Source organism: Pseudomonas sp. B3(2017), assembly GCF_002113595.1.
GTDB lineage: Bacteria > Pseudomonadota > Gammaproteobacteria > Pseudomonadales > Pseudomonadaceae > Aquipseudomonas > Aquipseudomonas ekonensis.
This window is the reverse complement of record NZ_NEIU01000009.1, coordinates 172,778-275,434: the sequence shown is the minus strand read 5'-3', so window position 1 is coordinate 275,434 and position 102,657 is coordinate 172,778. Positions and strand designations below refer to the sequence as shown.

The window sequence follows — 102,657 nt, the reverse complement described above, 5'->3', positions numbered from 1 at the left end:
CATCCTCGAATGGTCAAAACCCCTGCCCCCCGAGCAATGGGCCCAACGCTCCCCGGCGCTTGCAGCCGCCATCGTCCAGCGCGAAGCAGAATTGGCGGCTCAAGCCGAGGCGCCGGCATGAGCACGACCGCCGGGGAGCGCATCCTGGCTCCCCGGCGGTCGTGCCGCTCACGCGGCGTCGATGGCGCGCTCCTCCGGCGAGTACATCCAGCGCATCAGCGAGTGCCGGCCGCTGATGCCCAGCTTGATCGCCGCGCGCTTGAGGTAGCTCTCCACGGTGTTGACCTTCAGTTGCAGTTGCTCGGCCAGCTCCGGCGCCGTGCGCCCGGCGAGCAGGCCGACGCACACCTCCGTTTCCCGGTTGGACAGGCGCAGGCCCTGAAGCCGCACGCGGTCGTGGAAGCGTTGGCGCAGGGTGTCCAGGCCTTGCTGGACGATTTCGGGCGAAGGGTGCAGGTGTTCGGCGGGCGGCTGCAGGGCGGTGATGTGTTTCTCCACCATCGGCAGCAGCACCGGCGAGATGTCCTGCAGCAGGCTGCGCTCCTGGGCGGAAAAACGCTGCGACGGGCAGCGGTACACCGAGATCACATAACGGTAGCCGTCCTTGCGCCGGGTCAGGTGCAGCTGCGACGCGTCGGAGATGGTGGCGGGCCCGCATTCGGCCGCCCGGTCGGCCGGGGCGACCGTGCTCAGCTCGGAGAACACCGTCTCGGCCAGCAGGGCGGGGTTCTTCACCGCTTCCGGCTCGTTGCGGGCCGCCGAACGGCCCACCGGCTCGACGCGCATCTGCCGGATGTGCATGGCATCCACCGCCAGTTGCGTGCGGATCAGGTCATGCAGCATCCGCGGAAAGTGGCGGCTGCCGGTGCTGGCAATGACCTTGCCGATGTGGGGGAACAGATGTGAGTTCATATGGTTCATCCATGAGTGGCTATGGGGTACTCGTTTCCGACACACCGGATGCCAACTCCGTGGCTAATGGCTGCGCGTCGGAGATTGGATCCTATCCTAATACAACGATTCAGAGACGGTTTAATGAAGGGGCTATTAGCTAATAACCGCGCAAGGGCCGCCGTTCATTCGCGCACCGGGATGGACAGCGTCGCCCGCAGGCCGCGTCCAGGCAGGTTGGCCAGCTCGATGCGCCCGCCCAGGCGCGTGGCGATGGCGTTGACGATGGTCAGGCCCAATCCGGCGCCTTGGGCGTTGCCGCGGCTGTAGAACCGTTCGAACAGACGCTCGCGGTCCGCTTCGTCGATTCCCGGCCCCTGGTCCTCGACGCTCAAGTGGCAGAAGCCGTCGGACAGGGCCAGCCGCACGCTGATCACGCCGTTTTCCGGCGAGAAGTTGGCCGCGTTGGTGATCAGGTTGTTCAGGGCGATGTCGATGGCGGCCGCGTCGGCCCGCACCCGCAAGGGCCGGTCGTCGGCGTCGAAGGCCAGTTCCAGGTGCTTGCTCAGCAACCAGGGGGTGAGCTGCACCAGAGTGCTGCGCACGGTTTCGCTGAGGTCGATGCGCTGCAGGGCCGGCGCGTTGGCCTTGGGGTCGAGGCGGGCCATGGTCAGCAGTTGGTTGACCAGACGGCTGGTGCGGTCCACGCCGGCGATCAGGAACGCCAGGGACTCGCGCCGCTCCTGTTCGGTGCCGGCCTCCAGCAGGTTTTGCGCATGCACGCGCAGCACCGCCAACGGCGTGCGCATCTCATGGGCGGCGTCGGCGATGAACCGCCGCTCCCGGCCCAGCACTTCCTGGAGTTGCGCGAGCATCCGGTTCAGGGCGGCTTGCATCGGTTCCAGCTCGCTGGGCAACGGCGTCAGTTGCAGCGGTTCGAAGGAGCCGCTGTCGCGGGCGCGCAGGGTGGCGGCCATGTTCGCCAGCGGCTTGAGGCCCCAGCCGATGGCCAGCCAGATCATCGCGGCCAGGATCAGGCTGCCGATCACGTTCGGCCCCAGGGTGTGGCGGACGATGCGGTCGACCAGGTCGGCGCGCACGTCGCCGCGCTCGCCCACCCAGATGCGCAGACCGTTCTGCTTATCCTCCAGGATGAAGGCCCGCCAGCGGTGTTCCTTCAGGTCCACCACATCGCTGAAGCCGGGATCGCTCGGCGGCGCGGTGAACGACGGTGCGCTGGCGGTGTGCACCAGCACCTCGCCTTTGCTGTTCCACACCTGAAAGGCCAACTTGCGTTCGTAGGGGTGGCCGTCGCCCCGGGGCACCGCCTCGGCCAGCGCCGTGTTGAAGGCGCGGTAGAGGTCGGTCTGCTCCCGCTCCGCCAGCGGCATGCGCATCACCCCTTGCAGCAGGCGGGCGTTCTGCGCCAGTTGCGCGTCGTAGATCTCGGCGATCTCGTGGTTGCTGTCGTGCAGGTTGAACACGCTGAGCACCGTCAGCCCGAACAGCATCAGGCCGATGATGAGGGTCAGGGTACGGCGTCGGATCGAGGTCAACGGCGTTCCTCCACCAGGTAGCCGACGCCTCGGATGGTGCGGATCAGGTCGGTGGAGAACTTCTTGCGCAGGTGGTGGATGTGCACTTCCAGGGTGTTGCTTTCGGCTTCCTCGTTCCAGCCGTAGAGCAGTTGCGTGAGGTGGTCGCGGGTCATGACCCGGCCCGGCGGCGACAGCAGTTCGTGCAGCAGTTGGTATTCCTTGGGCGTGAGCACCACCGGTTCGCCCAGATAAGTGACTTGCTGGGTGCCGGGGTTGAGGCTGATGCCGGCATGCTCGATCAGCATCTGCGCCCGGCCGGCGCTGCGCCGCAGCAGGGCGCGCAGGCGGGCCTTGAGCTCGGCCAGGTCGAAGGGCTTGATCAGATAGTCGTCGGCGCCGGCGTCCAGCCCGGCGATCCGGTCTTCGGTGGCGTCGCGGGCGGTGAGGATGAGCACCGGCAGGTTCGAGCCGCCGCCGCGCAGGCGGCGCAGCACCTCCAGGCCGTCCATGCGCGGCAGGCCCAGATCCAGCACCGCCAGGTCGAAGGTCTCGGTGAGCAAGGCGTGCAAGGCGCTGCTGCCGTCCTTGATCCAGTCGACCGTATAGCCTTCGCGGCTCAGCGCCTGGTGGATGCCCTCGCCGAGGGCCTCGTCGTCTTCGATCAGCAGTAGGCGCACACCGGTTCCTCAGTCGAGTTTCTTGTTGACGTCCGCCAGCAGCGCGGCGATTTCCTTGCGGCGGCCGCTGTCCGCGCTTTCACGGCCCGGACGGGGCGCCGCCTGCTGGGCCTTCAGCAGCGCGGCCCTGGCTTCAGCGTAGCGTTTCTGACGGTAGAGGTGATCGCCCCAAAAGTACAGGCTGTCGATGCCGTCGGGGTTGAGCTGCAGGGCCTGCTTGAGCAGTTGCTCGGCCTTGTCGCTGTCGCCGAAGCCGATCGGCCAGCCCGGCACCCGGTCGTACAGCGCGGCGAGGCTGGTGTAGGCCGAGCCTTGCAGCGCCTTGGGATCCAGGGTCAGGGATTTTTCCAGGTCGGCCTTGGCGTCCTTGGCCTTGCCCAAGGCGCCGAGCCCGCCCTGGGCGCCGGCCCAACTGCTGGTGACGATGCCTTTCCAGATCCAGGCCTCGGCGACGGCGGGGCGTTCGGCGGTGAAGGCCGTCGCTTGGGCGGCCAGCTGTTCGAAGGCGGCGGCGCGTTGCTTTTCCGGCGTCTCGTATTGGATGTGCGCCCAGCCCTGCTGGATGGCGCTCAGGCGTTGCTGATCGGCGGCGTCCAGCGCCCAGGCGCTCTGGCCGAGTACGGTCAATAGCAGGCACGCGAAGAGTCTTTTCATGGTTTTGGCGTCTCGTTCTCGGTTTTTTCGCTCAGGTGACGGATCAGCGGCAATTGCTTGCGCAGGCCGCGGTCCACCAGGTTGGGCAGCAGGCTGTTCAGGCGCACGAAGAAGCGCTCGGGCCAGCCCAGATACAGGTCGCGGCGGTCGCCGGCGATGGCGTGGAGCACGGCCGACGCGACGGCCTGGGGCGCGTCGACGCTGGCCTTGAGCGCATCGTTCAAGGCTTGGGCGGCGGGGCTGTTCATTGCCGTCCGGGTGGCGCGGGGTGCGACATAGAGGACGTTGATCCGGGTGTCGGCCAGCTCGCGGCGCAACGCCTCGGAAAAGCCGCGCAACGCGAATTTGGTGGCGCAGTAGCTGGCGTAGCCGGGGTAGCCGATCGAGCCGTAGGTCGAACCGACGTTGACCACCATGGCGCTGTCGGCCTGCTTGAGCAGCGGCACCAACAGTTTGGTCAGGCAGATCGGCGCCGTGATGTTCACCGCCATCATCGTGTGGATCTCGCTGTCGTCGAGCTGCTCCAGCATGGCGAAGTGATTGACCCCGGCGGCGTTGATCAGCAGGTTGACGCCGCCGATGGCTTCGGCGGCGACCAGCACCTTGCGGCGGTCGCTCAGGAACGTCAGGTCGGCGGCGACCCAGGACAGCGTATCGGGGTAGCGCTGGAGCAAGGGCGCCAGGGCCTCGTGGTGGCGGGCGACGGCCAGCACCCGGGCCCCGGCCCGGCACAGGGCGTCGGTGATGGCCAGGCCGATGCCGCCGCTGGCGCCGGTCAGCACCACGCGGGCATCACGCAGCTGCATGATCGGCCTCCCCGCCGCGGGGCAAGCCGCGGAACATGTCGGCGTAGAGCCGGTAGACGACTTTCGAGGCGTGGATCACCGCTGCCTGGTCGGCCGGATCGTCCAGCCGGTTCATCAGTCGGCGGTAGGTCTGCATGTGCTCGACGTCGAGCGAGCCGTGGGAGCTGAGGTAGCTGAACGCCGTCTCCGGCAGCGCCAGGCGTTCGCGGATGCTGCCCGCCGCATGGGTCGCCAGGGCGATGCTGGTGCCTTCCAGCACGTTGACCATGCCGAACAGGCCCACCGGGTTGCCCCGGGCGATCAGGTCGTAGAGGAAGCTGACCATCAGCTCGATGGGCAGCGACGGCTGCCCGTCGCGCACCGCATCGCGGTCGCCGCCGCACGCGGCAATGTCATCGAGCACCCATTGCTCGTGGCCGTACTCGTCTTCGATGTATTCGCACACCGCCTTGCGCAGCCATTCCAGGCGTGCCGGCAGGCGCGCGCCGCACGCCATCATCAGCGGCACGGTGTGGCGGACGTGGTAGTAGGCCTGGGCGAGGAACGCCCGGTAGCTCTCCAGGGTGACCTGGCCTTGCAGCGCGTCGACGATGACCGGCAGGTTGAACAGCGCGTGGCGTTCCTGCTGCGTGGCTTCTTGCAGGGTGTCGAAAAAACTCATGATGCGGAGTCCTCGGAAAGGGCAGGTTCGGTGAGCAGGCCGCGGTACTGCGCGACGATCGCGTCGCGGCGCGGGCGGCCGTTGGCGGTGAGCAGGCCGTTGGCCGGTGTGAAGGGTTGTGTCAGGCGCGTCCAGCGGTGCACCTGGGCGTAGTCGGGCAACGCCTCGTTGGCGGCGGCGACGGCGGCCGCCAGTTGTTCGTCGGTGCAGTCCGGGCGGTGCGGCCAGAGCAGGGCATGGTTGTGCGCCAAGGCCTCGCCGTACACGAAGGCCTGGGCGATGTGCTGGCGTTGGGTCAGCTCCGACTCGACCCACTCCGGATTGACGTTGCGGCCGAAACTGGTGATGAACTGATGCTTCTTGCGGCCCTTGAGGTAGAGAAAGCCTTCCGGGTCGAACTCGCCGAGGTCGCCGCTGGGCCACCACTCGCCGCTGTGCGGCGGTTCGCCCAGGTAGCCGAGCAGGGTCGAGCCCTTGATCAGCACCTCGCCGTCCTCGGCCAGCCGCACCTCGACGTGGGGCAGGGGCTGGCCGACGCTGCCCGGCCGCCGTGCGCCGGGCCGGTTGAGGCAGACCACCGAGGCGCATTCGGACAGGCCGTAGCCTTCGTAGACCGGCAGGCCGACCCGTTGCGCCCGGTACAGCAGGTCCTGAGAGACCCGCGCGCCGCCGACGGCGGCAAAGCGCAGCGATTGCGGATTGAAGGCTTTCTGTTCGGCGGCGCTGACCAGCAGCAACAGCAACTGCGGCACCAGGATCAGGCTCTCGGGCGCCCGGCCGGCCAGGCAGCCGAGCAGCGCCGGCAGGTCGACGCCGCTGGCGCCGCGGATGCCCAAGGTCTGCTGGCTCGGCAGGCTCAGCGTCGCGCCGGCGTACAGCGCGGCGTAGCTGCCGAGGTTTTCCAGCAGGATCGCCAGCGGCAGCAGGGTCAGGTGATGGCGCGGCGCCGTGGGGGCGCTGGCTTGTTCCAGTTCCCGCGCCACCCGCAGCAGGCTGTCGGCGCTCAGGCACACACCTTTGGGGGTGCCGGACGTGCCGGAGGTAAAGGTCAGCTTGGCGGTGCCGGCGGGCAGGCGGCCGGGGCCGTCGAACGAACGGCACCAGAACTCACCGTTTGGGATGTAGCCGGCGGCGAGCAGTTCCGCGGCCAGTTCCGGCTCGGCGATCACCCGTTCGGCCTGGCTTTGCGCCAGACAGTGGGCCCTTTGCGCCGGGCTGAAGAACGGCGGCAGGGTCACGCAGGCCAGGCCTTCGAACAGCACCGCCAAGTCCCAGAGCATCGCCTCGACCCCGTTGTCCAGGGCCAGGGCGACCACCTTCACCTGCTCATCGCGCAGACGTTGCTGGCGGTACATCACCTCGGCGTACAGCGTCGTGTAGTTGATTTTCAGGGTGTCGCCCCACAGCGCCAGGGCGTTGTCGTTGCGCCCGGCGTGTTCGCGCAGGGTTTCCTGGAATCGTTGCCGTTCAAGCGACATGGCAGGCTCCTTCGAGGGAGGTCGGCAATCCCAGCCGGCTGAACAGTCCGATGTTGCGCAAATGGATGAAGCCGGCGCGGATATTGCCGACGTGCACCCAAGGCTTGCTTTCGTAGTAGCTGCCCCACTGGTGACGGTCGTCGCCCAGGCGTTGCGGGTCGGCGGCGCACAGCGTCACCGGTTTGAGCCCGAGGCGGTGGAAGCTGTTGACCAGGCCGACGTTGCCGGTGAAGGTCACCCATTCCAGGCCGCCCATGGCCAGCAGGTAGGTGATGGCGATGATGCTCATGCGGGCGCTGCCGGTGTCGCTGGCGGCGAGGTTGCCGACTTCGACGATGGCGGTGCGCATCACCGTGCGGTCGGCTGCGGCGCTGATCAGCGGCTCGATCGGTTCGTCCAGGTAACGCTCCAGGAACAGCGGTTCAAGATGGGCGCGGCGCACGCCGGCTACCGCGCACAGCTCACCGGCGCCGTCGTGCATGCCGAACAGCTGCGGCATGAAATGGCGGATGTCGGCGCCGTGGGCCTTTCGGAAACGCTGTTGGATGAACGCTTCGAACGTCTCGCGCAAAGGCTCGTCGGGCAGGGCGCCCGACAGGCGCATCTGCGGTGTCTCGGCCTGACCGAAGTGCAGGGGCAGGGGGATATTCCAGTCGGAGCCGGGCATGGGGCGGGCGCCTCCCTCAATGGGTTCGGGGACAGTATCCGAGCCATTTCTTAACGAAGTCTGAAGGTGAGAAAAGCGAGGGCCGGGCGGCCATCTTCAGATTGGCTTAAGACTTCGCGGGCAGGGTGTCGCCGTCGGTTCGCCGGCAACCGGATCGAGTCGCCCACACAATCAGGAGGTTCCCCCCATGGCCCGCGACACTGGCGTCAACCGTTACGGAAAACTGTCGATCACCTTGCACTGGCTCATGCTGGCGCTGTTCGTCGGGGTGTACGCCTGCGTCGAACTCAAAGGCTTCATGCACCGCGGCAGCGAAGCGCGGGGCTTGCTGATGGGCCTGCACGGCGTGTTCGGCGCCAGCATCTTCGTGCTGGTGTGGCTGCGCCTGTTCGGGCGCCTGACCCCGCGCCCGCCGATCACCCCCGCGCCGCCGGCCTGGCAGACCGGCGTGTCGCACCTCATGCACCTGGCGCTGTACGTGCTGATGATCGCCACCCCGGTGCTGGCGTGGCTGATGCTCGCCGCCGGCGACAAGCCGTTCCCCTATTTCGGCTTTCACCTGCCGGCACCGGTGGCCGTGGATCCGGACCTGGCCAAGCAGCTCAAGCATTGGCACGAACTGCTGGGCAGCGCCGGCTACTGGCTGATCGGCCTGCATGCGGCCGCCGGGCTGTTCCACCACTATTGGGTGGGCGACGACACCCTCGACCGCATGCTCGGCGGGCGTGACCGCAGCTGACGCAGCGCGCCGGGCTCAGAGCGTCTGCGGTGCGATCACCCAGACGCTGCACGGTATCTTGTACAGCAGGTGTTCCACCGTGCTGCCGACCAACCGGCCCGCGCCATGGTGGCCGACCCGGCCCATGACGATCATGTCGATGTCATACCCGGCCGCGTAGCTGCACAGCACCTTGGCCGGGTTGCCCATCACCATGTGCCGGCGTTCCGGCGCGATGCCGTTGCGTTCGGCCATGTCTCGGAAGGCGTCGGCCTGGGCGTCGAACAGCGATTTGGCGGCGCTGGAGGAGAAGAACGCCGAGGCATTGTCGAAGCCGAACTCATCGGCGCTGATCGACGACAGGTCATGGGCGTAGATCACATCGAGCTCGGCGTTGCAGATGCTCGCCAGCTTCACGGCCTCGCGCAGGATGCTGTCGTTGAGGTCGGCGTACTGGCCCTCACGGTGGAACGGATCCACCGCCGCCAGGATCCTGCGCGGCAGGGCGTGCCCGACGTGGCTGACGAAATGCAGCGGCACCGGGCATTCGCGCAGCAGGTGGATGTCCAGCGGGGTGAACATCAGGCGCGACAGGAACGATTCCGGCTCCAGGGCCTTGATCAGCGCCGCCATGGGCTGCTCCCTGAGGTGGATGAGGATTTCCTGCAGCGGCCGCTCCACCCACACCACTTCGGTGGTGACCGGCACCCCGATCTTGCGCAGGGGCCGCGCCTGCTCTTCGAGCCACTGGCGATGGCGCTCGGTGTAGCCGATGCGCATCTGTTCCAGCGCCTGTTCATTGACCATCCCGGCGGTGGCCAGCCCCTCCAGATAATCGAAGGCCACGATGTGCAGGGCCGCGTCCGACGCCTTGGCCAACGCCGCGGCGCGGTCGAACGCGGGGCTGTTTTCCATCAGCGGTGAGGCGACCAGCATGAAACGCGAGGGCTCGGACATGACGAAACTCCTGTGGCGAGGCGTTTGGGATCGATGCCTACAGGGTGCGACCGGCGGTGGCGGGGGGCTTGACCTTTATCAACAACCGGCGACGGGCCCGCGTGCCGCCGACGGGCGGTCGGACGTGGCCCGCGTCATGGATTGTTGATCATTATCAAGTGCCGCCAAGGCCCGGCGGCGCAGTCTGGGCGGGGTGCGAGACGCTCGGGGGACAGGCTCATGAATGCCGCGCTGGAACTGGCGGGCGCCGCCGCCGCGCTGGGGATCGGATTGCTCATCGGCCTGGAGCGCGAGCGGCACAAGGGGCGGGGCGACAGCCGCGCCTGCGCCGGGCTGCGCACGTTCGCCATCGCCGCGTTGCTCGGTTACGTCGCGATGCAGGTGGGCGGCCCGCCGCTGGTGGGCGTCGTCGGCGGCTGCCTGGCCGTGCTGGTCAGCGTGGCCTATTGGCGCAGCCTGAGCCGCGATCCCGGCGTGACCAGCGAAGTGGCCTTGATCACCGTGGCCCTGCTGGGCGCGCTGTGCGGCACCGCGCCGGAACTGGCGGTCGCCATCGGCGTGGTGATGGCCGGGCTGTTGGCTTACCGGCGCCGGCTGCACCACTTCGCCCGCAGCCAGTTGAGCGACGCGGAGATGCGCGACGGCCTGGTGCTGCTGATCGCCGCACTGGTGGTGCTGCCCCTCACGCCCGACCGCTACCTCGGCCCGTACTCGGCGCTCAACCTGCGCACGCTGTGCACGTTGACCGTGCTGCTGATGGGCGTCGGCGCCGTCGGGCACATCGCCGTGCGCACGCTGGGGGTGCGCTACGGCTACGTCGTCAGCGCCATCGCGTCCGGTTTCGCCTCCGGCACCATGACCGTCGCCGCCATGGGGCACATCGCCCGCCAGGAGCCGGACAACCTCAAAGTGTTGAGCGCAGCCGCCATCGTGTCGAACCTGGCGACGGTGACCCAGATCGCGCTGATCCTCGGCACGGTCGACACGGCGCTGCTGCCGTACCTGCGCAACCCGCTGCTGGCCGGGTTCGGCGCCGCGTTGCTGTTCAGTCTCGGTTTGCTGTTCCTGCGGCCGGCGGCCAACGCCGGGCAGCCGGTCAAGGTCGGCGGGGCGTTCAACCTCAAGCTCGCGCTGGCGGTCGCCTTGACCATGGCCGGGGTGACGTTCCTGTCGTCGCTGATGCTCGACCGCTTCGGCGAGGCGGGCGTGAGGGTGACGGCGCTGCTCGGCGGGTTCGCCGATGCCCATTCATCGACAGCCTCCATCGCCTCGCTGGCCAAGGGCGGGCTGCTGGCCTACAGCGCCGTCGCGACGCCGGTGCTGCTGGCCCTGACCAGCAACGCCCTGAGCAAATGCCTGGTGGCCTGGGTCAGCGGCGGGCGGCGGTACGCCGCGTATGTCATCCCCGGACAGCTCCTGCTGACTCTGGCCATGTGGGCCGGTCTGCTGGTGCATTGAGCGGCGATTCGCCCAAGGGCTGACAAAGATCAACGCGCGCCCGGCGCACAGGCCCATGCTGCAGACGCAAGCCCGACGAGGGCGGGCCGCGCATGGCGCCCGGTTGACGTAAATCAAACGGGTGCGCAGCCCCCGAGGCCAAGCTGAAGGCCTGAAATTGTCTTGCGGAGGCGTGAAATGGAACGATACCGGCGTTTGCTGCTGATCGCTGACCGGACCCTGCATCCGTCCCCGGCCATGTCACGTGCCGTGGCATTGGCGGGGGCGAGCGGGGCCGCGTTGGACGTGCGGGTGTTCGCGGAGCCCGCACCGGTCGTTCACCTGTGGGAAGACAAGATCGACGAGGCCGAATACCAGCGCTACCTGCGCCATCACCGCCGCTGGGTCGCCGATCAGTTGGAGCAACTGTCGGGGCTGGGCCTGGACGTGACGGTGGAGGTGGTGTTCACCACCCACCCGCAATTGGACATCCTGCGCTGCGTGCAGGATCTGCAGCCCGACCTGCTGATCAAGGACGTGACCCTGGAGCCGTTGCTCAAGCGGGTGTTCGTCACGCCGCTGGACTGCCACCTGCTGCGCGAATGCCCGGTGCCCGTGCACCTGGTCAACCAGATCCGCTACAGCCTGCCGCACCGTGTCGTGGCGGCGGTCGACCCGTTCGACCCCGCCGGCATGGCCAGCGGCCTGAACGACACCATCATCCGCTCCGCCAGCGCCTTGGCGATCCAATGCGACGCGCCGCTGCACCTGCTGTATGCCTACGACCTGACGCCGGCGTTCAACGGCGATGCGCCGTTGGTCAGCGGCTGGGGCGCGGACTTCGTCGAGTCCCTTCGCGAATCCATGCACCGGGCCTTCATTGACCTGGCGGAGCGCCATGGCGTGCCGCCCGAACGCCGGCATTTCGTGATGGGCCTGCCGGTGCCGGTCATCAGCGAGTTCGTCGAACAGTACCTGGCCGATGTGGTGGTGATGGGCACCGTGCACCGCACCGGCCTTGACCGGTGGCTGGGCAGCAACACCGAACGGGCGCTCTACTCGGTGCCGGGCAGCCTGCTGGCGGTGGGGCATGCCGCGGGTGAGACACGAACGGGCGATGCCGCCGGCATTGCCGATTGAGGGGACAGACGTGGGTTTCACCCACCTGAAGGGAGATTGGCATGAGCCAGTATCAACGGTTGCTATTGATCACTAACCCGCTCCTGCGCCAGTCGTCGGCGCTGAACCATGCCGCAGCGCTGGCCAAGGCCAGCGGCGCCGGCCTGCACATCCTGGCGCTGATGCCGTCGCTCAAGGGGCTGTCGCTGCTCGAAGAGGGCAACCGCGCGCAGGCGCGGGAGAGCTTCCTGCAGGAGCACCGGCAGATGCTCGACGCTCAGGTGGACAACCTGCGCAGCCGCCGGATCGAGGTGACGTCGCAGGTGGTCTGGGCGCAGGACATCGAGCGCGACATCCTCCAGCACGTCGCCGAGTACCGGCCCGATTTGCTGATCAAGGAAATCGAGCAGGTCTCGTCCCTCAAGCGCGCGTTCTTCACCCCGCTGGACTGGCACCTGCTGCGCCATTGCCCCGTGCCGATCTACCTGGTGGGCGGCAACGGCTACGTGCTGCCGCGCAAAGTGGTGGCGGCGGTCGAGGTCTCGGACAGCGAGTCCGCCGACAGCGAACTGAACGAACGGATCATTCGCCAGGCCAACGCCCTGGCCATCCAGTGCGACGCGGAGCTGCACCTGGTGAGCGCCTGCGACCTGTCGGCGGCCTACCTGGCGGACATGGGCGGCTTCCCCCTGGCCGACCTCACGCGGGCCATGCGCGACGACATGCAAAAGGCCTTTCTGCACCTGGCCAGCCGTTTCGGCGTGCCGTCCGAGTGCCGTCACTTCATCGACGGGCAGCCGGTCAACGTGCTGAGCCAGTTCGCCGAAGAGCGCCACGTCGACGTCATCGTGATGGGCAGGGTGCAGTCCCGCGGCCTGAGCAAACTGCTGGGCAGCACCACCGAGCACATCCTCTACCAGGTGCCTTGCTGCGTCTTGGCGGTGTGAACACGCAGCGCCGGCCACGGCCCTCCGGGAGCGTGCGATGGTCAAGCTCAAGCGGATTCTGTTGATCGCGCCCCGCGAAACGGTGCGCACCCCGGCCTTCGAACGGGCGCGGGCCCTGGCCTGCGCAAGCGGCGCGCTGCTGCACATTGTCGCGTTCGATTACGTCCGGGTGCTGGCCGTGGCCGGCCTGCTGGATCACGAAGCCATGGCCCAGGCGCGGGAAGGCTATCTGCAGGTGCACCGCCACTGGCTGGAACAGCAGGCGCGGTTCCAGCAGTGCGCGGGCCTGCAGGTGACCACCGAAGTGGTCTGGTCCAAGGCGAGCCCGGCGCACCTGCTGGACTACGTGAACGATTTCCATCCCGACCTGGTGATCAAGGACGCCCGCTATGTCGTGGCGCTGGGCCGGGCCTTCCATCGCCCGGCGGACTGGCAACTGATGCGCGAGTGCCCGGCGCCCCTGCACCTGGTCACCGACGCCGTCCACCCCGCGCCGCAGAAGATTCTGGCGGCGGTCGACCTGTCCCACCTCGAAGAACTCACCCAAGGTCTGAACGACCGGATACTGGACGTGGCCGCGACGCTCGCCGAGCGCTGCGGCGCCTCGCTGCACGTGCTGAACGTGACGCGCTGGGCGGTGACGGACGGCGCTCCCTTGAGCAGGCCGACCGCTTGCCTCGACCCGCGCCTGAGCGAGGCGATCAACGACGCCCAGGAAGAGGCGTTCGCGACCCTGGCCGAGCGTTACGGCATCGCCCCGGCGTGTCGGCACCTGCTGACGGGCATTCCCGACGAGGTCATCGTCCGGTTCGCCCGCCAAGGCGCCTTCGACATGTTGGTGTTGGGTTCGGCGTATCGCGGGATCGTGGGGCGCTTGCTCGGCCGCACCGCCGAAAGCGTGCTGAACCGTGCGCCGTGCAGCCTGGTCGTGGTCAAGCCCGCCTCGTGGGAGGACTGAGCGCGGCCCGTGCAGGTTCGACCCGGCCGACGCGCAGGGCAGGGGAGAGGGCCGACGCCAGTGGTGTTTAAGTCGTGGTGTTTAAAGACACCCACGGTTACTTCCCCAAGGCTACGACGCCTTGCGCCGTTGCCTACGCCTGCGCCAGAATCCGCCGGCTTGTGCGTCTGGGGGGCGGGTCTTATCGTTTTCGGGTCACTGAAGAACAGTGATCGGGTTTGGTAGCCCGGCTTACCTGTCGCATCGCAAAAGCCGTATGCAGGGACTTTTCGTCCTCTGTTTTATGGTGGCCATGCGTAGGGCGTTTTCGGACGCGCCGGGTATCCAGGTGACCGGTCTACCAACCTGCGTATGGCCACCACCCTTCGTTTGGTAGCGAAGCTGATGGCTCCATTTTTCACTCTGGAGATTCATCTATGTTCAAGCCAACACCGAATCCACCCGTCACCGATCCGGCATCCCCGTACGAATCCGCCGATTCGCGAAAACTCAACGAAGCCGCCGAACGCGCCCTCGACCACTACCTCAACCCTCCGTCCCCCCTGTTGGGCCACCGTCAGGCGCCCGAACCGATGTACCTGGCCAACCCGGTCTACGACACCGAATCCCTGCTGGCCAACGCCAGCGAATCCCTGGGCTCGGCCGGCGCCATGCTCAACAACTTCGCCGCCGTGCTGGAGCCCATCCACCGCAAGACCGCCGTCGGCATCGCGCAACTGGTGATGCTGGGGGAGGTGGCGGTGAATCAGGCGCTGGATAACGTCGAGCCCAAGACGTAAGGGCAAAACCTCTGCGGCGGGCCGATGAGGGCTGGCCGCAGAGTGAGTATTTGCAGGCCGGTTGTTGAGTGTCGGCCGGAAAACCAACTACAGGAACTCAACATCCGGCGCGAATTCCGGGTATTCGGTTTTCATGTGTGCGAGGCATTTCTGCAGGAGCCTTGCCTCTTCCGGCAAGCGCCCCGACAGAATGTTCCACCCTAAAAGATGCAAGTGCCGGGGCATTTCAACGAGCCCTGTAATGGCATCCCAGAAAGCGTCCCAGTTGCAGCCGTACCAGCCAGGGAACTGAAGTGCATCTCTCAGGATGGCATGCAGTTCGGCGGAACTTCTGACTTCACTCAAGTCAATTTTCACGAGCGATAAGCGGGACATCGTCATTGTCTCGAAGGCTGTTCGCTGGCCTTTTTGGCGTGAGCCTTCAGCAGTTGATTGATCTTTTTCCGGCGGTTCATCGTTTCAGGTCTCTCTAGAGGTCATCCATCTCACCGCAAGACCGCCGTCGGCATCGCGCAACTGGTGATGCTGGGCGGGGCTTGCGACGGTGGATTGCGCCGGTCATCGGCCAGAGAGCGTCTGGGCCAGAAACTCGGTGATCAGCGAAGTCACCTGCTGCTGGATCGCCTCACGCGGGCGGCCGTTGTCGCCATCCCGGCAAATGACGCCGTCGCCGGGCGAGTCTTCTTCGAGCAATGCCTGCGCGCCGGGTTTGCACCGCGAAAGGAAGCTGAAGTGACTGGCGTCGCTGATTTCGACGTAAGCGCTTGAGGCCGGGGGCAAACGCTTGGCCAAGTGGGCGGACTCCAGCTGTGCGGGCAGCTCCGGCGACGGCACGCCGGCGGCGATCACCAACGTGGGCACCGGCAGCGCCGCAAGGCTCGCATCGGTCAGCCCCCGTGCCAGGCCCAGGTCCAAGGTGACCACCGCCGTGACGCGTTTATCGCGCCAGTCGGCGCCCTGGGCGGTTCTGGATTCTGCGGTGCTTGCGGGGTTCATCTGCCGGTAAACGGTGCAACTGGCCAACTTCGGGTGGGCTTTGCAGTCATCGGCGAAACGCTCCGGATCGAATCGGGCACCGGCGATCTCGAGCGCTGTCCAGCCGCCCAACGAGTGGCCCATGACCGCGATCCGGCGCTCGGCCACCGCTCCGAACCTCTCAGGCTGGGCGGTGACGGCCTCGATGGCCCGGCTGATGTCGACGGGACGTTGCCACAACTGCGCCGCGGCCTCAGGGCTACGGTCGTGGGTGGTGGTGCCGGGGTGGTTGACGGCGGCGACGATGTAACCTCGGTGGGCCAAGGCACTGGCCAGCCAAGTCTGGTTGTTCCAGTTGCCCCTGAACCCGTGGGACAGCACGACCAAGGGATGCTCGCCGGCAGCGGGCGGCGCGTCGCGCACGGCGGGTGCGCCGATGAACACCACGTCATCGCCGATCAGTTGCGTTGCGGCGGCCGTCGCGCCGGGATACCAGACGACCATTTCCACGGCACGCCCGTTGCCCGTGTCCGGCAGTGTCGAAGCATGGAAGCCGACCGGGGTCTCGTCAGCCAGTGCGAGGGCTGTCGCGCATGTCAGGAACAGGGCGCCGAAAGCTGTTTTCAATGTCGTTATCGTCCTTGAGCAGAAAAGAGCACGAACAACCGGGGCCGCCGTTGGGCGCGCCTGCCTTCGTCCGTGGTCGAAACCCGATGCGGGTGCCATTCAGTTGCCTGGGCATTAAGCCTGTTTTCACGTCGGCGCGCACGGGGAGAAAGGCCCCGGTTGCTTTCGGCGGCCAGATCAGGATAACTGTGGCGCTGAACTGCCTTGAGGGGGATACGCGATGTTCGATCCGGCATCTATCGTGACGTACGTGGCCGTGGTGATCGGCCTGTTCTTGATTCCCGGCCCTGCCGTGCTGTTGGTCATCACGCGCACCCTGCAGGGCGGACGCAAAGTGGGGATCGCCACCGGGCTGGGCGTCGCCTCCGGCGACCTGGTGCATACGCTGAGCGCGGCGCTGGGGCTGTCGGCCATTCTCATGACGTCGGCGCTGGCCTTCAATGTGGTGAAGATCGTCGGCGCCTGCTACCTGATCTACCTGGGCGTGTGCGCCTTTCTGGCCAAGCCGGGCGCTGCCGCACAGGCCAAACTGCCTGCCGTGACCCCGGGGCAGGCCTATTTCCAGGCCGTCGGCGCCGAAGTGCTGAACCCGAAAACCGCGATTTTCTTCCTCGCGTTCCTGCCGCAGTTCATTCACCCGGAATCGGGCTCGTCGTTGAGCCAGTTCGCCGTGCTGGGCCTGATCTTCTCAGGGCTCAGCGCGATCTACACCAGCCTGATCTCCGTCAGCATCCGCCCGTTGAGCCGGTGCATCAAAGGCCTTTCGAAGCTGCGGCGCTGGGAAGGGAAAATCATCGGGACGCTGTTTGTCGGGCTGGGGGTCAAGATCGCCTTGCAGCAGCGCTAGCGCAGCGAACCGCCCCAAACGGTCAAACCGGCGCGGCGTCCTGCGCAGCCTCGGCCGACGCCTGACTGGCCTCGGCCGCCATCTTCAACCGGTCCGCCTTGCAGATGTACTTGGGCTTGCTCTTGGGCGCCAGTTTGGCGCTGGCCTTTTTCGCGTGGGCCTTGAGCAGTTGATTGATCTTTTTGCGACGGTTCATTTTTCCACTCTCATCAGACGACGGCTGCTTCGCACAACCGCGCGGCCATTTCATCAAATCGCCCGGTAACCTTCAAATGCGTTTGCGTCCGGTCGCCGCAAAGGCTTGCCGTTGGCGGGCCGGTTCTGTCGGGTGCAGCCCCAAAAGATCTTGCCCTATACAGATTGCGACATCGCCGGGAGCGATGCATCGATCACCATCTGTTCGAATTGACGGGTCAGCTTCTGAAACCTCGGAGCATCGCAGGCCGAGCAAAGGAAAGGCATTCTCCGCCCCGTGAACATGGCCGTCGGGCCATTGCACGTCGCGCAACCGATATGTGTTGTGACGTAGGCCTTCAAAGGTTCGAGTAGTTGCCCGTTCAGCCGGCTGGCGAGAAAGGCGACCTGAGTGTGATCAAACTGATTGGTCAAGCTCAAATGGCGAAGGTGGGTGCAGCGGGCAAGGCCAGTGATATCGTCGTCGCCCAGCTTCAGGTTCGCCAGCGACAGCTTGTTGAGCCTGGGAAGGCGTAACAGCGGTTCGAGGGTGTCTAGGCGCAGCGGTGTCGAGCCGCCCCACAAGGTGCCGGTCAGGCGCAGTTCAGTCAGTTCGCTCAAGGCTTCGATCCCGTCGAGCCGATGCAGTCCCAGGCACTCTTCGACGGTGAGGTGCGTCAGGCCTTTCATTTGGAAGACAGGCGCCAGCGTTTCAATTTTCTTCGCCCGTTCCAACTTCAATCGCCGCGTGTTCGTTAACCCGGCGATTCCCTCAAGTGATGTCAGCTTCAGGAGGTGGAGTTGAAGTTCGACCGCGTTGCAGTTGGACAGCACGATGGGCCATGTTTTGTCTGAAACGTTGTAAAGCTGCAGCTCATCGGCTTGCGCAAGCTCTTGTTCGGAGAACGGCTGATCCAGTCTCAACATCATGTTTTGCATTCTCCGCAGTCGGTCCGTGAGGCGAGGTATCAGGCGGGGAGGCTATCGGCCGCAAGCGCACCTGTCCAGCGAGCGCACGGGGTCGGTTGCCGGCACTGGCGCGACGGGTGAAGTTTGTGCCTTGCCGTTGCCCGGAGTCACCCTTAACCTGCGCGCCTTTTCACTCAGGGAACGAACAGATGCGAGAGCGCAAGGCAGCCCGGCTATTGGTCATCAACCCTTCTCTGGAAGTCCTGCTGTTCAAGTTCTGCCACCACGACGATGCCTTGGCCGGCACCAGCCACTGGGCGACGCCGGGCGGCGGCCTGGAGCAGGGCGAGACGTTTCACGCCGCGGCCATCCGTGAGCTGCGTGAGGAAACAGGCATTCACGTCAACGAAGTGGCCGGCCCCGTGGCGGAGCGCAGAGTGTCGCTGCTGTTGCCGAGCGGAGAACCTGTGTTGGCGGTCGAGCAGTACTTTGTCGTGCATGTTCCGGACAACGACCTCTGCCGTGCGGAATGGACCGAGCATGAGAAGAAGGTCATGGCTGAGCATCGTTGGTGGTCGGTTCAGGCGTTGAACACTACGCAGGAAACGGTGTGGCCGGAGAATCTGGTGCAGATGTTGATAGGGGCGGGGGACGGGTTGCCTGACTGTTGACGGCGGCAGACATCAATCGCTTCCTGGCTGTCACGCAGGGTACTGATCGTGCCGGCGGTTGCGTCGGCCGGTTGAATCCACAGCCAAGAGCAGACATTCACCGCCATTTTCAAAGCCGCGTGGATACCTAAGTCTCGAAGCACAGGCCCCTTGCCGCTTCGTTCTCCGCTGCGTGTGATCGCCGTACCCCGGTCTTCGACGCTGTGTGCCAAGTGGCTCAGCACGCGCAATCAATGGGGCATGGCGACCAGGACGTATCGTCCATAGCCCAATCATTCATGAACGAGGATGCTGACTGAGCCGCCGGTGATTCGACAAGAGGCTTGATCGACACCACCTCTTGAGCATTCTCGAATCAGACAGCGTGCAGGAAGCTTTTAAAGCTTGATACTACTGGCCGATTACGGTCTTTCACCACCGTTACATTGACTTCCGCCCTATGCTCAATCTGCTCCCACACCTGGCTCCTGTGCGGGAGCCTTTTCTTGCTCGCCCGGCAATCACGCCGACCCGTGTTGGTCCACCATCTCCCGGCCAGCTGGACTCACGGCAGCCATCTTCTACGCCTGGCGCGCATCCATTAGACCGACAGTGCCCACGGTCTGTGGGGTGCCAGCGATTGTGCCGCCGGATTTGCAATGGCGCTGTAGATGGTCGAGGCGCTGATCCAATCGGCGCGCATGAATAGGCATGATCCGTATGCCTATCTCAAAGATGTGCTGACACGACTGCCGACACAGCGGGCCAGTGAGATCGGGTACTTGCTACCGCATCAGGGGACGCTTGCCTGTCTTGTGCAAGGCATGTTGCCTATCCACTTACCAATCATCAGCTGATTGAAAGTTAGCTAATTATCCACACGGTGCTTCTGTATCCAATAAGAGACTCATGTCAAAGCCAGTGATTCGAAAACCTAACTTTCTGTATAAATTCATAGCACGATGATTGTCAGGAGACACTCTGAGCTCTAGCTCACTGATTTTTAGAGCGCCTAGTTCATTTACAAGCTCACAAATAAAACTCTTCCCTATACCTTTACCCTGAAACTCAGGAAGTAAAATTATATCTGACAGAAACGCTGAGTCATTATCAACACTGAACCAAATGTATCCAGCCACCTGCCCCCCAGTTTCGTAAACTCGAAAATGGTTGTTCTTCGTGTTCATTCCTTGCGGCAATGCGACTCTATAGGTTCTGAAAGCCTCTGATCTCGCTTTGGTTTGACTGTAGAGATGGCTAGCCATTAAATCCTGAGCATAATCATCTACAGACAGAATTTCCCATGAATTATATTCGTTATCTCGCATGGGGCGATAAAGAAAAATATCTTTCTCCTTGCGCTCTTCTGTCATTTTTTACAACTCCAACTGGTTTGTAATGCGTCTGTTCAATAGACCCACGCAGCAGCACTGAATTTAGGGGGTGGGTGTATATATTCCGGATTCAAATCTTGATCTCATATCAATATTCTAAGAAGCATATCGTCCAACCGCATGCGATCACCCGCGCAGAGCTATTATCACACAGATTTGTCCGTCGGCCGAGTGGTAGCAGAGCTGTCCAGTGGTATACGTAAGGTGAACTCACCTAGACAATTCTAGCCATGCAGCAGGCCGCGACCAGACTTGATTATTGGGACTGCGCCCCTCCTGATAACTCCGTGTCCCGGCCTCGCTGGGGTATAAGTTTTTAATCCTTCGATAGCCAGGTTCCGCTGACGGAACCAAACAGTTTGCTCATTAATCCTAGCGTAAGGTGACTCGTTTGTGATTAGCGATCCGTTCCGTGTCCTTGAAGACGCAGATATCGCAGAAGCAGAACGTAACCTTACTTCCATTTTCCTCCCGCCTATGTCGAGTTTTTAAAGGGGGGAAGTAACGTGGCGAATGCCTATTTTGAACCCGCTGTTATTCTTCCTGGGAGCAGCGATGTCGACATATTTCAAATTGCCGAGTCAGCATGGAACCATAGCGGTGTACCAAAGGACTGGCTCCCTTTCGTTGAGGGCAATGGCGACTACTTCTGCGTCTCACAAAACCGGTGAGGTAAGTTTTTGGTCTTACAATGGCGCGAGGAATGAAAGGTGGCCGAATTTTTCGGCGTGGTTTCAGCAGGTCTGTGTAGAGCGCAATTAATACAACCATGAAAAAAACCGAAAGCGGACACAATAGCCTCGTCTAGATATCAAAATTCAGCCAATTTCCGCCGATGCTGACCGGCAGCTATGGGTCGTAAGCAGCCGGCCGCGAACGACTGCTATTGGCCGATAGCCGCCATGGAAAATGAGGCCGCCTTCGACCCACAGCTGACGGCGGCAACAAGCAAAACTCGCCAGTCGCGAATACTCAATCCTACGTCGATAAAACGAGCTACGGTTGTCGCAGAACCTCAACAGCTCAACACCCCCATGAACGGTAACCTTCAGACTACCCAACATGACCACCAAACCCTCCGCCCAAGCCTCCCGCGCTGAGTACGCGCGACGGATCAACCGTGTGCTCAACTACATCGATGCCCACATCGATCAACCTCTGGATGGTGCGCATCTGGCCGACATCGCCAATTTCTCGCGTTTTCATTTCCATCGGATTTTCGCCGCCTGGATGGGAGAGACGCTTGGCAGCTATGCGCAGCGGCGACGACTCGAGAAGGCGGCGTTACGGTTGGCCTGCGGCAGCCATGAGACCGTGCTTGAAACCGCGTTGGCCACCGGCTTCCAGTCGGGCGAAGCGTTTGCGCGGGCGTTCAAGCTCAAGTTCGGCTGCACGCCATCGGCCTGGCGCGACACCACGCCTCAGCGGCTCAAGGCTCAGGCGGCCGCGATCGGGCAGTCACCCGGCGGCCAAGAGAGCAATCCTGATCAGGTCTTCGGCAATCGCCATCAGGCAGGCGAGGGCGCGTTCGGTGAATCTGGCGGCTCTTATCGGCCACTGGAAGCCATCGCCATGGAAGTACGCATCATTGATCTACCAAAAGCGCGAGTCGCGTATCAACGTTTTATCGGCCCGTACGGTCCGGCCATCGGCGAATTCTGGAGAGCGGCCATTGCGCCGTGGATGCACTCCAATGGCCTCAGTGACCAAACGTGCTACGGCATCGGTTATGACGACCCCTCGATCACGCCGGCCGACAAGTGCCGCTATGACGCTTGCGTCGAAGTGCCCGCGCATTTCGTGGCCGGCGGCCAGGTGGATACTCAAGTCCTGCCGGGTGGCCGTTATGCCGTGGCGGGGTTCAAAGGGAAAACCGAGGGATTGGCGAACGCCTGGACATGGCTGACGCGCGAGTGGATGCCGTCCAGCGGACTGCAATGCGACGATCGGCCTTGCTTTGAGAGGTTTGAAGCGGCCACCGCATTTGACGTCCGGACCGGTGAATTCAGCTGCGACATCTGCATTCCGGTGCGAGCGCTGTAACGCAATAGGGAATGGGCAAGCAAAACGGCCCATTTCCCCTTCTTATGGACGCTGGGGATCGACAAAGCCTTAGGCTACTTCGCCTTTGAAATGACGCCAGTCATGTACTCATGCAAATCGCGAAAGTCATTCACGCTCCAGGCATGGGGCGGAATCTTCACGCCGTTCTCCCGCAGGGTCCTTGGAATCAAGTCGCCGTTGGGGCGAAGAATGACCGAAGACACGATAACGCCCGGGTACTCGTTGAGCCGCTTCTTGAAGGCAGGTGTCGTCAGATCCGGTGTCGGAGGGTTGCTTCGCTTGGCCAGCGGCCCGGTGCCTTTGATGTCCGGCCCGTGGCACACGGCGCATCGCTGGGCATAGAGGTTCTTGCCGTTGAGGGTGTCGGCGAAAGCGGGCGTTGTTTGGGGGAGTATCGAACTTGCCAGCAGCGCGATGAGCGTTCTTTTCATTTTTATCTATCGAAAGTGATGGGGATGCGTTGGCGCAGTCGCTGTCACGTTTACTGGCGGATCAGTGAGATCGCAATCCGTTGCATGAGGACGTCCTGTCGCACAGAGCCCGGGGATTGTGCAGGGTCTGGAAATGGAGTTAAAGACCGTGAATCCACAATGGCTATAACCATCGTATTGCTCATGTTGACTTGGTCTAAAAAGTCCAAAATCCGCCAAGTACGCTTGCACTAGAGTGTCTGGGACACCGGGTGTCGTTGCGCGTTTTCAGGGAGTAGAGGCGGGATCCGCCAGCATTTTTCAGGGAGAGATTCGAGTCATGCCATTCGTTCTGACCGACCCGATTAACCAAGGCAACGGCCCGTTTTGCGGGGCTGCCTGTGCCGTGTATGTGCTGCATTGGCTGAGGGATTTGGGTTTGACGGAAGGGGTGGCGGACGGGGTCAGCGCCGATGTGGACGCGGAAGTCACGCACGCAATGACCTATACCCGTACGGTCGATTGCACTAACTTCCTGGGCAGCACCCCCGCCAACATCGCCACCTACCTGAAAACGCATGAGCCCACCGTCAGCATTTATGCACCCACCGAGATCATCACCAATTGGTCCGTGCGCCCCTGGTACGCCGGGCTGCGCATGGGGCTGCAGACGTGCAGCAGCGTCAACTGGTCGTGCGGCTGCACCTGCGCGATGCCGGGCGGCGTGCTGGGCGATGACTATCTGATCATCAGCCTGATCAGCAAATCGTGGACGGTGCCTTTCTTCAGCTTCGATTTCTACAATGGCCACTTCGTCGTGCACATCAGCGATACCCAGTTGATGGATCCCAATGGCTATATCCGGGACTCTGCCACGTACCTGTCGGGCGGGTATCTGAGCCGTGGGTGGGCATCCGTGGGGCTTGATCTGCATATCTATAAGAATCGGGTGACGGCAGCCACACCGCTCCTGGTTTGATCCTGCTCTCAGGCCCCGTTGCCTGTCCTGGGCCGAGCGACCGACCGCGCGCGCCGTGTCAAAACGGCCAAGGCCACCGCCACGATGAACAGTGCCGGCACGTCACCTGCCAGGTGCCCCATTTGCCCAGACTGGGTAAGCGCCTGGACGGTCATGATGCCTGCGTGCACGGCGCTGGACCACACGGTGAACCCGATCAGGCTCAAGTGGGCCAACGGGTCACGCGCGGCCAGGATCAGGAACACGCCAAGCGTGGCGTAGAGGCCGACGATCATCATCGGGTAGTCCGAGTGACCGGTGTGCCAGGCCCAACCGGACGGCCAGAACACCATGAGCGGGTAGAGGGCAAGGCACGCGAGGCCTGCCAACACCAGCACGACGCGTAAGTACTTGAGGCAATCGATTGCGGTCATGGCGGGCTCCCTCTTCGGGCCTGACGCTCAATGAACTCCAAGCATAGTCCACCTCACCCCCGCAAAAACCGCTCCATCAACCCCGCATATTCCCCCACCTCCGGAAACCCCTCAAAACTGACGGAGGCCCCCGTACCCGCCCACGGCAGCTTCTCCGACACCCAGGTCTCCATGAACGGCGCATAGTCCTGCGGCCGGTTCAGCAGGCTGCTGCGCACGCCGACAAAGGCCTCGTTCTGCGCAGGGCGGGTGAACAGCCAGGTCAGGCAGTGCGGGCAGAAGTAGTGGCGGGTCGGGCCGTGGAGGCCGCCGATGACCGGGGTGCCTTGGGTGACGGCAAAGCGTTCGGCGGGGAACAGGGCGGTGAGGGAGAACGCGCTGGCGGACATTTTCTGGCAGCCGGTGCAGTGGCAGGCGCTGGTCATGACCGGCCGGCCTGACGCCTGGAAGGTCACTTGCCCGCAACGGCAACTGCCGGTGGCGCAGGGGGTGGGATCGGTCATGGGCAATGCTCCTTTCAGGGGTTGGAGGACGGTTGGCCGGAAGCGCTCAACGCGGCGGCGAACGCTTCGGGAGTGGGGCTTTCGGGCCAGGCCGGGATGCCGGCGGGCAGGTTCAGCCACGGCTGTTTGTGCTTGACCCAGATGTGCGCCACGGGGCTCAGGGCGGTGCGTTCATGGAGGGTGCCGGCGCGCAGCACCCAAAGGCCCGGTGCGGCGGAGGTGGTGTTGTAGATCCGCGTGTGGCAGGTCGCGCACAGGTGATGGTGTGAGATTACGCCTTGGTCTTCGTAGGCGTATTCGCGGGTGGGGCCGTCGACGGTGAAGGCGTCGGCGGGCAGCAAGGCGTGCAGCGCGAAGCTGCTGCCGCTCCAGGCCTGGCAGTGCTGGCAATGGCAGGCGTAGACCGCCAGCGGCAGGTCGGTCGTGGAGCGGTAAGTGACGGCGCCGCAGCGGCATCCACCGGCAAGTGTCATGGATCAGGTCTCGTGTCAGTGCGATTTGAGGGGGCGGGTACAGCATGCGCGCGTTTGGGATTGATTAGAATTGATCAAACTTGCCCAGCCACTCATAGGAAATGTATGAACGCCCCTCAGCTCCAATGGGAAACCCAGCGCGTCTTCCTGGCCGTCCTGCGTACCGGCAGCCTGTCCGCCGCCGCCCGTGCGCTGGGCATCGCCCAGGCCACCGCGCGGCGGCGCATCGATGCGCTTGAGCAGAGCGTGGGGATGAGCCTGTTCGTGCGTTCGCCGGCGGGGCTGATGCCCACCGACACCGCCCGGGAACTGATCGGCCATGCCGAATCCATGGCGATGGCGGCCGAGGCCTTTACCCGCGCCGCGTCCGCGCAGGCCAGCGTGCCGGGCGGGACGGTGCGTGTCACCAGCAGCCAACTGCTTGGCGTGGAAGTGTTGCCGCCCATGCTGCGCGAAATCCGCTCGGCCCAGCCGCAATTGACGGTCGAGCTCAGCGTGTCGAACCGCCTGGAAGACCTGGCCTTGCAGGAGGCCGATGTGGCGGTGCGCATCCGGCGTCCGACGGAGGCGGCCGTCGTCGCCCGCCATGTGGGGGACTTGCGTATCGGTCTGTACGCCACGGCGGATCTGCTCGGGCAGAAGGGCGCGCCCCGCAGTGTGGACGAGTTGAGCGAGTACCCGTTGATCGGCCCCGACCGCAATCTGACGGAAGTGGTGTTTCTGCAGGAGCAAGGCTTTCACTGCGCCACGGACCGCACGGTGTTGCGCACGGACAATCACCTGGCGCAGTTTGCGGCGCTCAGGGCCGGGCTCGGCATCGGCGTCTGTTCCAGCCAGTTGGCGCGGCGGCACGGGCTGATGCGGGTGTTGCCGCAGTCGGTGGATTTCCGGGTGGACATCTGGATGGCCATGCACCACGACCTGCGGCGGGTGCGCCGCATCGCGCTGGTGTTCGATGCGTTGGCGCAGGCGATGTCACGTTTTCTGGCGGATCACTGACCGGCGGCCTGTCTGGCGTTCTGCACCGGCAGTTGCGGTTTTGTTTCGGCGCTGGTCATGTCGACGATTTTTACCGTGTAGACCTCTGTGAGGAAAAAGTAAAAAAACACGATGGAGATGATGAGAACCGCCAGTCCGACGACCGAAGACGTGACCTTGATCTTGCTGGCCTCGATTTCTATCGTGGACTCGCCCCCCAGGTCCTTGATGCTGGAAGCGCGCCACAGTTGCACGCCCGAAAAGATGATGCCGGAGATGACTACCGTGACCACCAGCCAAAGCAGTCGCTCAGACGCTGAGCGCTGCCATCTGAACTGATCGATGTAGATGTCCGTCTTGTCCGACAGATAGCTGTAGTACTTCTTTGTGTATTCGACCTGCGCCTTGTTGGCTTCCGTGTCGCGAATGGCCAGTTCCTTGCGCAGATCGATGATTTCGTCCCTCATTTTCTTGATGATGAGTTGCTCGGCCGTCGGCGCTGTCGCCGGTACTGCGACGGGTTCCTCCGCGCTCACGACGCCGCTCGGCAGAACAATGGTCAACGCAATAAACAAGAAGGTCAGGATCTTGTTCTGCATTGTTCCCTCCTTGCTCAGTTGCAGTCGCTTTGGTCTGTTCCGGTCGGACAGTTGCCGCTGTTCATGGACGAATAGGATCGATCGTCACAGACACCGTTGTGCGCCAGTGCGCAGGAATCTCCAACGTTCCCTACCTGTAGGGGGGTTGGATCGGAAGGAGGGGTGATGGAAGGTGCCTGCGATGAACATTCCGTGGTGCAGCCATTGGCGTCGCATACCTGTGTGCAGTCCTCTGCCAGTGCCAGGTCGCCAAGAAACATACTGACACTGCCCGAAAGTATTAATGCGTAAATACTCGTTTTCATCGGCATGTACTCATTGGAAGTTGTGCCTTGAGCAAGCGCGTGAATATTGTCTGTGAACGTCAGTGGGGCGGGTGGTTGACGTGAGTCTAGTGGAACTTCAACAAATTTCTGGGGCGTGGCAAAAAAGGCGCTTAATCGTGATGCCCCCAACGTTCGGAGCCGACGCAGGTGTCTATGCGCACCTGCGTCGGGGTATGGCAATGAACGCGGTCACGCCTATCGCAATGGCACATACACATCCGTCTGCCACTGCGCCTGCGGCACGTCCGTCCCCACGCTCAGGTACTCGAAGAACAACGGCGCATCACGCAGTTCCTCACCGCTGCCCGGCAGCCAGTCGCGGTAGACCGGGTAGATGGTTTCGCCCACGTGATCGGTCGAGCCCACGTGCCGCACCACCGCGCAGCGGCCGGCGGGGATGACGAGGTCGCGCACGCCGGCGTCGTTCGGCGCCACGGCTTCGTGGATTTCGCCGCAGATGTCGAAGCGGAAATCTTCCGGCGCAATGGTGTCGGGGTTGCCATAGGGGATGCCGAAGGTGCGGCTGGATGCGACAGGCGACTGGCCGCTCTGCTGGCGCCACTGGATGAAGCGTTGCACGCTGGCGTTGAGCCGGCCCGGTGCGCCGCGGTGTTCGAGGGCGGCGACGCGGATCGGGGGGCATTCGACGATGTTGACTTGCATGGCGATGTTCCTTGAGAAGTGAGGGATGGCAAAGACCGCGTGCCAGTGCTTCCAGTCCGGCGCCTTGGCGAAGGCGGCGGGCGAGTTGCCGAACGCCCGCCGGAACGCCCTGGAAAACGCTTCGGGGCTTTCGAACCCGGCGTCGAACGCCGCCTCCAGCACTGTGTGGCCGGGGCGGGCGGTCAGGTTGTGCGCCGCCCGACGCAGGCGCATCAGCTGCACATAGCGCGAGACGGGCACACCGGTGAACGCCGAGAACTGCCGGTGGAAGTGGAACTCGGAGAAGTTCGCCACCCGGCTCAGCGCCTTCACCGACAAGTCGCCTTCGAGGTTGGCGTCGATGTAGGCGAGCACGGCGTTGAAGCGTTTCGCGTAGGCGGTTCGGGTCGGCGTGTCTGCCACGGGCAAGGCTCCTGGGTTGCGGTCGGCCATAGCATCGGTGAGGGCGGCAGGCCCGCGCCTAGCCGCGTTTGCTCAACGCGGGGTTCCGTCCGGCGACCGAATGACATTCGCACAAGACTTCCGGCGCAAAAGCCGGATAATGGCGGCCAATTCGTACAGCCCGCTATTCTGGTAACCCCGCATGGAAATCAAGGTCAACTTTCTCGACAACCTTCGGCTTGAAGCCAAGTTCGACGACTTCACGGTGATCGCCGATCAGCCCATCCGCTACAAGGGCGACGGTTCGGCCCCGGGGCCGTTCGACTATTTCCTGGCGTCGTCGGCGTTGTGCGCGGCCTACTTCGTGAAGCTGTATTGCGAGACCCGCAATATTCCCACCGAAAACATCCGTCTGTCGCAGAACAACATCGTTGATCCGGAGAACCGCTACAACCAGATCTTCAAGATCCAGGTCGAGTTGCCGGCGGACATCAGCGCCAAGGACCGTCAGGGCATCCTGCGCTCCATCGACCGCTGCACCGTGAAGAAGGTGGTGCAGACCGGCCCCGAGTTCGTGATCGAGGAAGTGGAAAACCTCGACGCCGACGCCCAGGCGCTGCTGATGCCGAGTGCGGGCTCGGGCGAGGGCACGTACATCATGGGCAAGGACCTGCCGCTGGAGCAGACCATCGCCAACATGTCCGGCATCCTGGCCGACCTCGGCATGAAGATCGAGATCGCCTCGTGGCGCAACATCGTGCCCAACGTGTGGTCGCTGCACATCCGCGACGCGCAGTCGCCGATGTGCTTCACCAACGGCAAGGGCGCGACCAAGGAAAGCGCGTTGGCCTCGGCGCTGGGCGAGTTCATCGAGCGGCTCAACTGCAACTTCTTCTACAACGACCAGTTCTGGGGCGAAGAGATCGCCAACGCGCCGTTCGTGCATTACCCGGACGAGCGCTGGTTCAAGCCGGGCCCGAAAGACGAGTTGCCGAGCGAGATCCTCGACGAATACTGCCTGGAGATCTACAACCCGGACGGCGAGCTGCGCGGCTCGCACCTGTACGACACCAACTCCGGCAACACCCAGCGCGGCATCTGCTCGCTGCCGTTCGTGCGCCAGTCCGACGGCGAGACGGTGTACTTCCCGTCCAACCTGATCGAGAACCTGTACCTGAGCAACGGCATGAGCGCCGGCAACACCCTGGTCGAGGCGCAGGTGCAGTGCCTGTCGGAGATCTTCGAGCGGGCGGTGAAGCGCGAGATCCTGGAAAACGAACTGGCGCTGCCGGACGTGCCGCAGGAAGTGCTGGCCAAATACCCCGGCATCGTTGCCGGCATCGAAGGGCTTGAGGCCCAGGGCTTCCCGGTGCTGGTCAAGGACGCGTCGCTGGGCGGCGAGTTCCCGGTGATGTGCGTCACCCTGATGAACCCGCGCACCGGTGGCGTGTTCGCCTCGTTCGGTGCCCACCCGAGCTTCGAAGTGGCGCTTGAGCGCAGCCTCACCGAGCTGTTGCAGGGCCGCAGCTTCGAAGGCCTGAACGACCTGCCGGCGCCGACCTTCGAGAGCCATGCGCTGACCGAGCCGAACAACTTCGTCGAGCACTTCATCGACTCCAGCGGCGTGGTGTCGTGGCGCTTCTTCAGCGCCAAGGCCGATCACGAGTTCGTCGAGTGGGACTTCTCCGGCCACGGCGAGGACTCCAACGCCCAGGAGGCCGCGACCCTGTTCGGCATCCTCGAAGACCTGGGCAAAGAGGTGTACATGGCGGTGTACGACCACCTCGGCGCGCAGGCCTGCCGGATCCTGGTGCCGGACTACTCGGAGATCTACCCGGTGGAGGACCTGATCTGGGACAACACCAACAAGGCCCTGCTGTTCCGCGAAGACATCCTCAACCTGCACAGCCTCGACAACCGCAGCCTGCGGGTGCTGGGCAAGCGTCTGGACAACAGCGAACTGGACGACTACACCGACATCACCACCCTGATCGGCATCGAGTTCGACGACAACACGGTGTGGGGCCAGTTGACGATCCTGGAGCTCAAGCTGCTGATCCACCTGGCACTGCAGCGCTTCGAACAGGCCAAGGAGTTGGTGGAGGCCTTCTTGCAGTACAACGACAACACGGTCGAGCGCGGGCTGTTCTACCAGGCGCTGAACGCGGTGCTGGAAGTGCACCTGGACGACGAGCTGGAACTGGCCGACTACGAGACCAACCTGCGCCGGATGTTCGGCAACGAGCGGATGGACGCGGTGATCGGTTCGGTGGACGGCAGCGTGCGCTTCTACGGCCTGACGCCGACGAGCATGAAGCTCGAAGGGCTCGACCGGCACCTGCGGCTGATCGACAGCTACAAGAAGCTGCATGCGGCGCGGGCGGCGGTGGCGGGCGTGGCCCGCTGATCGCGACCACAACGAGGCACCTAGGGGTGCTTCGTTGTGGGGGACGCGCCTGGAGCGGCCGCTTCAGACTCACCGGTGATGACGGTGGTTCTTCCCGACCGCACTCAGGATATCGAATTGGCCGGTCACTTTTACGCTCTTGCCATTCTCAAGGAAATCCGCTGCGAATGTTCCCTTGGTGTGCCCCGTTACAGGAAGGGCGGTAAGGGTGAGAGTGCCGGCCTCCGCGAAAAAAGCACCTTCGTACGGTCTGGAGTAGTGTATCCAGACATTTGGGTTGTTCCTCAGGTCGTGGGTGCCGAGGTTCGTGTCGTCCTTGAAGAAAACGCCGATCTGAGCTTTTTTCGGCGGCACCCCGTCCTCCACGGTCATGCGGCCGATGACTTCCCATACACGGAGCGTTGAGCCCTCTGGCGTCAGCTGAACGCTCAGCTGATCGGCACGGAAATCGCCCCATTCACTGGAGGCCGTGAACGTGCCGCTGCCGGTTGTGTCTACGACGCCACCGGTGATGCCTGTGATGTCGAAGCTGCCTGCACTGATATGGACGGTGGTGTCGCCGAGCCGGGCCTCGAACTGGAAATCGCCCTCCATCCGTTGCGTTTGCATGTCCAGCTTCAAGGTCAGCGTTCCGGAACGGGAAGCCAGGACGAGACCGTTTCCTGATGAATACCTTATGTACTCGCCACGGGCTTGACCAAGCTGCATGGGGTCGGGCACCAAGGACAGCGTCACAGACGAACCGTCGCCCGGAATGTCCACGGGAACCCAGAAGGCAATGGAGTGCTTTTCACCGTTCGGCAAGGCCTGACTTGCCTGCACGACATAGCGGTTGCCGACCCGGCGAATCTCGAAATCGTCTTGGCCGACGAAGGTCTCTTGGTAGTAGCTGATCGAAGCTTTCATGCTGTTGTTCATGGCTGGCTCCCTGTAGAGGCTCACGGGGTGATCCGTGAGTCCGTAACGTAGCAACGAAACCAACAGCGCATAACTGTCAGAGTTGACAGGTGGGTCAGGCCTGATTCGGCTCCCTTCGCCAGCGCTCGGGCTGCCGGCCGATCATGCCGGGGGCGCACAACACCAGCGGTTGCGGCCTTGTTGCTTGGCCTGATACAGGCAGGTGTCCGCCGCCTTGAGCAAGCTGGCCGGCGTGACGTCGTCGGTGACCGGATGGCCGGTGGCGATTCCGGCGCTGGCCGTGACATAGCCCAGCGGATGCCCGCTGTGCTCAAGCCGCAAGGCGCGGATGGCCTGCAGGATCTGCCCGGCCACCTCGATGGCCCCGGCGCCGTCGGTGTTGGGCAGCAGCACGGTGAACTCTTCGCCGCCGTAGCGCACGGCCAGGTCGCCGGGGCGTTTGACCGCCAACCGGATCGCCTGGCCGACGGCGTGCAGGCAGTCGTCGCCGGCGGCATGGCCGTAGCGGTCGTTGTAGCGTTTGAAGTGATCGACATCGAGCATGATCAGCGACAGCGCCGAACCCTGGCGGCGGGCCAGGCGGATCTCGTCGGCCAGCGCCGCGTCCAGCCGGCGGCGGTTGCCCAGGCCCGTGAGGCTGTCGGTCAGCGCGATGTCGCGCATGGTCTGGTGGGCCTGGCGGATCTCACGCTCCATGGCCATGCGCTGGCGCAACTGGTTCAGCACGATGAGTCCGAACGTGGACAGCACCCCGATCAGGAACACCAGCACCAGGCCGTTCTTCAACAGATCCCGGCGCCAAGGCGCGATGATCGAATCCCGGGACAGGCCGGCCTCCACCACCAGCGGATAGGTGGTCAGGGCGCGGTAGCCGTAGAGGCGTTCGGTGTCGTCGACCACGGCCTTGATCTGCGCGGTGCCGGTGTTGGCGCTGGGCAGGTAGGTCCTGAAAATCTCGCTGCCGGCCAGGCTCTTGCCCACCACCTGGGCGATGAACGGGCGCCGCACGAGGATGGTGCCGTCGCGCAGGGCCAGCACCAGCGCGCCCTTGTCGTCGATCCTGAAGTCGCCGTAGTAGTCGACGAAATAGCTGACCTTCACCGTCCCCAGCAGCACGCCGGCGAACGAGCCGTCGGGATTGTTCAGGCGGCGCGAGATGGGAATGATCAGGTCATGGGTGGAGCGGCTTTCCACCACCTGGCCGATGCGCACCTGCCGATCCTCGTGGGTGCGGTGGTACTGGAAGTAGTCGCGGTCTGCGTTGTTGGCCATCTCCGGCGTGACCTCCTTGTCGGTCACGATCCATTGCCCGTCGGGGCCGTAGATGAACAGGCCATGCAGCTGCGGCATGATTTTCGATTGTTGCACCAACAGGTTGTGGATGCGCTTCACATCCATGTTCTGCAGGCCGTCGCCCTCGACCCGCTCGCACAGCCCGGCGGTGAGCACGTCGACTTGGCGGATGGTGTCTTCGGCGTGCTGCGCGGTGGCGCGGGCCAGGTTGGTGACCGAATCGCGGGCAGAGGCGAACGCCGCCCGGTAGTCGCGCCAGGTGCGCCAGCTCTCGACCGCCACAAAAGCGATGACCACCACCAACATGAAGCTGACGGTCAGGCGCAGGGTCGATCCGGCTTTGGCGTGGCGGGAAGGGGGCGGTGCGGCGTGGTCTGTTGTCAGCTCTGGCCGGTTGCGTCCGAGCATCAACATCTCCTTGGGGCATTCTGGACGTATTGCAGGGGGCCATTATGACAAGGATCGGCGCCAAGGTCGGGCCGGTCTTGAGGTTGTCATTGGATTGTCCTTTTTGAGTTGACGGTGAAACGCGTTTCAGCCGATTTATCACCTGAGGGTGACTCATTAATCTGTGCACATCTTGAACGCAACGCACTTCAACAATGAAAAAGGAGCTCCACCCATGACCGCTTACACCTACAACCGCCTCAACAAAGACGACGCCATCGTACTGCTGGTGGATCACCAGACCGGCCTGATTTCGCTGGTGCAGGACTTCTCGCCGAACGAGTTCAAGAACAACGTGCTGGCCCTGGCCGACCTCGCCAAGTTCTTCGACCTGCCGACCGTGCTCACCACCAGCTTCGAGCAAGGCCCCAACGGCCCGCTGGTGCCGGAACTCAAAGAGATGTTCCCCGACGCGCCGTACATCGCCCGTCCGGGCCAGATCAACGCCTGGGACAACGAAGACTTCGTCAAGGCGATCAAGGCCACCGGCCGCAAGCAGATCATCATCGCCGGCGTCGTGACCGATGTGTGCGTGGCGTTCCCGACCCTGTCGGCGCTGGCCGAAGGCTTTGAAGTGTTCGTGGTGACCGATGCCTCCGGCACCTTCAACACCACGGTGCAGCAAGCGGCCTGGGCCCGCATGTCGGCGGCCGGCGCGCAACTGATGAACTGGTTCTCGGTGGCTTGCGAACTGCACCGCGACTGGCGCAACGACATCGAAGGGCTGGGCAACCTGTTGTCCCAACGCATCCCGAACTACCGCAACCTGATGAACAGCTACGCGGCGCTGTCGGCGCGTCAGGGTTGATCGAACCCGACCACTGAAACAAAAGGCCTGCTTGTGAAAGCAGGCCTTTTGTTGTTTCAGAACCGGCTCAACCGATACGGCGCCAGATCCGGCAGTTGCCCGCTCTGGGTCGTCAGCGCAGACGCCATTCGCACCACCAGTTCCGCCGTCACCGCTGCCTGGGTGAGCCCCAGGTGCTGGTGGCCGAACGCGAGCAGCACCTTGCCGTCGCAGGCCTGGTCGATGATCGGCAGGGAGTCCGGCAGCGAGGGGCGAAAGCCCATCCAGGGGGTGGCGGCGTCGGCGTTCAGCGGGGTGCGGAACAGGCCGTCGCTCAAGCGGTGCAACTGCCAGGCGCGGGCCATCGTCGGCGGGCGCTCAAGGCCTGCGAACTCGACGGTGCCGGCCAGCCGCAAGCCTTCGGCCATCGGCGTCATGATGAACTTGCGTTCCAGGGAGGTCACCGGGAAGGGCAGGCGTGCGTGTTCCTGGGGCAGCATCAGGTGATAGCCGCGTTCGGTGTCCAGCGGCACCCGTTGGCCGGTCAACGCAGTGGTGAGCGCTGCCGAGTGGGCGCCGCAGGCGATCAGCACGCGGCGGGCGTGCAGCGCGCCGGCGTCGGTCGTCAGCGCGACGCCTTGGCCGCTCAGCCGGCCGCCCTGTACTTGCCGCGTCAGGAACTGTACGCCGCTGGATTTCGCGGCGTCGACCAGTTCGCGCACGACCCGGTAAGGGTCGAGGAAATGCCCGGTGGCGGGAAAGAACAGCCCGCCCTGAATGTGCGGGCTGAGCTGCGGCGCGACGTCTTGCACCGCACCGGCCTGCCAAAGGTCCACCGGCACCTGTTGCTGGCGCAGGCGTGCCTGAAGCGCTTCGATGGCCGCACGGGACTCGGGCCGTTCGAACACCAACAGCGAGCCGTCCACCTTCAGCAGGTCGGGGCGCTGGATGTCACCGAGCAACCGGTGCCAGGCGTCGAGCGAATGTTCATTCAGCGCCCGCAAAGCCGCAACGGTGTGGCGAAACGGCGCCGGGCGCAGGTTCAGCAGCAGGCGGGTGAACCAGGGCAGGGCCCGGGGCAGGTATTTCCAGTCCAGGCGCAGCGGGCCCATGGGATCCATGAGCATGGCCGGCAGGCGCTTGAGGATCGACAGGTCGGCGATCGGGAACACCTGCTCGGTCGCCAGGTGCCCGGCGTTGCCGAACGAGGCGCCGTGGCCGGGCGCCTGCCGGTCGATCACCGCCACCCGCAGGCCTTGCCGCGCCAGGCGCAGCGCACAGGCCACGCCGATGATGCCGGCGCCGACCACGGCGATGTCGTGCGTGTCGTCGGTCATGGCCTAGGCTTCCCTTTGGCCGTCGAACAGCCGGCGCAGGCCCAGCGGATTGGCCTGGCGCAGCGCTTGCGGCAACAGCGCGTCCGGGAAGTCCTGGTAGCAGACCGGGCGCAGGAAACGCTGGATCGCCGCCGTGCCGACGGAAGTGCTGCGTGGGTCGGAGGTGGCCGGGAACGGGCCGCCGTGCACCATCGCGTCGCAGACTTCGACGCCGGTGGGCCAGCCGTTGACCAGCAAGCGTCCGGCCTTGCGCTCCAGGGTCGGCAGCAGGGCGCGGGCCTGATCCAGATCGTCGTCGTCCAGGTGTAGGGTGGCGGTGAGTTGACCTTCCAGGTGCTCGGTGACCCGGCGGATCTCGTCGAAGTCCTCGCACTGCACGACCAGCGAAGCGGCGCCGAACGCTTCGGCCTGCAAGCGGCGGTCGGCGAGGAAATCGGCGGCGTCGGTCACGAACAGGTGCGCCTGGCCCTGGTTCGGCCCGGTGGCGCGTTGGCCGACGGCGGCGATGCGCGCGTGCGGGTGTTCGGCCAAGGCGTTCACGCTGGCCTCGAATGCACTGAAGATGCCCGGCGTGAGCATGGTCTGGGCGGCGCTGCGTTGAAGGTGCTCGGCGGCGCTGGCGACGAAGGCGTCCAGCGCCGGCCCCTTGAGGGCGATCACCAGGCCGGGGTTGGTGCAGAACTGGCCGGCGCCCAGGGTCAGCGACGCCACGAAGCCTTGGGCCAGGGCCTCGCCCCGGTTGCGCAGTGCCGCCGGAAACAGCAGCACCGGGTTGATCGAGCTCATTTCCGCGTACACCGGGATCGGCTCCGGGCGCGCCTGGGCGGCCTGGCACAGGGCGAGCCCGCCGCTGCGCGAGCCGGTGAAGCCGACGGCTTTGATGCGCGGGTCGCTGACCAGCGCGATGCCGACCTCAGGACCTGAGCCGTAGAGCAGCGAAAACACCCCCTCCGGCAATCCGCAGGCCTTCACCGCACGGGCCACGGCGCGGCCCACCAGTTCGCTGGTGCCGGGATGGGCGCCGTGGGCCTTGACGACCACCGGGCAGCCCGCCGCCAGCGCCGACGCGGTGTCCCCACCGGCCACGGAGAACGCCAACGGGAAATTGCTCGCACCGAACACCGCCACCGGGCCCACCGGCACCTGACGCTGACGCAGGTCGGCGCGGGGCAGGGGCTGGCGTTGCGGTTGGGCGGGGTCGATGCGCACGTCCAGCCATTCGCCGGCCCGCACCGTGCGGGCGAACAGGCGCAGTTGCTGGCAGGTGCGGCCGCGTTCGCCCAGCAGGCGCGGGCGCGGCAGGCCGGTTTCGGCCATGGCGCGGTCGATCAGCGCGTCGCCGAGCGCTTCGATTTCCAGGGCGATGGTGTCGAGGAATTCGGCGCGCCGTTCAACGGGCGTTTCGCGGTACGGATCGAAAGCGGCCTCGGCCAAGGCGCAGGCCTGTGCGACCTGCTCGGCGTCGCCGCCGAGGTAGGCCGGCTCCAGCGCGGTGTCGGTGGTCGGGTCGATCCCTCGGATCGCCTCGCGGTGGCCGGTGACGGCGTGTTGGCCGATCAGCAGTTTGCCCGTCAGGGTCATGGCGTGTACCTGGTCAAGAGAATGAGGCCCGCCGCAGGTGCCTGCGGCGGGTGGGCGCGCAGCGCAGGTCAGGCGAGGTTCTGTTCCGCCGACCAGTTTTCGTACCAGTGGCGGAACAGCGCGTACTGGTTTTCCGCGTAGCGGCGCTGGGCGTCGGTGAGCGCGTCGGTCTCGTTGAAGTGCAGGGTGTATTCCTTGTCGCCGTTGAGCACCATCAGGTGCTTGTAATACAGCACCAGGTCGGTGCCCTCGTCGAAGGACGACAGCACCGCCAGCGCCGATTCCAGCTCGCGCGCCTGGCGACGGGCCTTGGCGTCGCCCTTGGCCGCCTGCTTGCTCAGGGCCACCAGTCGCAGCACTTCCCGGGGCAGGGCGTTGCCGATGCCGGTGATGGCGCCGGTGGCGTTGCAGTTGACGAAGCCGTGCACCACCTGGGTGTCGACGCCGACCATGAGGGTCACGTCGTCATCTTTGGAGGTGATGTGTTCGGCGGCGTAACGCAGGTCGGCGGCGCCGCCGAACTCCTTGAAGCCGATCAGGTTCGGGTGCTCGCGGCGCAGTTCGAAGAACAGGTCGGCGCGGGTGGCGAAGCCGTAGTAGGGGCTGTTGTAGATCACCGCCGGCAGCTTCGGCGCGGCGTTGAGGATGGCGGCGAAGTGGGCCTTCTGCGCGGTCGCCGAGGCGCCCCGGGACAGCACGCGGGGAATCACCATCAGGCCCTGGGCGCCGACCTTGGCCGCATGGGCGGCATGGGACACGGCCTCGCGGGTGTTGACCGCACCGGTGCCGACGATGGTCGGGATACCGGCGGCCACCAGGCGCGCCACGCCTTCCTGGCGCTCGGCTTCGGTCAGCAGCGGCCAGTCGCCCATGGAGCCGCAGTACACGACTGCGCTCATGCCGATGTCGATCAGCTCGCGCCCCTTGGCCACCAGCGCGTCGAAGTCCGGTTTGCGCTGTGGGGTGCACGGGGTCATCAGGGCGGGCATGCAGCCGGTGAAAATGTTGTCGCTCATGGTCGTTCTCCAGGGTTCAGTGATTGATCGGGTTGAAAAGCGGCGCGGCGGCTCAGATGCCCCACGCGAACGGATCGGTTTCGTCGATCAGCAGGGTGCTGTCGGCGGTCATGTGGGCGCGGCCGGTAATGGCGGGGCGAATGCGTTCGCCTTCCCATTCGTAGCGGCCCTCGAAGCGGCTGCCGGTGACGCTCGCCTGCACCCAGCGCTGGCCGGGCGCAAGCTTGCCGTCGGCGGCCAGGCACGCGAGCTTGGCGCTGGTGCCGGTGCCGCAGGGCGACCGGTCGTAGGCCTTGCCGGGGCACATGACGAAGTTGCGGCTGTCGGCCTGGGCGTCGGCGGCGAACAGTTCGACATGGTCGATCAGTGCGCCGTCCTCACCGTGGATGCCTTGGGCTTCGAGGGCCTTGAGCATCGCCCAGGTGAACTCGGTGAGGGCTTCGGCGTTGTCCAGGGTCAGCGTCTGCCCGTGCTCGGAGACAAGGAAGAACCAGTTGCCGCCCCAGGCGATGTCGCCGAGGAAGCGGCCATGGCCCGGCACGTCTACCGGCACCTGTTTGCGGTGGCGGTAGGCGGGCACGTTGTACAGGGTCACCGCGCCGTCCTCGTGCAGAACCGCACTGACCGGGCCCACCGGCGTGTCGATCTTGTGCACGCCGGCCGCGATCAGGCCCAGGTGCACAAGCGACGCGACCAGGCCGATGGTGCCGTGGCCGCACATGCCCAGGTAACCGGCGTTGTTGAAGAAGATCACGCCGCAGGTGGCCTCCGGCGACACCGGTTCGCAGTACAGGGCGCCGACCAGCACGTCGTTGCCGCGCGGCTCCAGCAGGCAGGCGCGGCGCCATTGGTCGTGGTGCTGGCGCAGGGCGTCGCGTTTTTCGGCCATGGTGCGGCCGGGCAGGTCGGGGAAGCCTTTCATCACCAGGCGCGTGGGTTCGCCGCCGGTGTGCGAATCGATGACGTGTACTCGTTTCATGGACGTGTCCCGTTGAGTGGTTTCAGTAGGCGCCGGCGGTGCGCGGCTTGGCGGTGGCGTGGTCGGAGGCGGCGGCTTCGCTTTCGTCGTCCTCGGACTCCAGCTGCAGCAGGTGCGCCGGCACGCCGGTCGCCGCGCCCCAGTAGTAGATGCCGGTGGCGCAGGCGGCTACGACGAGGGTGTCGAACGGGTGGGCAAGCAGGCCCAGGCCGCCGAAGGTGCCGAGTTTCGACAGCACCAGGGTCACGGCGTAGAACGCGATCAGCCAGGCCGAGGAGCGCACTTGCCGCGCCAGGCTCAGGTGGGCGGTGGGCACGAACCGGCCGCACAGCAGGTACACGACGAACATCAGGATCTGCAGGCCGAGCAGCCAGGACACGGTGTTCCAGCCCGACCAGTAGACGATCAGCGCGGCGATGATGAACGACACCGGCCCCAGCACGCCCATGCGCTTGACCCGGAACGGGCGCGGCAGGTCCGGCGCGTTGCGGCGCAGCGCCGCCACGGACACCGGCGCCACGGCATAGCTGAGCACCAGGGCGGCGGACACCACGTTGATCAGCGCTTCCCACGACGGGAACGGCAGCGTCCAGAACACCGACAGGCCGAAGGTCAGCCACAGCGCCGGGCGCGGAATCCCGGACTGGGCGTCGATGCGGGTGAAGACCTTGAAGAAGGTGCCGGTCTGCGCCCAGCCGTAGATCACCCGCGGGGTGGCGTTCATGTAGATGTTGCCGCAGCCGCTGGGGGAGATCACCGCGTCGGCCACCACCAGATAGGCCAGCCAGCCCACGCCCAGCGCCAGGGCGATGTCGCGGTAGGGCAGGGCGAATTCCTTGGTCACGCCGGCCCAGCCGTTGGCGAGCATTTCGGTGGGCACGCCGCCGAGGAACGCCACTTGCAGCAGCACGTAGATGGCGGTGGACAGCAGCACCGACAGGATCAGCGCGATCGGAATGGTGCGCTGCGGGTTCTTCACCTCGCTGGCCACCGAAATGATCGGGGTCAGGCCGAGGTAGGCGAAGATGATCCCGCCGGCGGAGACCGCCATTTCCACACCGGACAGGCCGAACGGCGCGAAGCCCTGGACCTGGAAGTTCTCTGGCTTGAAGAAGGTGAACAGCACGCCGATCACCAGCAGCGGCACGATGAACTTGAACACGCTCACCAGGTTGTTGGCCTTGGCGAAGGTCTTCACGCTGCGGTAGTTGAGCAGGAAGAACACGCAGAGCAGGCCGAACTGCACCAGCCAGCCCAGCAGCGTCGGGTCGCTGCTGCCGGCCTTGGTCAGCCCGGGGAACCAAGCCGCCGCGTATTGCCGCGACGCCACCACTTCGATCGCCACCAGGCTGGAGAAGGCGATCAGGGTGATGAAGCCCATCAGGTAACCGAGCAGCGGCCCGTGGGAATACACCGGGTAACGCACCACGCCGCCGGCCCGGGGCAGGGCCGCGCCCAGTTCGCAGTAGACGATGCCCAGCAGCAACACGGCGAACCCGCCCAGCAGCCAGGAGAAGATCCCCGCCGGCCCGGCGATGGCGGACACGTGGCTGGCCGCGAACAGCCAGCCCGAACCGAAGATCGCGCCGAGCCCGATGAAGGTGAGGTCGATCAATGAGAGTTGTTTCTTGAACTTGCCTTGGCCTGACATGGCATCGCCTTCTTGTGAGTTATTGGATAGGCAGTCGTGACGTCATTGGAACGGCCAAACAATGAACCCATCGGCTGCGGCGCGATTGATGTTTTGTGCAGGCGCCGATGACGAAATCGGCACAGTCGCGGTTCCGCGCACCAGCCCTCGACACGCCGTCGGCGTTGCTGCACTCTGCACCCGGACTGCAGTGCACCCGAACCGCATTGCATCTGGACCGCATCGGGCCGGATCATCCGCCGGAGGGAGAGACTCACCATGCACGACGCATTCGCGATCCTGTGCCAGGGCGACGACGCGCACCGGCCCCGCACGCTCCAAGAACTGCTGGCGGGGGTGGGGCTGCTGTTGCCGATGCTGGATGCGATCCCCAACGCGGCGATCTTCATCAAGGACGTGGAGGCGCGGTACGTCCTGGCCAACCGCACGCTGGTGCAGCGCTGCGGGTTGAAGGACCTCAAGCCGCTGCTGGGCAAGACCAGCGCGCAGGTGTTTCCGGCGCAGCTGGGGCCGGGCTACACCGAGCAGGACCGGCGGGTGCTGGAGGAAGGGTGGGTGCTGGAGGACCAGCTTGAGCTGCACCTGTACGGCAGCCGCGAGCCGGGCTGGTGCCTGACCCACAAGCGGCCGCTGTACGACCGCGACGGTGCGATCATCGGCCTGGCGGGGATTTCCGTGGACCTGCAGTCGGCCAGCGAAACCCACCCGGCGTTCCAACGGCTGGCGGCGGTGGACGAGCATATCCGCGCCCATTTCAACCGACGGGTCACCCTGGGCGAGCTGACCCGCATCGCCGGCATTTCAGTGGCGCAGCTGGAGCGCTACTGCAAGCGGGTGTTCCACCTCACGCCCCGGCAGATGATCCAGAAAGTGCGGCTTGAACATGCGCACCGGCTGCTGCACACCGACCTGCCGATCACCGAGGTCGCGCTGCAGTGCGGCTACACCGACCACAGCGCATTCACCCGGCAATTCAAGGCCTCGACCGGCTTCACGCCCCGTCAGTACCGGCAGGCGACCGCGCCGTGAGGGCGGGCGCCTTGCGGATCAAGGGGCGCGTCGCAACGCCAGGGCGAGGGACATCTTGCCGATCAGCGCGGCGATTTCCTTGGCGCCGAAGCAGCGGAACTTGACGCTGCCGGCCGGGGTGTCGAGGCGCACGATCTTGGTCACGAACCCGCCCTCGACGGTGACCTTGCGGATCGCGGCCATCGGCACTTCGATGTCCATCGTGCCGGTCTGCACCGCGCGGTTCATGGCGTTGGCGCTCAAGCGCACGGCGCGCTGGGTGACCTCCACCTTGCCGCCGACCCACAGGCCGCCGTACGCCTCCTTGAACGCGTCCAGCACACTGGCCAGGACATCGACATGGCCTTCGCCGACGTCGTCATAGAACTCGGCGACTTCGTCGGCGTCCATTTCGGCATCGGCCACCAGAAAGTTGGCCAGTTTCGATTTCAAGATCTCTTCGCTCATCCATGCCTCTCCATGATCGGGTTCGCCCTCCCAAAAACAGATGCCTGTTTACCTGATCGCGGTGCCGGAGGCCAACCGAATGTCTAGCGCCGATGCTGCTTCGGTGCCGGCCCAGTGCGTTTTCGCCAAGGCCTGCTAGCGTTGATCCTTCATCGTCAATCAGCCGACAGGAACGGATGCCATGAGCCAACGAACAACCTTGTGTCTCGTGAACGTGAGCGGGCACGACATCGCGGCCATGCAGGTCAGCGGCGCCAGCGGCTTCGAAAAGGGCAATGACCCGTCGGGGTTCATCCACGGCCCTTTGCCCAACCAGGATTCGGTCACAGGTTACGTCGAGCTGATTGCCGCCCCGGCGAACTTCACCGTCGGGCTGACCTTCGCCGACGGCACCACCCTGAGCTTCACGGACGACCAGCAAAGCGCGCAGACCCGGCACATCGGCGTGATCCCCCACACCGGCACGGCGCAGGGCCTGGAGGTGTGGCGCAGCACCGGGGGCGATGTGGGCGACAGCTCCCACGGCACCAACGGCCTCTACATCCGGACGGTGGCGGTGCCCGACCATTCCGGCTGGATGGGGGCGCTGCAGAAGCGCAAGCCCGGCATCCTGCTCAACGACGTGACGATGCCCGGCAGCCACGACGCGGGCATGTACGTGACCCACGACTATCCGTTGGGGGGCGGCGGCGAGTGGGCCAAGACCCAGAGCCTGACCACCCTGCAGCAGCTTCAGGCCGGTTCGCGCTATTTCGATCTGCGGATCTGCTGGCGCGACGGCCACCTGTCGACCTATCACGGGGACACCGGCTACGGCGCCTACGGGGCGCTGCTGAGCGACATCCTCACGGATGTGCAGGCCTTTCTTACCGGCCCCAGCGGCAATGAGGAAGTGGTCATCCTCAAGTTCTCCCACACCTACACGGACACGATCGACAGCATCATCGACGTGGTGAAGACCCAGTCGATGCGGCTGATGCTCCCGAAACAGGGCTCGGGAACCAATCTCGCGCAGACGCCGTTGAGCATGATGAAAGGCAAGATCGTCATGGTGTTCGACAGCGAGTTCGAGGGGGAGTGGGACCAGGCGCAGGGGATCTGGCCGTACTTCGACACGACGGAAAAACCGTCGTCGGTCATCGGGCGGGATCTGACGGTCTACGACCATTACGCCGACCAGACCGATTACCCGACCATGGCCGGCGACCAGACGGCCAAGCTCGGCAAATACGGCGGTTGGGGGGACAGTTATCTGTTCTTGCTGTCGTGGACGTTGACCGGGGACACGCAGGTGCGCGATACCGAGGTGCTGGCCGGCATGGCCAACCCGTGGTTGCCCCAGGTGCTTGCCGACAAGACGCTCAGGTACGGGCGGCGCCCGAACATCGTTTACCTCGACTTCATCGACCCTTGGCTGTGCGGGGTGATCCTCGGGCTGAACGACCAGGTGCTGATCCGTCGCTACAACTACGCGTCGGCAGGCGGCATCGGCGATTGCCTGGGGATGTGCCCGCCCTCGGGGGGCTGGCAGTTTCCCGTTCCGCTGTTCTACGCGCCGACGGTGGCCGCTGCCGGCAACGTGCCGGTCTACCAGTACCAGGCGCACGATCCTGAGCGCTACTGCTACACCCTGGACAGCGACTTCCCGTTCGGCACCCGCGAGCAGGCGCCGTTCTTCGGGCTCGTCGCCGGGCAGCCGGACAGTGCACCGCTGTACCAGTACATCAAGCCGTTCACCGACAAGCACGGCAAGCCGCAGACCGCCTATGGCTACGGCCTGACGACGACACCGCCGGCCGGCTGGGGCAACAGCGGCGTGGCGTTCGACGTGTTGCCGTATCGTTGAGGCGCTTCGGCGGGGGCGGTGAGCAGGTGGCCTGCCGGGTGTTCGCGGGGTCGGCAACGGCGGACATCTGGCTTACACTGGCCGCCGTTTTTCCATCCACCGACAAGAGATAGCCATGGCCAACGCGGACATCACCTTCATCCCCGATCCCGATGCGGACTCCATTTCCTCCGACGTCGCCGGCTTCGGCGGCCTGCTGGTCTCCACCCAGATCCCGACCCGCGCCGACGGCAGCCTTGAGCTGGGCGACATCACCCTGCAAAGCGAATGCACCCTGCAAGCGCTGAAAGTGGCGCTGGAGAAGGCCGGCAGCTCGATGGACCGGGTGCTGCACCTGACCATCTACCTCACCGACATGGCCGACCGCGCGGCGTTCAACGAAGTCTACAAGCGCTTCTTCGCCAAGCCTTGGCCGGTGCGCGCCGCCGTCGGCGTGGCCTCCCTGGCCGTGGACGGCATGCGCGTGGAAGTCACCGCCATGGCCGCCAAGGCCTGATCCCGATCCCTTGGCGGGAGCGAGCGGGTCAGCCAATGATGATGTCGGCAATGCCGGCCTCATCGCTGGCAAGCCAGCTCCCACAGTGATCCCAGGTGTTCGCAATCGCTGTACACCACCAAACCCTGTGGGAGCTGCGGTGCGACGATTCGACTTGCCAGCGATGAGGGCAGTCCTGCCGACATCTGTGGTGCCTGACCCACCGCCATCGGGCAGGGCACGCGTGCCGCCCGGCCGTTTCGCAGCTACAATGCGCGCCTCAACCGTGTCAGCCTGATTAAAAAAACTATGTCCTTGCCCAAGCATCACCTGGAACTGCTCAGCCCTGCCCGCGATGTGGCCATCGCCCGCGAGGCCATCCTGCACGGCGCCGATGCCGTCTACATCGGCGGCCCGAGCTTCGGTGCGCGCCACAACGCCTGCAACGAGGTGAGCGAGATCGCTGAGCTGGTGAAGTTCGCCCGCCGCTACCATGCGCGGATCTTCACCACCATCAACACCATCCTGCACGACAACGAACTGGAGCCGGCGCGCAAGCTGATCCACCAGTTGTACGACGCCGGCGTCGATGCGCTGATCGTCCAGGACCTGGGGGTGATGGAGCTGGACATCCCGCCGATCGAGCTGCACGCCAGCACCCAGACCGACATCCGCACCTTGGCACGGGCCAAGTTCCTCGATCAGGCCGGTTTCTCCCAGCTGGTGCTGGCCCGTGAGCTGAACCTCAAGGAAATCCGCGCCATCGCCGACGAGACCGACGCGGCCATCGAATTCTTCATCCACGGCGCGCTGTGCGTGGCGTTCTCCGGGCAGTGCAACATCTCCCACGCGCAGACCGGCCGCAGCGCCAACCGCGGCGACTGCTCCCAGGCCTGCCGCCTGCCGTACACCCTCAAGGATGAGAAGGGCGGCGTGATCGCCTACGAAAAGCACCTGCTGTCCATGAAGGACAACAACCAGAGCGCCAACATCCGCGCCCTGGTCGAGGCCGGCGTGCGTTCGTTCAAGATCGAAGGGCGCTACAAGGACATGGGCTACGTGAAGAACATCACCGCCTACTACCGCCAGCGCCTGGACGCCGTGCTCGAAGACCGCCCGGACCTGGCCCGCGCCTCCAGCGGCCGCACCGCGCACTTCTTCGTGCCGGATCCGGAAAAGACCTTCCACCGCGGCAGCACCGACTACTTCGTCAGCGAGCGCAAGATCGACATCGGCGCGTTCGACTCGCCGACCTTCACCGGCCTGGCCGTGGGCACCGTGGAGAAAGTCGGCAAGCGTGACCTGCAAGTGGTCACCCACGAGCCGCTGTCCAACGGCGACGGCCTCAACGTGCTGATCAAGCGCGAAGTGGTGGGTTTCCGCGCCAACATCGCCGAGCCCAAGGGCGAGTTCGACGAAGACGGCGAAAAGCGCTACCGCTACCGCGTCGAGCCCAACGAAATGCCGGAAGGCATGTACAAGCTGCGGCCGAACCATCCGCTCAACCGCAACCTCGACCACAACTGGCAGCAGGCCTTGCTCAAGACCTCCGCCGAACGCCGGGTCGGCGTGTCGTGGGCGGCGCGCCTGCGCGAGGAGCGTCTGGAACTGACCGTCACCAGCGAGGAGGGCGTCAGCGCCAGCGTGGCCCTGGACGGCCCGTTCGGCCTGGCCAACAAGCCGGAGCAGGCGCTGGAGCAACTGCACGACCTGCTTGGCCAACTGGGCACCACCCAGTACCACGCCACCGCCGTCGAGCTGGATGCGCCCCAGGCGTTCTTCATCCCGAACTCGCAGCTCAAGGCCCTGCGCCGCGAAGTGATCGACGCGCTGACCGAGGCGCGGATCGCCGCCCATCCGCGTGGCGGGCGCAAGGCCGAGACCACGCCGCCGCCGGTGTACCCGGAGTCGCACCTGTCGTTCCTGGCCAACGTCTACAACCAGAAGGCCCGCGACTTCTACCACCGTCACGGGGTCAAGCTGATCGACGCGGCCTACGAGGCCCACGAAGAACCGGGCGAAGTGCCGGTGATGATCACCAAGCACTGCCTGCGGTTCTCCTTCAACCTGTGCCCGAAACAGGCCAAGGGCGTGACCGGCGTGCGCACCAAGGTGGCGCCGATGCAGCTGATCCATGGCGACGAGGTGCTGACCCTCAAGTTCGACTGCAAGCCGTGCGAGATGCACGTGATCGGCAAGATGAAAGGCCACATCCTCGACCTGCCGCAGCCGGGCAGCGTGGTCGGCCACATCAGCCCCGAAGACCTGCTCAAGACCATCCCCCGCGCCCCGCACTGACCGGGTGCCGGCGCGCGCCTCCGCGTCGCGCCGGCCGCAGGCTCAGCCCACGGACTTCAGCGGGATCGGCCCCTGGAGCCGCTCCGTCAGGGTGGCGCAGTACCAGTCGTCGAACTGGCACACGCCGGTCTCCGCCGTTTCCGAGTAGGGCCCCGGCTCGTAGGACGGCGACGTCACGCCGCGCTGCGTGCCTTCCACCAGCGTGCGGTCCTGGTCGTTGGTGGCGAGCCAGACCTTGGTCAGCCGCTCGATGTCGTAGTCCACGCCTTCCACCGCCGAACCGTGCACCAGCCACTTGGTGGTCACCAGCGTCTCGGTGGCGCTGATCGGCAGCACCCGGAAACTCAGCGCATGGTCGCCCAGGAAGTGGTTCCAGGTGGACGGGTAGTGGAAGTACAGCAGCGCGCCGATGTCCGGTTCGCCGGTCTTGTCGAGCCTGCCGGCCACCGCCGGCTTGCCGTCCAGGGTGTAGCTCACCGCGCCGGACGACAGCGGGATGCGGGTCATGCGGAACTGGCCGTTGATGTCCATCACCAGCCGGCTCGGCAGCCCGGCGCTCTCGCAGGTGTTCCAGTAGGCCGACAGCACGGGGTCGTCCTCGCCGCTGGTGCCGCCCACCGACAGGTTGTCGACGAACGACTTCAGCAGCTCAGGGTGCGAACCGTCGCAGTGGTAGCACTCGCGGTTGTTCTCGAACACCAGTTTCCAGTTGCCCTTTTCGACGATGTTCGACTCGAACGCCACTTTGCAGTCGTCGAGGAAGTGCGGGGCGAGGAACGGGCTGACCGCCTTGCGGAAACCCTCGAAGTCCGGCGCCTTGGCCGCGACGCAGACATAGATGTAGCTGTGCACGATCTCGCAGTGCACGGGCTTGAGGTTGTATTGCGTCTTGTCGAAGTCCTGGCCCATGTTGCCGGCGAACAGCAGGTTGCCGTCCAGCTCGTACGTCCACTTGTGGTAGGGGCAGACCATCTTCGCCACCTTGCCGTGATCGGCTTCGCAGATCTTCGCGCCGCGGTGGCGGCAGGCGTTGTGGAAGGCGCGCACTTCGCCGTCCTTGCCGCGCACCACCGCGACCGGGTAATCGCCGACCTGCAAAGTGAAGTACTGGCCCGGCTTGGGGATCTCGAAGGTGTGCCCGGCGAAGATCCAGTCCTTGTGCCAGAGGTGCTCCAGGTCCTGCCGGTAGACCTCTTCGTCCTTGTAGAGGGCGCCCGGCAACGAATGCCAGGGTTTGCGCTGTTTGATCAGGTCAAGCACGGTGTCTTTGTTGTTCATTGTTTTCCTCGCCATGAGCGTTGGGGCCGGTTTCCCGCCGGGGATGACTGACAGCAGCCTATCCCCGGGAGGAAAACCGTCACAAACGACATTTGCTGCGGGCAATCGATGCGTTGAGGTTATGGAACGGAGCGGTCGGACGCCTGGAACAGCGGCTCCAGTGCCACGATGGCGGACGGTGCCCGGGCCAGTTGCCGCACGGCCTGTTTCACGGCCTGGGCGTGTTCCTGGCCGAGGCGGGCAGCGAACAGATCGAACTTGTGTTCGAGCTCCAGCGCCGTGAGTGCCGTGGCGGGGTCGCCACGGGCGGCGGTGATGGGGCTGACGACCTGGCTGCCGTCCTTGCGGGTGACGGTGAGCCGCGAAAGGATTTCGCCGGGGAACCGCGCCGAGAGATCGGCGGCCTCGACGACCTCGATGCGCCGGCTCAGGGCCAGGATGTCGGCGGCGTGGATGGCCGCGCCGGTGACTTCGTCAGGCCCCAGCCGGCCCCTGACGATCAGCGCCGCCAGCGGGAAGGCGAGGGCGTACTGGGCTTGGTCGGCATCCTGCGGCGTGTGGCCTTGCAGGCACATCGACTCGTAGAAGGTCTCCACGCGGAGCGTTTCGATGGCGTCGGCGGTGAGGCCAGGGTCGATGCGCTGCAGTTCCAGCATCGCCGTCAACGCCGGCTGCGCCCAGCGGCAGACCGGCCAGGGCTTGAAGTACTGGCTGTCGATCTCCCAGCGCTGGCCAAGGTCGTTCCAGTGTTCGGCGACCGAGGCGTCTTCGACCGTTTCCGCCGGCGCGCCGGTCACGCCCTCCATGGCCATCAGCAGCGCATTCAGCCCGGTGAACGCCCCGGCGCCGTGGGCGTCGCGCAGCATGGTCGGCGCCAGCACCACGCGCATCATCGGGCAACGGGCGCTGAAGTATTCGGCGATGCCCAAGGCATGGCGGAAGGTCGCTGCGTCGAAGTCCAGCAAGCGGGCACCGGCGCAGACCACGCCGATGGCCGAGAACCCGCCGGAGGCGTGGTAGGTGGGCGAGGTCGCCATCAGCGCGGTGCCGGCGCGCAGGGCGGTTTCATAGCCGATGCACAGCGCGGTCAGCAGTTCGTGCCGCTGGTGATCGGCACCGGCGGCATCCGCACCGAAGACGCGGTGTACTTCGCCGAACACGCCAAGTCCCTGGAGGCCGACGCCATCCTGGTGGGCTCGCCGCCCTATGCGCTGCCGACCCAGCAGGAAATCGCCGCCCACGTGCTGGCCGTGGATCAGGCGGCCGGCCTGCCGATCATGCTCTACAACTACCCGGCGCGGATGGGCGTGGGAATGGGCAACGCGTTCTTCGACGCCATCGCCGGCTGCAAGAACATCGTCGCGATCAAGGAAAGCTCCGGCGACACCGCGCGCCTGCACCGTCTGGCCCACGCCCATCCGTCGATCCAGCTGTCCTGCGGCTGGGACGACCTGGCCCTGGAATTCTTCGCCTGGGGCGCCCGCAGCTGGGTGTGCGCCGGCTCCAACTTCCTGCCCCGCGAGCACGTCGCGCTGTATGAAGCGTGCGTCCTGGAAAAGAACTTCGACAAGGGCCGGCGGATCATGTCGGCGATGCTGCCGCTGATGGATGCGCTGGAAAGCGGCAAGTTCGTCCAGTCCATCAAGTACGGCTGCGAGCTGGCGGGCCTGCGCGCCGGCGGCGTGCGCAAGCCGATGCTGGCGCTGGACACCGCCGAGCGGCAGGCGCTGGAGCGCGTCGTCACGACGCTCAAGGACAACGTCGCCCGCATCGTCGAGGAGGCCTGACATGAGCGATCTTCTGAGCCGTCAGCAATACCGTGACCTGGCCGCCGGGTTGGAACTGCGCAACCGCGCCTTCATCGACGGCGCGTTCTGCGCGGCGTTGTCCGGCAAGACCTTCACCACCACCAACCCGGCCACCGACGAGGTGCTGACCGAAATCGCGGCGTGCGGCGTGCAGGATGTGGACGCCGCCGTCGCCGCCGCCAAGCGGGCGTTCGACGACGGCCGTTGGCAATCGCTGGCGCCGTCGGCGCGCAAGTCGGTGCTGCTGCGTTTCGCCCAACTGCTGGAGGACAACGCCCACGAACTGGCGCTGCTCGAAAGCCTGGACAGCGGCAAGCCGATCCGCGAATGCCAGACCATCGACGTGCCCGAGACGATCCATACGCTGCGCTGGCACGCCGAACTGATCGACAAGGTCTACGACGCGACGGCGCCCACCGGCTCCGGCGCGGTGACGATGGTCGTGCGCGAGCCCATCGGCGTGGTCGGCCTGGTGCTGCCGTGGAACTTCCCGCTGCTGATGCTGGCCTGGAAAATCGGCCCGTCCCTGGCCGCCGGCTGTTCGGTGGTGGTCAAACCGGCCAAGGAAACCACCCTGAGCACCCTGCGCGTGGCCGAGCTGGCGCACCAGGCCGGGATCCCGGCGGGTGTGTTCAACGTGGTGCCAGGCGGCGGCAAAGAGGCGGGCGAGCCGCTGGGCCGCCACCCGGACGTGGCCATGGTCAGCTTCACCGGCTCCACCGACACCGGCCGGCTGTTCCTCAAGTACTCCAGCGAATCCAACCTCAAGCGCATCGTGCTGGAGTGCGGCGGCAAGAACCCGGCAGTGGTGATGAACGACGTCGAAGACCTCGACCACGTCGCCCGGCATGTGGTCAACGGCGCGTTCTGGAACATGGGCGAGAACTGCTCGGCGTCGTCGCGGCTGATCGTGCACGCCGACGTCAAGGAAGCCTTGCTCGAACGCATGCTGGCGCAACTGGCGGACTGGAAGATGGGCGATCCGCTGGATCCGGACAACCGCCTGGGGTCGATGATCAGCAAGGCGCATTTCGACAAGGTGCGCGGCTACCTCGACGAAGCCAGGGATCGACAGCTCTCGCTGCGGGTCGGCGGCGACACGGCCAAGGGCATCTTCGTCGAGCCGACGATCATCGATGGCGTCACCCGTGACAGCCGTCTGTTCCAGGAGGAAATCTTCGGCCCGGTGCTGGGCGTGACCACCTTCACCACGGTGGACGAGGCCATCGACCTGGCCAACGACACCGCCTACGGCCTGGCGGCGTCGGCCTACACCGGCAGCCTGCGCCATGCGCTGAAACTGTCGCGGGGCATTCGTGCCGGCATCGTCACGGTGAACTGCTTCGGCGAGGGCGACGCCTCCACGCCGTTCGGCGGCTACAAGGAGTCCGGCTTCGGCGGGCGCGACAAGTCGGTCTGGGCCCATGACCAGTACACGGAGCTGAAGACGATCTGGATCGACGCCTCTTGACGCGCAGGCGTTAAGGGCCGGCGGCGTCTTCCACGGCGCCGTCGGCCGCCGGCTCGTCCCAGATCAGCCGCGGGTCGAAGCTCATCGCCGAGAGCATGGTGAACACCACCACCAGCCCGAAGAACAGGATGCCCGGCCGTGGCTCGATGTCGCCCAGGGCCTGGAACTTCACCAGTGCCGCCACCAGCGCCACCACCAGTACATCCAGCATCGACCAATACCCGATCAGCTCGACGAAGCGGTACAGCTTCGAACGCTCGCGCCGTGCGCCGGCACTGTTGCGCTGCACGCTGACCAGCAGCAGCGACAGGGCGACGAACTTGATCCCCGGCACCGCGATGCTGGCGATGAAGATGATCAGGGCGATGTCCCAGGCGCCGTGCTCCCAGAACTCGATGACCCCGCTCATGATCGTGCTGTCGGCGCCGTTGCCCAGCAGGGTGGTGTTCATCACCGGCAGCAGGTTGGCCGGCACGTAGAAGGCCAGGGCCGCGAACATGTAGGCCCAGGTGCGCGCCAGCGAGTTGGTCTTGCGCCGGTGCAGCGGGGCGTCGCAGCGCGGGCAGGTGTGCGGTTCGCCGGTCATGTCGCAGGCCAGCCCGCAGCTGTGGCACAGGCACAGGTTGAGTTCGGCGGCGGTCGGCGGTCGGTTCATGGCAGCTCCCAGAGGTCGCGCACGTCGCGCCCGGCGATGCGGATCAGCAACAGGCTCAATACGGCGAGGGCGAACAGGCCGATGCCCGGCAGCACGTCCAGCATGCCCGCCAGCTTGAACACCGCGACCATGGCGCCGAGCAGGCACACCTCCAGCATGCTCCAGGGGCGCAGGGTCTCCAGCCAGCGCATGCACAGCTTGAAGCCCGGCGCCCGGTGCGCACCGAGGGCGAAGCACAGCACCCAGATCAGCAGCACCAATTGGAACGCCGGGGCGATGATGATCGCGATCGCCGCGACCATGGCCATGAAGGTGATCGGCCCCTGGCTCAGGGCGAGCACCGAGTCCCACAGCGTCGCGCTGTTCTTCAGGCCCTTCATGCTGATGCTCATCACCGGGTAGAAATTGGCGAACAGCCACAGCATGGCGGCGGTGAAGCTCAGGGCCAGGCGCTGCTGCACGGTCATGCCGCTGTAGCGCTGGAGCACGCCGCCGCAGCGCACGCAGAGGGTCTTCTGGTGCTTGGCGAGCGTGGCCTTGCGGTACACGCCATCGCAGTGCTCGCAGATGATCAGGTCGGTGCTGGCCATGGGCGCGCTCGACGGAAAACGGAAGGGCGGGGACTCATTGAATATAGAAGGGCGGGGGCAATCGGCAAGCGCAAAAAAACGGCCCGGAGGGGATTCCGGGCCGCTGGGGGGCGAGCGGTTAAAGGTGATCGGCGTCGATGATGGCCTGGGCGAACGCCTTCGGGTTCTCCTGGGGCAGGTTGTGGCCGATGCCGCCGTCGATCAGGCGGAACTGGTACTTGCCGGTGAAGCGTTTGGCGTAGTCCTCCGGAGCCGGGTGCGGCGCGCCGTTGGCGTCGCCCTCCAGGGTGATGGTCGGCACGCCGATGGACGGCGCGGTGGCGAGCTTCTGCTCCAGCGCCTCGTAGCGGCTCTCGCCCTGCACCAGGCCCAGGCGCCAGCGGTAGTTGAACACGGTGATGGCGACGTGGTCGGGGTTCTCCAGAGCCTTGGCGCTGCGGTCGAAGGTGGCGTCATCGAAGGCCCACTTCGGCGAGGCGGTCTGCCAGATCAGCTTGGCGAAGTCGTGGGTGTTCTTCGCGTAGCCGGCGGCGCCGCGGTCGGTGGCGAAGTAGAACTGATACCACCATTGCAGTTCGGCCTTGGGCGGCAGCGGGTTCTTGCCGGCGGCCTGATTGCCGATCAGGTAGCCGCTGACCGACACCAGCGCCTTCACACGCTCGGGCCACAGCGCCGAGACGATGTCCGCCGAACGCGCGCCCCAGTCGTAGCCGCCGAGCACGGCTTGCTTGATCTTCAGGGCGTCCATGAAGTCGATGACGTCGCTGGCCAGGGCGGCGGGCTGACCGTTGCGCGGGGTCTGCTCGGACAGGAAACGGGTGTCGCCGTAGCCGCGGGCATACGGCATCAGCACGCGGTAGCCCTTGGCCGCCAGCTGCGGTGCGACGTCGTCGTAGCTGTGGATGTCGTAGGGCCAGCCGTGCAGCAGGATCACCACCGGGCCGTCGGCCGGGCCGGTTTCGGCGTAGGCCACGTCCAGCAGACCGGCCTTGACGTGCTTGAGCGGGCCGAACGGCAGGTCGGCCTTCACACTGGCGGCGGCAGGCTGGGGCGCTTGCGAAGTGGCGGCCTGGGCCACGCCGAACGCGCCGAACTGCATCAGCGCGGCGGCAAGCACCGACAGGCCCAGCAGACGGCGGCTGGTGGCGCAAGAGGTGGCGTGCAGGGCTGGCTTCATGGGAACTCTCCTTGGCATGGGATGGGCGAGGGGTTCCGGCTGAACCCTTCAGGCTTGGGATCCATTAAAGCCCAGGGACGTATCCGGGCTGTTTCCGGTTGCGATGCCAGATGCCGGGGGATGTATCCCGATGGCGTCTGTACACACTGAGATACAAACCTGCTGCAGTGGGAACCAGACCTGTGGTGTGCATGAATCTTGTGAACACCTGGGATACCTGTGGGAGCTGGCTTGCCAGCGATGGCGGTGGGTCAGGCAACAGGGGTGTCGGCAGTGGTGGCCTCATCGCTGGCAAGCCAGCTCCCACAAGTTTTGCGGGGTGCCTGGATCTTGTGGACACCGGCGATACCTGCGGGAGCCAGCCTGCTGGCGATGGCGGTGGGTCAGGCAACCGAGATGTTGGCAGTGCTGGCCTCATCGCTGGCAGGCAAGCTCCTACAGGTTTTGCGGGGTGCCTGGATCTTGTGGACACCGGCGATACCTGCGGGAGCCAGCCTGCTGGCGATGGCGGTGAGGCAGGCAACTTAAATGTTGGCAGTGCTGGCCTCATCGCTGGCAGGCAAGCTCCTACAGGTTTTGCGGGGTGCCTGGATCTTGCGGGCAACCGGGATACCTGTGGGAGCTGCGGTGCGACGACTCGACTTGCCAGCGATGGCGGTGGCTCAGGCAACAGCTGTGGTTCAAGCCGCAGGCGGTGGTTTCGCCAATTCGATACCCTCGGCGCCCAGGCGTTTGAGGATCTCGAACAGCAGGTCGCTCTTGGTGATGCCGACGATCCGGGGGCTGGCGACGTAGCCGGTGACGGTCAAGGTGATGCCGTCGGGCGAGAGTTTGCTGAAGCGCACGAACGGCGCCGGTTTTTCCAGGAGGGTCTCGTGTTCGCGGTAGGTGTCCAGCAGCAGGTTCTTCACCTGCTCCGGGTCGATGTCCAGCGGGAACATCAGCTCCAGGGTCGCCACGCCCTGGGCGCTGCCGCCGAGGGTGACGTTGCGCAGGTTCTGCGAGATCAGCTGCGAATTGGGCACGATCACGATCGATCGGTCGCTCAACTGGATCTCCGTGGCGCGCACGTTGATGCGGCGGATGTCGCCCTCCACGCCGCTGATGCTGATCAGGTCGCCGACCTTCACCGGCCGTTCGGTGAGCAGGATCAGGCCGGAGACGAAATTCTTGACGATCTCCTGCAAGCCAAAGCCGATACCCACCGACAGGGCGCTGACGATCCACGCCAGGTTCGTCCACTGCACCCCCAACGATGACAGCGTCAGCAGGATCACGAACGCATAGCCGATGTTGGAGAACAGCGTGCTGAGGGACGCGCACATGCCCGGGTCCATGTCGGTCTTGGGCAGGAACTCATTGTCCAGCCAGCGGCGCAGGGCGCGGATCAGGTAGATGCCGATCATCAGCGCCAGCACCGCGTTGAGCAGATGCCCCGGCACGATGTTGAGCTTGCGCAGGCCGGCGCCGCCGAGGATCGCCACGATGTTGCTGACCAGTTGCCCCAGCGTGGTGCCGATGCCGCCGACGAACAGGGTGATCACCGTCAGCAGCAACAGCGCGGCGCGGCCGAAGCCGGCCAGCAAAATCGACAACTGATCCAGGCGCCGGTCGCTCATGCCCAGCAGGTGCTTGAGCGCCTTGCCGCTGGCGTGGCGGGGTGAGAACAGGAATTCGCAGCCGTCCTTGAACAGCTGCATCAGCAGGTAGAAACCGGTCAGGACGATGTAGCTCCAGATCAGCTCGTAGATCACGAAGCGGGCCAGGGACACGTACCCGGTGAGCAGGGCGATCAGCGAGACCACCATCGACACGCTGGTGATGGCGTAGATCGCCCCGGCCAGGGTGCTGACCTCCGCCGACGCGCCGTTGGCCGTCACCAGCGCCTTGCGCACGTTGCCGGTGCGCACCAGCATCGTCACGATGATCGCCAGCACGAACAGGGCCACCAGCCCGCGGATGCCCATCACCAGTTGGCTGCTCATGCCGGCGGCGGCGCACATCTGCGACAGCGTCACCAGCACCAGCAGCGTCCCGGCCAGCAGCCGCGCAAACGGCTTGAGCGCTTTCGCCACCGGGTCGGCGATGTCTGGCAGGCGCCACGACGGGTGCTCGGTGGACAGCAATGCCCGGCTCAGGCCGGTGATCATCACGCAGGCGTACACGGTCTTCTCGAACTCGGCGGAAAAGCTCGCCAGCATCGGCGTCAACGGCTCGTTGCGGGTGCAGGCGTAGTACAGCAATTGCAGGGCCACGCCGGTGGTGAGGATGGTGGCGATCGCCGAGGCGCTGGCCAGCGCGCTGCGGCGCAGGCGGCCCTCCGGCATGCGGTGGATGCAGAACTGCGCCATCTGACGGTCGGCGAAGCGCCGGCCCAGCGTCCAGATCAGCAAGGCCAGCAGCACCAGCACCGTGGTGTAGAAACGCTGGCCGGGCTTCCACACCTCGGCACCGGTCGCCTTCACCTGTGCGATGAATTCGCCCAGGCGCTGACGGTCGTCCGCCGACGGTTCGAGCATCGGCCGCCAGAAGTCCGGGTTGAGGATGCTCAGCGTGCCCAGGGTCAGTTCGCTTTCCAGCAGGTTGCGACGGATGCCGGCGATCTGGTTGATCAGGTCGGCGGCGCTTTCCTTGAGGGTGGCCAGGTTCTTCAGGGCGGTGTCGACCTTGGCTTTCTGCGCCGTGAGCGAGGCCCGCTGCGCCGCGATGTCGGCCTGTTCCGGGGCCACGCCTTCGGCCGGCGCGGCGCCGAGCACGCCCAGTTGCACCGTCAGTTGCGCCTGTTGCGGCAGCAGCGCGGCGGAGAGCCGGTCGATGTCCAGGATGTAATCCTGCACCCGGTCCTGGGGCGCTTCGAGCTGGTTGTAGTTGCTGGCCGAGGAAATCTCCTGCTTGAGGCCGTCGAGCCGTTGTTGCAAGGCCTGCAGGTCATCCGTCGACACCCCCGGCAGCGGCGCGGCGCCGGCATCGGCGGCTTGCGCCACATCCTCGGCCGACACGCCGACGGCCATCGGGCCGAACAGCACCAGGGCGACGAACAGCAATGACTTCAAGGCGTTGCGCATGGGAAGGCTCGATTCCGGTTGTTCACACAGTCTATGAGGTTAGGTGATCGAACCCGGCGCCGATGAAAAGTTTCACCGCGCCCGGGGCCTGTCCGTAATCCTGGCTTAATGCCTGTCCGGTGAGATCGCCGGCACGTGTCCACCCACCCGCGTTTGCACGCACCCGAAGGCGCCACTAGACTCCTGGCCATGAAACGCTACCTGCGGCTTTGTCTCATTTTCCTGATCAGCCTGGCGCTTCCCCTCAGCGGGATGGCGGGCGTTCCGGCGCCGACCGAGCCTTGCCCGATGAAAACCATGGGCATGGCGATGATGGACGGCATGGGGATGGACTGCTGCCAGGACATGGGCAAGGACACCAAAGCCTCTCACGGCACGCCCTGCAAACCGGGCCAGGAATGCAAGACCGGCGGCCTGTTGCAGGTCGCCGTGTTCAAGCCGCCCGTCACCGTGTTCAGCCCCGTCACGCAATCCTTCTTCAGCGATTCCCTGCCGGCCTCGACCCCGTCCGGGGTGTGGCGACCGCCCCGCGCCTGATTCCTGCAATCCATTGAAACCCATTCCGCCCGACGCGGAATGAATGGGCTGTGCGCGCCGTTTGGCCCGCGCACAGCGGATGTGCACAGGAATCGACACCATGAAACTCAAGTGCTATGGCACCGGGTGGCCGCTCGCGGTCGGCCTGGTCGCCAGCGTGCTCGCCGGGCCGAGCCTGGCCGGCAGCCTGACCCTCGACGAAGCGCTGCGCCTGGCCGAAACCGGCGCGCCGTCGTTGACCGCGCAGGACGCCAAGATCCAGGCCGCCGGCAGCGCGGCCATTCCGGCGGGCGAACTGCCGGACCCCAAACTGCTGCTGGGCGTGCAGAACTACCCCATCGGCGGGCCCGACCGTTGGAGCCTCGACCAGGACTTCATGACCATGCAGACGGTCGGCCTGCGCCAAGAGGTGCCCAACCGCGACAAACGCAACGCTCGCATCGAGGTCGCCGACGCGGCGGTGGAACGCGCCACCGCCGAGCGCCGGATCGAACGGCTCAAGGTGCGTCAGGCCACGGCGCTGGCCTGGATCGGCGCTTATTCGGTCGAACGCAAAGCCGCGCTGCTGGACGGCCTCAACCGGGAAAACCGCCTGCTGGCCGACACCGTCCGCGCCCGCATTGCCGGCGGCCGGGCGGAACCGGCCGACGCCGTGACGCCCAAGCAGGAAGCGGCGCAACTGGCCGAGCGCCAGGACGACCTGATCCGCGAACGCGCCCAGGCCCAGGCGGCGCTCAAGCGCTGGATCGGCCCGGCCGCCAGCGACACGCCGGCCGGCAGCCTGCCGGACTGGCCGGTGGACGCCCAGACCTTCAACCACCAACTGCAGCATCACCCGGAACTCGCCGCGTTCGCGCCCATGACCCGCGAAGCCGAGGCCAAGGTGCGGGAGGCCGTGTCGGAAAAACGCTCGGACTGGAGCTGGGAAGTGGACTACCAGCACCGGGGCCGCGAGTTCGGCGACATGGTCAGCGTGCAGCTGTCGTGGGATTTGCCGCTGTTCCCCGAGACCCGACAGAACCCGAAGATCGCCGCCCGCCAGGCCGAACTCAGCCAGTTGGAGGCCGAGCGCGAGGCGCTGTCCCGCGAGCACACCGAGCAACTGGAAACCGACCTGGCCGAATACCAGCGGCTGGACCGTGCGGTGGCGCGCAACCGCGACAGCCTGGTGCCGTTGGCGAAGGAGAAAGCCGAGCTGAGCCTGGCCAGCTACCGCGCCGGCAGGGGCGACCTCAACGCCGTGGTCAACGCCCGGCGCGAGCTGATCGAAACCCGCCTCAAGCAGATCGACGTGGAAGAACAGCGGGCCCTGACCGGCGTGCGCCTGCACTTTGCCTATGGAGACACACGCCCATGAACCTCAAACACTGGAACGGGGCACTGCTGGCCGGCCTGGCGCTGGCGATAGGCGCGGCCGGCGGCTACGGGATCGCCCGGCAAGGGCAGGGCGTTGAAGCAGCCGCTTCGGCGCCAGGCGCGCCGGCGCCGGACGAGCGCAAAGCGCTGTACTGGTACGACCCGATGTTCCCTGCGCAGAAATTCGATAAGCCCGGCAAATCGCCGTTCATGGACATGCAACTGGTGCCCCGGTACGCCAGCGGCGCGGGGGAGAGCGCTGCCGTCAGCATCGACCCCGGCCTGACCCAGAACCTGGGCCTGCGCCTGGCGCCGGTCAGCCGTGGGACGTTCGCCTCAAGCCTCGACGTGACCGGCGTGCTGGCCTTCGACGAGCGCGATGTGGCGGTGGTGCAGGCGCGCACCGCCGGGTTCGTCGAGCGGGTCTACGCCCGGGCCCCCGGCGACGTGCTGCCCGCCGGGGCCGCCCTGGCGGATCTTCTGGTGCCCGACTGGGCCGCTGCGCAGACCGAGTTCCTGGCCCTGCGCCGCAGCGGCGACGCGGCGCTGCTGGCGGCGGCCCGGCAACGGCTGCAACTGACCGGCATGCCCGCCGGCCTGATCGCCCAAGTGGAGCGCAGCGGCAAGGTGCAAGCCAACCTGACCGTCACCAGCCCGCTGGGCGGTGTGTTGCAGGAACTCAACCTGCGCACCGGCATGACCGTGACCACCGGCGAGACCCTGGCCCGGATCAACGGGCTGGGCAACGTCTGGCTGGCGGTGGCGGTGCCGGAATCGGAAACCGGCTCGATCAGCGCCGGGCAAACCGTCGAAGCGCGGTTGCCGGCGTTTCCCGGCACGGTGCTGCGCGGCACGGTCAGCGCGATCCTGCCGCAGACCAACCCCGACAGCCGCACCCTGCGCGTGCGGGTCGAACTGCCCAACCCGGACGGCCGCCTGCGGCCCGGCATGACGGCCCAGGTACGCCTGACCCGTACCACCGCGCAAAGCGTGCTGTGGGTGCCGAGCGAAGCGGTGATCCGCACCGGCCGGCGTGCGCTGGTGATGCTCGCCGAAGACGGCGGTCGCTACCGCCCAGTGGAGGTGCGCCTGGGCCAGGAAAGCGACGGCAAGACCGCGATCCTCGGCGGCCTGGAGGACGGGCAGCAGGTGGTCGCCTCCGGCCAGTTCCTGCTCGACTCCGAAGCCAGCCTCAAGGGCATCGTCACCGCGCCGCTGGACACCGACGGTAACGCAGCGGGGAACCAGCCATGATTGCCGCACTGATCCGCTGGTCCGTCGCCAACCGCTTCCTGGTGCTGTTGGCCACGTTGTTCGTCACCGCGTGGGGCGTGTGGTCGGTGCAGAGCACGCCCATCGACGCGTTGCCGGACCTGTCCGACGTGCAGGTGATCATCCGCACGCCGTACCCCGGCCAGGCGCCGCAGATCGTCGAGAATCAGGTCACCTATCCGCTGTCCACGACGATGCTGTCGGTGCCCGGCGCGAAGACCGTGCGCGGCTATTCGTTCTTCGGCGACAGCTTCGTGTACGTGCTGTTCGAGGACGGCACCGACCTGTATTGGGCCCGCTCGCGGGTGCTGGAGTACCTGAGCCAGATCCAGGGCCGCCTGCCGGCCAACGCCAAACCGGCGCTGGGCCCGGACGCCACCGGGGTCGGCTGGATCTACCAGTACGCGCTGGTGGACCGCAGCGGCGGGCATGACTTGGCGCAGTTGCGCGCCCTGCAGGACTGGTTCCTCAAGTTCGAGCTCAAGACCCTGCCCAACGTCGCCGAAGTCGCCACGGTGGGCGGCATGGTCAAGCAGTATCAGGTGCAGCCGGATCCGGTCAGGCTGGCCAGCCTCGGCATCACCCTGGCCGAAGTGCGCGAGGCCATCGCCCAGGCCAACCAGGAAACCGGCGGCGCCGTGCTGGAAATGGCCGAGACCGAGTTCATCGTCCGTGCCTCCGGCTACCTCAAGACCCTCGACGACTTCCGGGCGATCCCGCTCAAGCTCGGCGCGGGCGGGGTGCCGGTGACCCTGGGCGACGTCGCCACGGTGCAGACCGGCCCGGAAACGCGCCGGGGCATCACCGAGCTCGACGGCCAGGGCGAAACCGTCGGCGGCGTGGTGATCCTGCGCAGCGGCAAGAACGCCCGCGAGACCATCGCGGCGGTCAAGGCCAAGCTCGACGACATGAAAAGCAGCCTGCCGGCCGGCGTGGAGATCGTCACCACCTACGATCGCAGCAAGCTCATCGACCGCGCCGTGGACAACCTCAGCCACAAACTGCTGGAGGAGTTCATCGTGGTGGCGCTGGTGTGCGGGATCTTCCTGTGGCACCTGCGCTCGTCGCTGGTGGCGATCATCTCGCTGCCGGTGGGCGTGCTGATCGCGTTCATCGTCATGCGCCACCAGGGGCTCAACGCCAACATCATGTCGCTGGGCGGGATCGCCATCGCCATCGGCGCCATGGTCGACGCCGCCGTGGTGATGATCGAGAACGCGCACAAGAAGATCGAAGCCTGGCACGCGGCCAATCCGGGGCAAGAGCTCAAAGGCGAACGCCATTGGCAGGTGATGACCGAAGCGGCGGCGGAGGTGGGGCCGGCGCTGTTCTTCTGCCTGATGATCATCACCTTGTCGTTCATTCCGGTGTTCACCCTGCAAGCGCAGGAAGGGCGGCTGTTCGGCCCGCTGGCGTTCACCAAGACCTACGCCATGGCCGCGGCGGCGGGGCTGTCGGTGACGCTGGTGCCGGTGCTGATGGGCTACTGGATCCGCGGCAAGATCCCCGACGAGCGCCGCAACCCGCTCAACCGCTGGCTGATCCGGCTCTACCAACCGGCGCTGGACGCCGTGCTGCGCCGGCCGAAGCTGACCTTGGCGGTGGCGCTGCTGGTGTTCGTCAGCGCGGCGTGGCCGATGTCGCGGCTGGGTGGTGAGTTCCTGCCGCCGCTGGATGAAGGCGACCTGCTGTACATGCCGTCGGCGCTGCCGGGGCTGTCGGCGCAGAAAGCCGCGCAACTGCTGCAGCAGACCGACCGCCTGATCAAGACCGTGCCCGAGGTCGAGCACGTGTTCGGCAAGGCCGGGCGCGCCGAATCGGCCACCGACCCGGCGCCGCTGGAGATGTTCGAGACCACCATCCAGTTCAAGCCCCACGCGCAATGGCGCCCCGGCATGACCCCGGAAAAACTGGTGGAAGAACTCGACCGCGTGGTGCGGGTGCCGGGCCTGACCAACATCTGGATCCCGCCGATCCGCAACCGCATCGACATGCTCGCCACCGGGATCAAAAGCCCCATCGGCGTGAAGGTCGCCGGCAACGACCTGGCCCAGATCGACGCCGCGACCCAAGCCGTGGAGCGCGCCGCCAAAGGCGTGCCCGGCGTCAGCTCGGCCCTGGCCGAACGCCTGACCGGCGGGCGCTACATCGACGTGGACATCGACCGCAGCGCCGCCGCCCGCTACGGCCTGAACATCACCGACGTGCAAGCCATCGTGGCCGGCGCCGTCGGCGGCGAGAACGTCGGCGAAACCCTCGAAGGCCTGGCGCGTTTCCCGATCAACGTGCGCTACCCGCGCGAATGGCGCGATACCCCCACGGCCCTGGAGCAACTGCCGGTGTACACGCCGTCCGGCAGCCAGGTCACCCTGGGGATGCTGGCGAAGGTCAAGGTCACCGACGGCCCGCCGATGCTCAAGAGCGAAAACGCCCGGCCGTCCGGCTGGGTGTACATCGACGTGCGCGGCCGCGACATCGCCTCGGTGGTCGGCGACCTGCGCCGGGCGGTCGGCGAGCAGGTCAAGCTGCAGCCCGGCATGAGCCTGAGCTACTCGGGCCAGTTCGAGTTTCTGGAACGGGCCAACGCCCGCCTGAAACTGGTGGTGCCGGCCACGCTGCTGATCATCTTCGTGCTGCTGTACCTGACCTTCGCCCGCTTCGACGAAGCCCTGCTGATCATGGCCACGCTGCCCTTCGCGCTGACGGGCGGGGCGTGGTTCCTGTACCTGCTGGGCTACAACCTGTCGGTCGCCACCGGGGTCGGCTTCATCGCGCTGGCCGGGGTTTCCGCCGAGTTCGGCGTGATCATGCTGCTGTACCTGAAAAACGCCTGGGCCGAACGCCAGGACCAAGGCGAAAACGGCGAAGCCGATCTTGTCGCCGCCATTCGCGAAGGCGCCGTGCAACGCGTGCGCCCCAAGGCCATGACCGTGGCCGTGATCATCGCCGGCCTGCTGCCGATCCTGCTGGGCAGCGGCACCGGCAGCGAAGTCATGAGCCGCATCGCCGCGCCCATGGTCGGCGGCATGGTCACCGCGCCGCTGCTGTCCCTGTTCGTCATCCCGGCGGCGTATCGCCTGATGCGCCGTCGCCGCCTGCCCGTTGCACACACTCAACCTGAAGGAGTCACCCCATGAAACTCATCCCCATCACCGTCGCCGGCACCCTGGTCGCCTTCGCGTTCGCCGCCCGGGCAGACGACATGCCCGGCATGAACATGGACGGCATGCCCAACATGCAAACGACCCCCGCCACCCAGCAAACCCCGGCGGCCGAGGCCCAAGGCACGATCAAGGCCATCGACCCCGACAAACACACCGTGACCATCGCCCACGGCGAAGTGCCCACCCTGCAATGGCCGCCGATGACCATGGGCTTTGCCGCCACCCAGGCGCAATTGGCCGGGGTGGCGGTGGGGGATCGGGTGGCGTTTTCGTTTCGGATGGAGGGGAGTCAGGCGGTGATTGTTTCGATCAAGAAATAAGGTATGGAGGCCTAAAACGGACAGGCTATTGGCGGAAGCTATTCGATGAATGGGTAGCAAGTAGCTAAAAAATGGCGTGCGTTCTTTGAAGTCTGACCAAGGCAGGGGGCATAGCTCCCTGCCTACTCCTATGCAACGGCTGTTAGGTGAATCGGATATCAAGGGAGTCACGTATTCCGTCAGTCAGGGTTTGGCAGGTTTTTTTGCTGCGGCCTCCTTGGCCAATGCCGCCTGCACCTTTTCATCGACGATTTTGTTTAAGTCATCTGTTTTTTCTGCAACCGCCCGCAATGCTTTGGCTGTCGGGAGAGCGTCAGGGCCTTCGGTGACCACAAAGGACAATGCGCCGAATGGTTTGCCCGATGCGCTTGACGCTAACGCATACCGAGTTTTCAGGCTGCTCGCGGTGTACTCATGACCGCTCTGGAAGTCATCCAGTGCCAGCGCAGCCTTGGAGTCGCCCAAGCCTAGATCAACGGTCAGCTTTCTCTTCGGCCCATTGAACGTCATTTTGTGCAGTGGATGCGGATAGAGCATGTAGGTCGGCGATACGACAAAATTCAAGGTGCCGCCCACTGTTTTTGGCGTAACTCTCACCTCCATCAGGAAGTCCGGATTGCCTGTCAAACCTGTGAACGGGTTGGCGATGGGCTCTGCGCCCGGGATTTGCAGCTGGTAGTCCGACATCGTTTCTCGGAAGCCGCCTTCGCCATCTAGCACTGTGTTTGGCTGCACATGTGCCCGGAAAGCATCCAGTGCGGGGGTGTTGGGAGTGGCCTCGAATTTTCCAGCAACGAGAAGCAGACACAGACCTTCCTTCTTTGCGGGGTTAACGGGCCAATCTGAGACTAGAAGAGCACGGCCATTAAGTTTGATGTCGCTTTCTAGGTACTGGGCTCGCGCTTCAAGTTCGCTTTTGCCATAGGCTATAGCCTCTTTTGCCAGCCAGCCGATTGCGGAAATTACCAGTGCCTGAGGTGTTTCTTTCGTACTCTGCAAAGGGCATTTTCCTGTTTGGTCGACGATGGAAAATACCCGTACCTCCTTGATGGGAGGGTTTTTCGATAAATCGCTATAGTCGTAGTTTTTTGACTCGAAAGAAGTTGAGTCAAGGTGGCTGCATGCAGAGATTGTGATGGAGGCTAAAATAAATAGTTTTTTCATTTTAATGCTCCTTGGTACAGATCGGACGCTACCGCGTAATTGCTTTCGGTGTCGTTGCATTTCATTCCTTCGACGCTTTCTCCAGAGTGCACGCCTATCAGTTCGATTTTGCTGCTAGAGGAATTTACCCAGTAAATTGGCGCGCCAGAGAAGCCCGACAGCGTGCTGCAAGTGTGGCTGAGGCAACCGCTTTGAACGCGGAATATTCTGCAAAAGCCTTTGCCGACATCCGACCACATTAAATTTGATTTATAGGGTGATTTATCAGCTGGAAGTATTGGCGATCCTTCTTCGATGCCCGCTATCAAGATTTGAGACTGTTCAGTCAGAAGTGATAGGTTTGGGTTGCGTAGTTCATATTTTGCAGTGTCGGTAACATTTGTTGGTGAGCTGATGAAGGCGACGTCGCAGCCTGGTTTTCCACAGGACTTGACTATGGTCTTTGTGATGGGGATCTGCTTGCCGTTAATGAGAATTGACCGGCCGTCTGCGATATTTGCGTAAGATACGCAATGCGCTGCGGTGATCCATGTGTCTTTGTCATAAAACGACGCCATGCAGGAGTGCGTGCCGTCCCGAGTTATTGTTATTGATGTCAGAAGATCCAAGGCGTCAAGGTAACTGCCTTTGGGCATGACTTTGTCGAAAGAGGTGTTGAGTGTAACGAAACACTTATATATTTGTTCCCTGGTTAGTCTCCTGTTTCCCGTTGAGGATGTGAAGTTTCCAATGCAATCCTTGTTCTCTGTGCGTAGCTTAAGTAGATCCTTTTCGGCTATTGAACGTGAAACTCCAGAGATATCGTTGCGGAACGGGTCGGTGTTTTGAAATTTGGGGCCGATGTTATTACCGCCAATGGTCTGCTGGTTTGAACCGGGAATGTCTTTCGTGAAAAATGAGCTTTGTATGTTGCTGAGTGGAGTGTTTGCGTAAGTGGTGATTCTTGGGTCAGATTTTATTAGCAGTTTTGTGGTCGCGGGAGAGGTTGCAATGTCTTGGTTGGGAGGTAGTCCAAGGTTGATTCGTGTCAGGTGCTCCATGATGACTTGGGGGCCTGGATCATAAGGCGTGTTGAGCGTCGTTTTCCATATTTGAAGGGTCTTGTCTTTGTTTTTCTGAAGGAAGTCATAATTGACTATCGGGGATTGTTCCTTTAATTGTTCAAGGGATTTTCCCTGTAGGGAGTTTGAGTAGTTTTCGATAAGATCTTTGTCAAGTTTGTTCGTGAGGTTGTAACCAGGCCATGCTTGATAGAGAGGCCCCTCAGCGTTCATTGAGGGTGAATCGGCATGAGCGAAAGATGCAACAAATCCTAGGGGTATAAAGTATCTGAGAGGTATTTTCATGACACACATCCTTGATGTGATAGTCGGCTGTCTAGGTGTAGGTCATGAGTAGGGTGATGTCAATGTGATGCGCAAGTAAGATTTCTGTTAGAAGGTAGTATTCATAAAGCACAGATATCTTTGGTGGGTGTCATGTTTTCTGAGTAATTAGTTGCTTGGTGGGAGTGTTCTTGGTGTTGGTTCTCAGGTGCGCTTGAGGCAAAGGAATATAGGGTGCCGATGGGGGAGGCGCCAGGTCGGAACTGAGTGTCGAAAGACATCAGGTGGGAACTGGCGATGCTTTAAATTTTTCGGCGTAAAGAACCAGCATTTCTCAGATCGACCGCTGATTCACCCGCTCCGTCAGCGCCTGCGCCGACTCCTTGCGCTCCGAATAACGGTCCACCAGGTCCGGGCGCTCGCGCAGCAGCAGTGTGAACTTCACCAGTTCCTCCATGACGTCCACCACGCGGTCGTACAGCGCGGAAGGCTTCATGCGGTTGTGTTCGTCGAACTCCAAGAACGCCTTGGGCACCGACGACTGGTTGGGGATGGTGAACATCCGCATCCAGCGGCCCAGCACGCGCAACTGGTTGACCACGTTGAACGACTGCGAACCGCCGCACACCTGCATCACCGCCAGGGTCTTGCCCTGGGTCGGGCGGATCGCGCCGAGGGCCAGCGGCACCCAGTCGATCTGCGCCTTGAACACCGCCGACATCGCGCCATGGCGTTCCGGCGAGCACCAGACCTGGCCTTCCGACCACTGCATCAGCGTCAGCAGCTCCTGCACCTTGGGATGGTCGCTCGGCGCGTCGTCCGGCAACGGCAGGCCCGACGGATTGAAGATCCGCGTCTCGGCCCCGAAATGCTCCAGCAGCCGCGCGGCTTCCTCCACCAGCAAACGGCTGAACGAGCGCGGGCGGTTGGAGCCGTAAAGCAACAGGATGCGCGGCTTGTGCGCGGTCGCTTCCCGGTCGCCGGTTTGAATCAATGAAGGGTCGAGGTAAGGCAGCTGGGCAGTCATGGAAGGCTCCGGTTACAGGGTGCCGATGCGGTCGAGCTCGCGCTTGAGCGCGTCCCGGTCCAGTTGGGCGAAGGGCAGGGCGAAGAAGGCGCGGCAGCGGGTGTCGATGCGGGCCAGGGTGGCGTGGAAGGCTGCGCGCACAGCGGCCTCGTCGCCCACCACGTCCGACGGATCCTCCAGCCCCCAGTGGGCTTTCAGCGCCGGGCCGAAGTACACCGGGCAGGCTTCCCCGGCGGCCTTGTCGCACACGGTGATGACGATGTCCGGCGGGTTCGCCGCAAAGGCATCGTTGCCTTTACTGCTCAATCCCTCGACGGAAATACCGGCCTCGCGCAGCGTGGTCAGGCTGCGCGGCAGCACCTGGCCCTTGGGGAAACTGCCGGCGCTGACCGCCGCGAAACCCGCGGGCGCCAGGTGATTGAACAGCGCCTCGGACAGAATGCTGCGGCAACTGTTGGCGGTGCACATGAACAGAACTCGCATGGTGAATCCTCAGCAGCAGGCGGATGAATTGAGCGGGCGATCCCCCATGGCCGCCAGCCGCGCCGTGTTGTCCGCAAGCCACGCCGCGTTGGCCGCCAGCGTGAGTTCGAGCATCTCGCGCACCCAGGCCGGCAACTGCGGATTGAGCCGGTAATACACCCACTGGCCCTGACGCCGGTCGAGCAACAGCCCGCAGGTGCGCAGCTGCGCCAGGTGCCGGGAAATCTTCGGCTGGCTGTCGTCCAGCGCACACACCAACTCGCACACGCACAACTCGCCTTCACGGGCGATCAGCAACGTTGCGCGGGCACGGGTCTCGTCGGCCAGGCATTTGAAAACGGAGGCGGGGTTGAGCATGGGGGAGGGCTCGGGGATATGTGAGGGTGCGAATATACGGATATCCGCATATATCGGGCAAGAGCTGTTTTGAAACGAACGCGGGTTATCGGACGAGATAACCCGCTTGTAGAGAGGGACGAGGCTGCATCGGCCTCAACGCTTGCTGAACGCCAACCGCGCCGCAAACAGCACAAAGATCATCCCGGTGGTGCGGTCCATCCAGCGGATCACGCTTTCACGGCGCAGAAACCCCGACAACGGCTGCGTCGCGCCGATCAGCACCATCGACCACACCAGCCCCAGCACCACATGGATGCTCACCAGCCCGAACGTCCACGCCACCAGCGGCTGCCCCTGGGGAATGAACTGCGGCAGAAACGACACATAGAAAATCCCGACCTTGGGGTTGAGCACATTGCCCAGCATCCCCTTGAGGAACCAGTTGCCCCCGGCCTTGCCGCTGGCCTCGGCGGGCGCCAGCGAACGGCGAGGGCGCAGCAGCATGTTCACCCCGAGCCACGCCAGGTACGCCGCGCCGCAATACTTCAGCAGGTTGTAGCCCAGTTCCGACACTGCAATCAGCGCCCCCAACCCGAACGCCACCGCCGCACCCCACACCAGGCACCCGGCATTGATCCCCAACGCCGCCCGAAACGCCTGCCGCTTGCCCTCCACCGTAGCGGTGCGCAACACCAACGCCGTGTCGAGCCCGGGCGTGAGGGTCAACAGCGTGGCGGCAAACGTGAAGGCGAGAAGGTTGTCGGCGATGGACATGACGGCACAGGCTCCGGGTGAAGGTGCGGGCACGTTAGCCTGTTCAGGCCGGCGGATCCAGCAACGACACCAGCCGCGCCTCCAGCGAACCGCCGTCCGCCTCCAGCAACACCAGCGTCACCGGCAACCTGAACCGCCGAGGCCCGGCACTGCCGGGGTTGATGTACAACCGCCCGTCGCGCCGCTCGATCAAGGGTTTGTGGGAATGGCCGGTGATGACGAGTGAAATGGCCGGGTCGAGATCGGCGGGGACGTCGGCGATGTTGTGGACCAAAAGGGTGGGGTGGCCGTGCAGATCGAAGGTGAGCAGGTCGGGCAGATCCTGCGCCCAGGGGCTGTTCACGTCGTTGTTGCCGCGCACGGCGTGGACGGGGGCGATGGCGGCGAGTTGGGTGAGGATGTCCGGGTTGCCGATGTCACCGGCGTGGATGATGAGAGAACAGCCCTGGATCGCGGCCAGGGCTTCGGGGCGGAGGAGGTTGTGGGTGTCGGAGAGGATGGCGGTGGGCATGGGGGGATCCGGGGATGCTTGTCGCCAATATTTGACATTCTGCGACTGAGTATTGGGAGGCTGAAAAATGGTGACTTACTCCTATGCGTCCTCACATTTCCTGTGCTAGATTCAAATTGCTCATGGCACTAGGCCATGAGGTGGATCACAAGTTGTCAAGCCACCCATGATTATTTATCAGCGGGAGTAACATGGCGAACAACAGCACGCGGAATCTCTTCACTGAGAACCTCCAAATGTAATCGTGATACTGACATTATAAGTCAACTCTAGCAATACGCGGCCTAGTCTGAAAAGATGGATAATGTTTAGAGCATTGAGTTTAGCCGGTGGGGAGATTTAGGGACTGCCGCCATCCTATCCCCACCGGTTGGCTTAACAAGGTGTGAACATGGACAAGTTGCCGTGGTACAAGCCTAGAAAATATCTTCATTTCGATCGTCCCGTTGGCCAGAAGGCCGCGCTGGATTATGTTTCATCTCCCCATAAAGTCGCAGCTCATTCGTTCTATCCTTTTATTACTTACACCTCGGTGATTCTTAAGTGTCGATTGGATAATGATCGGGGGGTGCTTGTAAAAAATCCAAAGCCAAGGCCAATCAGTTACTCGGCTCACTTGGATTCTCATGTGTATGCTTATTACTGTTTTGTTTTAAGTAGGCTTTATGAGGATGAGCTCGTTCGCCGTGGGTTGCATACGTCGGTATTGGCTTTTCGTTCCGTTGATAAGAAAAGTAATATACATTTTGCAAATGATGCATTTCGCGAGATTAAGGAAAAAGGAGAGTGCTGCGTTCTTGCGTTCGATGTTGAAAAATTCTTTGAACGTCTAGATCATTCGCGAATGAAAGCAGCATGGGCGAAGCTGCTGGGAGTTCAAAAGCTTCCTGTTGACCATTTTGCAGTTTACAAGGCGATTACTAGGAGTTCTTGGGTCGACAAAGTCGCACTTTACAAGAAACTAGGTGTGTCGATCCATAATCCGAGAGTAGAGGGTCAGCGCCTCTGCTCACCTAAACAGTTTCGTGAAGATGTTAGAGAGGGAGGACTTGTTGCTACTAACCCTGAGCGACGAGGTATCCCTCAAGGATCTCCAATAAGCGCTCTTCTGTCAAATATATATATGTTGGAGTTTGATCTGGCGTTGTTGGCAAAGCTATCCTTGACGGAGTCTGTGTTCTATCGCTATTGCGATGATATTCTCGTCATATGTGATTCTGATAAAGAAGACGAGATTTATGAGTTTGTTAATGACGAAATTAGAAAGCTTGGATTGAATTTGCAGGAGAAGAAAACGGAAATTAGACAGTTTTCGTTTGATGCTGCTGGACAGCTTCGCTCTGATAAGCCAGTTCATTATCTTGGTTTTTCTTTTGATGGGGAACGTGTGCATATTCGCTCTTCATCTATAGCTAGATACTATAAGAAACTTCGCAAGCGTATCTGGGTCAGCAAAAAGGCAATGGATCGATGTAATGAGCTTCGGGCCGGAAGGGGAGAGCCACCAAGAGAGCTTTTTCTTCGAACAATCTATAAAGGTTATAGCTATCTTGGTCGTAGAAATTTTATTTCATACGGATTTAGGGCTGCAAGCATTATGGACTCAAAATCGATCAGAAAGCAGTTGCGTTCTCATTGGAGGAAGCTAAATAAGTTGCTGGTCGATGCTCGATCCAGTAGTGACTGAAGTGTTGGTGTTGTTTTGGAAGAATTTGACAACAAAGATGATTGATAACTAAGATATCAAGGAATGGTCTGGCATGGCAGTAGATATTCTAGTCACGACAGAAAGATTGCAAGAAGACCCGCTCGGCAGAGATTTAATAGATTCGCTTAAGAATTCTGAAAATGCAATTAGCGCTTCGTCGTCAACTCTTTACTATGATTTTCCTGTTTATTCAGACTACGATGGTGCAGATCATAAGCCAGATATCCTGGTGCTTAGCCGAAGCTGTGGAATCCTTGCTATTCGAGTGATTACGGAAATCCAAGCTGATCGTGACAGTACCAGTAGTCTTTTGGCAGTTGATGATTCGTTAAATCAATTTTGTAGCATATTAATAGGAAGATTGCTGAAAAGTAAGATATTAAGAAAGTCACGCGCGCAGCTTTCGTTGAGTGTTACTCCTGTTGTTTTTTGTGATAGCAGCTTGGCAGAAAAAATATTTGACTCAAGCGACTCTGAAGTTGTTTCTTCAATAGATTCATTAAAGGAGTTGATTCAGGATCTTGAGGAAGATCTTCTCGATCCAGAGGCATATGATGAAGCGCGATCTGTGATTGAGGGGGCTAAAGCTCTTACTCGGTCGAACAAGCGCCTGGTCGAAAATCCAGAGATGCAGCGCGCAGCAAGTGCGCTTGCTGAACTTGAGTCTGAAATTGCGAATTTTGACCAAAAACAGCGCTCCGCCGCTTTAATCACAATTAACGGTCCTCAACGGATACGTGGACTTGCTGGGTCAGGAAAAACGATAATTTTAGCAATGAAGGCTGCTCACCTTCATATGAACAGACCGAATGACAAAATCCTCTTGACCTTTTATACAAAGAGCTTGAAGTCATCAATAAAAAATTTGGTAACCAAGTTCTATAGACATTATAAAGAGGTCGATCCAGACTGGAATAATATCCATATACTGCATGGTTGGGGTGGTTCTAACACGAGAGGTGCGTACTCTGATGCATGCCTACGCGCTGGGAGAACACCCCTTACTTTCAGTACCGCACGCTCTGGAGCACCTAATGGGATCGATCCATTTGAGTTTGCATGTCAAGACCTGATGCTAAAGGGCGATATCGAAGAGTACTATGACCATATACTCATCGATGAGGGGCAAGATTTTCCAGCAGCATTTTATGAGTTAAGTTTCCGACTTGCGAAAGGCGACCGAGACAAAAAAAATATTGTATGGGCTTACGACGATCTTCAAAATATCCTGAAGGTCAGGATGCGGAGTCCTGCCGAACTGTTTGGTATAGATAACGATGGTGAACCACGTATATCGCTTGAGCGGGCAGCAAAAGGCCTACCGTTCAAGTTTACTAACGATACTGTCCTTAGCAAGTGCTATCGCAACCAGCGAGAGGTTCTCATCACTGCTCATGCACTTGGGTTTGGAGTTTACTCAAATATTGTGCAATTACTTGAAAGTGCTGATCACTGGAAGGATGTTGGTTACGAAGTTGTCTCACAAAATTATCATGCCAACGAAAAAATAGAAGTGGTGCGTCCAGTTGAAAATAGCCCGGTGAGCTTGGGCGGGGAAGAACTACCCGAGCTGATAGAATATTACAACGCAGAGTCGCTGAATGATGAAACAGAATGGGTTGCAGCCAATATAGCTGATTTCTTAGAGCAAGGCTTAAATCCGGAGGACATAATCATTGTGGCTTTGGATGATCGCCATATGAAGGGGTATTTTAGAGAGTTGTCTTCAAAGTTGGCAGATATGGGGGTTGCCTCGAATAATATTCATGCCGATCCGTATTCTGATCCGCCTTTTATGATACCAGGTAAGATAACACTTTCCACAATTTATCGTGCCAAAGGGAATGAGGCAGCTGTAGTATTCGTAATTGGTGTCGATGCGATTTCACTTAAAACACGAGGAGATCGTAATAAGTTATTCACAGCATTTACACGTACTAAAGCGTGGCTTCGTGTCTCCGGAATGCAAGGTTCTACAGGGCAAATTATTCAGGAAATGTCTGAGGCAGAGAGAAATTTCCCGGCCTTACGTTTCACTATGCCTGATCTTTCAAAGCTGGATATGATCCAGAGAGATCTCAGTCAGCGCTCTGTCAAGGCCAAAAAATTGAGGGCTGAGTATTTAGAAAGACTTCGTCGTGAGGGACTGTCAGAAGAGGATGCTGACTTGGATTATGACGATGAATAGGCAGGATGTTCAGTCGGGAATTAATAAAAGTTGGGAGTTGGCGGATAAGCTAGGGTTGGCTGCGGCTTTTTGTAATCCAAATTTACTCCCGGTAAATATTGATTTTCGAGATGCGGTTCTCTCTGCGGATAGTACGTACGTTGATGTCTATCTTGCGGCGATGAATCTGTCTCATTACAATATAATTTTGTCTGATTATTCATATTTTCAATTTGGTATGGAACGTGATGGCTATGTACGCTACGCGTATTATCCAAATCCATTTGTTTCGGGTAAAGAATCAGAGTCCGCGTCTTTCAAAAATATTACAGAGCTTTTTGAAAATCAGTTTATTTCGCATGAGGAGTATCTTTGTTTGCTGGACAGCAAGAAGAGCTTAAACGGTAAGCCCATGTGGAGATACGAAAATGCTCCCGATCAACGCAAGCGCTTCTTTCATCCGTGTTCACACTTTCATATTGGGTTTCATTCGGAAAATCGCTGGCCACTCAAAAGAACCTTGACCCCTCTTGCGTTTTCGATGTTGGTCTTTAAGCAATATTATGGCGAGGAGTGGAGGGCGTTTGGTGATGACGATGATCCAGAAGTTAGTAATACGTTTGAGCGTGCCTTGATTCGGGAACGCCAAAATTGTCATGTTGTTCCTGATGATCTATTTGAAAAAATAGAAGAACAAGCATTTTTTTTCTCGTAGCTGTATTGGCAGAGAGCCGCCATTCATGACGGCTCTCTGTAAGACATCACATTTATCCGCGGCTAACCCATGCAGGTCAGCCGCAGACCCCACACCTACTTCGGCTCAACGTTATCCAACGCCTGATTCACCGCCACTTCCCCCAACATCACCAACTGCGCAATGCCAATGGCCGTTTTGCGATGCATCGGCTCCAGCACCGCCGCAAAGTTATTGAGCATCGCACTCGCCGAGCCGAGGGATTCGCTGGCGTTGGCCAGTAGGGATTCGGTGTCGTAGACCGGGTTGGCCAGGTACATGGGTTCGGGTTCTGGGCGGGTGCCCATGATGTTGGGTGGGGGATTGAGGTAGTGGTCGAGGGCGCGTTCGGCGGCTTCGTTGAGCTTTCGGGACTCGGGGGATTCGTAGGGGGATGCCGGGTCGGTGACTGGTGGGTTTGGTGTTGGTTTGATCATGGTGAAACTCCCTTGTGTCGTCATAAGGAGCCATCACCCCCTCGCTACCAAACGATGGGTGGCGGCCATGCACAGGTTGGTAGACCGGGACACAAGGAGACCGGCGCGCCCGAAGACGCCCTGTGCATGACCACCATAAAACCGAGACGATAGAACGCCGCGCTGGTGTGCTGTGCACCTTGTGTTGATCTCGGGCTACCAAACCCGATCACCGTTTTTCGATGACCCGGAAACAGTAAAACCCGCACCCTAGACGCACAAGCCGGCGGATTCTGGCGCAGGCGTAGGCAACGGCGCAAGGCGTTGTAGCCCTGGGGAAGTAACGGCGGGTGTCTTTAAACGCCACCCAAAAAGCTTAAACAACGGCCTGCCTTTTCCGTGCGAGCACCTTGGGTTGAGCGGGCGTGACTACCTGGGCATTTGCCCGGTCATCAACCTGGAAGGAATGAGCAGCGTATTGGTGTAATACGCTTCGTACCCGTAGGCGGTGATGCGCACTTTGCAGGGGATTGTCGCTTGCGACGCCAGCAGGGGCCTGATGGCGTCGTAGTCATTCAGGTCGCGTTGGGTTCCGTTCGGCTGGGTGTAGTAGAAGACGAGCTCGGAAGAAAACGTGTGATGGGGTCGGGTCTCGCTGATCGCGGTCACCCGTCCTTCGGCTCGGATGTCGATGGTGTGTTCCGATGAGAAGTCCAAGTCCCGATTGAGGGAGCAAATCAGGGTAGGGGAGAGTTGGTTGGACTTTTCGTAGTCATTGAAAGCGTGCTGCAGATCCACCGTGGAGGTAAAGCGCGCCGTGAGCAGATGGCTGGGGCCACGTTCAAAAGACGATAACGTGAGGTTGGCCGGTGGGATGTTCGCCGTTTTCGTGCATCCGGCGCAGAGAAGTATCGCGAAGCCTATAACGCTGCGGAGCTGACTCACTGAGTTTTACCGTCCTTGGAATTTCGTCGCGAAGGGTGCCGCAAGTCGCGGTCGCCTTCAACCGGTTCAGAATCGGTAGTGCGGCCATTCGGACAGAGCCTACCCGCTTGCCCTCGGATCAAACATTTTGCCCGCAGCGATGCGGGCAGAATGCGAGGTGGATGAGCGTTGGAAGCGATCAGAAGGGTGGATTGCACCCGTTGGCCTCCGCCACTTGCTCAGTAGTGTCCTTACGGCGTGGTTCAAGGTTCCATGGGGCCTTGTCACGAGCGATAACGTAATGGCAGACCAGTTGCCGACGCATCCCACCACCGTCGTTGTTCTTCCATCTGGAATCATCGCCAAACTTTTTCTGCAACTCCGCCAACACAAAATTAGTTTGCTCCGGCGTGGCATTCTTACCGTATTGCGTAGGGGTGACTGACAGACTCCATTCGTTCTGGCCACTGCCAGGATCAAATCTTTCGATCCAAACTGCTGCTTGAATATATTCGATGGCAGGCGTTATCGAGCACTGTTGATCACTCGGTACATAAACAAATGAAGCGTCCTCCGCATACGTTTGAGGCAACGTCATCTGGATAATCGGTAGGCAGTCTCCAGTGCTGTTCAAATAGTCTTTCTGATCAAACTGCGCATCTTTTAAGCCACCTGACAAGTAAAACAATGCCTGAATAGGCTGCTTCTTGGGTTGGGTGGCGTCCCACGTGGCGAGTCTCAGCTCGTTTTGTTGCACAAATGTATCTGAATCCAGAGTCATTGCCTGAATAAACGCTTCAAAAGACTGGGTGGCTTTTTCATTGGCGCTGTCTCGAACGTTAAAACCACATTGGTTAAGGTTACTCAGACCGTCTTGTCTGTGCTTAGCCAACCATTGTTCAGCCGTCAGTATTCCCTGTTCATGACAAATGCGACTGTCGGCCGTCTGTTTGGTACTGGGGCCGCAACCTTGTTGTTCCGGGCGAGTAAAAGAGCCAGCATCTTCGGGAAATGCACACAACACTTGAGCAGGTATTTTGTCAGGTGGAGTGAGAAGCGGTGGATAGATAATATTCCCGTTATCTTCGTCGCGTACCAATCTTCTAAATTTGGAGTCAGAGCGCAAATAGGAGTATGACCACCCTCCACTGGCCATGGATGGCGGACTTGGCTCCCAGAATTTGTAAGCCGTAGATGGGATCGTTGCTCTGAATATGATTCCGTTGCAAGTAAAGCCAGGTGCAGAAAGTCGAGTGCAATACATGCGGGTATCGAGATAACGCGCACGTAAATCAGCCGCGACTCTTTGTCCCACCGCATCACCTGCCGCATCCGCAAAAACCAGGCCTGCCCATACACTTGAGCACACTGCGCCCACACAAAGAACACCACTCATCACTTTGGAAGTCATGACAGTTTCTCTCATTATCAATTTAAATATAAACAGCCAGTATTTTCAGTTGACTAAACGACAACCCCAGGATCAGGGCGGACAATTCGAAAATGTGGCTTAGATAGGATTACAACCTGCGACAACAGCTTTTTCATGCGTGGTATCTGGCCTGAACGGTTCCATATTCCATTCATTTTTGGTTCGGAATGTTGTAATCAGGCACACTAACTGGCGACGCATGCCGCCCCCATCTAACTCACGCCACTGGGGATCCGAGCCGTATTTCGTCGTCAACTCGGCGTAAAAAGAATCCGTTTGAGCAGCATTGATCATCCTGCCGCAATCGGTTGGGCTTACTGACAATGACCAGCGCTCGGCTTGCGCACCCGGGTCGTAACGTTTTACCCAAACGGCGGAGTCGATATATTGATTGCACGTCACATCCTCCAGGCGCGCCTGGTCTGCTGGAAGATACTTGAAGGTGGCCTCTTGTGAAGGATCCTGCGGCAAGGTCATTTTAATCACAGGAATGAAACGGCCATTGGCGGTGTAATAAGCCAACTGGTCTTTCTGGGCAGTTACTTTTCCGCGATCGGTTGCTTCACCTGTGATTGTGTTTGTGCCGAGATAAAACACTGCCTCTACCGGCACGTTGCGCCCATTCCCTTGAGGCCAGGAAGCAATCCTCACTTCATTGTTGCTCAGACCTATGGTTCCATAATGCTCGTTGCTCGCATAATCGTTGGCACGTATGAACTCCATGAAAATCGGAGCACCTTGGGGTTCATTTGCGTACCTTAAATCAAAACCACATTGCCGATGATGGGATTGTGCGTTGGCCTTATACGCTTCAACCCAAGCGTCCGCTGTACGTATGGATTGCATCTGGCAACTGTTTTCAACCTCTGCGGTTGTGAAGGCATCACCACACCCCTTATCGTCGCGCACATGTGAACCCGCATCTACCGGAAACGCACACAGTACATCTGGTTTTAGCATGTCCTCGGGGGTATTGAATTTCGGGAGCAATATATACCCATGTTGATGGTCAGAGGCCAGTTGACGAAACTTCACATCTTTACGCAAAAAAGAAAAAGCCTGCGCGTCTTTTGAAGCGGGGCCAGGATTCCAGAACCTGTAAGCTTCGGAGTAGACAGTTCCGCGAATCAATACGCCACTGCATAGTACCGCCGGACGACCGTTGGAACCGCAGTTCTGCACAGTGCTGTTATAGCGATCATTCAGATGTCTCTCGACCATCGCGCCAACTTGATCAGGCGTCATGTAGTCAGCATAGGCGTATCCATAAGCGGTAGAAGCACTAATGCACACTAATAAACTGCACAGACGATTCATCTCGTTCTCCTGGTGCCGATTAAAAAGCAAGAGATAATTCAATGAAAACGCTTCGGCCTGAATCCGTCTACTGTCAAAAATGACAGTGCAAAATATTCATTTCTCATTAGAAATTATTTTTTATACCGCAAAGCCCAAACCATTCGTCTAAACCGGCAAACCTTACAGGTTTACAAAGTTATTTAATGAACAGGAAAAAGTCTGGGTTCTGTCTGTAAAAAGACATCGCTGATGCCACTCCTTCGGCTCGGATGTCGATGGTGTGTACCGATGAAAAGTCCAGATCCCGATTGAGAGAGAAAATTAGGGTAGGGGAGCGTTGGGTGGCTCATTCACCTTTGCGGTACAGGCTCACCTTGGAATCCCCAAACCCGCCCTCATAACATCGCCTACACCCACACCCCGAGAGGACAGACCATGACCCGTCAAACCGAAACCGCCATTCTCGCCGGCGGCTGCTTCTGGGGCATGCAGGATCTGCTGCGGCGCTATCCCGGCGTGCTGCACACCCGCGTCGGCTACACCGGCGGCGAGGTGCCGAACGCCACGTACCGCAATCACGGCAACCACGCCGAAGGCATCGAGATCGTCTTCGATCCTGCGGTGATCAGCTATCGCCAGATCCTCGAATTCTTCTTCCAGATCCACGACCCCACCACGCCCAACCGTCAGGGCAACGACCGGGGGCCGAGCTACCGTTCGGCGATCTATTACCTGAACGAACAGCAACGGGACGTCGCCGAGGACACCGCCGCCGATGTCGATGCGTCGGGCCTGTGGCCGGGGCGAGTGGTCACCGAGATCGAACCGGCGGGGCCGTTCTGGGAGGCGGAGCCGGAGCATCAGGATTACCTGGAGCGCATTCCGAACGGCTACACCTGCCACTTCATTCGGCCGAACTGGAAGTTGCCGAAGCGGGGGTGAGTCCGCAGGGGGGGGGTGGTGCCGGCATCCGTCAAGGCGCCGGCAACTCAACCCGCGCCACCAACCCCGTCCCCAGCCGGTTGTGCAGCGTCAGGTCCCCACCTTGCTCGCGCACAATCGCCCGCGCCGACGAGAGCCCCAGCCCGACGCCGCCGGTGTCGCGGTTGCGCGAGGTTTCCAGGCGCACGAACGGGTCGAACACTCGCTCCAGCGCGTCTTCGGGGATGCCCGGGCCTTCGTCGCTGACCTCGATGCAGATCGCGTGGGGGCCGACGCTCAGGGCGATGCGCGGGCGGCGGGCGTATTTCTCGGCGTTCTCCAGCAGGTTGACGATGACCCGTTTGATGCCCAGCGGGCGGCCGTCGTACACCAGGCGGGCGGGGCCGCTGAAGTCGACGTCGATGCCTTGGTCGCGGTAGTCGTCGACGATGGTTTGCAGCAGTTCCGAGAGGTCGAACGCGGTCGGCGCTTCCGGGCGGGTGTCTTCACGGAAGAACGTGAGCGCGGCGTTGATCATCGACTGCATTTCTTCGATGTCGCGCACCAGTTTGTCCTGTTGGCTGAGGTCATCCATGAATTCGCTGCGCAGGCGCATGCGGGTCAGCGGGGCGCGCAGGTCGTGGGAGATCGCCGCGAGCATGTGGGTGCGCTCGCCGATGAAGTGCTGGATCTGCGCCTGCATGGTGTTGAAGGCGATGATCGCCTGGCGGATCTCTTCCGGGCCTTCGGCCTTGATCGGCGGCGCGTGCAGGTTGCGGCCGAAGTGCCGGGCGGCGCTGGCGAAGCGTTGCAGCGGCCGCGCCAGTTGGCGGGTGGCGACCCAGGCGACCAGCACGGTGGCGATCAAACCGAGCAGGATGACGATGGCGATGCGGGTGTGGATCTCCAGGCCCCAGCTGCGCGCCGGCGGCGTGAACGACAGCCAGCTGCCGTCGGCCAGCCGCAGGAGGGCGACGTAGCGGCCCTCGGCGCTGCCCGCCGGCCAGTCATTGGGGTTGTAGACCTCGATCGTGCGCCCGGTGCCCAGCAAGGTCTGCAGCACGGTTTCGCGGCCTGCCGAGGCGTCGTCGTCCACTTTGATTTGGCTGCCGTCCCCCGGCAGGCCGAAGTCGGCGCGTTGGGGCTTCCAGACCACATTGAGCAGCGGGCTGCTGGCGGCGCTGGCCAGTTGCGTCCGTAGCGGGGCGGGCGCGGCGTCGATCACGCGCACGGTCATGGCGATCTGCTCCAGCAGGCCGGTGCGCTCGATGGGCGGGCGCGCCCAGATGCCGGCCACCTGGACGAACAGGGCGTTGAGGGCCAGCGAGGCGACCATGGCCGCGACGATGGTCAGCGCGATGCGCCGGCTCAGGGTGTCGCGCCGCAGCAGTCGGCGGATCATGGGCGAGTGACCTTGGCGGAGAACATGTAGCCGCCGTTGCGCACGGTGCGGATTAAATCCGGGCGTTTGCTGTCGGGCTCGATCTTGCGCCGCAGCCGGCTGACCTGCACGTCGATGCTGCGGTCGTAGACGTCGTGGCCCTGGCCGTGGGTCATGTCGATCAGTTGTTCGCGGGTGAGGATGCGTTGCGGGTGTTCGAGGAACAGCACCAGCAGGTCGAACTCGCCGCCGGACAGCGGAATCATCACGTTGTCCGGGGAGCGCAGTTCGCGGCAGGTGATGTCGAGGCGCCAACCGGCGAAGCCGATCACCGGCCGCGTGGGTTCGCTGGCCTGGGCGGGCCGTTCGCCGGTGCGCCGCTGCACCGACCGCAGCCGGGCGAGCAGCTCACGCGGGGCGAAGGGTTTGGTCACGTAGTCGTCGGCGCCCAGTTCCAGGCCGACGACCCGGTCGCTGAGCTCGCCCATGGCCGTGAGCATGATGATCGGAATGCCCAGTTGCGTGTGCACCTTCTGGCACAGGCTCAGGCCGCCTTCGCCGGGCAGCATCAGGTCGAGGATGATCGTGTCCGGCCGCTGCCGGGCAATCGCCGCCCACATGGCCTGGCCGTCGGCGGCCACGTCCACCTCGTAGCCGTGCTGGACGAAGAACTTCTTCAGCAAAGACAGGATTTCCACATCGTCGTCGACGATCAGCAGTCTGCTCACGTTCACCGGGTTCCTTGGCGGCCCAAAAGAGGTGCGACTCTAAAACCATTCGGGTGTCCGGGTCATATATTTCAATCGAGCAACATTTCTGCGGCCCGGACATCAAGCGGACATCCTGCCGCAAAACCCCTCGTGCACTCTGCTCGCCATTCCAAACGAGGGGGCTTTATGACGATTCCCAAGAGCACATGCATTGCCGTCCGGCACACCGCGCAACGCCCGCTGGTGCTGCGCCAGCGCACCACGGTGCCCAAGCACGATAAGCCGATCCTGTTCCAGGAGTCCTGCCTGGGCTTGAGCGACGATCAGAGCCAGATCGTACTGCGCCGCTATTTCGAGCGGTACAGCCCGTCCGGCACCGAATGGGTGGAGTACGTGCACACCCTCCCGACGGCTGACCTCATCCACTGGATCATGACCCACGGCCAGTTGCGCGTCGAAGGCTCGGACAACCTCCCGCCCGCCCAAGCCTCCGCCTGACGGACACCCAGGAATTGCACGGATGAAAAACAGATATTCGGTATCGCTGCTGTTCGTCGCCATGTTGAGCCTGTCGGCGTGCAGCAGCAAGAAGGTCGAGCCGGCCACGAACGCGGGTTTTCTGCGCGACTACAGCGTTTTGAAGGAGCACCGCACGCCTTCCGGCCAGACCGCCCTGAGCTGGGTCAGCCCGGCCTTGAAGCGGGGCCGGTACAAGCAGGTGTACATCGCGCCGAGCCGGTTCTACCCCGACGTCGCGCCGACCGAGCGCATCCCCCAGGGCACGCTGTACACCGTGACCGCCTACTACGACGCCGCGCTGCGCTACGAGCTGGGCAAAGTCGTGCAACTGTCGTCGAAACCCGGCCCGGACACCTTGACGGTCCGGCCCGCCATCACCCGTGTCGCCGCCAGCACCCAGAGCCTGCGTTATTACGAATGGCTGCCGGTGACGCTGGTGGCCGCGGGCGTCAGCACTGCCACCGGCATCCGAGACCAGGACAGCGAAATCACCACGGAAGTGTCCTTCGAGGACGGCGCGACCGGCGAGGTCGTCGCCCAGGTGATGCGCAAAGGCACCGGCATACCGCTGGACGACGACAAGCAAGTGATGACCGCGGCCAACGTCAAGTCGGTGCTGGATGGGTGGGCCAGTGATTTGCGGGAGTCTTATGTGAGGGGGTATCGGTGAACGTCGCCGGCGTCGGCGGTGTGTGACGCTGCCGGTTTCTTCAGATCCCAATCGAGTGATAGCATGTGGCCTTCATGGAGGTGAGGCCCGGCTATCGGCCGCCTCGGTCACAGTGCAGGGACACGCGATATGAAGAACAAACTGGCCATCGGCAAACGTCACGAGTTCGCCATTTGGGGTGATTTGCTGAAGGAGGGGTTCGACGTCTTTCCCTCTTTGGTCGATGACAAAGGCATCGACGGCATCGTCGGGCACAATGGCCGTTACTTCGAAGTCCAGATCAAGAGCGGCCTCAACTGGAACAATCAGCGCGGGCTGAGTCGCGCCGCGGTCAGCGCGAACCCTGACCGGATCTTCCTCATCTACAACACGACAGCACGCCAAGTCCGCTACTTCACCGGTCAGCAGATCCTGAGTGAGGATGAATGGGCGCAGTCCATCGATTGGCGCCTATCTCAAATCAAGCTTCCTCAGCGCATGCTCGATAAGTACCAGACCCATAACTGGGACGGTTTTGTCGCTTATCTGCGCGCGGATCCATCGATTCCGGCCTGAGCCGCGAGCCACACTTTTCTTGCAGGGCAATGCGGTCGCGCAGTGCCTTCTTCCTTCCGCCCCATGCGAGCCGGCCGTCAACGATGACGTTGCCGGCGTTTCTTCAATACAGGGATTTACCACGTGAAAAAAATTGCCGTACCGCTGCTTGCATCGTTTCTGGCCTTGCAGGGCTGTGCAGAGATGCCGGACTACTCGAACGCAAACGCCGGTGAAACGGTCGATGAAGCGCGCTACACCGTGCTGGAAACCGAAACCTACGCAGTAAGGCCTCAGCGCCACTTTCTTGATCTTCAGCCGGATCTGAACATCATCAGGGTCAACGACGAGAAAGTGGGGAACATCCCGTTCTCCACCTACTACTACAAGAATGACTCCCCCCAGCGTGCGGTGTTGAAGCCCGGCAAGTACACGGTCCAACTGGAGTACCACTTGCCCAGGAAGTTCTTGTTCACGAACCTTGAGTTCGAGGGCAAGCCTGGCCAGAAGATCATTGCCCGCTCCAAATACGTGGGGCTGGACCGGCTGCAGATCTGGCTGGAGGATGTCGCGACGGGTGAAGTGGTGAGCAAGGGGATGCACTGACCGGCGTTCTTGAGCCCGAGTTGAAGGCGTCGGTTCGGTGCATCAAGTTTCGGTACATCCGTGTGCAGTGACAGGTACACAGACAACAAAAAGCCCGGCTGATGAAGCCGGGCTTTTTGTTGTGCGCGTTGATCAAACCCATGGATTCAGACTGCCCGACGTTCGGCCAGACGATCTGCGCCCCCTTCGGCGATGGCGTCACTGAACAGCGGGTCGGTCTCGGTGGCGGCAACGGCGTCGCTGAACAGCGGATCGGTCTCGGTGGCGGCAACGGCATCACTGAACAGTGGATCGGTTTCGGTGGCGGCAACGGCATCGCTGAACAGCGGGTCGGTTTCAGTCGCGGCAAAGGCGTTCAGGGCGAAGAACGAGAAGGCGATGCCGAGGAGGGTTTGGCGTTTCATGGTGATCTGCTCCGGTGTAGTGGTTGGGTATGGCGCCGATCCTACGCTCCGGGGCAGATAAGAGAATTTCATTGAGTTAATGGTTGTTATTGATGTGGTCAATTATTCAGTCGCTGAGCGACCCATCCTGATTCACCCCGATTCCAGCAACAGTGTTTGTCCAATCCCCCGATTTTTGCCCCGCCCGCCACCCCTTAGCATCGTCTCCAATCCGTGAATGAACACGGTTCCTCCAAAGACGGTGAACATCATGAACCTCAAGAAAATGGCGTGGGTTGTGCTCCTCGGCGGTTTCGGCGCGCAGGCGTTTGCGGCCGCGGCGGACGCCGAAAACCTTCCAGTGGAGACTTACAGCTCCGCGACGCAACTGGACATCGAACACGTGATTTCCATCACCGAACCCGCCAACGAGTGCGCTCCGGTGCCGGTGCGGATGACGTATGAGGACTCCCACGGCGAGCGGCATGTCCTGCAGTATCAAGTGATGGGTTCGGGCTGCTCCAACGGTTGAGCCCGGTGCACGGGATGGAGGGTCGACACTCCATGTCCGCTGCGTTCAAACGGCCTTAGCGCCGACGATGTCTTCATCCGATGCCAGCAGTTGCGGTATCGCGGTCTTGAGAAATTCCACCCAGGTCTTGATCTTCGCATCGACGAACTTGCGCGACGGGTAGATCGCGAACAGGTTCAACTCCTCCAGCCGGTAATCCGCCAGCACCCGCACCAATGTCCCCGCCCGCAGGCCGTCCACGGCCGATGCGATCGGCTGTATGCCGATGCCCATGCCTTTTCTGATCGCGATGCTCATGCCGTCGGCGGTGTTGATGTGAAAGGGCGACAGGGGAATGGTGATGGTTTGCGTGCCTTCAGGCCCTTCGAATGTCCAGTTCTCCACCGGCATCACCGTGTTGACGATGCGCAGGCACTCGTGCGCGCTGAGTTCGCCGGGGGTGGCGGGTTTGCCGTGCTTGGCCACATAGCCGGGGGCGGCGCAGAGGATGCTGTAGGTGATGCCCAGGCGTTGGGCGACGAAGCCGGAGTCGGGCAGGTCGCGGGCCAGGACGATGGACATGTCGTAGCCTTCTTCGAGCAGGTCCGGGACGCGGTTGGTCAGGGTCAGGTCGAACATCACCGTGGGGTGGATCTCGCGGTAGCGGGCGATGGCGTCGATCACGTAGTGGTTGCCGATGGCGGACATGGCGTGGATCTTCAGGCGGCCGACGGGCAGGGTCTGGGCGGTGCCGGCCTCTTCGTCGGCTTCGCGCACGTCGTCGACGATCTTTTCGCAGCGTTGCAGGTAGCGCGCGCCGGCCTCGGTGAGCGCCAGGCGCCGGGTGGTGCGGTTGATCAGGCGCGTGTGCAGGCGAGCTTCGAGAGCGGAGACGGCCTTGGAGACATTGGTCGTGGTGGTGTCCAGCAGTTCGGCGGCGGCGGTGAAGCTGCCGCTTTGGGCCACGGCGATGAAGCAGCGCATGCTTTGGAATACGTCCATCGGGGTCGTCTCGGGTGGGGTGCGGGCATTATAGGGGCGGCGCAGGCGCTTTTTGTGGTGAGGGAGCCAGCGCCCTCACCACAGGGGCAAGTCAGCGTTTGTGGGTTTGGGGGATGAAGCCCGGCACGCCGGTTTCGACCACGGAGTTGAAGCGGATCCGCGTGGCGATGTCGTCCTTGATCTCCTGCATCGCCCGCATCGGCAGAGTGTCGATGTCGATGTTCTCCTGAATGTGCCCCGGCGTCGCCGACGTGGTGAGGAACGCGGTGCCGCGCTGCACCGCCCAGGCCAGCGCGACCTGGGCCGGGGTTTTGCCGACGCGCCGGGCGATGCCGGTGAGGACCGCGTCGTCCAGCACGTTGGGCGTCATGCCGTGGCCCAGCGGGGCGAAGGCCAGGAGGATGATGCCGTGGGCCTTGCAGAAGTCGAGCATCTCCCATTCCGGCAGGTACGGGTGGGATTCGATCTGCACGACGGCGGGTTTGATCCGGGCGGCGGCGACGATCTCCTTCAGCGCCTCCAGGGTGATGTCCGACAGCCCGATGGACTTGCACCGGCCTTCATCCACCAGGCTTTCCAGTGCCCGCCAGGTGTCGATCAGGCGCACCTCGCCATCGTAGATAACGTGGCCGAACACATCGCGCGGATCCTGGTCGTCGCCGGCCTTGAAGGCGAACGGCGTGTGGATCAGGTAGCAATCGATGTAATCGGTGCCCAGCCGCTGGCAACTGGCCTCGAAGGCTGGTTTGACCCGCTCGGGGCGGTGATTGGTGTTCCACAGTTTGGTGGTGATGAACACGTCTTCGCGGCGTATGGTGCCGGCGGCGAACGTCTGCCGGAAGGCCTCGCCGATCTGCGCTTCGTTGCGGTAGCGCTCGGCGCAGTCGAAGTGGCGAAAGCCGGTTTCCAGCGCGCATTTGACCGCGTCGGTGGTGGTGCTCAGGTCGCGGAACAGGGTGCCGAACCCCACGGCGGGCATCGCGCCTGCGCCGTTGTTGAGCGGCAGGCGGGTGTCGCGCAGGGTGTCGTGGAAGGCTTCGTAGGTCATGGCGTTTCTCCGGGTGCGGGCGTTAAAGGGTGGTCGGGGCCGGGCGGCTGGCGAGGCGTTGGTCGTGGGCGCCGACGGCGTTGCCGCCGAGGGCCACGTACAGGCGCACGGCGTCGAGGTAGCGCGAGGTCTTCACCTGGATCTGCCCCAGCAGCGCCTGCTGATAGGCGCGTTCGGCCTCCAGCACTTGCAGCAGGCTGTTTTCGCCTTGGGCGTAGGCCTGCCGGTTGAGGCGCAGGCTGGTGTCGGCGGCGCGCAGGGCGTCGCTTTGCGCCTGGTCCTGCTCGGCGCTGTGGTTGATCGATTGCAGGGTGTCCGCCACTTGGCCGAAGGACTGGATCACCGTCTGCTGATAGCGGGCGAGGGCGGCGTTGTAGCCCTCGACGGCGCCTTGGCGTTCCGCCTCCAGGGTGCCGCCGTTGAAGATCGGCGCGGTCAGCCCGGCGGCGAAGCCCCACAGCGCGGCGCCGCCGTTGCCCGACGCGGCCTGGGCCAGCGAGGCCGACAGTTCGACGTGCGGATAGAGGTTGGCCGTCGCCACGCCCACCGCCGCGCTGGCGATGTGCAGCTCGGATTCGGCTTGCAGGATATCCGGGCGGGTGCGGGCCGTTTCCGACGGCAGGCTGACCGGGATGTTCGACGGCAGGGCGAACTCGTCGAGGGTGAAGTCCGGCGCGATCCAGTCCGCCGGGCCTTTGCCGGCCAGCACCGACAGCGCATGCCGCGCCGCGTCCCGTTGCTGGGCCAGGGGCGGCAGCAGGGTGCGGTCCTGGGCCAGGCGGGTTTCGGCCAGCGACACGTCGATCCGGGTGCTGACGCCGCTCTGCTGCGCCTTGCGCACCAGGTCGAGGTTCTTCGCGTCGTTGGCCAGCAGGGTCTGCACCGCGCCGATCTGCGCGTTGGCCGAGGCCAGCAGCAAGGCCTGGCTGGCGACGTCGCCGGTCAGGGTGAGGTACGCGGCTTCGTAGCGGTGCCTTTGCAGGTCGGTCGCGGCTTGCTGCACCTCGACCTGACGCTTGTTGCCGCCGAACACGTCCAGGTCGAACGCGACCCGCGGACCGATGGCGTAAAAGTTCGACACGCTGGGCTGCGGGCCGTTGTGGGTGCGCTGGCGTCCGGCGGTGGCGGCGAAGTCCACCTGCGGGTACAGCGCGCCCTCGGCGGCGGCCACCGACGAGGCGGCCTGGCGCAGGGTGGCGTCGGCGGCCGCCAGTTCGAGGTTGCCGTCGATGGCGCGGCGCATCACTTGATCGAGCTTGGGCGAGCGCAGCGCCGCCCACCAGTCGCCGTCGAGGCGCTTGCCCATGTCGAAGCGCTGCTCGGCCTGCGGATCGTAATGCTGCGAGGTGGTGGTGGCGGGCCGCTGGAAGTCGGGCCCGACGGTGCAGGCCGACAGCGACACCAGCAGGGCCAGTGCGCTGAAGGCGGTCGGGATCGCAGACGGGGTGAAGCGTGCAGAAGTGTTCATTGTCCAGACTCCACGAAAATCAGTTGGCCGAAACGGGCTTGCGCAGGAACAGCACCAGCGGGCTCACCACCAGCATCGCCACCAGCAGGATCTTGAATTGGCCCATCACGGCAATGAACGCCGCCTGGTGGGTGGCCAGGTGATTGAGGCCTTCGAGCGCCGGCAGCGAGGTCGGCAGGGCCGTGCGGTAGGGCGTCAGTTGGCTGACCAGCGCCGAATGCACCGCCTGGGTGTTGTTGAAGAAAAAGATCTGCACCACCGCCACGCCCAGGGTGCTGCCGTAGACGCGGATCAGGTTGAACAGGCCGGTGGCCTCGGGGCGCAGCTTCGGTTCGAGCGTGCTGAAGGCGACCTTGCTCAGGGCCGGCATCAGGATCCCCAGGCCGACGCCCTGGATGAACCCGCTCACCGCCACGGGCGTCCAGTCCATCAGCGGCGAATAGCCGAGCATCAGCCAGTTGGCGTAGCTCACCAGGGCAATGCCTGCGGCGATCAGCCAACGGGCGTCGACCCAGGCCGGCGCACGGATCGCCAGCAGGAACGCGCCGACCAGGCCGATGCCGCGCGGCACGGTCAGCAGGCCCGTGGTGTCCGGCGGGTAGCCGAGGATCTCGTCGAGCATCGGCGAGGTCAGGGCCATGGTCGACAGCAGCACGAAGCCGAAGGCGAAGAAGATCGCCGTCGACAGCAGGAAGTTGCGGTCGGCGAACAGGGCCTTGTTGAAGAAATGCGCCTTGGCGGTCAGCACGTGCACGGCGAACAGGTAGAACCCAAGGGCGCAGGCCAGCGCCTCGGTCCAGATTTCCGGCGAATCGAACCAGTCCAGCCGTTCGCCGCGGTCCAGGAGCATCTGCAGGCCGATCATGCCGAGGGTGAAGGCGCCGTAGCCGAAGAAGTCGAACGAGGGGCTCTGTTCGGCTTTCTTCTGCGCCAGCAACAGAGTGACCGCCAGGAAGATGTACGCCACCAGCGGCAGGCTGAGGTAGAACATCGGCCGCCAGTCGAAGTGCTCGCAGATCCAGCCGCCCAGGCTCGGCCCGCTGACGATGCCGAGCAGCACCAGCGCCGTCCATTTCGGCCCGAAGGCGGGGCGGCGTTCGGCGGGCAGCGTCTCCAGGGCGATACCCATCGACAACGGCGCCAGCACCCCGGCGGCGAGGCCTTGCAGGATGCGCGCGGCAATGAACGCCAGCGGCGTTTCGGCCAGGGTGGCGAGCCACAGGCCGAGGGCGAACGCGACCAGCGCCGTTTGATAGACGCGCTTGAGCCCGAAGCGCCCGGCCAGCCACTGCGCCACCGGCGTGGTGACGGCGCTGGCGGCCAGGTAAGCGGTGAAGATCCAGCCGGCCTGGTCGTCGGTCATCGATACGCTGCCCTGGATCAGGCGCAGCGCGGCGTTGGGCAACGGCAGGTTGGCCGATTGCAGGTAGGTCGCGAGCAGGGCGACGTACCGCAGCGCCCGCGCATCGGCCGTCGTGGACGCGGTGACGGCGTTCATCACGCGTTACCTGCGCTGAGCAGCGATTTGAACGGATACCACCACGGCGTGCGGTGCCCGGTGTCGACGGTGACCGTGGCGCTGGTGCCGGAGAACAGCGGCAGGGCCGGGTCGACGTCGTCCAGTTCCAGGCGCACCGGAATCCGCTGCACCACCTTCACCCAGTTGCCGGTGGCGTTCTCCGGCGGCAGCAGGGCGAAGTCGGCGCCGGCGCCGGGGCTCATGCTGATGACATGGGCCTGGAATTCGCGGTCCGGGTAGGTATCGAGGGTGATGGTGGCGCGCTGGCCGGGCCGCATGTGGGTCAGCTGCGTCTCGCGGAAGTTGGCTTCGACCCAGACCTCCCGGTCGGAGATCAGCGCCAACGCCGCTGCACCGTTATTGACGTAGTTGCCCACCTGCAAGTCGTCGACCTTGGCGACGATGCCGTCCTCGGGCGCGGTGACCGTCGCGTAGGACAGGTACAGCTGCGCTTCGTCGAGCTGGGCCCGGGCCTCGCGCACGGTCGGGTGGCTGTCGGGGGCGATGTCCGGATTGCCGTTGAGGGCGATGACGGTGCTGGCGATCTGTTGCTCGATGGAGGCGATGCGCTGGCGCGACACCTTCAAGTCAGTCTCGGCGCGCTCGTACAGGGCCCGGGAGACGAACTCGGAGGCGATCAGGGCCTTCTTGCGGGCGAACTCCTTTTGGTCGAAGTCCGCCGACTCCTTGGCCGATTGCAGTTGCGCCTGCTGTTCGCGGTAGCTGGCCTTGAGGCCGTCGATACGCAGGCGGGCGTTGCTGAGTTGGGCTTCGGCTCGGTCGACGGCGATCTGCAAGGGTTTGGGGTCGATGCGAAACAGCACCTGGCCCTTGCGCACGGACTGGTTGTCGTCGACGGCGATCTCGATGACCTGCCCGGACACCCGTGCATTGATTGTTGCCTTGGCGACGCGGGCGTAGGCGTTGTCGGTGGACACGAACGGTTCGCCAGCCCGGTAGTGGCTGTAGCCGACCACCACGAAGATGGCGGGCAGACCGGCCATCAGCCACGGTCGCAGCTTCTGCTTGAGGGGCTTTCTCGGCGGCGCGTCGTTCAGGCGCGGGCCTGGGTGTTCGTGGGCCGGTGCGGCGGTGAGGTCCAGTTGCTGTGTCATGATCGATACACCCTTGTCCGGGACATCGGGCCGACCGGTGCGCATTCGCCCGCGGCCCTGACGTGATTGGTTGCTGTGAGTCATCAAGTCCATGGGCGGCGGGAGGATCGCTCCACCGCTGTTTCGTCGTCGCTGCACCCGGTCCGAGCGCTGTTACAACAAACCCTGCCAACCAAGGAATTTCTGGTTCCTTGTTTTTGTGCGATGGTGTAAGAATATGAGCGAGAAATCTTTCCCGCAAGGAATTTATACGAGATGGCACAAAATAAACCGACAACAGGAAAAGGCCGCGGCCGCCCGCGTGCCTACGATCCGCAAACGGCGTTGCAACAGGCCCTGGGCGTGTTCTGGAACACCGGCTATTCCGCCGCCTCGCTGGACAGCATCGCCAGCGCCGCCGGCATGAACCGGCCGAGCCTGTACGCCGCGTTCGGCGACAAGCACGCGCTGTACATCAAGGCGCTCGACCAGTATTGGGACACGGCGCACGCCGCCATGCAGGCGGCGCTGAACGACGCCAGCCTGACCCTGGAGCAGGCGCTGACGCGGTTCTACGAAGGGCAGTTGTCGATCTATTTTTCCGGCGACGGCGCGCCGCGAGGCTGCTTCGCCATCGGCACGGCGACCACCGAGGCGGTGGAGGATCCGGAGATCCGCGAGGTGCTGTCGCGGCGCCTCAGCCAGCTGGATGCGGACCTGGAGCAGCGCCTGCGCCGGGCCGTCGAGTCCGGCGAGCTGAAGGCTGGCGTGGATGCGGCGGCGTTGGCCCTGCTCGCGTCGTCGCTGCTGCACAGCATTTCGATCCGGGCGCGGGCGGGCAAGTCCCGTCAGGAACTGACCGAACAGGCCAAAAGCGCCGTGCGGGTAATCTGTGGGTGAGGGTGGCCATGGACGGGCTTGAGGACATTCTGGCGCCGGGGCTGTCCGTGGTGTTCTGCGGGATCAATCCCGGTTTGCTCGCTGCGGCCCAGGGGCACCATTTTGCGGGACGGGGCAACCGTTTCTGGCGCACCCTGCACCTGGCCGGGTTCACGCCCGACGAGCTGCGCCCGGAACAGGATCGCTCGATCTTGTTGCACGGCTGCGGGTTGACGGCGGTGGTGGAGCGGCCGACGGCGAGGGCGGATCAGTTGGCCGCCCATGAGTTCAGCGCGGCGGCAGCGGCGTTCGAGGGCAAGATCCTGCGCTACGCGCCGCGTGTCGTGGCGTTCCTGGGCAAGGCGGCCTACGCCGGGCTGACCGGCCAGAAGACGGTGGCGTGGGGGCTTCAGACGCAGGCGTTCGGCAACGCGGCGGTGTGGATCCTGCCCAATCCCAGCGGACGCAACCGGGCGTTTTCACAGGATGAACTGGTGGCGGCTTATCGCCCGCTGCGCGAGGCGGTGGTTCAGCGGTCCTGAAGCCAGGTGTTCACCACTCGCCGGTCCAGCTCTTCCCAGTCCGCCATGCCCAGCACCCGCGTGGTGTTCAGCCCGCGCAGGTAGCCGCGCAGCTGATTGGCCACCGCCGTGACGCGCTCCGGTTCGGTCGCCTCGCCCAGGGCAGTCTCGTACTCCACCAGGTAGTCGGCCACGCGGTCGCGGAATTCGGGCAGGACGGTGTCGCGGATCAGGTCAAAGGTTCGCACTCGGGGTTTCCTCACGGGTTGTTCTGATTGTGGTCGCACGGCTGCCAGTCTGCACGGCGGGCAACTATTGCTTCAAGTAATAGTGACCATCAAGAAACGCAAGTTCTGCTTTGCGGCCGATGGGCGGAAAATCGCCTCCATCGAAACGCAGCTCAAGGAATTTGCGCGATGAAGACTCTGACCCGACTGGCTATGGTCGCCCTGATGATGGGCGGGGTGGCCGCGACCGCACCGGCCAACGCAGACGACGCCCGGTCGTGCCATTTTCTGCCCGTCGCCGCCAGTTCGGCAGGCTTGCAGCACTCCCAGACCGTTGGCGTGCTGTACAGCGAAAACACCCTGGAAAACCTGCAATACCTTGAGCGCTACCACGATGTGGCGGTGAACGGCGCCAAAGGTGCGCTGGATGCGCGGATCCGCGACGCCTTCGTCAGCAGCTCCGACCCGGAACTGGCCATCGACTGGCTGATGAGCTCGCTGCAACAGCAGTTTCTCTCGGTGACGGTCTACGACAGCCTCGATGCGCTGGTGCAGGCCCACCCGGACGTGGTGGTGATGCTCGACACCCACAACCGTCTGCTGACCCAACGCAACAGCCAGGTCGAGGCGCGTTTCGCCGCACGGTTCTACGACGCCGACCTGCAATACATCGGCAAGGCCGAAGGCGCCGTGGAAAAACAGATGCCGTCGGTGTGGGTGCACAACAAGGCGGCGCCGGAGATCGCCGCGCAGATCGCCCGGCAGCGCGACCTGCAACTGAACGCCTTGCGGCAGTTTGACGACTCGCTCAAGGCCCTGGTGGCCGCCGGCTGATCCGGGGCCCCGAAAAACACAACGGCAACGACGGCGCCCGTGACGCCAAACGTTGCCGACGAACCGAACCTTTGTTTTCAGGATGTGATCCATGCGTGCTTTTTTCTTCTCCGCTTTCGCCTTGGCCGTCGCGACGCTCGCCGGCTGCGCCAGCGCACCGAACGACCCGAGCCTGACCTTGCAGACCAGCAAGACACCCGCCGAGTACGCCGATTGCGTCGTGCCGAAACTGCAGGGCCGTGCGCTGAACCCGAGCGTGTCGCAGACCCAGCGCAGCTACCGCATCGTGGTGCCGAGCAAGGTCGCCGCCGACAACGTGCTGGAGGCCTACAAGTCCGGCAGCGGCGGCAAGGTGTTCGTCTACGAGCGCCACTTGCTGGCCTCCAACTTCACGCCGTCGAGTTTCGAACGCGCCGCCCAGGACTGCCTGTAACACGCAATACCCGCTTGCTCTGAACGCTCCTTTGGTTGGCCGCAACCAACCAAATTCCCTTGCCCCGCTCTGCGGGGCTTTTTTTTGCGCGCGCGGCCGGGCCGGCGTCTACAGTTCCCGGACGTCAACCGGAGAGGGCAGCCATGAACACGGAAAACACCCAATCAGCCTCCGTACTCATCGACCGAAGGATCGCCGAACTGGCCGACTGGCGCGGTGAAACGCTGGCGCATGTCCGCGCACTCATCCATCAGGCCGTGCCCGAGGTGGTGGAGGAATGGAAGTGGCGGGGCGTGCCGGTGTGGTCCTGCGGCGGCATCCTCTGCACCGGGGAAACCTACAAGTCTGCGGTCAAGCTGACCTTCGCCAAGGGCGCAGCGCTGGACGATCCCGCGGGGCTGTTCAACGCCAGCCTTGAGGGCAACACCCGGCGGGCCATCGATGTGCATGAGGGCGAACGCCTGGACGAAGCGGCGTTCAAGGCGCTGATCCGGTCGGCCGCGGCCCTGAACGGTTCGAAGAAAAAGGCCTGAAGAACGGACGGATCGCGCAGGAACCGGACAGATCGCGCAGGGATTTGCGGCGGGCGGTGTTTTGTCATATTGAGCAACATTTGATTCCCGACAGTGGCCAGCCCAACGGTTTTCCATGAGGCTGCACTGTGTTCCGACGTCTTCTGTGTTCGCTGTCCGTTTTGAGCGTGTCCATCGCCACCGCCCAGGCCGCTGCCCTCGATACGCCTCGCCTGCAAGGCATCGACAACTTCCGCGACATCGCCGGCACCACCGACGCGTATGCCACGGCCCACGACGGCACGATGCGGGCCGGGGTGTTCCACTGCACCGCCGGCAAGGACCGCACCGTCTGGACCGCGGCGGTGCTGCGGAGCATCGCCGGGGTCGACAGCGCCACAATCATGAGCAAGCACCTGGCGACCAACGACTACACCGCCGCCCGGGTGGCGAAGACTGAAGCCTATGCCACAGGTATCCCGGTTGTTTGCAGGATCCAGCACACCACAGAACCTGTAGGAGCTTGCCTGCAAGCGATGAGGCCATCACAGCCGACATCTTCGGTGCCTGGCCCACCGCTATTGCCAGCAGCCCGTCTCCTACAGGCGCAAGCCTTTGCGCAACGCTGCCGGGCTCACGCCATAGGCTTGCTGAAAGTACTGGCAAAACCTGCCCATATTGCTGAAGCCCAACCGCAGCGCCACGTCGGTCACCGACGGCGCGCCGCTCCGGGCCAGGATGTCGTGCGCATGCTCAAGCCGTACCCGGCGCTGATAGGCGACGATGGACATCCCCGCGAACCGTCGGAACCCGTCCTGCAAGGCGCGCAGGCTGACGTTGCTCAGTCGCGCCAATTCCGTGCCGCTGACCGGGTCGCCGGGATGGGCCTGAAGGTAGTCGATGGGCCAGCCCGGTGCGGGCGACCCCCACCGATTCGGTGCGGTGGCTGAAGAGGATCTTGCCCGCCGTGGGCAGGACGAAAGTGATCTCATCGAACGGCTCCGCAAACGCCACCGAACAATCGCCCCGGTAATATGCGCCGGAAACAGCCCCGTGAACGGCGGCGCCGTCGCGACGGGCCCAATGCCTGCCGCGACGGCGTCGGGCGATCGTCAGCTCAACGTCCCCGGCGCGATCCCCAGCAACCCGGACAAGGTGTTGACGATGGCCTGCTGGCGGGCCCGGTCGGCCTGGTGCTGCGCTTCGGCGGCGGCCACGTCGGCGTCGCAGTGCGGGCACAGGGTCTCGTGGGCGTGGATGTATTGCAGGCAGTGCCTGCACAGCGCCAGTTGCTCGGGGATGCGGCCTTCCTCCGGGGATTTCTGCCCTTGGTTGAGCCAGGCCAGTTTGACCACTTGGCCGCTGTCGCTGACGCTGCTGACCCGCTCGCCGGTGTCGATGTGTTCGGTGATCAGGTCGAAGCGCCCGACGGCGAACGACTGCGGCGCGGCGTCCTGCAGTTTGACGATGCGCTCGCGCAGCCCGCGCTTTTGCAGCTCCAGGGTGCGGTAATGGCAGTAGGGGTTGTTGCCGGGCTTGCCCAGCAGCGAGTGCGACGTCCAGGTGCAGCCGCCCCGGCAGACGTCGTTGTAGTAGCAGGTGCGGCAATGGCCCCACAGGTCGTCGACCGAGCGCAGCCGGCCGAAGTGGATGCCTTCGCTGTAGTGCCAGATGTCGTGCAGGCTCATGTCGCGCACGTTACCCCCGGAGAAGCCCACCGTCGCCAGGGACGGGCAGCCCTTGACCGTGCCGTCGGCCTCCAGCGCGAGCACGGTCTGGCCGGCGGCGCAGCCGCTCCAGTGCACGCGCTCGTCGCCGAAGCCGCGCCACAGATGTTCGTAAGGGCCGTAGTAGCCGATGTTGTTGCCGACGTTCATCAAAAGGCCGCGGTCCAGGCCTTCGCGGTAGAGGCGGGCGAGCAGCGGCATCACTTCCAGCAGTTGGTAGGGCTGCAGCAGCAGCTCCGGATGATCGACCGCGTTGCCCATGGCCACGGTCAGCTGGATCTGCCAGTGGGTGGCGCCCAGGCTGATGATGGTGTCCATCAGCTCGGGCAGGTCGGGCAGGGTGGCGGCGCCGATCTGGGTGTTGACGCTCACCGCCAGCCCCGACGCTTTCGCCCGGCGCAGGGTGTCCACGGCCTTGTCGAACGAGCCGGGCACGTTGCGCACCGCGTCGTGCAGCGGCGCGAGGCCGTCGAGGGACACGCCGACGCCGTTGAGGCCGGCGTCCACCGCCGCCTGCATCTTGGCCGGCGTCAGGTTGCGGCCGCCGGTCTGGATGGCGCAGTACATGCCGTGGTCGCGGATGGCCTGGATCAGTTGCGTCCAGTCCTTGCGCAGGTAGGCTTCGCCGCCGATCAGGGTGACCTCGCGGGTGCCGAGGGCGGCCAGGGCGTCGATCACGTCCAGGCATTCGCGGGTGCTCAGCTCGCCGGTGCGCCGGTGGCCGGCGCGGGAGCCGCAATGCAGGCACTTGAGGTCGCAGGCCAGGGTGATTTCCCAGACCACGTGGACCGGCACGTAGCGTTTGAGGTCGGACTCGCTCAGGTAGCGGGCAGGGAGGGTGTCTGTCATGGCAGGTCCTTGCGCACGGTCGCGTGCGCGACACGGAGGGAGGGCGACAGAACCCGGCGGGGCCGTCGTGGCCCCGCCGGGGAGCGACGGTCAGCGCGCTTCCAGTCGGGCGATCTCCGCGTTCAGTTGCTCCAGGGCACTGCGCAGCGAGGCCTCGTGGGCCACTTGCTGTTCACCCTGCTGCACCACGGTCTTGAGTTGCGCCACGTCGCCGCCGGCCTGGGCATGCTGCACGGCCACGGCATACAGCGGGATGTGCGGATGCGGTACCGGCTTGACCTCGACGCTGGGCGCCTGATGCACCGCAACGTGCCTCACCACATTCCACTGGCCCTCGTACTCGTAGCGGTAATCGGCAAAGCCGCTGGCCCAGTCGTCGCCCAACAGGCCCTTGAGGTGGAACGTCTGGGCGATCTGGCTGAGCGGGCCGCTGGGGCTGCCGGCGAGGTCGAGGATGATGTGGTGCTCGGCCGAAGGCGCCAGCTTGAGCTGACTGTAGTTGCCCCAGACCCGGGCGTGGAAGTTGACCGGCGGCCAGGTGCTCTGAAAGACGCTGGCCACGCCGCTGACTTTCTTGGAGACGGTGTTGACGACAAGGTCCAGGGTCAGGACCGGTGCGCCCAGCAAATCGTTTCTGACGATGAGGCGGGTATGGAAAAGTCCGATCGACATGATGCTGCTCCCTAAAGTGAATGACGGTTCCGGTGGCCGATCAGCGGCTCAGCAGTTGGCTGAGTTCTTTCTTGGCGGATTCCAGCGCGATGCGCAGTTGCGGCAACTGCTCCAGTTGCTGCTTGCCGAGCTTGGCGAGGTTTTTCATCTGCGCCAGGTCGCCGGCGGCGATGGCGCTTTGGATCGGCGCGGCGTACAGCGGCATGATCGGGCGGTACGGCTCGATCACAGGGCCCGGCTCGAACGGCGGCAGCACATGGGACGGCACCGGTTGCAGGTGCGCCGGCACGTTGTTGACCTCAACCCACTGGGTGCCGTTGAGGTATTGGTAGTTGGCGACGCCTTCCTTCCAGTCGGTGCCGACCACCAGGTGCACCCTGAAATTGACGATGCTGTTTGAGCCCGGCCCGCCGTGGTTGCCCTGGGCGGTGATGAGGATTTTGCTGACCCCAGGCTTCATGACGGTCAGGTAGGTGTACTCGCCCCAGACATCGGAGTGCACGTCGAGCGGCGGGTTGGTCGCCTGGGTGACGGCGGCGGTGCCGGTGACTTCCTGCTGCGGCGTGGAGATCAGCAGGTTGAGCGCCAGGCTTTGCGCGCCGGGCTGGCCCGTGCCGATCCGGTAGCACACCGGGAACAGGCCGACGTTGTGTTGCGAAACAGAACCAGACATGGTGATTGCCTCCATTGCAATGCGGGTGATGGCCTTAGGGTCTTTCCAGACGGGACACTTCCTGGGCCAGTTTTTCGTACGCGGTTGTAAGCTCCTTGGCTTCAGGCTTCGTTGAATCGCGCTGCTTCAACAAACTCTTCATTTCCTGCAGGTTGCCGTCCGTGATCGCGCTCTGGATGGCGACCCCGTAAGGGGGAATGTTGTGAGACTTCGAGTCGCTCATGCCGAAGGTTTCCTTATGGGTGTGCACACTGTCCCCTGTCGTGCAGGGGGCCTTTCCTGGCGGTCAGGCCGAACGCCTGCACAAGAAAGGCTTCAGTGAGCTTTCCTGGCGGCGCGGGCCGGTCCGTCCGGATCCGATCAAAGGGCAGGGCGCGGGCGTGCGGGGCACGGCCGTCGCCTCAGGGGCAGGCGGCGTCAGCCGAAGCCGTCGGGGCTGGCCTGCGGGGCGGTCGCGAGGGGGTGTCGCAGCGACAAGGGGGTAAAACGCGCCTGTGCGTCGGTCATCTTTCTGTCCTTGATAGAAAGCCACGAACCACAGGGATCGCTCGAACGGTCCGCGAGCCTGCGCGTGCTTGCGCAGGCAAAAGAGACATCCCTGTTTTCCTTTCCAGTGCTGCTCCTGGCGTGCGTCCGGAGGACGGTGGCCGACGTGCTGGCATATCGCTGGCAACGCAACCCTAGATCCGATTCGGCGGGCCTGCCAGAAAAAGCGCCGAACGGTAGTGACCGGCGGGTCACGCTGTCTGGCCGACGGAGCCATCAGCGCCTGGGAAGGTGACTCAACCGGTTGATTCCCAAGAAAAAAGCCTCGCTGGCGCTGGCGGCCCGACCCCGTGGAACCAATCGAAATAACGCCGCCCCGATTCAGGCGTTTTGCGTTGCGCTCACACCGGCGGCAGGGCGCGCATCCCCCGCATCGGGTCGTCCAGCAGGCTGAACTGCTCGACCAGGAAATCGATCAGCTTGCGCAGCGACGGCAGCATGCCCTGACGGGTCGCGAACACCGCGTAGATCATTTCGGTGCGTGGCGTCCAGTCTGGCAGCACCACGGCCAGTTGCCCGCGTTCGATGAAGTCGTGCACCAGCGACATCGGCATCTGCGCCAAGCCGATGCTGTCGATGGCCGCGCAGCGCAGCATCGGCAGGCCTTTGGTGATCAGTTGCGGGCGGTGCGCAAGGGTGAACTCCGCGCCGTCCTGGTGGAACAGCGTCCAGCTGTAGTCGCGCTGCGGGCTGCCGTGGTGGACGCTGGGGAAACGCGCCAGGTCCTGCGGCGCCTGAGGCTCGCCCAGGCGCGAGAGCAGCGCCGGGCTGGCCACCAGGCACTGCGGGCGCTGCGACAGCACCCGGCTGACCAGGTCCGAATCCTGAAGGGGCGGCGGGCGCACCCGCAGGGCCAGGTCGACGCCCTCGGCGACCACGTCCACCTGACGGTCGCAGGCGTCCAGGTGCACCTCCACCCGCGGGTGCTCGGCCATGAAACGGGTGATGAGGGCGCCGACGCATTCTTCCAGCAGCGTGGTCGGGCAGGTGACGCGCAGCACACCGCCGGGTTCGGCGTGGGTCAGGGCCACGGCGGCCTCGGCGGCTTCGGCTTCCTTGAGCATGGCGCGGCAACGGGCGTAGTAGGTCTGGCCCAGTTCCGTCACGGTGAAGTGGCGGCTGTTGCGGGTGATCAGGCGCACGCCCAGGCGTTCTTCCAGCAGCGCGATGCGCCGGCTCAGGTTGGACTTGGGAATGCCCAGGGCCCGCGCCGTCGGGGCAAAGCCGCCGTGGTCCACCACCATTACGAAATACTGCAGGTCATTGAGGTCCAGCACGGGGGACATTCGCTTGGCCGAGGGACGCCCACTATACAAGCGCAAAGGTCCGCCGTGTGGGACGCAGCGGACCGTTTTTCGCCTCTGGCGGGCGTGCCGGTCGAACCGCAGGATGGGCGGCTTTTGGAGGCCGGCCTTGAACAAACTCAACGAGATGCAAGCGTTCGTCACCGTGGCGGACACCGGCAGCATGTCCGAAGCCGCCCGGCAACTGGGGGCCGCCAAGTCCATGGTCAGCCAACGCATGGCGCAGTTGGAGAAGCGCCTGGGCAGCACGCTGCTTGAACGCGGGCGCCAGGCCCGGCTGACCGAGTCCGGCGAGGTGTTCTACCGCTATTGCCAACGGATCCTGGCCGAAGTCGATGAGGCCGAAGAGGCGGTGCAGGCGTTCGGCGCCAGCGTCAGCGGCACCTTGCGGCTGGCGGCACCGATGGCCTTCAGCGTGCGCTACCTGGCCCCGGTGCTGGCGGACTTCGCGGCGCGCTATCCGCAGTTGCGGCTGGACGTCGAGGTCGACGACCGTCGGGTCAACCTGCACGAAGAACGCTACGACGCGGCGATCCGCATCGGCGAACTGCCGGACTCCTCGCTGGTGGCCAAGACCATCACCGCCAACCGCCACATCATCTGCGCCAGCCCCGCGTACCTGGCCGCCCATGGCACGCCGCAGACCCCGCAGGAATTGGCCCGGCATTTCGCGATCCACTACGTGAACCGCGAGCCCCACGGCACGTGGACGCTGCCGGTGAACGCTGGGCTGGAGTCGTTCCGGGTGCGCGGCCGGATGCGCACCAACAGCGGCCATCAACTGATGGCGGCGGCCAGGGCGGGGCTGGGCCTGACCATCCTGCCGACCTTTCTCGCCGCGCCCGACATCGTCTCCGGCGAACTGGTGGAAGTGCTGGCGCCCCACGCGCCGCGCGGGGGCAACATCTCGATGGTGTACCGAAGGTCCCAACGGGCGTCGCCCAAGCTGCTAGCCCTGGCCGACTTCCTCGCCGAGCGGCTCGGTAACCCGCCGCCGTGGGAACGGATGCTGGCGGACCACGCCGCCGCCCGCCGCTGAACCGTTCGGAAAAAGCGAAACCGCGATTCGTTTTTCTGCGGCTTATGGGCCTGTCGGGCCTTCCCTAAGCTGGCGGGCGACAGGCGCGCTTCGACGCCTGACAGGGAAGAAACGCAATGAACGATACCCTTGATAATCCTGCCCGCCGCACCGTGCTGGCCGGTGGCGTCGTGGCGGCGGCCACGCTGGCGGCGGGCGGCCTGGCCCAGGCGCTGGAGTCCGCCGACAACCCCAAGGCCGATGCGCGCGCACCGGTCGATGTGATCATCGTCGGCGCCGGTTCGGCCGGCGCGGTGCTGGCCCGGCGCCTGAGCGAAAACGGCCAGCGGCGGGTGCTGTTGCTGGAGGCGGGGCACAGCTATGCGCCGGACCGTTATCCCGCGACCGTGGCCAGCAGCGACATCGTCGGCGCCAACGGTAACCGTGAGTTCGAATGGGGCTACACGGCCCGGCCGGGTTATGTCGGGCACCCCATCGGCGCCCTGCGCGGCAAGGTGCTGGGCGGCAGCTCGGCGATCAACGGCGCGGTGGCGATCCGCGCCCGCCGCGAGGATTTCCGGCGCTGGAACCTGCCGGGCTGGAGCTTTGAAGAGCTGCTGCCGGCGTTCAAGAAACTGGAGCGCCACAGCGGCGGCGCCAGCGCGATCCACGGCCATGACGGGCCGTTGCCGGTGCGCCAACTGTCCACCGCGGACGTCACGCCGATGCAGAAGGCGTTCATCTACGCCACGGTCGCCAACGGCTACCGGATGGTCGACGACTTCGACGGCGCCCAGGCCAACGGCGTCGGCCCGTACCCGATGAACATTGTCGACGGCGTGCGGGTCAACACCGGCATGGCTTACCTCACCGACGAGGTGCGGGCCCGCAAAAACCTGCAGATCCGCTCCGACAGCCTGGTGGACAAAGTGCTGTTCGAGGGGACGCGGGCGACCGGCGTGCAACTGGCCAACGGTGAGCGCCTGCCGGCGGGTGAAGTGATCCTGTCGGCGGGCACCTACGGCAGCGCGGCGATCCTGCTGCGTTCCGGCATCGGCCCCGGCGACGACCTGCGCGCCCTTCAGATCCCCCAGGTGGCCGAGCTGCCGGTGGGGCAGCGGCTGGTGGACCATCCGTTCTACTACAACGCCTACGCCGCCAAACCGGACCTGATCGGCCGCCAGTCGCCGGCCATCGGCGCCAAGCTGTGGACCCACAGCCGCAGCGCCGCACCCGGCGAGTTGGATCTGCACATCACCGCCACCCACCTGTTCCCCCATGAGCAGAGCCCGACCCAGGTCGGCTTCGTGCTCGCGGTGGCCCTGACCCGGCCGCTGTCGCGGGGCCGGCTGAAGCTGGCCAGCCGCGATCCGTTCGCCGCGCCGGACATCGATCTGAACTTCCTCGCCGAGCCCGCCGACCGCCGGCGCCTGCTGGACGGCATCCGCCTGGCGCGGCGGATCGGCGCCACCGCGCCGCTGGCCGGGATGATCCATGCCGAGCTGAACCCGGGACCGGGCAACGATTCCGACGAGGCCCTGCTGACCAGCGCCCGCGCCACCCTCGACACCTATCACCACCCGACCTCCACCGCGCCCATGGGACGGCCGGGGGACGCCCATGCCGTGGTCGACCTGCAAGCGCGGGTGATCGGCACGCAAGGGCTGCGGGTGGTCGATGCGTCGATCTTCCCTGACGTGCCTTCGGTCGCCACCAACGTGACCGTGATCGCCACCGCTGAACACATCGCGGGCCTCTACGCCTGACCCCAAGAAGCTATCCCAAGAAGCTATCCCAAGGAACTTTACCCATGAACAACACCCCGGTCTTGAACTGGATCGACGGCCTTTGGCTGGACTCCGGCGTTCACCACGACTCCTTCGACCCGGCCACCGGCGAACGTATCGGCCGCTATGCCGAAGGCGGCCTGGCCGAAGCGCAATTGGGCATCGCGGCGGCTCGCCGGACGTTCCGTGACACCCCGTGGAAGGACGACCGCGCCTGGCGCGCCCGTGCCTTGCTGGAACTGGCGGACGCCTTCGAGCGCCACGCCGAAGCGCTCATCGACACGTTGGCGCTGGAGAACGGCAAGATCCGTCCCGAGGCCGGCTTCGAGGTCGCCATGGTGCCGTCCAAGCTGCGCTACTACGCGGGCCTGGCCCGCACCGAATACGGCCGCGCCGCCGAGCCGAAGCCAGGGCGGATCTCGCTGGTGCTGCGCCAGGCGGTGGGCGTGGCGGGGATCATCGTGCCGTGGAACTCGCCGGTGGTGCTGATGATCCGCTCGCTTGCCCCGGCGCTGGCCGCCGGCTGCACCGCCGTGGTCAAGATGCCGGGGCAGACCGCGCAGACCAACGCGCTGGTGGCGAAGATCCTCAGCGAAGCGCCGTCGTTGCCCCGTGGCGCGGTGAACCTGTTCAGCGAGCAGGGCGCGGCCGGTTCGATCCACCTGGTGGAGTCGCCCGACGTGCCGGTGATCAGCTTCACCGGCAGCACCGGTACCGGCCGGGCCATCTCCGCCGCCGGGGCGCAGCACCTCAAGCGCTTCGGCCTGGAACTGGGCGGCAAGACGCCGATGCTGGTGTTCGACGATGCCGACCTTGAGACCGTCGTGCCGGTGCTGGTCAAGGCCCTGACCGTGTTCGCCGGGCAGTTCTGCATGACCGGCTCGCGCCTGCTGGTGCAGCGGGACATCGCCACGGCGCTGACCGAGCGCCTGGCCGAACGCCTGAGTGCGGTGCGGGTCGGGCCGTCGGCGGATCCGGCCAGCGACATGGGGCCGTTGATCGACAAGGCCAACGTGCAGCGGGTCGACCGGGCGGTGGAGGAAGCCATCGCCGCCGGGGCGCAGGTGATCGTGCGCGGTGGCCCGGTCACCGACGGACCGCTGGCCCGGGGCGCGTTCTATCGCCCGACGCTGCTGCGGGTCAGCGACCCG

Annotated in this window: 101 protein-coding genes and 4 pseudogenes (1 of these 105 running past the window's edge); 44 read left to right on the top strand and 61 right to left on the bottom strand. The window is 63.7% G+C overall.

What is annotated here, in order from left to right:
* Positions 1-168: 168 nt before the first annotated feature.
* The 8 genes from CAG33_RS15995 to CAG33_RS15960 form a co-directional block, all read right to left on the bottom strand.
* Positions 169-912, bottom strand: a complete 744-nt coding sequence (locus CAG33_RS15995) for a helix-turn-helix transcriptional regulator (protein WP_085585506.1) — start codon at positions 910-912, stop codon at positions 169-171.
* Positions 913-1,076: 164 nt separating this feature from the next.
* The gene (locus tag CAG33_RS15990; protein ID WP_085632837.1) at positions 1,077-2,447 is read right to left on the bottom strand and encodes an ATP-binding protein; all 1,371 of its coding nucleotides are present in this window, start codon (positions 2,445-2,447) and stop codon (positions 1,077-1,079) included.
* Entirely contained in the window at positions 2,444-3,106 is a 663-nt protein-coding gene (locus tag CAG33_RS15985) for a response regulator (protein WP_085585510.1), read from the bottom strand. The genes CAG33_RS15990 and CAG33_RS15985 overlap by 4 nt, the downstream gene beginning before the upstream one ends.
* Positions 3,107-3,115: 9 nt before the next feature.
* The gene (locus tag CAG33_RS15980; RefSeq protein ID WP_085585512.1) at positions 3,116-3,760 is read right to left on the bottom strand and encodes a tetratricopeptide repeat protein; all 645 of its coding nucleotides are present in this window, start codon (positions 3,758-3,760) and stop codon (positions 3,116-3,118) included.
* A complete protein-coding gene (locus CAG33_RS15975) occupies positions 3,757-4,566 on the bottom strand; it encodes an SDR family oxidoreductase (protein WP_085585514.1) in 810 nt (269 codons plus the stop codon). The genes CAG33_RS15980 and CAG33_RS15975 overlap by 4 nt, the downstream gene beginning before the upstream one ends.
* Positions 4,553-5,227: a TenA family transcriptional regulator gene (locus CAG33_RS15970; RefSeq protein ID WP_085585516.1), complete on the bottom strand. Its 675-nt coding sequence runs from the start codon at positions 5,225-5,227 to the stop codon at positions 4,553-4,555. The genes CAG33_RS15975 and CAG33_RS15970 overlap by 14 nt, the downstream gene beginning before the upstream one ends.
* On the bottom strand, positions 5,224-6,705 hold the full coding sequence (locus CAG33_RS15965) for an AMP-binding protein (RefSeq protein ID WP_085639354.1): 1,482 nt from the start codon (positions 6,703-6,705) through the stop codon (positions 5,224-5,226). The genes CAG33_RS15970 and CAG33_RS15965 overlap by 4 nt, the downstream gene beginning before the upstream one ends.
* Positions 6,695-7,372 (bottom strand): thermostable hemolysin, encoded by a 678-nt coding sequence (locus CAG33_RS15960; protein ID WP_085585520.1) that lies wholly within the window; start codon positions 7,370-7,372, stop codon positions 6,695-6,697. The genes CAG33_RS15965 and CAG33_RS15960 overlap by 11 nt, the downstream gene beginning before the upstream one ends.
* Positions 7,373-7,559: 187 nt before the next feature.
* On the opposite strand from CAG33_RS15960, the gene CAG33_RS15955 reads away from it, so the two are divergent.
* Complete coding sequence (locus tag CAG33_RS15955; protein ID WP_085639351.1) at positions 7,560-8,111, top strand: cytochrome b; 552 nt, start codon at positions 7,560-7,562, stop codon at positions 8,109-8,111.
* Between the two features lie 15 nt (positions 8,112-8,126).
* On the opposite strand, the gene CAG33_RS15950 is transcribed toward CAG33_RS15955, so the two are convergent.
* Positions 8,127-9,047 (bottom strand): universal stress protein, encoded by a 921-nt coding sequence (locus tag CAG33_RS15950; RefSeq protein ID WP_085585524.1) that lies wholly within the window; start codon positions 9,045-9,047, stop codon positions 8,127-8,129.
* Positions 9,048-9,266: 219 nt separating this feature from the next.
* Here CAG33_RS15950 and CAG33_RS15945 point away from each other — a divergent pair, with 219 nt between their 5' ends.
* The 5 genes from CAG33_RS15945 to CAG33_RS15925 all read left to right on the top strand — a co-directional run bounded on the left by CAG33_RS15945 (position 9,267) and on the right by CAG33_RS15925 (position 14,287).
* The gene (locus tag CAG33_RS15945) at positions 9,267-10,505 is read left to right on the top strand and encodes a DUF4010 domain-containing protein (RefSeq protein WP_085632842.1); all 1,239 of its coding nucleotides are present in this window, start codon (positions 9,267-9,269) and stop codon (positions 10,503-10,505) included.
* 177 nt (positions 10,506-10,682) lie between these two features.
* Positions 10,683-11,624, top strand: a complete 942-nt coding sequence (locus CAG33_RS15940; protein WP_085585528.1) for a universal stress protein — start codon at positions 10,683-10,685, stop codon at positions 11,622-11,624.
* Positions 11,625-11,665: 41 nt separating this feature from the next.
* The gene (locus CAG33_RS15935) at positions 11,666-12,550 is read left to right on the top strand and encodes a universal stress protein (protein WP_085632844.1); all 885 of its coding nucleotides are present in this window, start codon (positions 11,666-11,668) and stop codon (positions 12,548-12,550) included.
* Positions 12,551-12,587: 37 nt separating this feature from the next.
* Positions 12,588-13,508, top strand: a complete 921-nt coding sequence (locus CAG33_RS15930) for a universal stress protein (RefSeq protein WP_085639348.1) — start codon at positions 12,588-12,590, stop codon at positions 13,506-13,508.
* Between the two features lie 416 nt (positions 13,509-13,924).
* Positions 13,925-14,287, top strand: coding sequence for a DUF6124 family protein (locus CAG33_RS15925; protein ID WP_085585534.1), 363 nt, complete (start codon positions 13,925-13,927; stop codon positions 14,285-14,287).
* 87 nt (positions 14,288-14,374) lie between these two features.
* Here CAG33_RS15925 and CAG33_RS15920 read toward each other — a convergent pair whose 3' ends face one another.
* The 3 genes from CAG33_RS15920 to CAG33_RS15915 all read right to left on the bottom strand — a co-directional run bounded on the left by CAG33_RS15920 (position 14,375) and on the right by CAG33_RS15915 (position 15,889).
* Positions 14,375-14,662 carry a barstar family protein gene (locus tag CAG33_RS15920; RefSeq protein ID WP_085585536.1) on the bottom strand — a complete coding sequence of 96 codons (288 nt, stop codon included), beginning with the start codon at positions 14,660-14,662 and terminating at the stop codon, positions 14,375-14,377.
* A 2-nt stretch (positions 14,663-14,664) separates the two neighbouring features.
* Entirely contained in the window at positions 14,665-14,742 is a 78-nt protein-coding gene (locus CAG33_RS28295; protein WP_139831384.1) for a DUF2986 domain-containing protein, read from the bottom strand.
* Positions 14,743-14,845: 103 nt separating this feature from the next.
* The gene (locus tag CAG33_RS15915; protein WP_085639345.1) at positions 14,846-15,889 is read right to left on the bottom strand and encodes an alpha/beta fold hydrolase; all 1,044 of its coding nucleotides are present in this window, start codon (positions 15,887-15,889) and stop codon (positions 14,846-14,848) included.
* A 220-nt stretch (positions 15,890-16,109) separates the two neighbouring features.
* On the opposite strand from CAG33_RS15915, the gene CAG33_RS15910 reads away from it, so the two are divergent.
* Positions 16,110-16,736, top strand: a complete 627-nt coding sequence (locus CAG33_RS15910; protein ID WP_085585540.1) for a LysE family translocator — start codon at positions 16,110-16,112, stop codon at positions 16,734-16,736.
* 22 nt (positions 16,737-16,758) lie between these two features.
* On the opposite strand, the gene CAG33_RS15905 is transcribed toward CAG33_RS15910, so the two are convergent.
* Together CAG33_RS15905 and CAG33_RS15900 are read right to left on the bottom strand one after the other, a co-directional pair.
* Positions 16,759-16,932 (bottom strand): DUF2986 domain-containing protein, encoded by a 174-nt coding sequence (locus CAG33_RS15905; protein ID WP_085585542.1) that lies wholly within the window; start codon positions 16,930-16,932, stop codon positions 16,759-16,761.
* A gap of 155 nt (positions 16,933-17,087) precedes the next feature.
* Positions 17,088-17,849: a leucine-rich repeat domain-containing protein gene (locus tag CAG33_RS15900; RefSeq protein ID WP_256576741.1), complete on the bottom strand. Its 762-nt coding sequence runs from the start codon at positions 17,847-17,849 to the stop codon at positions 17,088-17,090.
* 179 nt (positions 17,850-18,028) lie between these two features.
* Between CAG33_RS15900 and CAG33_RS15895 the strand changes: the two genes are divergently transcribed.
* A complete protein-coding gene (locus CAG33_RS15895; RefSeq protein ID WP_085639342.1) occupies positions 18,029-18,490 on the top strand; it encodes an NUDIX hydrolase in 462 nt (153 codons plus the stop codon).
* Positions 18,491-19,143: 653 nt separating this feature from the next.
* Positions 19,144-19,326, top strand: a pseudogene (locus CAG33_RS15890) (transposase domain-containing protein); the annotation flags it as partial.
* Positions 19,327-19,341: 15 nt separating this feature from the next.
* Here CAG33_RS15890 and CAG33_RS15885 read toward each other — a convergent pair.
* Positions 19,342-19,842 (bottom strand): N-acetyltransferase, encoded by a 501-nt coding sequence (locus CAG33_RS15885; protein ID WP_085639338.1) that lies wholly within the window; start codon positions 19,840-19,842, stop codon positions 19,342-19,344.
* 414 nt (positions 19,843-20,256) lie between these two features.
* Between CAG33_RS15885 and CAG33_RS29060 the strand changes: the two are divergent.
* A pseudogene (locus CAG33_RS29060) lies at positions 20,257-20,625 on the top strand (SMI1/KNR4 family protein).
* 300 nt (positions 20,626-20,925) lie between these two features.
* Complete coding sequence (locus CAG33_RS15875) at positions 20,926-21,906, top strand: GyrI-like domain-containing protein (protein ID WP_085639335.1); 981 nt, start codon at positions 20,926-20,928, stop codon at positions 21,904-21,906.
* 74 nt (positions 21,907-21,980) lie between these two features.
* Here the strand turns inward: CAG33_RS15875 and CAG33_RS15870 are convergent, their stop codons facing one another.
* Complete coding sequence (locus CAG33_RS15870; RefSeq protein ID WP_085639332.1) at positions 21,981-22,358, bottom strand: cytochrome c; 378 nt, start codon at positions 22,356-22,358, stop codon at positions 21,981-21,983.
* A gap of 319 nt (positions 22,359-22,677) precedes the next feature.
* Between CAG33_RS15870 and CAG33_RS15865 the strand changes: the two genes are divergently transcribed.
* A complete protein-coding gene (locus CAG33_RS15865) occupies positions 22,678-23,316 on the top strand; it encodes a hypothetical protein (protein ID WP_085639329.1) in 639 nt (212 codons plus the stop codon).
* Between the two features lie 8 nt (positions 23,317-23,324).
* On the opposite strand, the gene CAG33_RS15860 is transcribed toward CAG33_RS15865, so the two are convergent.
* The 3 genes from CAG33_RS15860 to CAG33_RS15850 are packed head-to-tail and all read right to left on the bottom strand — an operon-like array spanning position 23,325 to position 24,705.
* Positions 23,325-23,729: a DUF6632 domain-containing protein gene (locus tag CAG33_RS15860; protein ID WP_085639326.1), complete on the bottom strand. Its 405-nt coding sequence runs from the start codon at positions 23,727-23,729 to the stop codon at positions 23,325-23,327.
* Positions 23,730-23,782: 53 nt separating this feature from the next.
* On the bottom strand, positions 23,783-24,232 hold the full coding sequence (locus tag CAG33_RS15855) for a GFA family protein (protein WP_085585556.1): 450 nt from the start codon (positions 24,230-24,232) through the stop codon (positions 23,783-23,785).
* Positions 24,233-24,246: 14 nt separating this feature from the next.
* The gene (locus CAG33_RS15850) at positions 24,247-24,705 is read right to left on the bottom strand and encodes a GFA family protein (RefSeq protein WP_085639323.1); all 459 of its coding nucleotides are present in this window, start codon (positions 24,703-24,705) and stop codon (positions 24,247-24,249) included.
* Between the two features lie 105 nt (positions 24,706-24,810).
* On the opposite strand from CAG33_RS15850, the gene CAG33_RS15845 reads away from it, so the two are divergent.
* A complete protein-coding gene (locus CAG33_RS15845; RefSeq protein WP_085639320.1) occupies positions 24,811-25,704 on the top strand; it encodes a LysR family transcriptional regulator in 894 nt (297 codons plus the stop codon).
* On the opposite strand, the gene CAG33_RS15840 is transcribed toward CAG33_RS15845, so the two are convergent.
* A complete protein-coding gene (locus tag CAG33_RS15840; RefSeq protein WP_085639317.1) occupies positions 25,698-26,282 on the bottom strand; it encodes a hypothetical protein in 585 nt (194 codons plus the stop codon). The two genes, CAG33_RS15845 and CAG33_RS15840, sit on opposite strands and share 7 nt — an antisense overlap.
* Positions 26,283-26,803: 521 nt before the next feature.
* Complete coding sequence (locus CAG33_RS15835) at positions 26,804-27,703, bottom strand: GyrI-like domain-containing protein (protein ID WP_371857683.1); 900 nt, start codon at positions 27,701-27,703, stop codon at positions 26,804-26,806.
* A 151-nt stretch (positions 27,704-27,854) separates the two neighbouring features.
* Between CAG33_RS15835 and CAG33_RS15830 the strand changes: the two genes are divergently transcribed.
* Positions 27,855-30,059 carry an OsmC domain/YcaO domain-containing protein gene (locus tag CAG33_RS15830; RefSeq protein WP_085639311.1) on the top strand — a complete coding sequence of 735 codons (2,205 nt, stop codon included), beginning with the start codon at positions 27,855-27,857 and terminating at the stop codon, positions 30,057-30,059.
* A 69-nt stretch (positions 30,060-30,128) separates the two neighbouring features.
* Here CAG33_RS15830 and CAG33_RS15825 read toward each other — a convergent pair whose 3' ends face one another.
* Both CAG33_RS15825 and CAG33_RS15820 read right to left on the bottom strand, forming a co-directional pair.
* The gene (locus CAG33_RS15825; protein WP_085639307.1) at positions 30,129-30,977 is read right to left on the bottom strand and encodes a hypothetical protein; all 849 of its coding nucleotides are present in this window, start codon (positions 30,975-30,977) and stop codon (positions 30,129-30,131) included.
* A gap of 141 nt (positions 30,978-31,118) precedes the next feature.
* Complete coding sequence (locus tag CAG33_RS15820; RefSeq protein WP_085639304.1) at positions 31,119-32,678, bottom strand: sensor domain-containing diguanylate cyclase; 1,560 nt, start codon at positions 32,676-32,678, stop codon at positions 31,119-31,121.
* Between the two features lie 214 nt (positions 32,679-32,892).
* Here CAG33_RS15820 and ycaC point away from each other — a divergent pair, with 214 nt between their 5' ends.
* A complete protein-coding gene (gene ycaC, locus CAG33_RS15815) occupies positions 32,893-33,525 on the top strand; it encodes an isochorismate family cysteine hydrolase YcaC (RefSeq protein ID WP_085585570.1) in 633 nt (210 codons plus the stop codon).
* Between the two features lie 56 nt (positions 33,526-33,581).
* On the opposite strand, the gene CAG33_RS15810 is transcribed toward ycaC, so the two are convergent.
* The 5 genes from CAG33_RS15810 to CAG33_RS15790 all read right to left on the bottom strand — a co-directional run bounded on the left by CAG33_RS15810 (position 33,582) and on the right by CAG33_RS15790 (position 40,068).
* Positions 33,582-34,841, bottom strand: coding sequence for an FAD-binding oxidoreductase (locus CAG33_RS15810; RefSeq protein WP_085632877.1), 1,260 nt, complete (start codon positions 34,839-34,841; stop codon positions 33,582-33,584).
* A 3-nt stretch (positions 34,842-34,844) separates the two neighbouring features.
* On the bottom strand, positions 34,845-36,422 hold the full coding sequence (locus tag CAG33_RS15805) for an aldehyde dehydrogenase (NADP(+)) (RefSeq protein WP_085639301.1): 1,578 nt from the start codon (positions 36,420-36,422) through the stop codon (positions 34,845-34,847).
* A 68-nt stretch (positions 36,423-36,490) separates the two neighbouring features.
* Positions 36,491-37,438, bottom strand: coding sequence for a dihydrodipicolinate synthase family protein (locus CAG33_RS15800; protein ID WP_085585576.1), 948 nt, complete (start codon positions 37,436-37,438; stop codon positions 36,491-36,493).
* 52 nt (positions 37,439-37,490) lie between these two features.
* Positions 37,491-38,417 (bottom strand): 4-hydroxyproline epimerase, encoded by a 927-nt coding sequence (locus CAG33_RS15795; protein ID WP_085639298.1) that lies wholly within the window; start codon positions 38,415-38,417, stop codon positions 37,491-37,493.
* 22 nt (positions 38,418-38,439) lie between these two features.
* Positions 38,440-40,068, bottom strand: a complete 1,629-nt coding sequence (locus tag CAG33_RS15790; protein ID WP_085639296.1) for an APC family permease — start codon at positions 40,066-40,068, stop codon at positions 38,440-38,442.
* Between the two features lie 258 nt (positions 40,069-40,326).
* Here CAG33_RS15790 and CAG33_RS15785 point away from each other — a divergent pair, with 258 nt between their 5' ends.
* Positions 40,327-41,097: an AraC family transcriptional regulator gene (locus CAG33_RS15785; RefSeq protein ID WP_085585582.1), complete on the top strand. Its 771-nt coding sequence runs from the start codon at positions 40,327-40,329 to the stop codon at positions 41,095-41,097.
* Between the two features lie 18 nt (positions 41,098-41,115).
* On the opposite strand, the gene CAG33_RS15780 is transcribed toward CAG33_RS15785, so the two are convergent.
* The gene (locus CAG33_RS15780) at positions 41,116-41,544 is read right to left on the bottom strand and encodes a hypothetical protein (protein WP_085639293.1); all 429 of its coding nucleotides are present in this window, start codon (positions 41,542-41,544) and stop codon (positions 41,116-41,118) included.
* 181 nt (positions 41,545-41,725) lie between these two features.
* Here CAG33_RS15780 and CAG33_RS15775 point away from each other — a divergent pair, with 181 nt between their 5' ends.
* From CAG33_RS15775 to CAG33_RS15765, 3 genes are all read left to right on the top strand, one after another.
* Positions 41,726-43,390 (top strand): hypothetical protein, encoded by a 1,665-nt coding sequence (locus tag CAG33_RS15775; RefSeq protein WP_139833016.1) that lies wholly within the window; start codon positions 41,726-41,728, stop codon positions 43,388-43,390.
* Between the two features lie 115 nt (positions 43,391-43,505).
* On the top strand, positions 43,506-43,886 hold the full coding sequence (locus CAG33_RS15770) for a RidA family protein (protein WP_085585588.1): 381 nt from the start codon (positions 43,506-43,508) through the stop codon (positions 43,884-43,886).
* A 288-nt stretch (positions 43,887-44,174) separates the two neighbouring features.
* On the top strand, positions 44,175-46,163 hold the full coding sequence (locus CAG33_RS15765) for a U32 family peptidase (RefSeq protein ID WP_085585590.1): 1,989 nt from the start codon (positions 44,175-44,177) through the stop codon (positions 46,161-46,163).
* Positions 46,164-46,205: 42 nt separating this feature from the next.
* Here the strand turns inward: CAG33_RS15765 and CAG33_RS15760 are convergent, their stop codons facing one another.
* Both CAG33_RS15760 and CAG33_RS15755 read right to left on the bottom strand, forming a co-directional pair.
* Entirely contained in the window at positions 46,206-47,441 is a 1,236-nt protein-coding gene (locus CAG33_RS15760; protein WP_085585592.1) for an aromatic ring-hydroxylating dioxygenase subunit alpha, read from the bottom strand.
* A 119-nt stretch (positions 47,442-47,560) separates the two neighbouring features.
* On the bottom strand, positions 47,561-48,601 hold the full coding sequence (locus tag CAG33_RS15755) for an MmgE/PrpD family protein (RefSeq protein WP_256576740.1): 1,041 nt from the start codon (positions 48,599-48,601) through the stop codon (positions 47,561-47,563).
* Between CAG33_RS15755 and CAG33_RS15750 the strand changes: the two are divergent.
* Together CAG33_RS15750 and CAG33_RS15745 are read left to right on the top strand one after the other, a co-directional pair.
* Positions 48,539-49,228 (top strand): annotated as a pseudogene (locus CAG33_RS15750) (dihydrodipicolinate synthase family protein); the annotation flags it as partial. The gene CAG33_RS15755 and the pseudogene CAG33_RS15750 overlap by 63 nt on opposite strands.
* 1 nt (position 49,229) lies before the next feature.
* The gene (locus tag CAG33_RS15745; RefSeq protein ID WP_085639281.1) at positions 49,230-50,720 is read left to right on the top strand and encodes an aldehyde dehydrogenase; all 1,491 of its coding nucleotides are present in this window, start codon (positions 49,230-49,232) and stop codon (positions 50,718-50,720) included.
* 10 nt (positions 50,721-50,730) lie between these two features.
* On the opposite strand, the gene CAG33_RS15740 is transcribed toward CAG33_RS15745, so the two are convergent.
* The 4 genes from CAG33_RS15740 to CAG33_RS15720 all read right to left on the bottom strand — a co-directional run bounded on the left by CAG33_RS15740 (position 50,731) and on the right by CAG33_RS15720 (position 56,207).
* A complete protein-coding gene (locus CAG33_RS15740) occupies positions 50,731-51,375 on the bottom strand; it encodes a paraquat-inducible protein A (protein ID WP_085632905.1) in 645 nt (214 codons plus the stop codon).
* Positions 51,372-51,965: a paraquat-inducible protein A gene (locus tag CAG33_RS15735; RefSeq protein ID WP_085585616.1), complete on the bottom strand. Its 594-nt coding sequence runs from the start codon at positions 51,963-51,965 to the stop codon at positions 51,372-51,374. The genes CAG33_RS15740 and CAG33_RS15735 overlap by 4 nt, the downstream gene beginning before the upstream one ends.
* Before the next feature lie 118 nt (positions 51,966-52,083).
* On the bottom strand, positions 52,084-53,142 hold the full coding sequence (locus CAG33_RS15730) for an alpha/beta fold hydrolase (RefSeq protein ID WP_085585618.1): 1,059 nt from the start codon (positions 53,140-53,142) through the stop codon (positions 52,084-52,086).
* A 680-nt stretch (positions 53,143-53,822) separates the two neighbouring features.
* Positions 53,823-56,207, bottom strand: coding sequence for a DUF3772 domain-containing protein (locus CAG33_RS15720; protein ID WP_085639276.1), 2,385 nt, complete (start codon positions 56,205-56,207; stop codon positions 53,823-53,825).
* Between the two features lie 189 nt (positions 56,208-56,396).
* On the opposite strand from CAG33_RS15720, the gene CAG33_RS15715 reads away from it, so the two are divergent.
* The 5 genes from CAG33_RS15715 to CAG33_RS15695 all read left to right on the top strand — a co-directional run bounded on the left by CAG33_RS15715 (position 56,397) and on the right by CAG33_RS15695 (position 62,856).
* Entirely contained in the window at positions 56,397-56,744 is a 348-nt protein-coding gene (locus CAG33_RS15715; protein WP_085585622.1) for a hypothetical protein, read from the top strand.
* A 100-nt stretch (positions 56,745-56,844) separates the two neighbouring features.
* Positions 56,845-58,101: a TolC family protein gene (locus CAG33_RS15710; protein ID WP_085639273.1), complete on the top strand. Its 1,257-nt coding sequence runs from the start codon at positions 56,845-56,847 to the stop codon at positions 58,099-58,101.
* A complete protein-coding gene (locus tag CAG33_RS15705) occupies positions 58,098-59,354 on the top strand; it encodes an efflux RND transporter periplasmic adaptor subunit (protein ID WP_085639270.1) in 1,257 nt (418 codons plus the stop codon). Before CAG33_RS15710 ends, CAG33_RS15705 begins: the two co-directional genes overlap by 4 nt.
* A complete protein-coding gene (locus CAG33_RS15700; RefSeq protein ID WP_085639267.1) occupies positions 59,351-62,509 on the top strand; it encodes an efflux RND transporter permease subunit in 3,159 nt (1,052 codons plus the stop codon). The genes CAG33_RS15705 and CAG33_RS15700 overlap by 4 nt, the downstream gene beginning before the upstream one ends.
* Positions 62,506-62,856, top strand: a complete 351-nt coding sequence (locus CAG33_RS15695; RefSeq protein WP_085639262.1) for a copper-binding protein — start codon at positions 62,506-62,508, stop codon at positions 62,854-62,856. Before CAG33_RS15700 ends, CAG33_RS15695 begins: the two co-directional genes overlap by 4 nt.
* Positions 62,857-63,039: 183 nt before the next feature.
* Here CAG33_RS15695 and CAG33_RS15690 read toward each other — a convergent pair whose 3' ends face one another.
* The 7 genes from CAG33_RS15690 to CAG33_RS15665 form a co-directional block, all read right to left on the bottom strand.
* The gene (locus tag CAG33_RS15690; RefSeq protein WP_139833014.1) at positions 63,040-64,020 is read right to left on the bottom strand and encodes a hypothetical protein; all 981 of its coding nucleotides are present in this window, start codon (positions 64,018-64,020) and stop codon (positions 63,040-63,042) included.
* Positions 64,017-65,366, bottom strand: a complete 1,350-nt coding sequence (locus CAG33_RS28290; protein WP_170930014.1) for a serine protease — start codon at positions 65,364-65,366, stop codon at positions 64,017-64,019. Before CAG33_RS28290 ends, CAG33_RS15690 begins: the two co-directional genes overlap by 4 nt.
* A 313-nt stretch (positions 65,367-65,679) precedes the next feature.
* Positions 65,680-66,372 (bottom strand): arsenical resistance protein ArsH, encoded by a 693-nt coding sequence (gene arsH, locus CAG33_RS15685; RefSeq protein ID WP_085639257.1) that lies wholly within the window; start codon positions 66,370-66,372, stop codon positions 65,680-65,682.
* 12 nt (positions 66,373-66,384) lie between these two features.
* Positions 66,385-66,855 (bottom strand): arsenate reductase ArsC, encoded by a 471-nt coding sequence (locus tag CAG33_RS15680; protein WP_085639254.1) that lies wholly within the window; start codon positions 66,853-66,855, stop codon positions 66,385-66,387.
* 9 nt (positions 66,856-66,864) lie between these two features.
* On the bottom strand, positions 66,865-67,212 hold the full coding sequence (locus CAG33_RS15675; RefSeq protein WP_085639251.1) for a metalloregulator ArsR/SmtB family transcription factor: 348 nt from the start codon (positions 67,210-67,212) through the stop codon (positions 66,865-66,867).
* A gap of 135 nt (positions 67,213-67,347) precedes the next feature.
* Positions 67,348-67,968 carry a LysE family translocator gene (locus CAG33_RS15670; RefSeq protein WP_085632924.1) on the bottom strand — a complete coding sequence of 207 codons (621 nt, stop codon included), beginning with the start codon at positions 67,966-67,968 and terminating at the stop codon, positions 67,348-67,350.
* Between the two features lie 43 nt (positions 67,969-68,011).
* Positions 68,012-68,479 (bottom strand): metallophosphoesterase family protein, encoded by a 468-nt coding sequence (locus CAG33_RS15665; protein ID WP_085639248.1) that lies wholly within the window; start codon positions 68,477-68,479, stop codon positions 68,012-68,014.
* Between the two features lie 391 nt (positions 68,480-68,870).
* On the opposite strand from CAG33_RS15665, the gene drt2 reads away from it, so the two are divergent.
* The 3 genes from drt2 (at position 68,871) to CAG33_RS15650 (ending at position 73,069) form a co-directional block, all read left to right on the top strand.
* Positions 68,871-70,166, top strand: coding sequence for an antiviral reverse transcriptase Drt2 (drt2, locus tag CAG33_RS15660; protein WP_218189697.1), 1,296 nt, complete (start codon positions 68,871-68,873; stop codon positions 70,164-70,166).
* A gap of 73 nt (positions 70,167-70,239) precedes the next feature.
* Positions 70,240-72,375, top strand: coding sequence for a DEAD/DEAH box helicase (locus CAG33_RS15655; protein ID WP_085639245.1), 2,136 nt, complete (start codon positions 70,240-70,242; stop codon positions 72,373-72,375).
* On the top strand, positions 72,347-73,069 hold the full coding sequence (locus CAG33_RS15650) for a DUF2290 domain-containing protein (RefSeq protein WP_170930013.1): 723 nt from the start codon (positions 72,347-72,349) through the stop codon (positions 73,067-73,069). The genes CAG33_RS15655 and CAG33_RS15650 overlap by 29 nt, the downstream gene beginning before the upstream one ends.
* A 95-nt stretch (positions 73,070-73,164) precedes the next feature.
* Here CAG33_RS15650 and CAG33_RS15645 read toward each other — a convergent pair whose 3' ends face one another.
* From CAG33_RS15645 to CAG33_RS15630, 4 genes are all read right to left on the bottom strand, one after another.
* Entirely contained in the window at positions 73,165-73,524 is a 360-nt protein-coding gene (locus CAG33_RS15645) for a DUF6124 family protein (protein WP_085639237.1), read from the bottom strand.
* A 408-nt stretch (positions 73,525-73,932) separates the two neighbouring features.
* Positions 73,933-74,448, bottom strand: coding sequence for a hypothetical protein (locus tag CAG33_RS15640; RefSeq protein WP_085639233.1), 516 nt, complete (start codon positions 74,446-74,448; stop codon positions 73,933-73,935).
* A 178-nt stretch (positions 74,449-74,626) separates the two neighbouring features.
* Positions 74,627-75,838 carry a DUF2599 domain-containing protein gene (locus tag CAG33_RS15635; RefSeq protein WP_170930012.1) on the bottom strand — a complete coding sequence of 404 codons (1,212 nt, stop codon included), beginning with the start codon at positions 75,836-75,838 and terminating at the stop codon, positions 74,627-74,629.
* A gap of 99 nt (positions 75,839-75,937) precedes the next feature.
* Positions 75,938-77,176 carry a DUF2599 domain-containing protein gene (locus CAG33_RS15630; RefSeq protein ID WP_139833012.1) on the bottom strand — a complete coding sequence of 413 codons (1,239 nt, stop codon included), beginning with the start codon at positions 77,174-77,176 and terminating at the stop codon, positions 75,938-75,940.
* A gap of 417 nt (positions 77,177-77,593) precedes the next feature.
* Here CAG33_RS15630 and msrA point away from each other — a divergent pair, with 417 nt between their 5' ends.
* Positions 77,594-78,100 carry a peptide-methionine (S)-S-oxide reductase MsrA gene (msrA, locus tag CAG33_RS15625; protein WP_085639222.1) on the top strand — a complete coding sequence of 169 codons (507 nt, stop codon included), beginning with the start codon at positions 77,594-77,596 and terminating at the stop codon, positions 78,098-78,100.
* Between the two features lie 31 nt (positions 78,101-78,131).
* On the opposite strand, the gene CAG33_RS15620 is transcribed toward msrA, so the two are convergent.
* Both CAG33_RS15620 and CAG33_RS15615 read right to left on the bottom strand, forming a co-directional pair.
* Complete coding sequence (locus CAG33_RS15620) at positions 78,132-79,481, bottom strand: ATP-binding protein (RefSeq protein ID WP_085639219.1); 1,350 nt, start codon at positions 79,479-79,481, stop codon at positions 78,132-78,134.
* Positions 79,478-80,188: a response regulator gene (locus CAG33_RS15615; protein ID WP_085633011.1), complete on the bottom strand. Its 711-nt coding sequence runs from the start codon at positions 80,186-80,188 to the stop codon at positions 79,478-79,480. The genes CAG33_RS15620 and CAG33_RS15615 overlap by 4 nt, the downstream gene beginning before the upstream one ends.
* 168 nt (positions 80,189-80,356) lie before the next feature.
* Here CAG33_RS15615 and CAG33_RS15610 point away from each other — a divergent pair, with 168 nt between their 5' ends.
* The 4 genes from CAG33_RS15610 to CAG33_RS15595 all read left to right on the top strand — a co-directional run bounded on the left by CAG33_RS15610 (position 80,357) and on the right by CAG33_RS15595 (position 82,499).
* Positions 80,357-80,668: a hypothetical protein gene (locus CAG33_RS15610; protein ID WP_085639216.1), complete on the top strand. Its 312-nt coding sequence runs from the start codon at positions 80,357-80,359 to the stop codon at positions 80,666-80,668.
* A gap of 22 nt (positions 80,669-80,690) precedes the next feature.
* A complete protein-coding gene (locus CAG33_RS15605) occupies positions 80,691-81,359 on the top strand; it encodes a DUF3313 domain-containing protein (RefSeq protein WP_085639213.1) in 669 nt (222 codons plus the stop codon).
* Positions 81,360-81,488: 129 nt separating this feature from the next.
* Complete coding sequence (locus CAG33_RS15600; RefSeq protein ID WP_170930011.1) at positions 81,489-81,914, top strand: hypothetical protein; 426 nt, start codon at positions 81,489-81,491, stop codon at positions 81,912-81,914.
* A gap of 123 nt (positions 81,915-82,037) precedes the next feature.
* Positions 82,038-82,499 carry a hypothetical protein gene (locus tag CAG33_RS15595; RefSeq protein ID WP_085585660.1) on the top strand — a complete coding sequence of 154 codons (462 nt, stop codon included), beginning with the start codon at positions 82,038-82,040 and terminating at the stop codon, positions 82,497-82,499.
* Positions 82,500-82,645: 146 nt separating this feature from the next.
* Here the strand turns inward: CAG33_RS15595 and CAG33_RS15590 are convergent, their stop codons facing one another.
* Entirely contained in the window at positions 82,646-82,903 is a 258-nt protein-coding gene (locus CAG33_RS15590; RefSeq protein WP_085639210.1) for a hypothetical protein, read from the bottom strand.
* Between the two features lie 250 nt (positions 82,904-83,153).
* On the opposite strand from CAG33_RS15590, the gene CAG33_RS15585 reads away from it, so the two are divergent.
* A complete protein-coding gene (locus CAG33_RS15585) occupies positions 83,154-83,414 on the top strand; it encodes a DUF2790 domain-containing protein (RefSeq protein ID WP_085633015.1) in 261 nt (86 codons plus the stop codon).
* A 45-nt stretch (positions 83,415-83,459) separates the two neighbouring features.
* Here the strand turns inward: CAG33_RS15585 and CAG33_RS15580 are convergent, their stop codons facing one another.
* The 5 genes from CAG33_RS15580 to CAG33_RS15560 all read right to left on the bottom strand — a co-directional run bounded on the left by CAG33_RS15580 (position 83,460) and on the right by CAG33_RS15560 (position 89,545).
* Positions 83,460-84,395, bottom strand: a complete 936-nt coding sequence (locus tag CAG33_RS15580) for a LysR family transcriptional regulator (RefSeq protein ID WP_085639207.1) — start codon at positions 84,393-84,395, stop codon at positions 83,460-83,462.
* A gap of 91 nt (positions 84,396-84,486) precedes the next feature.
* A complete protein-coding gene (locus tag CAG33_RS15575; RefSeq protein WP_085632946.1) occupies positions 84,487-85,443 on the bottom strand; it encodes an aldo/keto reductase in 957 nt (318 codons plus the stop codon).
* Positions 85,444-85,465: 22 nt separating this feature from the next.
* A complete protein-coding gene (locus tag CAG33_RS15570) occupies positions 85,466-86,911 on the bottom strand; it encodes an efflux transporter outer membrane subunit (RefSeq protein WP_085639204.1) in 1,446 nt (481 codons plus the stop codon).
* 19 nt (positions 86,912-86,930) lie between these two features.
* Positions 86,931-88,409 carry a DHA2 family efflux MFS transporter permease subunit gene (locus tag CAG33_RS15565; RefSeq protein WP_085639201.1) on the bottom strand — a complete coding sequence of 493 codons (1,479 nt, stop codon included), beginning with the start codon at positions 88,407-88,409 and terminating at the stop codon, positions 86,931-86,933.
* The gene (locus tag CAG33_RS15560; RefSeq protein WP_085639198.1) at positions 88,409-89,545 is read right to left on the bottom strand and encodes an HlyD family secretion protein; all 1,137 of its coding nucleotides are present in this window, start codon (positions 89,543-89,545) and stop codon (positions 88,409-88,411) included. The genes CAG33_RS15565 and CAG33_RS15560 overlap by 1 nt, the downstream gene beginning before the upstream one ends.
* A 255-nt stretch (positions 89,546-89,800) precedes the next feature.
* Here CAG33_RS15560 and CAG33_RS15555 point away from each other — a divergent pair, with 255 nt between their 5' ends.
* The gene (locus tag CAG33_RS15555) at positions 89,801-90,424 is read left to right on the top strand and encodes a TetR/AcrR family transcriptional regulator (protein ID WP_085585676.1); all 624 of its coding nucleotides are present in this window, start codon (positions 89,801-89,803) and stop codon (positions 90,422-90,424) included.
* Between the two features lie 8 nt (positions 90,425-90,432).
* The gene (gene mug / locus CAG33_RS15550; RefSeq protein ID WP_085632954.1) at positions 90,433-90,945 is read left to right on the top strand and encodes a G/U mismatch-specific DNA glycosylase; all 513 of its coding nucleotides are present in this window, start codon (positions 90,433-90,435) and stop codon (positions 90,943-90,945) included.
* On the opposite strand, the gene CAG33_RS15545 is transcribed toward mug, so the two are convergent.
* The gene (locus CAG33_RS15545; protein ID WP_085632956.1) at positions 90,933-91,172 is read right to left on the bottom strand and encodes a hypothetical protein; all 240 of its coding nucleotides are present in this window, start codon (positions 91,170-91,172) and stop codon (positions 90,933-90,935) included. The two genes, mug and CAG33_RS15545, sit on opposite strands and share 13 nt — an antisense overlap.
* A gap of 168 nt (positions 91,173-91,340) precedes the next feature.
* Between CAG33_RS15545 and CAG33_RS15540 the strand changes: the two genes are divergently transcribed.
* From CAG33_RS15540 to CAG33_RS15525, 4 genes and pseudogenes are all read left to right on the top strand, one after another.
* The gene (locus CAG33_RS15540; protein WP_085585682.1) at positions 91,341-91,985 is read left to right on the top strand and encodes an ATPase; all 645 of its coding nucleotides are present in this window, start codon (positions 91,341-91,343) and stop codon (positions 91,983-91,985) included.
* 91 nt (positions 91,986-92,076) lie between these two features.
* Entirely contained in the window at positions 92,077-92,418 is a 342-nt protein-coding gene (locus CAG33_RS15535) for a hypothetical protein (protein ID WP_085585684.1), read from the top strand.
* A 143-nt stretch (positions 92,419-92,561) separates the two neighbouring features.
* The gene (locus tag CAG33_RS15530; RefSeq protein WP_085639195.1) at positions 92,562-92,951 is read left to right on the top strand and encodes a DUF1801 domain-containing protein; all 390 of its coding nucleotides are present in this window, start codon (positions 92,562-92,564) and stop codon (positions 92,949-92,951) included.
* A 128-nt stretch (positions 92,952-93,079) separates the two neighbouring features.
* Positions 93,080-93,394 (top strand): annotated as a pseudogene (locus CAG33_RS15525) (tyrosine-protein phosphatase); the annotation flags it as partial.
* 135 nt (positions 93,395-93,529) lie between these two features.
* On the opposite strand, the gene CAG33_RS15520 reads toward CAG33_RS15525, so the two are convergent.
* The 6 genes from CAG33_RS15520 to CAG33_RS15495 all read right to left on the bottom strand — a co-directional run bounded on the left by CAG33_RS15520 (position 93,530) and on the right by CAG33_RS15495 (position 98,683).
* Positions 93,530-93,922: a helix-turn-helix domain-containing protein gene (locus CAG33_RS15520; RefSeq protein WP_371857685.1), complete on the bottom strand. Its 393-nt coding sequence runs from the start codon at positions 93,920-93,922 to the stop codon at positions 93,530-93,532.
* Positions 93,923-94,042: 120 nt separating this feature from the next.
* Complete coding sequence (locus tag CAG33_RS15515) at positions 94,043-95,506, bottom strand: GDL motif peptide-associated radical SAM/SPASM maturase (RefSeq protein WP_085639192.1); 1,464 nt, start codon at positions 95,504-95,506, stop codon at positions 94,043-94,045.
* Between the two features lie 90 nt (positions 95,507-95,596).
* A complete protein-coding gene (locus CAG33_RS15510; RefSeq protein ID WP_085585690.1) occupies positions 95,597-96,178 on the bottom strand; it encodes a DUF1842 domain-containing protein in 582 nt (193 codons plus the stop codon).
* Between the two features lie 40 nt (positions 96,179-96,218).
* On the bottom strand, positions 96,219-96,851 hold the full coding sequence (locus tag CAG33_RS15505) for a DUF1842 domain-containing protein (RefSeq protein ID WP_085585692.1): 633 nt from the start codon (positions 96,849-96,851) through the stop codon (positions 96,219-96,221).
* A gap of 34 nt (positions 96,852-96,885) precedes the next feature.
* Positions 96,886-97,074 carry a DUF1843 domain-containing protein gene (locus CAG33_RS15500; protein WP_085639189.1) on the bottom strand — a complete coding sequence of 63 codons (189 nt, stop codon included), beginning with the start codon at positions 97,072-97,074 and terminating at the stop codon, positions 96,886-96,888.
* A 664-nt stretch (positions 97,075-97,738) separates the two neighbouring features.
* Positions 97,739-98,683, bottom strand: coding sequence for a LysR substrate-binding domain-containing protein (locus CAG33_RS15495; protein WP_085639186.1), 945 nt, complete (start codon positions 98,681-98,683; stop codon positions 97,739-97,741).
* Positions 98,684-98,810: 127 nt separating this feature from the next.
* Between CAG33_RS15495 and CAG33_RS15490 the strand changes: the two genes are divergently transcribed.
* From CAG33_RS15490 to CAG33_RS15480, 3 genes are all read left to right on the top strand, one after another.
* A complete protein-coding gene (locus CAG33_RS15490; protein WP_085639183.1) occupies positions 98,811-99,740 on the top strand; it encodes a LysR family transcriptional regulator in 930 nt (309 codons plus the stop codon).
* A gap of 116 nt (positions 99,741-99,856) precedes the next feature.
* Positions 99,857-101,485 (top strand): GMC family oxidoreductase, encoded by a 1,629-nt coding sequence (locus tag CAG33_RS15485; RefSeq protein WP_085639180.1) that lies wholly within the window; start codon positions 99,857-99,859, stop codon positions 101,483-101,485.
* A gap of 44 nt (positions 101,486-101,529) precedes the next feature.
* On the top strand, positions 101,530-102,657 hold the 5' portion of the coding sequence (locus tag CAG33_RS15480) for an aldehyde dehydrogenase family protein (protein WP_085585702.1). Its footprint extends 330 nt past the window's final position; only the first 1,128 of its 1,458 coding nucleotides appear in the window; its start codon is at positions 101,530-101,532; its stop codon lies off the right edge, out of view.

What these genes read in the sequence shown, in the direction of transcription:
- CAG33_RS15850 (WP_085639323.1), bottom strand. Translation starts at nt 24,705, where the DNA reads ATGACACTTGCCGGTGGATGCCGCTGCGGCGCCGTCACTTACCGCTCC.
- CAG33_RS15670 (WP_085632924.1), bottom strand. Translation starts at nt 67,968, where the DNA reads ATGTCCATCGCCGACAACCTTCTCGCCTTCACGTTTGCCGCCACGCTG.
- CAG33_RS15575 (WP_085632946.1), bottom strand. Translation starts at nt 85,443, where the DNA reads ATGACCTACGAAGCCTTCCACGACACCCTGCGCGACACCCGCCTGCCG.
- CAG33_RS15930 (WP_085639348.1), top strand. Translation starts at nt 12,588, where the DNA reads ATGGTCAAGCTCAAGCGGATTCTGTTGATCGCGCCCCGCGAAACGGTG.
- CAG33_RS15775 (WP_139833016.1), top strand. Translation starts at nt 41,726, where the DNA reads ATGAGCCAACGAACAACCTTGTGTCTCGTGAACGTGAGCGGGCACGAC.
- CAG33_RS15780 (WP_085639293.1), bottom strand. Translation starts at nt 41,544, where the DNA reads ATGAGCGAAGAGATCTTGAAATCGAAACTGGCCAACTTTCTGGTGGCC.
- CAG33_RS15980 (WP_085585512.1), bottom strand. Translation starts at nt 3,760, where the DNA reads ATGAAAAGACTCTTCGCGTGCCTGCTATTGACCGTACTCGGCCAGAGC.
- ycaC (WP_085585570.1), top strand. Translation starts at nt 32,893, where the DNA reads ATGACCGCTTACACCTACAACCGCCTCAACAAAGACGACGCCATCGTA.
- CAG33_RS15495 (WP_085639186.1), bottom strand. Translation starts at nt 98,683, where the DNA reads ATGTCCCCCGTGCTGGACCTCAATGACCTGCAGTATTTCGTAATGGTG.
- CAG33_RS15965 (WP_085639354.1), bottom strand. Translation starts at nt 6,705, where the DNA reads ATGTCGCTTGAACGGCAACGATTCCAGGAAACCCTGCGCGAACACGCC.
- CAG33_RS15695 (WP_085639262.1), top strand. Translation starts at nt 62,506, where the DNA reads ATGAAACTCATCCCCATCACCGTCGCCGGCACCCTGGTCGCCTTCGCG.
- CAG33_RS15855 (WP_085585556.1), bottom strand. Translation starts at nt 24,232, where the DNA reads ATGACCGATCCCACCCCCTGCGCCACCGGCAGTTGCCGTTGCGGGCAA.
- CAG33_RS15920 (WP_085585536.1), bottom strand. Translation starts at nt 14,662, where the DNA reads ATGTCCCGCTTATCGCTCGTGAAAATTGACTTGAGTGAAGTCAGAAGT.
- CAG33_RS15810 (WP_085632877.1), bottom strand. Translation starts at nt 34,841, where the DNA reads ATGACCGACGACACGCACGACATCGCCGTGGTCGGCGCCGGCATCATC.
- msrA (WP_085639222.1), top strand. Translation starts at nt 77,594, where the DNA reads ATGACCCGTCAAACCGAAACCGCCATTCTCGCCGGCGGCTGCTTCTGG.
- CAG33_RS15680 (WP_085639254.1), bottom strand. Translation starts at nt 66,855, where the DNA reads ATGCGAGTTCTGTTCATGTGCACCGCCAACAGTTGCCGCAGCATTCTG.
- CAG33_RS15535 (WP_085585684.1), top strand. Translation starts at nt 92,077, where the DNA reads ATGCGTGCTTTTTTCTTCTCCGCTTTCGCCTTGGCCGTCGCGACGCTC.
- CAG33_RS15825 (WP_085639307.1), bottom strand. Translation starts at nt 30,977, where the DNA reads ATGAACAACAGCATGAAAGCTTCGATCAGCTACTACCAAGAGACCTTC.
- CAG33_RS15655 (WP_085639245.1), top strand. Translation starts at nt 70,240, where the DNA reads ATGGCAGTAGATATTCTAGTCACGACAGAAAGATTGCAAGAAGACCCG.
- CAG33_RS15935 (WP_085632844.1), top strand. Translation starts at nt 11,666, where the DNA reads ATGAGCCAGTATCAACGGTTGCTATTGATCACTAACCCGCTCCTGCGC.
- CAG33_RS15995 (WP_085585506.1), bottom strand. Translation starts at nt 912, where the DNA reads ATGAACTCACATCTGTTCCCCCACATCGGCAAGGTCATTGCCAGCACC.
- CAG33_RS15675 (WP_085639251.1), bottom strand. Translation starts at nt 67,212, where the DNA reads ATGCTCAACCCCGCCTCCGTTTTCAAATGCCTGGCCGACGAGACCCGT.
- CAG33_RS15770 (WP_085585588.1), top strand. Translation starts at nt 43,506, where the DNA reads ATGGCCAACGCGGACATCACCTTCATCCCCGATCCCGATGCGGACTCC.
- CAG33_RS15705 (WP_085639270.1), top strand. Translation starts at nt 58,098, where the DNA reads ATGAACCTCAAACACTGGAACGGGGCACTGCTGGCCGGCCTGGCGCTG.
- CAG33_RS15905 (WP_085585542.1), bottom strand. Translation starts at nt 16,932, where the DNA reads ATGAACCGTCGCAAAAAGATCAATCAACTGCTCAAGGCCCACGCGAAA.
- CAG33_RS28290 (WP_170930014.1), bottom strand. Translation starts at nt 65,366, where the DNA reads ATGAAAATACCTCTCAGATACTTTATACCCCTAGGATTTGTTGCATCT.
- CAG33_RS15650 (WP_170930013.1), top strand. Translation starts at nt 72,347, where the DNA reads ATGCTGACTTGGATTATGACGATGAATAGGCAGGATGTTCAGTCGGGA.
- CAG33_RS15835 (WP_371857683.1), bottom strand. Translation starts at nt 27,703, where the DNA reads ATGGCCGACCGCAACCCAGGAGCCTTGCCCGTGGCAGACACGCCGACC.
- CAG33_RS15505 (WP_085585692.1), bottom strand. Translation starts at nt 96,851, where the DNA reads ATGTCTGGTTCTGTTTCGCAACACAACGTCGGCCTGTTCCCGGTGTGC.
- CAG33_RS15700 (WP_085639267.1), top strand. Translation starts at nt 59,351, where the DNA reads ATGATTGCCGCACTGATCCGCTGGTCCGTCGCCAACCGCTTCCTGGTG.
- CAG33_RS28295 (WP_139831384.1), bottom strand. Translation starts at nt 14,742, where the DNA reads ATGAACCGCCGGAAAAAGATCAATCAACTGCTGAAGGCTCACGCCAAA.
- CAG33_RS15900 (WP_256576741.1), bottom strand. Translation starts at nt 17,849, where the DNA reads ATGCAAAACATGATGTTGAGACTGGATCAGCCGTTCTCCGAACAAGAG.
- CAG33_RS15710 (WP_085639273.1), top strand. Translation starts at nt 56,845, where the DNA reads ATGAAACTCAAGTGCTATGGCACCGGGTGGCCGCTCGCGGTCGGCCTG.
- CAG33_RS15635 (WP_170930012.1), bottom strand. Translation starts at nt 75,838, where the DNA reads ATGACTTCCAAAGTGATGAGTGGTGTTCTTTGTGTGGGCGCAGTGTGC.
- CAG33_RS15945 (WP_085632842.1), top strand. Translation starts at nt 9,267, where the DNA reads ATGAATGCCGCGCTGGAACTGGCGGGCGCCGCCGCCGCGCTGGGGATC.
- CAG33_RS15975 (WP_085585514.1), bottom strand. Translation starts at nt 4,566, where the DNA reads ATGCAGCTGCGTGATGCCCGCGTGGTGCTGACCGGCGCCAGCGGCGGC.
- CAG33_RS15555 (WP_085585676.1), top strand. Translation starts at nt 89,801, where the DNA reads ATGGCACAAAATAAACCGACAACAGGAAAAGGCCGCGGCCGCCCGCGT.
- CAG33_RS15715 (WP_085585622.1), top strand. Translation starts at nt 56,397, where the DNA reads ATGAAACGCTACCTGCGGCTTTGTCTCATTTTCCTGATCAGCCTGGCG.
- CAG33_RS15600 (WP_170930011.1), top strand. Translation starts at nt 81,489, where the DNA reads ATGAAGAACAAACTGGCCATCGGCAAACGTCACGAGTTCGCCATTTGG.
- CAG33_RS15795 (WP_085639298.1), bottom strand. Translation starts at nt 38,417, where the DNA reads ATGAAACGAGTACACGTCATCGATTCGCACACCGGCGGCGAACCCACG.
- CAG33_RS15885 (WP_085639338.1), bottom strand. Translation starts at nt 19,842, where the DNA reads ATGACAGAAGAGCGCAAGGAGAAAGATATTTTTCTTTATCGCCCCATG.
- arsH (WP_085639257.1), bottom strand. Translation starts at nt 66,372, where the DNA reads ATGACTGCCCAGCTGCCTTACCTCGACCCTTCATTGATTCAAACCGGC.
- CAG33_RS15720 (WP_085639276.1), bottom strand. Translation starts at nt 56,207, where the DNA reads ATGCGCAACGCCTTGAAGTCATTGCTGTTCGTCGCCCTGGTGCTGTTC.
- CAG33_RS15820 (WP_085639304.1), bottom strand. Translation starts at nt 32,678, where the DNA reads ATGCTCGGACGCAACCGGCCAGAGCTGACAACAGACCACGCCGCACCG.
- CAG33_RS15515 (WP_085639192.1), bottom strand. Translation starts at nt 95,506, where the DNA reads ATGACAGACACCCTCCCTGCCCGCTACCTGAGCGAGTCCGACCTCAAA.
- CAG33_RS15765 (WP_085585590.1), top strand. Translation starts at nt 44,175, where the DNA reads ATGTCCTTGCCCAAGCATCACCTGGAACTGCTCAGCCCTGCCCGCGAT.
- CAG33_RS15950 (WP_085585524.1), bottom strand. Translation starts at nt 9,047, where the DNA reads ATGTCCGAGCCCTCGCGTTTCATGCTGGTCGCCTCACCGCTGATGGAA.
- mug (WP_085632954.1), top strand. Translation starts at nt 90,433, where the DNA reads ATGGACGGGCTTGAGGACATTCTGGCGCCGGGGCTGTCCGTGGTGTTC.
- CAG33_RS15960 (WP_085585520.1), bottom strand. Translation starts at nt 7,372, where the DNA reads ATGCCCGGCTCCGACTGGAATATCCCCCTGCCCCTGCACTTCGGTCAG.
- CAG33_RS15970 (WP_085585516.1), bottom strand. Translation starts at nt 5,227, where the DNA reads ATGAGTTTTTTCGACACCCTGCAAGAAGCCACGCAGCAGGAACGCCAC.
- CAG33_RS15590 (WP_085639210.1), bottom strand. Translation starts at nt 82,903, where the DNA reads ATGAAACGCCAAACCCTCCTCGGCATCGCCTTCTCGTTCTTCGCCCTG.
- CAG33_RS15745 (WP_085639281.1), top strand. Translation starts at nt 49,230, where the DNA reads ATGAGCGATCTTCTGAGCCGTCAGCAATACCGTGACCTGGCCGCCGGG.
- CAG33_RS15800 (WP_085585576.1), bottom strand. Translation starts at nt 37,438, where the DNA reads ATGAGCGACAACATTTTCACCGGCTGCATGCCCGCCCTGATGACCCCG.
- CAG33_RS15560 (WP_085639198.1), bottom strand. Translation starts at nt 89,545, where the DNA reads ATGACACAGCAACTGGACCTCACCGCCGCACCGGCCCACGAACACCCA.
- CAG33_RS15895 (WP_085639342.1), top strand. Translation starts at nt 18,029, where the DNA reads ATGCGAGAGCGCAAGGCAGCCCGGCTATTGGTCATCAACCCTTCTCTG.
- CAG33_RS15875 (WP_085639335.1), top strand. Translation starts at nt 20,926, where the DNA reads ATGACCACCAAACCCTCCGCCCAAGCCTCCCGCGCTGAGTACGCGCGA.
- CAG33_RS15860 (WP_085639326.1), bottom strand. Translation starts at nt 23,729, where the DNA reads ATGACCGCAATCGATTGCCTCAAGTACTTACGCGTCGTGCTGGTGTTG.
- CAG33_RS15565 (WP_085639201.1), bottom strand. Translation starts at nt 88,409, where the DNA reads ATGAACGCCGTCACCGCGTCCACGACGGCCGATGCGCGGGCGCTGCGG.
- CAG33_RS15610 (WP_085639216.1), top strand. Translation starts at nt 80,357, where the DNA reads ATGACGATTCCCAAGAGCACATGCATTGCCGTCCGGCACACCGCGCAA.
- CAG33_RS15760 (WP_085585592.1), bottom strand. Translation starts at nt 47,441, where the DNA reads ATGAACAACAAAGACACCGTGCTTGACCTGATCAAACAGCGCAAACCC.
- CAG33_RS15530 (WP_085639195.1), top strand. Translation starts at nt 92,562, where the DNA reads ATGAACACGGAAAACACCCAATCAGCCTCCGTACTCATCGACCGAAGG.
- CAG33_RS15735 (WP_085585616.1), bottom strand. Translation starts at nt 51,965, where the DNA reads ATGGCCAGCACCGACCTGATCATCTGCGAGCACTGCGATGGCGTGTAC.
- CAG33_RS15540 (WP_085585682.1), top strand. Translation starts at nt 91,341, where the DNA reads ATGAAGACTCTGACCCGACTGGCTATGGTCGCCCTGATGATGGGCGGG.
- CAG33_RS15485 (WP_085639180.1), top strand. Translation starts at nt 99,857, where the DNA reads ATGAACGATACCCTTGATAATCCTGCCCGCCGCACCGTGCTGGCCGGT.
- drt2 (WP_218189697.1), top strand. Translation starts at nt 68,871, where the DNA reads ATGGACAAGTTGCCGTGGTACAAGCCTAGAAAATATCTTCATTTCGAT.
- CAG33_RS15585 (WP_085633015.1), top strand. Translation starts at nt 83,154, where the DNA reads ATGAACCTCAAGAAAATGGCGTGGGTTGTGCTCCTCGGCGGTTTCGGC.
- CAG33_RS15785 (WP_085585582.1), top strand. Translation starts at nt 40,327, where the DNA reads ATGCACGACGCATTCGCGATCCTGTGCCAGGGCGACGACGCGCACCGG.
- CAG33_RS15580 (WP_085639207.1), bottom strand. Translation starts at nt 84,395, where the DNA reads ATGGACGTATTCCAAAGCATGCGCTGCTTCATCGCCGTGGCCCAAAGC.
- CAG33_RS15730 (WP_085585618.1), bottom strand. Translation starts at nt 53,142, where the DNA reads ATGAAGCCAGCCCTGCACGCCACCTCTTGCGCCACCAGCCGCCGTCTG.
- CAG33_RS15940 (WP_085585528.1), top strand. Translation starts at nt 10,683, where the DNA reads ATGGAACGATACCGGCGTTTGCTGCTGATCGCTGACCGGACCCTGCAT.
- CAG33_RS15910 (WP_085585540.1), top strand. Translation starts at nt 16,110, where the DNA reads ATGTTCGATCCGGCATCTATCGTGACGTACGTGGCCGTGGTGATCGGC.
- CAG33_RS15925 (WP_085585534.1), top strand. Translation starts at nt 13,925, where the DNA reads ATGTTCAAGCCAACACCGAATCCACCCGTCACCGATCCGGCATCCCCG.
- CAG33_RS15805 (WP_085639301.1), bottom strand. Translation starts at nt 36,422, where the DNA reads ATGACCCTGACGGGCAAACTGCTGATCGGCCAACACGCCGTCACCGGC.
- CAG33_RS15620 (WP_085639219.1), bottom strand. Translation starts at nt 79,481, where the DNA reads ATGATCCGCCGACTGCTGCGGCGCGACACCCTGAGCCGGCGCATCGCG.
- CAG33_RS15830 (WP_085639311.1), top strand. Translation starts at nt 27,855, where the DNA reads ATGGAAATCAAGGTCAACTTTCTCGACAACCTTCGGCTTGAAGCCAAG.
- CAG33_RS15845 (WP_085639320.1), top strand. Translation starts at nt 24,811, where the DNA reads ATGAACGCCCCTCAGCTCCAATGGGAAACCCAGCGCGTCTTCCTGGCC.
- CAG33_RS15955 (WP_085639351.1), top strand. Translation starts at nt 7,560, where the DNA reads ATGGCCCGCGACACTGGCGTCAACCGTTACGGAAAACTGTCGATCACC.
- CAG33_RS15605 (WP_085639213.1), top strand. Translation starts at nt 80,691, where the DNA reads ATGAAAAACAGATATTCGGTATCGCTGCTGTTCGTCGCCATGTTGAGC.
- CAG33_RS15570 (WP_085639204.1), bottom strand. Translation starts at nt 86,911, where the DNA reads ATGAACACTTCTGCACGCTTCACCCCGTCTGCGATCCCGACCGCCTTC.
- CAG33_RS15510 (WP_085585690.1), bottom strand. Translation starts at nt 96,178, where the DNA reads ATGTCGATCGGACTTTTCCATACCCGCCTCATCGTCAGAAACGATTTG.
- CAG33_RS15630 (WP_139833012.1), bottom strand. Translation starts at nt 77,176, where the DNA reads ATGAATCGTCTGTGCAGTTTATTAGTGTGCATTAGTGCTTCTACCGCT.
- CAG33_RS15520 (WP_371857685.1), bottom strand. Translation starts at nt 93,922, where the DNA reads ATGAGATCACTTTCGTCCTGCCCACGGCGGGCAAGATCCTCTTCAGCC.
- CAG33_RS15500 (WP_085639189.1), bottom strand. Translation starts at nt 97,074, where the DNA reads ATGAGCGACTCGAAGTCTCACAACATTCCCCCTTACGGGGTCGCCATC.
- CAG33_RS15840 (WP_085639317.1), bottom strand. Translation starts at nt 26,282, where the DNA reads ATGCAGAACAAGATCCTGACCTTCTTGTTTATTGCGTTGACCATTGTT.
- CAG33_RS15665 (WP_085639248.1), bottom strand. Translation starts at nt 68,479, where the DNA reads ATGCCCACCGCCATCCTCTCCGACACCCACAACCTCCTCCGCCCCGAA.
- CAG33_RS15740 (WP_085632905.1), bottom strand. Translation starts at nt 51,375, where the DNA reads ATGAACCGACCGCCGACCGCCGCCGAACTCAACCTGTGCCTGTGCCAC.
- CAG33_RS15865 (WP_085639329.1), top strand. Translation starts at nt 22,678, where the DNA reads ATGCCATTCGTTCTGACCGACCCGATTAACCAAGGCAACGGCCCGTTT.
- CAG33_RS15645 (WP_085639237.1), bottom strand. Translation starts at nt 73,524, where the DNA reads ATGATCAAACCAACACCAAACCCACCAGTCACCGACCCGGCATCCCCC.
- CAG33_RS15790 (WP_085639296.1), bottom strand. Translation starts at nt 40,068, where the DNA reads ATGTCAGGCCAAGGCAAGTTCAAGAAACAACTCTCATTGATCGACCTC.
- CAG33_RS15870 (WP_085639332.1), bottom strand. Translation starts at nt 22,358, where the DNA reads ATGAAAAGAACGCTCATCGCGCTGCTGGCAAGTTCGATACTCCCCCAA.
- CAG33_RS15690 (WP_139833014.1), bottom strand. Translation starts at nt 64,020, where the DNA reads ATGAAAAAACTATTTATTTTAGCCTCCATCACAATCTCTGCATGCAGC.